The following is a 115,334-nucleotide window of genomic DNA, read 5'->3' as shown; positions in this document are numbered from 1 at the left end:
CCGAGCCCGGCTCGTTGAAGCCGATGTGGCCGGTACGGCCGATACCGAGGAGCTGCAGGTCCAGCCCGCCCAGTTCTTCTATCTGGTGCTCGTAGTTGAGGCAGAAGGCGGCTACCGCGTCCTGCTCAAGGGTACCATCGGGTATATGCACATTGGCACGGTCGATATCTACATGGTCGAAGAGGTTCTCGTTCATGAACGTAACATAGCTTTGCACCGCGTCGGGTTTCATGGGGTAGTACTCGTCCAGGTTAAAGGTGACAACGTTGGCGAAGGACAGGCCTTCCTCCCGGTGCTGGCGCACCAGCTCGGCGTAAACGCCTACCGGCGTTACACCGGTCGCCAGGCCCAGCACCGCTGGTTTGCCTGCTGCCTGCTTGCTGCGGATCAGGGCGGCTATCCGCCCGGCTACCGCCAGCGAGGCTGTCTTCTGATCAGGGTACACCGTTACCGGCAGCTTCTCATATCGCGTCTCTTCTAGTAAATTTAATCGTGCCATAAAATGCTTATATATTGAATGTGTGATACTTGGGAAAAGTGAGGATATAAAAAATCCCCACCGGGGTGAGGATTAACAACCAATTAACTATAAAATTTAAATTCCTCAACGAGAATAAAGAGAGGCTTTGCTTTAATGATCTAAATTCTATCATTTACGCAAACTTAGTTATCAGTTTTTACTTAATCAAGAAACTTATTAAAAAAATTTAAAAAGATTATTTTACATGCGTGACACCCGGCTTCTCTTTTTTTCGAACGCCCAAAAAGTAAATAGCTAGCCCTACCGCATAGGCTATAATACACCATAGTACCGCAAGGGGATCGCTCTTGAAGGTTATAAAAATATTTATGGTAACAAACCAATAGGAGAGTACAAACAGCAACGGTATAAGGGGGAAAAGCTTAATTGTATAGATATTGCTGGTATCCATTTGCCTAGTTTTTCTGCGCAGCACAAAAATAGCTGCTGCTGCGATAGACGTTCCTATCGTTTCAAAAAACATCACATAGTTAAGTACCTCACCAAATTTGGCTATAAAGAAAAGTATCAGCAGAATGGCAGCCACAAAAAAACTCATGCCGAATTCCTGCACCTGTGTTTTGGGGTTTACCTTCTTAAATATCGGCGGGAGCACACCATCTTCTGCCATAGCATAATAAGTACGCGGGTTAGACATTATATTCACGTTTACATATGCCACAACGGAAATAAACATCAGAATAGATGTTATTTTATAACCCATAGGTCCAAATATTACACCCGCCAGGTAGGCCGCCAGTGTGTGCGTTTGTTGCAGTCCGCCAATACCCAATACGGCATAATACACATAGTTAATTACCAGGTAAAGGGTAATTACAACCCCCCATGCCGATGAAGATCGCTTTTGGTATGTTGCGCTTAGGGTTTACAATATCGCCGCCAAAATTAATGGTTTGAGAATATCCGGTATAGGTAAAGAATACTGCTACAAGGCTCAATCCAAAAGCGGTGATCAAACTTCCGCTATGCGGCACAGCCGCAATGTTTACTGCAGTTTTTGTATCACTTTTAAACACAGCGGTACATAACACTACTATCATCCCAGCTTTAAAAATGGTAAGCAGGTTTTGCGCGCGCGCACTTTGCTTTATGCCCAGGAAATTAACAACATACAGTACCAGTACAGTAAGTATAGTAGTGAGCTTTGTGCCAAGGTCGTTTTGCAAACTGGCCGGAAGCACAATTGGGTTAATGTACTCGGCACCCAGCAGAGCAACTGCTGCTACCGATGCCGCATTGCTGATCACCAGCACCCAGTTGATCATGAAAGCAGATGCAGGATGATAGCAATAGGAGAAAACTTTGTAAAAACCTCCCGTTGTAGGGTACCGTGCGCCAATCTCTGCAAAAGTAAGCGCACCGCACAGGCTTACTATCCCGCCAAATATCCAGGCACCAAAAAATATCCAGGCGCTGCCAGCAGTCGTGGCCACATTGCTTGGCGTACCAAATATACCCATGCCTATTACCAGGCTAATCACGATCATGGTTAGGTCGAATCGGTTGAGCCTCGGCTGTACACCCATTGCTTTATTATTTATGTTTATAATTTATATTATAATTGTATTGAATTAGTGCCTTATCTAAATTAAATTCGTTTGACTAATTTTGACCACCTGCTTATCTAAACTGTGTTGAAGCAAATTAAACAATTATTACTTACGGGATTGTTGTTGTTTTGTATTGCGCCTGCAATTGCACAGGGTAAAAAGCATCATTATAGCAAAAAACAAGTCCCTGCTACTAATGTACAGCCTGTTTATGTCAGTCCTCGTCTTAAAGAATTTCAGGATATTATATCCAGGGCTAATGTAGTATTCTCTTTCCCAAAAGGTTTTAAGGAGATTGAAGCGCCTGATGATGAAGATAATTCTTTTGATTACGCTTTAGAATTGCCCGGTAAGGAATTTCAGATTTGGTTCCAGGTAAAGTCGCAGAAACAAAACTATACTGCTTATCAAAGGGTAAAAGGAAATACCGAAACCAGCCTAGCTAACCCCGATTCGTTGTACCTGGGCATGGGTTCCGCGCAGGCGCTTGCCCTAGGTGGTACAAAAGGCAGCTATTTTGTGCGCACCATACCACCACGTTACCTCGCAAAGTACAACGCCGATGCCGGTAAATCGTACCTTATCAATCTATTATATTCGCCGGCAACCAACTATTACAAATACGCGCTACTGGTAACCCTGCAAAAGGACCATATAGGTACCATTATGGCAGTTTGCTTTTCTAATGAAAAAGGCCCGGAGTTTTTCAAGAACATCGACCGCGCTAGTACATGTATTAAGTTTAAGGGCGATTGACTTTAATGTTGATAAGTTAGGACATTTAAGTACGGATTTGAATGTCTGAACCGTATTTTTGCATTTTGGGTAGTTTACGCCCGTTCCTCATTGATAACTTATGGCAGAGAATATAAATTATAACGACGATAGTATCCGTTCGCTCGACTGGAAAGAGCACATTCGCCTGCGCCCCGGCATGTACATTGGTAAACTGGGCGACGGCTCAGCTTATGACGACGGCGTATATGTGTTGCTGAAGGAGATTGTTGACAATTCCATAGACGAGTTTGTGATGGGATCCGGTAAGACTATTGAGGTGAACATGAGCGACCACAAAGTTGCAGTGCGCGATTACGGCCGTGGCATACCATTGGGAAAGGTGATAGATTGCGTATCTAAAATAAACACCGGCGGTAAGTATGACAGCAAGGCCTTCCAAAAGTCTGTTGGTTTGAATGGTGTGGGTACCAAAGCAGTTAATGCGCTTTCTTCAACTTTTACAGTACAGTCTTACCGAGACGGCCGTACTAAAATTGCCGAATTTGAAAAAGGTGAGCTAGTGCGCGACGAGGCCGAAAAGGAAACCTCTCAACGCAATGGCACTGCGATCAACTTTATTCCTGATGATTCTATTTTCCGTAACTACCGGTTCATACCAGAGTTTGTAGAGAATATGATCTGGAACTACGTGTTCCTGAATTCCGGCCTTACCATCAATTTCAATGGTAAAAAGTACCTGTCAGAACGTGGCCTGTACGACCTCCTTTCCCGCAATGCGGATGCGGAGAACTTACGGTACCCTATCATCCACCTGAAAGGTGAAGATATAGAAATAGCGATGACGCATGGTCAGTCGTACGGCGAAGAGTATTACTCATTTGTAAACGGTCAGCATACTACCCAGGGCGGTACCCACCAGGCCGCGTTCCGGGAAGCGGTAGTTAAAACCATTCGTGAGTTCTACAAAAAAGAGTTTGATGCATCAGATATCCGCGCTTCAATAGTTGCAGCCATAGCAATTAAGGTTCAGGAGCCTGTTTTTGAATCGCAAACAAAAACCAAGCTGGGTTCACAAAACGTAGGACCCGAAGGGCCCTCGGTACGTGGTTTTATTAACGACTTCTTGAAAAAAGAGCTTGATAACTACTTGCACAAAAACCCGGCAACAGCAGATGCCCTGCTGAAAAGGATATTACAATCTGAACGTGAACGTAAGGACATTGCCGGCATTAAAAAACTTGCAAACGATCGTGCTAAAAAGGCGTCGCTACACAACCGTAAGCTACGCGATTGCAAGCTGCACTTTGACGACAATCACGAACGCAAACAGGATACCACGCTGTTCATCACAGAAGGTGACTCGGCCAGCGGATCGATCACTAAGTCACGTGATGTGATGACACAAGCCGTATTTAGTTTAAAAGGAAAGCCGCTAAATTGCTTTGGGCTAACCAAAAAGGTGGTTTACGAGAACGAAGAATTTAATCTGCTGCAGCATGCGCTGAACATTGAGGATGGTATAGACGGGCTTAGGTACAACAATATTGTAATAGCTACAGATGCCGATGTGGATGGTATGCACATCAGGCTGTTGCTTATGACTTTTTTCCTGCAGTTTTTCCCCGACCTGGTGAAAGCAGGCCATGTTTCTATCCTGCAAACGCCTTTGTTTAGGGTGCGGAATAAGAAAGAAACAATTTACTGCTACAGCGACGAAGAACGCCGTAATGCCATTGCGAAACTGGGCAACAAGCCGGAGATAACGCGCTTTAAAGGTTTGGGCGAGATATCTCCCGAGGAGTTCGGATTGTTTATTGGTAAGGACATGCGCCTTGACCCGGTTTTCCTGAAGGATGCTAACATCAAGAACCTGCTGGAATACTTTATGGGCAAAAATACGCCTACCCGACAGCAGCATATCGTAAACAACCTGAGGGTAGAAAAGGACGACGAGACAGTAAATCCGGTGCTGGCAGAGAAGAATGAAGAAGTGGCACTGGCAGTAGCGGTGTGATATGTTAGTAAAGCGAACCACTATTTTGTTGGCGATTGCGGCTATTGCAAGCTGCAAGGATGCATCAAAAAAGGTGCTTAGTGCTGATACAATAAGGGTCGTTAGGTCCGTGGCACCGCATCCTGTCAAGGTAAAGAAGCGACCATCACTTCAAGCCCGGATACAGGGTGCATGGACTGATGGTAGTAAAGATGGGCCTGTAATTGAAATAAGACCAGATTCCATTTACTACTTCAGGCATGGTCAAGCTTATAAATATACTCTGAGCGGTGATCAGATCAACATCTTTTATGCGGATTTTTCCTACTCGGGTAAGATCTCGTTCGCCAACGATACACTGGTGATGGATTCGCCTGAATATGATATCTCAAAATTTTGGAAAAGTAAGGATTGATAGCAGGGCTCCAGTTGTGCCGCTATTGCTTTGTAAGTATATTAACACTATATTGTAACCCCTCCTTTCTCAGAAGAGGGTTACCAATGAAAAAACACGAAATAAAAATAGCCTTCAAAGAATACGATTCACTCGAAGAATTAAGTGCAACTGACCTAAACCTGTGTAACGAAGCGGTAAAAGCTTTGGCTACATCTCATTCTCCTTATTCGAAATTTAAGGTTGGAGTAGCGCTGCTGCTAAAAAGCGGAAAAATTCTATACGCCAGCAATCAGGAAAACGTGGCTTATCCGTCGGGGCTTTGTGCTGAACGGGTGGCATTGTTTAACTGGGGAGCCAACCACGCTAATGACCCGGTGGTGAGCATGGCTGTTACTGCCCACACAGATGAGTTTGAACTATTAAAGCCCGTAACCTCATGCGGCGCATGCCTGCAGGTAATGGCGGAAGTAGAAAAAAAGCAGAACAGCGCTTTAAAAGTATTGTTGTATTGTATAGATGGCCCGGTATGGGTGATAGACGGCGTACAAAGTATGATGCCGTTTATGTTTTTTGAAGAACGCCTAACACAAACTGTATGAAACTCCGCCTGCTGATTTTTTTTGTTTTAACCGCAACAGCGCTTACAAGCCGTGCTCAACAAGGCTTTCCGTTTGATAATGAGATAAGGGAATTTAAACACCAGGATAGCTTAAAGTTTCCGCCTAAGAACGGCATCCTTTTCATAGGAAGTTCGTCTATTCGCAAATGGACAGATCTGGAGCAGCGCTTTAGTAACAAACCTATTATACGCCGTGGCGTTGGGGGCTGTACCCTGGAACAACTGGTAGACTATTATACACCTTATATCCTGTTTCCTTATCATCCTAAAAAGGTATTTATCTACGCCGGAGAGAATGACATTGCAGCGGGTAAATCGGGTGCGTTTGTAGCTGCACAATTTGAAAAATTGTGGACTATGCTGGCAAGTAAGTTGCCCAAAACGGATGTATACTTTATGGCAGTAAAGCCAAGCCCAAGTCGCGCTAAATATTTTGATGAAGTGAAAACGGCTAATACCCGCATTAAAGCCTTTTTAAACGGCAAGGCAAACGGGCATTATATTGATGTAGCTACGGTGATATTGAATCCTGCTACTATGCAGCCGGATTCCTCACTGTTTGAGAGTGACTTGCTGCACCTGAATAAAACCGGGTATGACAAATGGCAGGCAGTGCTGCAGCCGTATGTGAAATAATAAAGCCCCCCGTAACCCGGGAGGCCTCACACTTAAACACTAAACTAAACTGCTAAACTTATTTATTAAAAACGCTGTGAACGTTGGTGATCTTCCAGCCTGATGGAGTGTTGGCAATAGTTACATAGTTGCTGCGGGTGAAGTTCTCAAACTTCATATCTACTTTTACCACAGCTACGTCGGCGTTGCGTTCAACAACTTCGGTGTTGGTGGTGCAGGCTAATTCTACATTCCTGCCTTGTTTCAGGAAGTCAATCATCTGTTTCTTATCAAAACTAAGCATGGTCTTGCCACGCAGCATACTGAACTTTACCGATTGATCGAGCACATCGTTAAGGCCTTGTACTTTGCCGCGGGTAATTGCATCAACATAAGTATTGATGGCGTGTATGGCGGTTAAATTTTCGTTTGTCGAAACCGGTTTTGCATTTACTAAGGTGGTAGTTAACAGTAAAGCTAAGCCTAAAAAGATGGTGGTTAATTTTTTCATGATATTAGAAGTTTATGGTTATTAATTGTTTTTGTATAGCTATAAGATGTATGCCCAAGGCAAAGTGTTACACCCTGAAATGTTAAAAAGCCGCATTTAACAAACATTTAACATTTGGGTGCTAAAACCTATATTTGGCTATGGTCGAGTTTGATACTATCATATACCAGTTTGGCGAATTTGGCGACAAAACCGGCTGGACCTATATCGAAATAGCTGCAGACCTGGCCGAACAGATAAAGCCGGGTACCCGCCGGGCTTTCCGGGTGAAAGGTTTACTGGATAATTTTGAGATAGCGGGTAAATCGCTGCTGCCTTTTGGTGAGGGTAGTTTTATACTGCCATTTAACCAGGAGATGCGCAAAGGTACCCGCAAAAAGTGTGGCGCCATGCTACATGTTAAACTGGAGGAGGATAAAGACTTTAAGGTGGAAACACCGCCTGAGCTGGAGGAGTGCTTTGATTTCGAGCCCGATGCGGCTGAATACTTTTATAGCTTAACCAAATCTCATCAGGGCTATTTTATAAAATGGATAAATGATGCTAAAACACCCGAGACCAGGGTCAAACGTATCGAGCATACTGTAAAAGCTACCCTGCGTAAAATGGATTATGGCATGATGCTGAGGGAAATGAAGAAGGAACGGCAAGGTTAACATGTTCATAAAATCTGCACATCTCTACGGTCCCATATTTACGCTTTATCTTATCTTTACCCATCCAAATTTTTTGCCGACGAATGAGTGACGATTTGCACACTGAGCATACACCCGATAGTAACGAAGACAATACCCTTCACAACATTACCACCCTCGACGGGCTTTACGAAAACTGGTTTCTTGATTACGCATCTTATGTGATCCTGGACCGTGCTGTACCGCACATTAATGATGGTCTTAAGCCTGTACAGCGCCGTATACTGCACTCTCTTAAAGAGATGGACGATGGGCGCTTTAATAAAGCCGCCAACGTTATTGGTAATACCATGAAGTACCACCCGCATGGTGACGCATCTATAGGTGATGCCATGGTGCAAATAGGCCAAAAGAACTTACTAATAGATTGCCAGGGTAACTGGGGCGACCCGGTAACAGGCGACTCTGCCGCTGCACCACGTTACATAGAGGCTCGCCTGTCAAAATTCGCACTGGATGTTGTTTTCAATCCGGATACTACTGACTGGCAGGCAAGTTACGACGGGCGTAACCGCGAGCCGATAACCCTTCCTGTTAAGTTCCCCCTGTTGTTAGCGCAGGGTGCTGAGGGTATTGCTGTTGGTTTGGCTACCAAGATATTGCCGCACAACTTTATAGAGTTACTGGATGCTTCTATAGCGTGGCTGCAGGGTGTTCGGCCCAACCTGGTACCTGACTTCCCAACCGGGGGTATGGCAGATACATCTGCCTATAACGAAGGCCAGCGCGGCGGAAGGGTACGCGTACGCGCCAAAATACTGGAGCGCGACAAGAAGACGTTGGTTATAACCGAAATACCTTTTACTACCACAACGGGTAGCCTGATAGATAGCGTAATCAGCGCAAATGATAAGGGAAAGATCAAGATCAAGAAGATTGAAGATAATACCGCCAGGGATGTAGAAGTGGTTATCCATCTTGCGCCCGGTATATCTCCTGACGTTACTATCGACGCGTTGTACGCCTTTACCGATTGCGAGGTATCTATATCGCCAAATACCTGCGTGATACAGGACGACAAGCCGCGCTTTATGAGCGTGAACGACATGCTTGCCGAAAGCACCAACAAAACACGCGACCTGCTAAAACAGGAACTGGACATCAGGCTAAAGGAGTTAATGGAGAAGATATTCTTCAGCTCCCTGCTTAAAATATTCATTCAGGAGGGCATGTACAAGCACCCGGACTATGAAGGTTCCTCTACTTTTGAGCTCGTAGTAGAAGTGCTTAACCGTTTGTTCGAGCCCTTCTTTCCGTTGTTTTACCGCGAGATACTCCCTGAAGATTACAAGAGGCTTATTGATAAACCGATGAGCAGCATTACCCGTTTCGACTTTAAGAAAACGGATGAGCAGATCAAGAACCTGGAGGCAGAAATAAAACAGGTTAAGCATCACCTAAAATATCTTACCGAATATACCATTGCCTGGTTTGAAAAGCTCAAGGAAAAGTATGGTAAAGATCGAGGCCGTAAAACTGAGTTGCGCACCTTTGATAAGGTAGAAGCTACCCAGGTAGCATTGGCCAACATCAAACTATACATGAACCGTGAGGATGGTTTTATCGGCAGCGGACTTAAAAAGGATGAGTTTGTTTGTGACTGTTCTGACATCGACGAGATCATCGTGTTCCGTGCCGACGGCAAGTTCATGGTGACCAAGGTGCAGGATAAGGTGTTTGTAGGTAAAGAAATACTACATGCCGCCGTATTCAAAAAGAACGACGAACGCACCGTATATAATATGATTTATAAGGACGGGCAAAGCGGCGTAAGCTATATTAAGCGTTTCTCCGTCACGGGCATCACACGCGACAAGGAATATGACCTTACCAAGGGTACGAAAGGGTCAAAAGTGCTTTACTTTACTGCTAACCCTAACGGCGAGGCAGAAATAGTGAACGTACAGCTCAAGCCACACGCCAAACTTAAAAAGCTGCAGTTTGATGAGGATTTTGCTACCATAGCCATTAAAGGCCGTGGATCTATGGGTAATATGGTAACTAAGTACCCGGTTAAAAAGATATTGTTAAAAAGCAAAGGTGTATCTACCCTTGCAGGTCGTAAGATATGGTATGATGAGATACTTAAACGCCTTAACGCAGACGGTAGGGGTAAATACCTGGGTGAATTTGACGGCGACGACCGCATCCTTACCTTATTGAGCAACGGCTTATACGAACTTACCAACTTCGATCTTAATAATCACTTTGATGATAAGATGATACTGATAGAAAAGTATGATCCTGCAAAGGTTTACGCAGTGGTGCATTACGAAGGCAAGGGTAAGAACTATATGGTAAAACGCTTCGTATTTGAAAATACGGTAGTAGGAAAGCAAACCAGCATTATAAGTGATGAAGCCGGCTCTAAACTTATCCTGCTGTCGGGTGCAGCACAGCCGGTAGTAAAGGTGGAGCAACTAAAAGGTAAAGCACTTACACCTGAAACAGTTGAGCTGAACCTGACCGACCTTATAGATGTGAAGGGCATGAAAGCCATGGGCAACCGTTTATCTGTTCACCCGGTAAAAAGTGTTGAACTAATAGCAGAGCATGACGACGAGGATGATGTACCAGACCCGGCTCCTGACTCTGTTGAAGATACCGAAATAGTAATTACACCGGAGGAAAAGCAGGTAGCAGACCCGGAGCCGCCCGCACAACAAACACCGGCAGCTTCCGTTAAATCAAACGAACTGGAAGAAACTGCTGCAAATCCAACGGAGCAAACAAAACCTGTTCAGCCCAAGAAGATTGATTTTGAGATAACCAACCCTGACGATCTGGACATTGATGACAAAGGCCAGTTAGGTTTGTTTTAATTGTGAGAGTGATATGCTGAAGAAATTACTACTGTTTTGCGCGGCGTTGTTTAGTATTGAAATTGCCTTCGGTCAAAATGTTAACCACACGTTTGCACTTGGCGACAGTACCTTTTTGTTAGACGGTAAGCCGCTGCAGATGATATCCGGCGAAATGCATTACACCCGCATTCCGCGTGAGTACTGGCGCGAACGTATGAAGATGGCAAAAGCAATGGGCCTGAATACCATTGGCACTTACGTTTTCTGGAACGCGCATGAAAATACGCAGGGTAAATACGACTTTACAGGCAACAACGATGTTGCCGAGTTTGTGCGGATAGCTAAAGAAGAAGGCCTTTGGGTAGTGATGCGGCCCAGCCCTTATGTATGTGCCGAGTGGGAGTTTGGGGGTTACCCGTGGTGGTTGCTAAAGGATAAAACCTTAAAGGTGCGCAGCAAAGATCCCCGGTTTATAACAGCATATAGCAATTACATGATGGAGGTGGGTAAACAACTTGCTCCATTGCAAGTAAACCATGGCGGCAACATCCTGATGGTGCAGATAGAGAACGAATACGGCTCTTACAGTAACGATAAAGAATACCTGGCACAGAACGAAAAGATTTTTCGTGATGCAGGCTTTGATGGATTGCTGTTCACTTGCGATGGAGCATCGCAGATGCCTGCGGGTTACCTGCCCGGTTTTTTACCAGCCGTAAATGGCGAGGATGATCCCAAAAAGGTGAAAGAACTCATTAACAAGTACCATAATGGCAAAGGTCCGTACTACATTGCAGAATGGTACCCGGGCTGGTTTGACAGTTGGGGAAAGCCACACAGCGGCAGCAATGCGGAGAAGGATGCAAAGAAACTGGACGAGGTACTATCCGCCGGCATATCTATCAATATGTATATGTTTCATGGTGGTACCACGCGCGATTTCATGAACGGCGCTAATATGAACAGCCGTGAGCCTTACTACCCGCAAACATCAAGTTACGACTATGATGCACCGCTGGACGAAGCGGGTAATCCAACAGATAAGTTCATGAAGTTTAGGCAGGTTATTGCCAAACATTTGCCGCCGGGAGAAACACTGCCGGAAATTCCAGAGAAGAAGAAGCGCACGTTCGCGCTGGAAGTAATAAAGTTTACGGGCAAGGCAAACCTGTTTAGCAACCTGCCAAAACCTATAGAGGCCGAGCACCCAATGAGCTTTGAGGATATTGATCAGGGTTACGGCTTTGTACTGTACCGCACTACTCTGGCGAATGCCGTAAGCGGCCTGCTCAAAATAAAAGAGATGCGTGATTACGCCACCGTCTACCTTAACGGTAAACGCATTAGCGTGCTGGACAGGCGCCTCAAACAAGATTCACTGCAACTGAATAGCCCCACGGCCAATAGCGTGCTGGACATTCTGGTAGAGAACAACGGGCGCATTAACTACGGCCCTTTCCTGATAGACAACCGCCAAGGCATTACGGATAAGGTTACACTCAATGGGCAGGAACTGCTCGGCTGGAAAATGTACCAGTTCCCTTTTACCACCTTGGCAGGGACGCGCTATTTACCCCTACAGGCGGCTGACGCCACAGAAATGCCTGCATTGTACCGCGGTACGTTTTCATTAAGAGGTATTGGCGACACCTATTTGGATATGCACGGTTTTGGCAAAGGCTTTGTATTTGTCAATGGGCACAATTTGGGTAAGTATTGGGAAATAGGCCCGCAGCAAACCTTGTATGTGCCGGCAGTATGGCTCAAAAAGGGCATTAACGAAGTGGTGGTGTTTGACGAACTGAAAAGCGGCCACACCGAACTTTCCACCTTTGACCATCCGGTATTAGATGAAATGATCAAGCAATAAAATGCTGCTATTTGCCGTATTTTTTTATTTTTGAGTAATTATCACATCGCAATGTTTCCCGGGCACGATTATCTTTACTATATACCTATAGGCTTGCAGGCTTTTTGCGTTTTCCATTCACTAAAGAATGGTACGCAGCAGAAGTGGATATGGATCATCGTTTTTCTCCCGGTAATTGGCAGCCTTGTTTATATTTACCAGGAGATACTTAATAACCGCCGTATCTCTGCGCCTAAAATAGATGTTGGAGCTGTACTTAATCCAGGCGGTAAATTAAAAAAGCTGGAAGACCAGGTCAGGTTTACAGATACCTTCGCCAATCGTATGCAGTTGGCAGATGCCTATCTAAATTCGGGCTTCACCGACAAAGCCATAGAAATTTACAAGACGAGTTTAACGGGCGCCTTTGCCGAAAATGAACATGCGTTAATGCAGCTTATGGTTGCTTATAGCAAGCAGGAAAGTTACGCAGAAGTGTTGCCTTTAGCTAAAAAGGTATATAAGTTACCACAGTTTATTCGCTCGCGTGCACACATCGCTTACGCCGAAGCTTTAGAGCATACCGGTAACATAACGCAGGCAGAAGAGGAATATAAAGCTATGAAAGGCAGGTATTCTTATTTTGAGCAGCGGTACCAATATGGTCTGTTCTTAGTACGGCAGGAACGGTACGAAGATGCCGAAAAAATTTTTGAGGCTATGCTTGAAGAACAACCGCATTTAAGCCAGATGGAGCGCAAGAGCAGCAGATTGTGGTTCGCGAAAGCTAAAGAGGAACTAAAACGGGTGCAATCCGCTACATGATCAAATAAAAAATGCCCCGCTTTTGGCGGGGCATTTTTTTTAAAGGTTAGCCTGTAATTACAAAATCAGGATCAATACCAAAATGATGATAATGATAGCGCCTACTGAGAGGTATACGCCACCGCCACCCATTGCCTGAGCTTCGTGTTTCAAGCTTTTCAGCTCAGCTTTCAATTCTTTTTTATCTTGTTTGGTCAAAGCAGATTTATCCATTGCCTTGATCTCGTTAACACGCATTTTAATTTCTTCTACACGTGCCTGACGTTGCTCAGTCGTCATTTTTGCAGCAGCTTCTTTAAATGCTTTTTTGTCGTCATTGAAAGTTGAAGCATTTACATTAAAAGATGCTACCATTAGCATCACAGTCATCGCGATTAGATAAATTTTCTTTTTCATAGTTTTAAATGTTGAGTGTTTAATCTGATAATCACAAAAACGGGCAGAATGTTTTAGTGGAATTAAATAAATGTAAACTCTAGATACTTATAAAGTACGAAGCTTCGAAAACATGCCCTACTGCAACTTTCTGAATAGCTTCTTTTTGGCTGATATCTTTCGCCTCGCCAACTGAGTCGGCACACCCCAGCCAAGGCTCAATACAAAGGAAATCTGCTCCGGGTTTTGCCCATAAACCCACATAATTAAAGTGAGGGAATTCTACTGAAAGGGTTCGGTCGTGTTTCTCGCTTTTTATGGTCAGCAGGCGCGATTGCATGTCTTTAAATACCAACGCATCTGCCTGGAACATATCACGTGTAAGCGGCAACTTTTTGTTGGTTATCTCTACAGGACGGGTCTCTCCATTGAACAAACCTTCGGCAGATAGCAGGTGCGTGCTAAGTGTCTCCTGCGTTTCAAACTCTACATAGTAGTCCTCATAGCTTTCACCCGGCCCAAACGGAACGTTAAACGCGGGGTGGCCGCCAACAGAAAAGTAAATTGTTTTTTTATCCCGATTGATCAGCTTGTAAGTTACCCTTAGTGAATTCTCGATCAGCGTATAAAGCACCTGGAAGTCAAACTTGTAGGGGTAAACCTGCAGCGTTTTCTCGCAATTGGGCAGTGAAAAGGCCGCTGAGACACCGTCGCTTTCCAATAATATAAAGTCCGACTGGCGTGCAAAGCCGTGGCGTTTCATGCTGTACTTTTCACCATCCACCAGCAACTCATCATTTATCAGTTGCCCTACAATCGGGAACAGGTTTGGCGCATGGTAGGCCCAAACATTTGCGTCTGCCTGCCACATGTGCTCTACACCTGTTTCCTTGTTTTTTAGCGAGCTTAGTTGCGCGCCTTTTGTGTCAATAGCTACTGATAAAAATTCATTTTCGATAACCGTCATGATCAGAGATGTTTAAGTGAAGGATAACAGCTTAGTCGTCGTCCTGTTTCTTTTTCTTCTCTAAAATAACAAAAGCACTGCGTTTTGGAGCAGGCATTACCGAATTCTCACCTTTAATCGATTTCCATACAACCTCGTTCAACTCCAGGTCTGGTGCTGCGTCTTCTTCTGCCAGGTTAAACGACTCTGATTTGCGGCTGCTTTCATTGTCCGCTACGTTGCGCTGATCGATATCTACCTGCGCGTCTTTAGCTTTGTATGGTGTAAGATCTGGTTTAGCGGTAAAGCACTCGTATAGCGGCATGGCGGCTGCATCATATTGGCTCATAGGTGGCAAGCCGAGTATCAGCTCAATTGTACGAAGCACACCGGATGTAGAATACATGTTATGGATAACAGCGTTGCGTTTTACATAAGGGCTCACCACAAATACAGGGGAGCGGTGCGCATCTATGTGGTCTGGTCCGTTTTGGGCATCATCCTCAAGCACAAAAACAACTGATTCTTTCCATATAGCGCTTTCAGACAAGTGCTCAATAAAACGACCTACAGCAAGGTCGTTGTCAGCAACTGCTGCAGTAGGCGAGTAAGCGCCTTTGCGCTGGCCGCTGGTGTGGTCGTTACCCAGGCGTACGGTATTGAAGCGCGGAACTGCGTTAGCACGTAGCAGCGAATCAAAATCATGCTCCCATATTTCTTCACGCTTGATATCTTTGATGGTAAGGTCAAAATCAGGCGATTGCAGGCAGAAATGCCCCTCCAGCGATTTAAGGTTTGCCTTTGGCTTTTCGCCACCTTCGGCAAATTCACCATAGGTGCGGTAGCTTACGCCGGCGCGTTTGCAGTAATCCCAAATAAAACCATCACGTGGATAAGCGGCTTTGCGGGTACCCTCAAAATCGTAAGTACCGCCGCGGCCGCCATAGCTGGTAGGCCAAGTTTTCTCTACAAAGTCAGTGGCGTAAGCTGCCATGCTCCAGTTGTGGCCATCGGCGCTCACTTCGGCATCTACATAAAAGTTATCCATTAGTGCAAACTGGCTGGCTATTGCATGCAGGTTTGGGGTAGTGCGTTTACCAAAAATGCAAAGGGAAGTATCGCCGTTACCTTCCGGCATGTCGCCAAGCACCTGGTCATACGTGCGGTTTTCTTTGATGATGTAGAAAACGTACTTAATAGGCGATTTGTCACCCACTTTACGCGGAATAGGGTTACCAGCTTCGCCTGGTGCAACGGCCGCCTTCTTATCTGTGAATGCAGCGTTGGCATAAACTTGCTTTGTATAAGCCTTTAACTTGATATCGTTAGGGGCATCTATAAACGATAAGGTGCCCTTAAACAGGCCGCCAATGTATTGCTCTCTGCTATTGATGGCACCCCGCTGATAACCGCTGTTATCTACCTTTAGCAATGGTTGCGGGCCTTTCGGGTTAGCCATTGAGGTGAAGCCTTTACCATTACTTACCAGTATTTTGCTGCCCAGCATCTTTACGTTGGTTGGGTACCAGCCCGTTGGAATAAAGCCACGACTTTGGCTGCTGCCGGGTTTAGATACATCAAATACGGCAAGGCAGTTGTTATCGGCATTGGCAATGTATAACATCTTTTCGTTTGCTGACAGTGCAAAGCCATTAGTGGTAGAGCCGGTGAGCTTTGTTGGATAAAGAGCCGTTGAAACCGTTTCCAGCACCTTTTGTGAAGCAGTGTTTACGATGCTTACCGAATTATCATTCGCGTTAGCAACAAAAAGTAACGTGCCTTTTTTGTTTAACAGCAACTCGTTGGGGTGGCTGCCCGTGCTAAGGGTAGTTAGCTTTTTTGTGGCAATGTTGTAAAATGCTATTTTATCACCGCCCCAAAGTGAAATATAGAGGGTCTTCTCATCCGGCGAAAGGATACAGCTGTAAGCCTCGGCTCCTATTTTTACTTTATCAACAATGCTTTTTGCAGCAGGGTCAATAACATATAAACAACTGTCTTCTTTTGTAACGGTGTATAATTGTGTATTTGCCTTGTTTACCGCAATACCTGTTGGGCATATTTTATTTTTGGGCCAGGCTGCGCCTAGTTTGATGGTATCCGGGGTGCCAAGCTTATTATCAGCCAGCCGAAATTTTAGGATAGTATTGTCGTTACCGCCAGAGGCGTAAAGGTTCTTTTCATCGCGGCTGAAGGCAATGCCATACCACGATTTACCCAGCACCTTGCTGTCGTATTCTTTTTGTCCTTTCGGATCTATCAGCTGCAGCGATTGCGTGCTTTGGCCATTGTTGGTAACTGCCAGGTATTTGCCGGATGATGACAGCTGCAGGTTAAGCGGCAGGTCGCCAAGTGGAAGGGATGTACCTGCCGGGCTCAGTTTCCAGCCGTTTGGCAGCAGCACCTGGCCGGTCTTTTCTATCTTTCCGGGAGTTTGGGCTGTGGCGTTTACAATGGCCAAAGCACCAAGGCAAATTAGTAAGGTTCTTTTCATCGGGAGCGTGTATATCTCCCAAAATTAAGTATAGAATTCAATAAAGAGCCCGGCTTAACAGAAACTTAATACAGGCTTATTGCTTGTCGACCTTCAGTTTACTTCTCATTACTGAATCTTTCTGAATACCGCTTGCGCCGTTCTTATTGTTAAACAGGGCGTTCTCCCAATCGCCATAGGCAGGGTTAGGTATAATAATATACCTGCTGCCAAACTCCTTCCTTAACCTGTTGGTTACATCCTGCCGGCTTTGTTCGGCGGGTTTGTTGTCATATAGCAAATCAAAATCGGGCAGGTTATCACCGCAAAGGAGAACGATATTGTAGGTGGACAGCACCGTTTGACGGCGGCTTTCTTTACTGGAGGAGTTTTGTCTCAACAGCAGGTGAGCATCGTCGGCGTTTGGAAAACCGTAAGCCTGCAGGTTCTTTAGTGTGGATGCACGTTCATTTTCGCTACGGTTGGTAATATAGAACACGGTAATACCTTTAGACGCCGCATACTTAAAGAAGGATGGCGCACCGGGTACTGTATCTGCAACGGCTTTGTCGGTCCATGCCTTCCAAGTATCCTGCGAGTACTCCTGGTTGTTAGCTGCACGCATAGCATCATAAGGGCTGTTATCCAGCACGGTTTCGTCTACGTCTGTAACAATCGCTAGTGGTTTAGCGCCATCGTTTCGCACCGCTTCATTTACGCGCTGGCGTGCTATGTTGTATGCCTGAAAGCAAAGCGCCCGGTACTCGGCCGAGCGCTGCTGCCATAAGGATGACCATACCTTACCGGCATTGGCCATAGAAATGTTCTCTGTCTTTTTTGGGGCAGAACAGGCGCTTATTAAAATAATGCCTGCTAATAGGGGAGCTGCTATTCTTCTCATATCTGCTTTTATAACGACAAATATGGAGATTTATAGCAGTTCAGGCTTTATTTTTTCTGTAAATTCTTTGGCAAACTTGGTAAGCTTCGGCTGGATAACAAAAGAGCAGTAAGGCTTCAACGGGTTGTCGTTATAATAATTCTGATGATAGTCTTCGGCTATATAGAACTCGCTGGCAGATGCTACCTCAGTTACGATAGGCTTGTCAAATACTTTCTCGTCGGTAAGCCTTTTTATCATAGCTTCTGCCTCGTTTTTCTGCTCGTTGTTGTAATAGAAAATAGCCGAACGGTATTGAGTGCCCACATCATTTCCCTGGCGGTTGAGCGTGGTTGGGTTATGTGTTTTAAAAAAAACCAGCAGCAATTCGTCAAAAGAGATAACGTCTGCATCATACTCCAGGTCTATTACTTCTGCATGGCCCGATTCGCCTGTGCAAACCTCCATGTAGGTTGGATTAGCGGTTTTACCACCCATATAGCCCGACGATACTTTTGTAACTCCTTTAAGAGATTGAAATATTGCCTCGGTGCACCAAAAGCACCCGTTCCCAAATGTGATTCTTTGAATGTTCATACTACAAGATAACGATTTTTGGTGGTATTTGGTTGTATGTACGTCGGTCCAGCTAGTATTATGTCACTGCGATTACCAAATACCTAACTTATACCCACCTGCTTAAAAACTGAGCAAAAGCATCTTTATATAAATCGCCAACGGTGATGTTGATTTTGCCGATATGCAGCGAATTTCGGGTTATTGAGTTGATTTTGTCTAACGAAACAATGTACGACCGGTGCACGCGCATAAAGCGCTTTGCGGGTAATTTTTCTTCAAGCGCCTTAAGGCTACTGAGCGTTAATATTGGCTTTTCGGTATTTTGCAGGTAAACCTTCACGTAATCTTTAAGGCTCTCGAGGTAAAGGATATCACTTAGGGCAATACGCACCAATTGGTACTCTACCTTGATGAACAGGTAATCGTCCTCAACCTGTTCTGTTACCGGTGCCAATGCCGCAACCGTCTCTATCGCTGATGGTGTTACAGGAGTGCTTTCATTAGCTTTTTGCAGCAGTTCGGCATACCCGAGCGCCTTGTTTGCCGCATGCAGGAACTCTTCATAATTAAATGGCTTTAGCAGGTAGTCCAACGCGTCAACCCGGTAACCTTCCAGTGCGAACTGGTTATAAGCGGTAGTGAAGATGATGCGGGGTTTATTAGGCCCCCTACTGTCCAGCACACGGGCGAGCTCGATGCCGTTAAGATTGGGCATTTGTATGTCCAGGAATATAAGGTCCACTTTGTGCTGCTGTAATGCGCCCAAAGCCTCTATGGCGCTACCGTAGCGCCCCAGCAGGTTAAGAAACGGTGTTTGTTCTATAAAGGCGCAAACCAGCCCCAGGGCAAGTGGCTCATCGTCAACAGCTATGCAGTTTAGTGTCATGCCAGCAAAAGGGTTAAGGTTACGGTGTAAGTATTGGCGTCTTTATCTTCATTCACGTCCAGCGTGTATTTGCCTGGATATAAAAGCTCCAGTCGCCTGATGGTATTGTTCAACCCAATTCCCTTGTTCTCTTCCAGATCGGCGCCGCGTTTTTTAAAGATACTGTTTTTAACAACTAAAATTACCTGACTGGCTTCTTGTGAGATGTGTACAGTTATTGTACTCGGCAAGGTGTCGCTTACGCCATGCTTAAAGGCGTTCTCTACAAATGGAAGGAACAGCATTGGCGCTATAGGTTGCTCGCTTACCTGTACCGGGGCTTGATAATTTACTGTCACTTTATCAGTAAGGCGTAGCTGCATAAGACTGATGTAGTCCTTTACAAAAGCCACCTCCTGACTCAGCAGGGCGGTACTATTCTGTGTATCGTAAAGCACGTAGCGCATCATACGCGATAGCTGGTGTATGGCAGTTCGTGAAGTTTCCACGTTCACCAGGGTAAGCGCATAAATGTTATTGAGCGTATTGAAGAAGAAGTGCGGATTTATCTGCGCTTTAAGAAACGACAGCTCCGAGCTAATCTTTTCCGCCTCCATCTCTTTCTGCCGCTCGTCGTTCTTTTTCCAGTCTTGGGTGGTACGCACACTGGTGCTGATGCCCAGTACAAGTGAGGTAAGCGTAATGGTAAATGTATCAAAGTAGCCTCTTCCTCCACCACGCCCGCCCCTCGGCGGCCCGTTCCTGTGGAACGCCTCTTCTAAAAGGTGTCTGATCTGCAATGCCCTGTCTAAAAATCCTGCCAGGAAAACAACAGCTACAATAATGGCAATGATGAGTAAAAAGTAAATACCGGTGCGTTTTTTCAGCAAGAACTGTGGTACCAGCACATGGGCGTTAATGTAGTATGCGGTTATCAGCAGTAAAAACACAAAGATCTGCTTTATCCAGAACTGATAGGGCACAGAGATGTCTCTAAGGAAAGGTTGATAAAACAGCAAAATGTTACCCAGTACTACCCAGATGAGTATTTGGATGAACACATTTATAACATTGCGTTTGGAGCGTTGAAGCATTTGATATTAATTATCTTCTGAATTTACAATTATACTTACGATAGTGGTATACACTCGTTAAAAATCTGCGGATTACGGGTTATTACCGACAGAGAGACCATCCTGGCCGACGAACAGGTAATTGCCCGGCATGTTGTTCCAAACACCTTTTCACCGACTAAAAACGCCTGCCTGTCTGCATGCATTACCTGCCTGTCTATTCTGTTTTTTTATCATGTTTGCATAGGGTTGTTTTGCACATCATTCAAATAGATATGAAGCTTACACAACTACTTTTTATAGCCGCCATGCTCACCACATTAAGCACTTTCGCCCAAACCGGGCGGGATGTTAGAGGTGTAGTAAAAGACTCTACCGGCGTTACCTTGCCGGGCACCACTGTTAAAATAATCACCGCGACAGATAGCAGCGCCACCATTACCGATGTAAACGGCGCTTTCGTTTTCCATAGCGTAATGGCCAATCAGTTCAGCATGGTATTTCAATCAGTAGGTTACCAGGGATTGAAGCGCCGTTACGTACTGGATAACGCTAAAACACCGTTCACACTTCCGGCAGTAATCCTGAAGTCGGATGTGCGAATGCTGAATACCGTTACCATCACGGACGTTAACCCGGTAAAATTAAAGGAAGATACCGTAGAGTTTAACGCAGCAGCATACCCGGTACGTGCCGGTGCGCCGGTTGAGGATGTAATTAAAAAGTTGCCAGGCATGGATGTAGATAAAGATGGCAACGTTACCGCGCAAGGTAAAACTGTAAGCAAAGTACGCGTGAATGGTAAAGACTTTTTTGGGGGTGATGTGAAAACTGCTACACAAAACCTACCGGCAGACGCGGTGCAGAACATACAGGTAATTGATGATTACGGCGATCAGGCCAATATCACCGGTGTGAAAACCGGGGAGCCCGAAAAAGTGCTGAACATTACCATTAAGGCGAGCCGCAATCATGGCTATTTTGGCCAGGCTACCGTGGGTGATGGCCGCGACATGATCCCGGGCATCCCGAATAGTAAAGAGGGGAACCGCTATGTAGCATCCGGCAATGTATTCAGCTTTAGCGATGATCGCCAACTGGCGGCGTTAGCTAATTTTAACAACACCAATACTAATCTGTTCAGTTTTGGCGGTGGTGGCGGCCCTGGCGGAGGTGGTCAGCGCGGTGGTGGTGGCCCTCCGGGTGGTGCCGGTAACAACAGTACCGGTATTACCACAACACGCAGTGCGGGGTTCAACTACCGCGATTCGTGGGGTAAAAAGATTACCGCTTATGGCAGCTACAGCTTCGCCGATAATACAGTGAATACCACCAGTACTACCATACAGCAGAACATCTCACTAAACAACCCTACAACCAGTAACCAGAACAGCGTGCAGCAGACCGAAAATCTGAACCATCGCTTTAACTTTAACATAGAATGGAAGCCGGACACCATCAACTACATTAAATTTACGCCGTCGGTATCTTATGCTGGCATCACCACTAACCAAACCGCGTCGAACACGCTGTTTAATGCTTCACAAAGCATATCCGGGTACGACTTTACCACATACCTGCATTCTACCTCGCCTAACTACGGCGGCAACCTGCTTTACAACCACAGGTTTGCTAAAAAGGGCCGCAACTTTAGTGTGAACATCGGTGCCGGGTCTTACCATATCGACCAGTTTCAAAATCCCGTTTACAGTAACGTAACAGGTGCCGTTAACGCGCCGCTTTACCAGTTCATTAATACTGCCAGCCGTACAGATAGTGTGGGTGCAAACTTCTCTTACCTCGAGCCAATCGCTAAAAAATCTTATATCGAACTTACATATGGCTATAAACATCAGTACACTACAGCAGATAAGAATACAGATACGTTAAACACCAGCGGCGATCGCGACAATTACGCCTTGCTTACCAACAGTTACAATTATACATTCACAACTAATCGTATCGGCCTAAACTATCGTTTTATCGATAAGAAGTACAATTATACTTTGGGCGTAGTGGCACAGCCAACGGTTCTGGAAGGCATGTCGGCCAATGCGGGCGCTAATCGTATCACCTCGTTTAACTTTGCGCCAAATGCGCGGTTTATTTACAACTTCAGCAGGAACAAATCCATAAGCCTTAACTATACCGGCACCAGCCAGCAGCCAACTTATACCCAGCTACAGCCGGTGATAGATTTCTCCAGCGCGTCGTACCCGGTACAAGGCAATCCTGATCTTAAGCCCGAGTTCAACAACGTGTTATCACTCCGCTATAATAATTTTGATTTCCAGAGCGGTAACGTCTTCTTCAGCAACCTGTCGTTTACGCAAAGTAACGACAGGATTGTGGCCACTACCATCACCTATCCGCGGGTTTATGCGCCTGACAGTAAGCTAGCCGGTACAATATTGACAACCTACCAAAATGCAGACAGCTATTATGCTGCCAACGGCTTTTATGTGTTTGCCAAACCATGGGAGAAACGCAAGTACACGTTGTTCTTCATAGGCAATGCCAGTTACGCCAATAACGTATCATACATAGGCAGTGTGGACGAGAACTCTTACGCGCTTACTACCGAAAAGAACCTGGCAAAAAACCTGGTATTGTCACAAGGTACAAGGTTCAGGGTGAGCATTACTGATGTGATAGATGCAGAAGCCGGTGCTACTTATGCAATTAACCGTACAAACAACTCGGTGTCGCAAGCCAATATCAATAATAAATTCAGCAGCCTTAATTTACAGCTAACCGGCAAGAACTATTTCTTTAAGGACTGGACATTTAGCTATGATTTTAGCAAGCAACTTTACTATGGCTACACCGGCGCAACCAATCCCAACATTTTAAATACCTATGTAGAGCGCAGATTTTTAAAGGGAAATGTTGGTACGCTTAGGTTTGCGGTGAACGATGTATTTAACGAGAACACCGGTTATACCACTACATCAAGCGGGAGTTACATTACGCAAACCAATTCCAATAAGCTTGGCCGCTATTTTATGCTGACGTTTACCTTGCGGCTGCAGAAGTTTGCAGGTTCGAGGCCTTCAGGTCCGGGTGGCATGGGTGGTCCGGGCCCTGGCGGTCCCGGCCCCGGCGGCCCTCCGCCAGGCGGTATGTAGTGCTTTACTTTGCAAGATTTATCTTGGTTATATATTTGATTTGGGCACCGGCAACGGTGCCTTTTTTTAATTTAAGATTGTAGTAATTAATATTCTTATTAGCTATATTTGATTACCACACAAACCTTTACAATCATGAAAACAGCGGTGTCCCTCGCACGCATCCTTTTAGGCCTAACCTTTTTGGTTTTTGGCCTCGATTACTTTTTTCATTTTCTGCACCTTATAGTAACCTTCCCCGGGCTGGAAAGGAGGGCAGATAATTACCTTGCAGCCCTTAACAGAGCCGAATACTTTTTTCCGTGCCTGAAAATTATTGAGATACTTTGCGGGTTGGGCCTGTTAATAAACCGGTATACGGCAATTTTTTTGATTATGCTGTTCCCCATCACATTTAATATATTTCTTTTTGATGCTTTTCTTGGTCCGCAGCTGCTGTTGATGGGAGCGGTGCTCATCCTGCTTAATATATTTTTAATGCTGGCCTATCGCAGAAATTACCGCGGCTTATTTGCTTTTAAACCAGCGCTGTAATTGTATATTTGACAGGTAAACCTGTTTGTAATGAAATCTTTCTTAACTACCCGCATAGCAGGGGTGCTAACCCTTGCGCTAAGTTTGATAATGGTACAGTCATTCGCACAATCTGCAAGAACCATTGCTGATTTTGATAAAGGCTGGAAATTCCATTTAGGAGATGTAAAAAATGCCGATAAAGCATCAGCAAACGATAAAAACTGGCGCAACCTTAGCCTGCCGCACGACTGGAGCATTGAAGGCACGTTTAGTAAAGATAACCCCGCCAGCCCCGAGGGCGGCGCGCTGCCTGGCGGTATAGGCTGGTACCGCAAAACGTTTACAGTGCCACTTTCCTCGCAAAGTAAAAAAGTTTATATAGACTTTGATGGTGTTTACCACCATAGCGATGTATGGATAAACGGCCACCATCTTGGCTTTCGGCCAAACGGTTATATCTCTTTCAGGTATGATCTTACGCCTTACCTTAACTTTGGTGGGGTGAATGTAGTGGCTGTGAAGGTGGATAACTCGCAGCAGCCTAACTCGCGCTGGTACTCTGGCAGCGGCATTTACCGCAACGTTTGGCTGGTAACTACCAGCGCCTCTGCGGCAATTGACCACTGGGGAACCTACATGACCACGCCCGAAGTAACCGATGCGGCTGCCTCGGTAAAAATAGCTGTATCTGTAAAACACAACCTTGCAAAGTTTAAACCCTACACGGTAAGCACTAGTATTTATGATGCTGCTAATAAGCTGGTCTCTTCTGGCGGCACAGTGCCATCCAACAAACAAATTATCGACTCGGTAACTACATTTAATTCTACGCTCACGGTTAAAAACCCGCACTTGTGGTCAGTAACATCGCCATATCTGTATAAGGTAGTAAATAGAGTATGGATTAACAACGTGGTAGTTGACGAGTATACCCAAAAACTTGGTATCCGTTACTTTAATTTTGATGCAGATAAAGGCTTTTCGTTAAATGGCAAGCCAATGAAGATACTGGGCGTGTGCGATCACCATGATCTTGGTTCGCTGGGTTCTGCTATTAACACCCGTGCGCTGGAACGCCAGTTAGAGATACTAAAAGGGATGGGTGTTAACGGTATCCGCACATCGCACAATCCGCCTGCACCCGAACTGCTGGACCTTTGCGACCGCATGGGCTTTATTGTGATGGATGAAGCGTTTGATATGTGGAAAGCTAAAAAAAGCAAATACGACTATCACCTGTATTGGGACGAATGGCACAAACGCGACCTGGAAGACCAGGTAAAGCGGGACCGTAATCACCCTTCGGTTTTTATTTGGAGCATTGGTAACGAAATTGTGGAGCAGTACAGCAAAACAGATACTGCCGGCCGTACCATAACGCGCGAACTGGCGGGTATTGTGCGCAGCCTGGATACCACCCGGCCCATCACCACCGCGAATAACGACCCAACTACAACCAACCAACTGATATCATCGGGTGCGCTTGACCTTATTGGTTACAATTACCATAACCAGGATTACGCTGGTTTCCATGAACGCTTTCCGGGTAAAAAATTCATTGCGACGGAAACCACGTCGGCACTGGAAACCCGCGGATACTACGATATGCCGTCGGACAGTGTACGCCGCTGGCCGATAGCCTGGGATAAGCCATTTACCACGGGTAATCCTGATAACACCGTTTCTGCTTATGACAACGTATCAGCGCCATGGGGATCTACTCACGAGGAAACCTGGAAGGTGATGAAGAAATACCCTATGCTATCGGGCATGTTCATCTGGACCGGTTTTGATTACCTGGGCGAACCGACGCCTTACAGCTGGCCATCGCGCAGTTCTTATTTTGGGGTAATAGACCTTGCGGGCTTCCCTAAAGACGTTTACTACCTATATAAAAGCGAGTGGACTGACAAGCCTGTACTGCACATCTTCCCGCACTGGAACTGGACACAGGGCAAAACGGTAGACGTATGGGCTTATTACAATAATGCCGATGAAGTGGAATTATACCTCAACGGAAAATCAATAGGGGTAAAGAAGAAGACCGGTGATGACCTGCATGTAATGTGGCGCCTGAAGTTTGAGCCTGGTACGCTAAAAGCCATATCGCGCAGGAACGGGAAGGTGGTACTTACTAAGGAGATACATACTGCAGGTGCGCCTGCTAAAATAGAACTGACAGCCGACCGCAAGGCTATAAAAGCTGATGGAAGGGACCTGTCATTTGTTACCGTGCGTATCCTGGATAAAGCAGGTAACCTGGTACCTAATGCGGACAATCTGGTTAAGTTTAAAATAGCTGGACCGGGCTCAATGGCATCTGTAGATAACGGCGACCCGGTAAGCCACGACCCGTTTAAAGCAGACTGGCGCAAGGCATTTCATGGGCTGGCACTTGCCATTATACAAGGTAAAGAAACTGCCGGAACAATTACCCTAACTGCAACCGCGGATGGCTTAGCGCCAGCGACTGTAGTAATAAAGAGCAAATAGTACTCTGTCAGTCTGAGCTTGTCGAAGACCTGTACGCTTTGCTGATGTTTTAACAGGCTCACCATGCCAAGTTTACCAGAGTAGTGAAATTTCTGTGCCCGCAGGGTCGTCCGAGAGATCCTGCGGCGACATAAAGAGGCTGATATAAGGCGTAATCCACCACGTCATTGCGAGGTACGAAGCAATCTCCAAACTTCTAATGACTTGCTTCTATGTACTTAGTTGTGTATCATGAGATTGCTTCGTACCTCGCAATGACGGTTTAAGAGGCATTATAACCCCGCTATTCCAAACTTCGCTGCTAATTCATTAAGATCCTTTACAACGGCATCAACCAGCGGTATACCATTAATCCTGCGGTCAGCTTCTGCTTCCAGTTCCGGCTCACCCGGAATGATCACTTTTTGTGATTCGTCAATTGTGCTTGCACATTTAAACCGTTCTATCCAGGTATCCATATCCTTTTTGAACCCTTCTACCGGACGAAAGCCATCTACCCTCATAGCGCCCAGAAAGTGGCCGATACCCTGGCCAGGCGGATTAACGGGCGGCTCAAGGAAAGCTACGAATGGTGGCACCCACGGCCCAAACCCAGCGCCAGAAAGTACACCGGACAATATATCAACGGTTGCGCTTAGGCCAAAGCCTTTGTGGCTGCCATGCTCGCGGTCGCTGCCAAGGGGGAGGAGCGAGCCACCTGATTTAAGTGCATGCGGATCAGTTGTGTATTTGCCGTCAGCATCCTGTACCCAACCTTCGGGAACAGGCTTGCCGCTGCGCTGAGCAATTTCCAGTTTGCCGTTAGCGGCTGCAGAGGTTGCCATATCAACAATTACCGGCGGGTATTTGCCGGCAGGGAAGGCGTAACACATAGGGTTGGTGCCTAGCAAACGTTCGTTAGAGAAGGTTGGCGCTACCAGTGGGCTGGCGTTGGTCATGGCAAAGCCGATCATGTCCTGTTCAACGGCCATCATGGCATGGTAACCAGCTATGCCGAAATGATTTGAGTTACGTACCGACACCCACCCTGATCCATATTGAGCGGCCTTGTCTATCGCCACCTGCATGGCAAACGGCGCCACCACGAGGCCCAGACCTGCATCGCCGTCTATTGTTGCGGTGGTAGCAGTCTCATGAACGATCTTTATATCAGGCGAAGCATTGATGCGTTTCTTTTCCCAAAGTCTAACGTAGCCGCTAAGCCGGGCAACGCCATGAGAGTCTATCCCTCGCAGGTCCGATTTCAGGAGAACATCAGCCGCAAGAGTAGCATGTTCATGACTGCAGCCCATGGCCAAGAAAATATTTTGAGTGAAGTCGCGCAGCTGAGATTCGTTAACCGTCATGCCCGCAAATATAGCAGTTAACAGTGGATGGTGTTAAAATTGCCGATTGCAAGCTTATCTTACCGTATGAATGCAAATCAATTACCAATCATTTAAAAAAATGTGGTTTTTGAAGGTTTTGGAATATGATTCTAAACGCGAGGTAGCTCGTTAAGTGGCACTATTCGGTAAGCACAGTAAACTTAAAATCGAGCGGCTCAAAGTTGCGGATGAGTTCTTCGATGAACAGGTGACCCCATTTTACAAAGCTTAAACCAAAGTTTTCGGTACGTTCCTGCAGGCTGTTTTTAGGGAAAAGATCTTCCTTAATATGCTCAATTTGTTCTAAACGAGTGTGATAATTGCGTTTTTCTGCCTTGATAAGCTTTTTCTGAAAGTTGTCCATAGCATGCTTTAAGCGGGCCTGAACAGCTGCGGCAGAGGGCGGCAGGGTAGGGTCTACCTTGTGTGCATGCAGCTTAATCTTCTCAAACACACGCTCCAGTTCACGCATTTCTTCACTTAAGGACAGGTCGTGGCTGCTATGCTTTTTAACCCAATTGTTTTTTATCTCGTCGGTACTTTTGAACAGGTCCGCCGGTGAAAGTTCCATGCTTTTTATCTTAGCAGCGGCTTCTTTTGGTATTACCAATCCGGAGTTGCGTAGGATAAGTATCGGGAAATCAACGTTGTAGAAGTCGAAATTACCCTTTAACTCCAGCCAGTAAACCACTTCTGCACCACCGCCTATGTAAGCAATATTAGGCAAGATGCACTCCTGGTACAAGGGGCGCATAACTACATTAGGGCTAAAACGCTCCGGCGATGTGGCAATTTCCTGTTTAAGTTCCGCCTCACTAAAGCTAATCTCGGTGTTCATTACTTTGTAGAGGCCGTCTTCGAAGACAATACGTTCGCGAAGTTGATCACCAAGGTAAAAGAAGTTGATCTCGCGAGGGTTAACCTGTATATGCACGCCCAGATCAAGCAGCTTTTCGTTTGCAGCACTGATGTGTTTAAAGCTGTTTTGTTCAATTATATCGCGCTCTATGATAGGGGAAAAGGACGCTTTTAACCGGTGATCGTCTGCATCAATTATCACCAGGCCGTACCTGCCAAATATGGCATTTACCAGGTAGCGGGTAGCGTCAGCGAGTTTATCAAACTGCGTATAAGCCGTTTCTACTATCTCACCCAGCTCAGTAGAGTGTCCATCTATACCTAGTACACCCTTGTACTGGTTTATAGCCTGGCGCATTGTGTCGGGGTTTATACGGCCGGTAGCACCTGACGCCTCGTACCACCAATGTACTTTTTTCCCGCCGATGTTTGTATAGTTGATCTCTGCGAAATCGTGATCTTCTGATGCCATCCAGTAAACCGGAACAAAGTCCTTATCGGGGAAAGCTTCCTTTAATTCACGGCAAAGTTTAATAGCTGTAACTATCTTGTATATGAAATAGAGCGGCCCGGTAAATATATTTAGCTGGTGGCCTGTAGTAATGGTAAAAGCGTCCGGGGATCTTAAGCGTGCTATTTGCGTGCCTACCAGTTCGCTGCTATCCAAAGCTGGAAGACCGCTTTTTGCTGATCTGAAATACTGTTCCGAAAGCACATCTGCAAGCAGGTTCCTGTCTGCGATTACTTTCTTATTCTCCAACAGTTCTGCAAAACCTTTTAGAGTGGGGCGGTAACTATAAAACGGCCGTAGCTCCGGTACATCGTTAAGATAATCGATTACGGTCTGGGAAAAGAACCCGGTTTCTTTATAGTCGATACAGGCAGCATCCATTTGATTTCAGATTGAAGATGTACGATTAGATTTGATTAGCAAATACTTAATCATACTTCTGGGTGTCGAAATTAAATTTTAAAAATCTAATTCAAACACCTTGACCTTAAAACAGGCTTATTTTACAATTTGTCCATAAAGGTCGAAGTCTTCAGCAGAGTCGACATTTACGTTTACAAAACTGCCTACGGCAGCGTAATTCATGCTGGCATCTATCAGTACTTCATTATCAACTTCAGGTGAATCATACTCGGTACGGCCTACAAAGAAGTCGCCATCTTTCTTATCAACAAGAACTTTATAAGTATTGCCTATCTTCTCCTGGTTCTTATCAAATGAAATACCTTGTTGTATCTCCATTATTGCATCGGCACGTTCCTGCTTTACTTCTTCTGGAACATCGTCAATCAAAGAATGGGCGTGTGTTTTTTCCTCATGCGAGTAAGTAAAACAACCTAAACGGTCAAACTTAGTGTCCTCTACCCATTGCGCCATTTCTTCAAAGTCCTGCTGGGTTTCGCCGGGATAGCCGGTGATAAGTGTTGTACGCATAGCGATGCCGGGCACCTTATCGCGTATCTGGTTCACCACGTCAATTGTTTTTTGCTTAGTGATACCACGGCGCATCGACTTCAGCATGTTATCGGTAATGTGCTGGAGCGGCATGTCGAGGTACTTGCAAATATTGCTGCGCTCGTTCATTGCATCCAGGATCTCCATAGGGAAACCTGACGGATAGGCATATTGAAGACGGATCCACTCTACGCCATTAACGTCACTCAAGCGGCGCAGAAGCTCATCAAGATTACGTTTGCCGTACAGGTCAAGGCCGTAGTAAGTAAGGTCCTGTGCAATAAGGATCAGTTCTTTAGTGCCGTTCTTTACAAGGGTCTCTGCATTCTTAACCAGTTGCTCCATCGGCGTACTTACGTGTTTGCCTCGCATCAATGGTATAGCACAAAATGAGCACGGGCGATTACAGCCCTCGGCTATTTTAAAGTATGCAAAATGAGAGGGAGTAGTAAGTAAGCGTTCGCCTATTAGTTCGTGGCGGTAATCAGCACCTATGCTCTGTAATACACCCTGTAGATCGTTGGTGCCAAAGTAGGCGTCTACGTTGGTTATCTCGGCTTCCAGTTCAGGTTTGTACCGTTCTGAAAGGCAGCCGGTAACTATAACTTTACCAACCTTACCCTGTTCTTTAAGTTCGCTGTATTGCAGGATAGTGTCTATAGATTCCTGTTTGGCGTTATCAATAAAGCCACAGGTATTTATAACTACAATATCGTTCTTGCCAACCTTATCAGCTTCATGCACTACATCGTAAGCATTGCCTTTGAGCTGCCCCATCAGCACTTCGCTGTCGTAAATATTTTTTGAACAGCCAAGGGTAACTACGTTTACACGCGGTTTTAACAATTTCTTTGGCTGATAAATTTCTTTAGTCTTCATTCTTTATGAAATAGCAAGTACGGCTATCAACCTTTAAACAAGGTATCTACAAAGGCTTGCCTGTCAAACAGTTGCAGGTGATTCATGCCTTCGCCAACGCCGATGTACTTTACCGGAATTTTAAACTGATCTGATATGCCTATTACAACGCCACCTTTGGCAGTGCCGTCCAGTTTGGTAAGTGCCAGTGCATTAACATTGGTAGCTTCTGTAAACTGCTTACACTGTTCTATAGCATTTTGACCTGTTGAGGCATCCAGCACCAGCAATATCTCATGTGGTGCGCCCGGAACTACCTTCTGCATTACATTTTTTATTTTAGTAAGCTCATTCATGAGCCCTACTTTATTATGTAAACGGCCTGCAGTGTCAATAATTGCCACATCGTCGCCATTGGCTACTGCAGAACGAAGGGTGTCATATGCAACAGACGCAGGGTCGCTGCCCATGGCTTGTGCCACTACCTTAACCCCTACACGATCACCCCAAAGTTTTATCTGGTCTACTGCAGCAGCACGGAAAGTATCTGCCGCGCCAAGTACAACCTGGTTTCCTGCTTGTTTAAGTTTATGGGCAAGTTTACCTATAGTTGTTGTTTTGCCTACGCCATTAACGCCAACAACCATTATTACGTATGGCTTGTGGTCGCCGTACTCAAACGTGCGAAAATCGTTGCTATTATTCTCTGCAAGAAGTTTTTGGATCTCATCTTTTAGCAGGCTGTTCAGTTCTGAAGTGCCAAGATATTTATCGCGGGCAACACGTGCTTGTATGCGCTCGATAATTTTCAGCGTAGTGCTAACACCCACGTCTGACGTAACTAGTACTTCTTCCAGGTCGTCAAGTACATCATCATCAACTGTAGAGCGACCGGCAACTACCTTGGTCAGCTTGGAAAAAAAGTTATCCTTTGTTTTTTCCAACCCGGTATCAAGTGCCTGCTGTTCTTGCTGGCTGCTTTCCTTTTTCTTAAAAAAATCAAATAGTCCCATAGGTGATCAGAATTTAACAACCTCCAGAGTTGATTGGGTGAAAGCCTGAATTAGGATTACTCCTGCAGATGAGAAAACCTTCAAATTCAAACTGTGCCTGTAACAAAAAAAGCCCTCTCGTGTGATACAAGACGGCTTTGATACTTTATAAGCGTATTACCAGATATTATTTACCGGCAATTGCATCCTTAACGTTATCGTTAGGAACGATTTGCTCTTTGAATGAATAAGCACCTGTAACCGGTGACTTAACCATTGTAATAACTTTTGAATATTCTTTGCCTTTACCTGCTACTTTCAGTGTTGCAACTACTTTCTTTGCCATGTCTCTTTAATTATTGATTTAGCGAATTAGTGATTTAGTAGATGGCAAAAGAGCCACCCGTAAACCGAAGAATTACTTAATTTCTTTGTGAACAGTTACTTTACGTAATACCGGGTTAAACTTTTTAAGTTCAAGCCTTTCGGTTGTGTTCTTTTTGTTTTTGGTAGTAATATAGCGAGACATGCCAGGCATACCGCTGGTTTTGTGCTCGGTGCATTCTAATATTACCTGTACCCTGTTACCTTTCTTAGCCATCGTATTTTATTTTATTGGTTGTTTAGCTTACGGCGAGAGTTTAAACCATCACCTCGTGCCAAAAGCAACTATTAAATGGAACCTTTTTTTACAAATTTATTGATGCAGGCAGTAATGCCGTTTTTGCTGATAGTTTTTATTGCAGAAGTAGATACTTTTAAAGTAATCCATTTGTCTTCTTCAGGGATATAAAACTTTTTCAGCTTCAGGTTAGGATAAAACTTGCGTTTGGTTTTAACGTTTGAATTAGAAACGTTGTGACCGTTCATGTAGCCTTTTCCTGTTAGATCGCAAATTCTTGACATGACAAATATTTTTTAATTCTCTTTCCTCTTCCAAAAAGAGTTTGCAAATATCAGGTTTTTAAAAGACATAAGCAACAGTGTTTTAAGAAATTTTTACGATTTTTTTGTTGAACGCAGGAGCTAACTATAAAATACCAATTCAGTAGTAAAATTTGATATGAAAGTAGATCATGATCATACAAATAAACTTTTTAAAATAATTTAAGAAGCAAGTTGATATTATTACATCCTTAACATAGAAATTGCTAATTTACGCCACCATTATACCAGTTATGCAAGTAAAAACCTTTGAAGAATACCAACAGGCATATACCAAAAGTGTAGAACAGCCGGAGCAGTTTTGGGAAGAGATTGCCAACCACTTTCAATGGAAAAAGAAGTGGGATAAAGTTTTAGAATGGAACTTTAAAGAACCCAACGTTAAATGGTTCCAGGGTGCTACGCTTAATATCACCGAGAATTGTCTTGACCGCCATTTGGAGAAAAACGGTGACACGCCTGCCATAATATGGGAGCCTAACGATCCTACTGAAGATCACCGCGTACTTACCTATAAACAACTGCACGATAAAGTTTGCCAGTTTGCAAATGTTCTGAAGAACAACGGAGCCAAAAAGGGTGACCGTATTTGCATCTATATGCCAATGGTGCCCGAACTGGCTATTGCTGTACTGGCCTGCGCCAGGATAGGCGCTGTTCATTCCGTAGTTTTTGGTGGTTTCTCGGCACAAAGCATTGCGGACAGGATAAAGGATGCCGAATGCAACATTGTAATTACGGCCGATGGCAGTTATCGGGGGACTAAAGAAGTTCCGCTGAAATCCGTTATTGATGATGCGCTGGTGCAATGCCCAAGTATTAAACGCGTAATTGTACTTACCCGCAGCCGTACACCTGTATCCATGATTAAAGGCCGCGATGTATGGTGGGAAGACGAGATCAAAAAGGTGGAAACACAGGGCAATGTAGAGTGCCCTGCCGAAGAAATGGATGCAGAGGATATGTTATTCATCCTTTATACATCTGGCTCAACGGGTAAGCCCAAGGGTGTTGTGCACACCTGCGGCGGCTATATGGTTTATACCGGTTATACGTTTAGCAATGCATTTCAATATCAACCGGGTGAGATCTACTTCTGTACGGCAGATATTGGCTGGATTACAGGTCATTCGTACATTGCCTACGGTCCGCTTAGCCAGGGTGCAACAGTTGTAATGTTCGAAGGTATACCTACCTGGCCTAATGCAGGTCGTTTTTGGGATATTGTAGAGAAATTTAAGGTAAACATATTATACACCGCGCCAACCGCTATTCGCTCGCTTATGAGTTTTGGTGACGATGTACTGAAAGGGAAAGACCTGAGTTCGCTAACAAAGCTTGGTTCGGTAGGGGAGCCTATCAACGAGGAAGCATGGCACTGGTTTGATGAGAAGATTGGCCATGGTAACTGCCCTATTGTAGACACCTGGTGGCAAACGGAGACTGGTGGTTTTATGATATCGCCCATAGCTGGTGTTACTAAAACTAAACCGGGTTATGCATCGCTGCCGTTACCGGGTGTTCAGCCAATATTGGTAGACGAAAATGGCAAGGAAATAGAAGGTAACGGCGTAAACGGCAACCTTTGCATCAAGTTCCCATGGCCGGGTATGCTGCGCACTACCTATGGTGATCATGAACGCTGCCGGACTACTTATTTTACAGCTTACGAAAATTTGTATTTTACAGGTGACGGTTGCCTTCGCGACGAAGATGGCTATTACCGCATCACCGGCCGTGTAGACGATGTACTGAACGTATCAGGTCACCGCATTGGTACCGCTGAGGTAGAAAATGCTATTAATATGCACAGCAGTGTTGTAGAGAGTGCCGTGGTTGGCTACCCGCATGATATTAAAGGCCAAGGGGTATACGCCTTTGTGGTTAGCCCCGGAAAGCACGGAAACGAAGAGCTTACCCGTAAGGATATCATCATGACGGTATCGCGCATCATAGGCCCTATAGCAAAGCCCGACAAGATTCAATTTGTAACCGGCTTGCCAAAAACACGCTCCGGAAAGATCATGCGCCGCATACTGCGTAAGATTGCCGAAGGTGATACCGGCAATTTAGGTGATACATCTACATTGCTTGATCCAGCGGTTGTGGAGGAGATAAAGAACGGAGCATTATAAGCAGAAAATAGCACTAGGTTATTTAATGAGCATAACCAATTCTGAAAACTAAAGTTATGTACAACTGTTCTCTTATTACAACAAAACAAGGAGACAAACATCATGGATAAGTTAGAATTAAAAGGCGGCTGGAACGAGCTAAAGGGCAAAATAAAACAAGCTTACGGCGATTTAACTGACGACGATTTGGCACACGAAGAAGGTAAGGACGATGAGACTCTTGGCCGTATTCAGCAAAAGACCGGTAAAACCCGCGAAGAACTGGTAAACTGGATTAATAGCTTGTAAACTGAGCTACTTAACAAAAGGGAGCGCTGCATTAACAGCGCTCCCTTTTTTATTTATATGTAACGGCAAAGCTTTTTTGTAGTCATATATCAATAACCTGCTACTTTTGATATTATGTCCGTAACCGAACCCGCAATTGTACCCGAGCATTCAACAGGAAAAATAGTTTACATCGACCATCTAAAAGTAGTACTTGCTGCTTTGGTAATTTTGCATCATACATTCATTACGTATGGTGCGCCGGGAGGCTGGTACTTTACTGAAAAAACAACCCTCGCAGGTGCGCTAATTCCCATGACGCTGTTTGTAGCAGTCAATCAGGCATTTTTCATGGGCTTTTTCTTTTTTCTTTCCGCGTTGTTTGTGCCCTCATCTTACGATAAAAAGGGACCGGCTAAGTTTATTATTGACCGCTTCGTCAGACTCGGGATACCGCTAGCCTTCTATTCTTTTGTACTCTCACCTTTCCTTAGCTTTATGCCGTATAACTATGCTGGTGCACACCCAAGAATAACATACCTGCAGTACCTCGGCGGTTTTGATGGTTGGATAAATTTTGGCGTAATGTGGTTTGTAGCAGCGTTGCTTATATTTACAATAACATATTGGCTGTACCGGCTTATCAGTAAAGGCTATCGTAATACTTACCCGTTTCCTTACGCAGGCAAAATACTGTTGACAGCTGTTGGGGTAGGTGTTGTAAGTTATTTCGTCCGCACGGTGTATCCTGTAGGGCGTACGCTTGAACCCCTGGGTTTTCAGTTGGGGCATTTTGCACAATACATAGCTATGTTTTGTATTGGTTTGGTTGCATCTCGCAGTAGATGGATTAATAATGCCGATTATCGTACGGGCAAGATGATGGCCATTATAGCAGCTTGCCTGGTGTTTATTGGCTTTCCGTTATTCTTTATAGGGGTGAAGGTGCTCAACTTTCCTGTGGAGTATTTTAACGTGGGCGGTCACTGGCAATCGCTATGGTATGCTGTATGGGAACAATTAACAGGTTTTACCATAGTAACTGCGCTGCTGTGCATAGGCAAACAACTTTGGAACAGGCCTTCAAAAGTATTAAACACCTTATCACGCAGTACATTCGCCGTTTATATATTCCACCCATTAATACTAATTGCGTTATCCGTTTTCCTGCACGGCTGGCACCTGGAGCCTGCTTTAAAGTTGCTGATAGTTGCTCCGCTAGCAGTAATAGGCAGCTTTGCTCTTGGTTTATTGTTGGTGAGGGTGCCTGGAGTAAACAAAATTATTTAGTTCAGCGGGGTAAATTAATATTAATTTTGCCTCATGACAAAGCTATTCCACCCCACCATATTAGTTGTAAATGACGATGGCATTACTGCGCCTGGTATTAAAGCGATGATGCACGTAATGAAGGAAATTGGCAGGGTGGTTGTAGTAGCGCCTGATAGCCCGCAATCAGGAATGGGGCATGCAATAACTATTGGTAAGCCATTGCGGCTGGATGAGGTTGATCTTTATGAAGGTATAGAAATGTACCGCTGTAGCGGTACCCCTGTAGACTGTGTGAAACTGGCTGTCACTAAAATATTTAAAGGCAAAAAGCCCGATCTATGTGTGTCTGGTATTAACCACGGGCTCAATAATTCAATCAACGTACTGTATTCGGGAACTATGTCGGCGGCAGTTGAAGGCGCTATCGAAAGCATTCCATCTATTGGCTACTCGCTTGATGACTATAATATGGATGCAAATTTTCAGCATTGCCTTAAATACGTTAAAGAAATAGCACTGCAGGTTTTGCAAAATGGCATGCCTACAGGTACATTATTGAACGTTAATTTCCCAAATACTGCAAATATCAAGGGCATTAAAATCTGTCGCCAGGCAAATGCCAAATGGGCGGAAGAGTTTGATCAGCGGGTAGACCCATACAAACGCCCTTATTATTGGCTTACAGGCGTTTTTCAGAATAATGATAATGGTGAAGATACTGATGTGTGGGCCTTAGATCATCACTACGCGTCTGTTGTACCGGTGCAGTTTGATATGACGGCGCACCACGCCATTCCTGTTCTTCATAGCTGGAAGTTTAATGTTTAATGTTAACAGTATACCAGCAGGTTTGTTGCTCGGCTGTCTATTGCCGGGTATTACCTGGGGAGTGTTTGGTTTTATTTTGCACAATGAAGCAATTATCCTAAATAAACCGGGTGTGCCTTATCTGGTGGCTATAGCTCTTAACCTGGTTGTATTGAGGTGCTTTTTTAAGAAGGAACAGGAAAAGACAGCCGGAGGTATTATGATGGCTACTTTTGCGTTCATGCTGGTAGTGTTTGTTTTCATAATACGCATAGGCTGATGAAGTACTATCTGGTAGCGGGCGAGGCATCAGGCGACCTGCATGGTGCCAACTTGATGAAAGCTTTAAAGGGGAAAGATCCAAACGCCGGGTTCCGGTACTTTGGCGGCGATCTGATGCAAGCTGAAGGCGGTACCCTAGTTAAGCATTATGAAGACATGGCTTTCATGGGCTTTGCTGAAGTAGTGATGAATCTGCGCACGATCTTAAAAAATCTGAAGCTTTGTAAGACTGATCTCATCAGCTATAAGCCCAATGTATTGATATTAATAGACTTTCCGGGGTTTAACCTTAAAATAGCTGAGTTTGCTAAAGCAAGAGGATTGTTAGTTTGCTATTACATTTCACCAAAGGTTTGGGCATGGAATCAAAAAAGGGTACTTAAGATCAAGAAAGTAGTCGATCACTTGTTTTGCATACTTCCATTCGAGGTTGATTTCTATAAGAAGTGGGGGATGGACATAGATTATGTTGGAAATCCTTTGCTGGATGCTGTTGATGCTTTTACACCCGACCCAGATTTTCTCGGGCACAATAAACTTATTACAGATAAAAAAATTGTAGCACTGTTACCCGGCAGCCGTAAACAGGAAATAAGCCGACTGTTACCAGAGATGGTTAAAGTTGCTGCAGCGTTTAGTGATTATCAATTTGTAATAGCTGGGGCGCCAACATTCACTAACGATTATTATCAGCAATATGCTAACAGCGCCAATATTCCTGTTGTTTTTAACAGCACCTACAACTTACTAAATAATGCTGCGGCTGCTATAGTAGCTTCAGGTACGGCTACCCTGGAAACTGCGTTGTTTAATGTACCCCAAGTGGTGGTATACAAAGGAAATGTACTCACCATTGGCATTGCCCGTATGTTAATCAAGATCAGGTTTATTTCACTTGTAAATCTAATTATGGATGAACAAGTTGTTAAAGAACTAATACAGGAGGGTTGTAACGCCGTTACGATAGGTGCTGAGTTAGAAAAGCTCTTAGAGGATAATAACTATCGTAGCAAAATGCTTTCGAATTATGATAAACTTGATAGCAGAATGGGGGAACCCGGAGCTTCCCGGCATACTTCTGAACTTATTGTTCAATACGCATTAAAACAGTAAGGCCCGGCATAATATGCAGGGCCTTACTTGTCTCAAAGGGATGTTTAGTAGATGTGATATATGTTGATCAGGCAGCCGACAACTGTTGTTGTATGGCCTCCTGTTTGTTGCTTGAAGTGAATTGGTTGCGTTCCCTGAAAGCTTTTAAATCTTCCATTAACAGGTTCTTTAATTCGTTATCGTAACGGGCAACTAATTTGCTGGTGGCTGGTTTGTTATAGCGTTTCATAGGTAAATAGTTAGTGTTGTGAGCTTTACAGTGATGTTTTTTACTATGCAGCGTTTAAATGCTGACCATTGATATTTAGCATTTTTTGCTTTATCGCTTTAACAGCTTTCAGATCGCTCATTAACAGGGTCATTAATTCTTTGTCGAAACGATTTACCAATTTGGTTGCTGGAGTTTGTTTAGTAGTTTTCATGATCAATATTTTAAATGTTTAGTTTTTAGTGTCTTCGTTATTGTTTGTTTCTTCCTGATTTTCTTCCAGGTTGTCATGCCTGCGTTTTGCCTCTTTAAATTGCCTTTCCAGTTGTTCCTGGTCCCGGCTGTCAGAGGTCTTTTCAGGAGCCGTTGGGTTGTCCCATTGTTTCTCTTCTCCCGCTGTTTCAGTTGTCTCGTCGATAACCATATTAGTGCGTTTGATAAGTACCTTTCCAATTGCATGCCAAAAATTTACAAATGATGTGGAAATCCACTATAATAGTCATCTATCATCAAGAAATTAACTTTTAAATATCTGAAATTTAGACAGTTATTATTTTATAAATTTTTCAAAATAATTGGCGAGCTACGCAGAAAGGCTTATCAAAAGGCTAATATAAGCCTACGTGTTTGATAATGGTGTACGGTGTTCGTTTTCAAACAGTGCGTTGCATGGTTTTGCGCGTCATCAAATGAATAATTGTAGCAAATGAGGATAACACAATTCCTATGGTGCAAATGCCTGCCCAATGATACGAGCCCCACACACGTGTAGCCAGAAATGTTCCCAGAGCGCCGCCCACAAAATAAGACACCATGTAAACCGTATTGATGCGATTACGGGCAGAAGGGTTTAAAGAGAAGATTATAGCTTGGTTGGATATGTGCGTGGCTTGTACTCCTGCGTCCATAATTATAACACCTATTATTAAGCCAATCATGTTGTAAGCTGAAAGCCAAAAGATCACAAATGAGATGATCACCAACAATAATGTCGCAGTAGATATCTTATAAGGGTCTACCTTGTCGCTAAGCCTTCCCATGGCACCTGCTGCTATAGCACCTGCTGCACCTGCAAGACCAAAGGCACCAGCTACATCACTACCCTGGTTAAAGTTTTCTTTAAGCATGAAAACAAGAGTAGTCCAGAATGCACTAAAACAGGCGAAGCACAGAGCGCCACGCAAAGATGCCAGCCGGAGTTTGGGTTCGTTCCTTATTAAATCGGCAAGTGAGCGCATCAACGTGCCGTAGTTTCCTTTATAATCAGGTTCTACCTCTGGTAGCAAAAAATAGATCAGCACCCACATTAATAACATTATACCGGCAGCAATATAAAACATGGCCCGCCAGCCCAAATGTGCACCTACGAAACCGCTTACTGTTCGGGATAGAAGTATGCCAATCAATAGGCCACTCATTATGAAACCAATTTTCTTACCTCGTTCTTCGGGTTTGGCAAGGTGCGCTGCCATTGGTACCAATAGTTGAGGGATTATAGAGGTACACCCAATAAGAAAGGCGGAGCCAATTAATACATGTATGCTGCTGGCCGTAGCTGTAAGCAGCAACGCAGCTACAACAAAAGCAAAATCTATTATCATTAAACGCTTGCGCTTTACCATATCTGCAAGGGGGACTACAAAGAACATCCCAAGCGCATAACCAACCTGCGTAAGCATTGATACTTGTCCTACTTCTCCGCTACTTACCTTAAAGGTTCGTGCCATATCATCAAGTAGTGGCTGATTGTAATAGAGATTGGCAACAACAAAGCCGGTTGTTAGCGTCATTATCCATAAAGTAGTGGCTGTTAACTCTGGTTTGTGTGTTGCAACGTTCATTGGAGATGTTTATTCACAAAAGTGGATAAGATTTTTTTGGTAAAAGTAACTGTCACGTCAACAAATATTAAAATATTGGTAAGCTTTTTGCGTTATCGTTATTATTAAAGTAATGCTGAAAGTTTATTTATATCAAGCTGACAAAAAAATTACAAAAAAGTTCTTGCACGTTTAAAAACTTAGTGTTACTTTTACACCATTGATTGCAAGGAGCAATTGATACATAAAAAAGTCTTCTCATAATTTAGGTTTATAATTGGTTAGTAAAGGCCCCCTGCCCATCAGGGGGCTTTACTGTTTCTATACCTTTTGTGTGCATCAATCTAAACAAGTCTCTTCAGTATCGCTCCATTAAGTGTACTTAATGTGAATGGGCCATTGATTCTCTGATCTGTCAACAGGTCTAAATACTGGCCATCTGGTAAGTTGAAAGTGTACTCATGATCTTCGGTATTGAGATAAACCAATATCTCATCTTGATTGTCATATCTACGGTATATAAGTATGCCGCCTGCTGTAGTCAAGAACTCTATAGCACCATTATTAAGTACCGGATTGTTCTTGCGAATAGCAATTAGTTTTTTATACCATTCAAAGTGTTCGGCATTAAAGCCCACATCGTCATACAGTTTGTCGCCGGGTTGTATATTCGTGCGGGTTTCCGGCTCAAACTGATGATCTGGCCACCACAACGGTTTGCGTTCATCAGGGTCATCAGCCCCCCACATACCTATTTCTTCGCCATTCCATATATGTGGCGCTCCAATGGTTGTAAACAGGTGTACCAGGTATAATCTTAATCGTTTATACGTTTCTTCATCCGGCCTGCCGGTGCGATAGTTAGGTTCTTCTCGGGGGTTTGCATGAAACTTGTATTTATTAGTATTATAAAAGTCGGTTAGCAACCTGGGTGTGTCATGGGTAGACGAAACGTTCATCATCGCATATCGCTTATCTTCGGGTACCCTATTCCACTCATACTCCAAAGAATCTTTAAATTGCTGTGCATCCAACGGATAATCGGTATGCGCGAAAAAATACCTTGCCGGCCTGTATGCCTGATAAAACATTACCGCATCAAAAACATCACCCTGGGTATACGGTGTAGGATCCATCAGCTTATCGGGCCACTCGTCCCACCAAACTTCCCCCACCAGGTAAGCATCTATTTTTATGCTTCTAACTTCCCGACGGAAATCGCGCCAAAACCCCAATCCAATCTGATCTGCCACATCCAAACGAAATCCATCTATTCCCTCGTCAGTGTTTCCGTTAGGCGCCAACCAGCGCCGGGTTACCGCGAAGATGTGCTGTTTTGCGCCTTCATTAATATTTCCTTCGTAAGGCTGGCCATTAATGCGGTGGGTTGTTACGTCCACCTTCCTTATTTCGGGGAGGCTGGGTACGCCCACCCAACCCGTGTAAGCAAATTCATTGTGAGGTGTATTCGGGTCATCAAATGATCTTATCTCATACCAATCTTTATAGCGCGATTGTGATTGGTTCTTCAATACATCCTGCCATGCCCAAAACATAACTCCTGTATGATTCCAGCTGTAATCCATTATAATGCGCATGTTGCGCGCATGTACTTCTTTAATTAGTTCAAGAAAAAGCCTGTCTGCCGCGGTCCACTGCCAGGTAGCCGGATCAGCCGGATCTTCTGATGCTATAATACCCAAATCACCTTCGGGATCAGGCCCAAAATTAACATCAATGTGGTGATAATTACGTGCATCATATTTGTGTGACGATGGCGCATCGTTCAATGGGTTTATATACAACGCTGTAACGCCCAGATCTTGCAAATAATCTAACTTATCGAGTATGCCCTGCAGGTCTCCGCCATATCTTCTATAGTAGGTATTGTCGATAAACTCACGACCTTCTTCCCATGCGTCCTGGCTGTACCAGTCTCTTCCCCATGAGCTCACCTGCCATCCTTCAGGAGCAATTTGTCCTACAGGTGGTATATTGATGTTCTCTGGCTTCGGGTTGTTGCTTTCCATGCCCTTACGAAAGCGTTCGGGAAAAATTTGGTACCAAATCGCGCTTTTACTCCACTCCGGAGCCTTGTCAAAGGGCGTTTCCTCCTGCTGTGGTGATGTAAAGTCGGCAGATAAAGAAGTGAACATAGCAGTAGAGGGTTATTATGGGAAGCCAGTTAATAATTGACGTGTGCTAATATAACTACTTAACGGGTGTACCGCCATCAGCCCGCAATTACTTTAACTGACAACAACCTTTCTGTTACTTTGGTTTAAGTTTTAAGCACCTGTAACGCTCATTGTCTTAAAAGCTTTTATTTTTTATCTTCGTTCGCCCTCTGTTAACTATTGCGCGGCTATGCTATTCAACTCCTTACACTTTGTTGTATTTTTTCTTGTTGTTACCCCGCTCTACTATATACTGCCGCATAAGTTCAGATGGTTGCTACTGCTGGTAGCAAGCTGCTACTTCTATATGGTATTTATACCTGTGTACATCCTTATACTTCTGTTCACCATTATTGTAGATTATTTTGCAGGAATACTGATAGAACAATCCAGTGGTAAGCAACGGAGGCTGTACCTGGTCATGTCGTTAGTGGCTAATATTGGCGTACTGGCTTTTTTTAAGTACTACAACTTTATTAATGACAATATATCTCTGTTGTTAAACCAAGTAGGTGTTAACAACCATATACCTTACCTTAGTATACTATTGCCTGTTGGCTTATCTTTTCACACCTTCCAGGCCATGAGCTACACTATTGAGGTGTATCGCGGGAACCAGGCTGCCGAACGGCGCTTTGGTATTTATGCCCTGTATGTTATGTTTTATCCTCAACTGGTGGCGGGCCCTATAGAAAGGCCTCAAAATTTACTGCACCAGTTTTACGAAAAGCATCCTATTACTTACGAGAATATATCGATCGGCTTACGGCTTATGCTGCTTGGCTTTTTTAAAAAGCTTGTTGTAGCAGACAGGTTATCCATTTTTGTATCGGCAGTGTACCAAAGTCCGGGTTCTTACAGTACATCCATGCTCATTACGGTGGTAGTGTTTTTCGCGTTTCAGATCTACGCGGATTTCTCAGGGTATTCAGATATTGCCCTGGGTACTGCCCGTATAATGGGTTTCAAACTCATGACCAACTTTAACACGCCGTTCTTCGCCACCAGTGTAACCGAGTACTGGCGCAGGTGGCATATATCTCTTAATACCTGGTTTAACGATTACTTATTTACTCCAATTATAGTTGCTAAACGAGACTGGGGCAAGTTTGCTGTAGTGTTTGGTATAATGGTTACTTTTAGCATTAGCGGCCTTTGGCATGGGGCAGGATGGACCTATATAATATGGGGCGTACTCCATGGACTGGCTATGAGCTATGAGTTTCTGACAAAGAAATTTAGAAAGAAGATGTCAAAAAAGGCTCCCTCTCTGCTGTACAATGGTGTGAGTATGTTGCTGATGTTTATTTTTCTATGCTTTACCTGGATATTTTTCCGCGCAAACAATGTACAAGATGCTTTTACCGTAATTAGCCACATCGCCCACCCAACTGGTAAGTTCTTTTTATTTGATAATAACTTAAATGTTATCGTGTACTCCCTCATCGCTATAATCATACTACTTGTGCACGATGCTGCAACTTACTTGAACCATGGCAAGAGCTATTTTCTATATCATACATCGCCAATAGTACGCATGGCTTCTTATTGTTTCTTGTTGCTCAGTATATTGCTAATTGGTGTATTTGATGGCGGGCAGTTTATCTACTTCAAGTTTTAACTATGGCTGATAAGAAACTTATAGCTAAGAAACTTATAATACTGTTGATACTGATGTTTGTACTTGACAGGGGTATAGGTGCGCTGCTGGAGCATTTTTATTTCACTCAAAAAAGCGGATTTGACGCAAGGGCAAACTACATTATAAATAAAACCAATGCTGATGTCCTTGTGTTCGGATCATCAAAAGCTGCAGAACATTACGACCCCAGCATACTTAGTGACAGCCTTAAAATGTCTGTTTACAACTGCGGGCGAGATCTTAGTTACATATATTACCATTACGGGTTATTGCAGGCGGTACTTAAGCGGTACACACCTAAACTGATTATTTTAGATACGCGCCCGAACGAATTCCAGATATTCAAGTACCGCGAAAACCTTGACAGGCTCAATGTGTTGCTGCCGTATTATGATTCGCATCCGGAATTAAGGGAAGTTTGTTTGCTAAGGGATAAGTTTGAACGTTATAAAATGTTATCTAAGATTTATCCCTATAATTCGCTTATCCTGTACGAAATGGTACAGTTTTTACCCAAGTACCAAAAGGATAACAGCGAGAATGGATTTATTGGTAAAACCGGAGAATGGCACGGAAACAAACCCGCTTATAACGTAAACGATGAGGTGGACACTACAGCCGCTTTGTACTACAAAAAATTCATTGAAAGTTGTAGAGCCAAAGGCATAAAAGTGGTAATTACCATGTCGCCTATTTACCAAACGATAGATGTGAAAGCCAACAGGAATATTGCTTTGATTTACCAGATTGCCAGGAAAAACAATGTTCCTGTATTTAATTATCTCACAAGCTTTACCAACCCTAAGTATTTTTACGATGACCTGCACCTGAACCGTAGCGGCGCCGAACTTCTAAGCTCAAAAATTGCTCAGGATGTAAAAAGCGTGTATCGTTTAAAATAGCTATACACTACCTTTTATCATAATTCAATCCAAATACCTAAAGCACTCAGCTAAACAGATTTCTGAAAATAATTTTCTATTTCTAGCAAATTAAATGTTAATTAGACAATTATTGTAAACCAATTATGAATAACGATCAATTTGTGATCGGGGTTGACTACGGGACGGACTCTGTCCGCTCGGTGATAGTTGATGCCGCGAATGGCCGTGAAATAGCGTCATCAGTGTTCTATTATCCCCGCTGGCGCGAAGGCTTGTACTGCAAACCTTCCGAAAATCAGTTTAGGCAGCATCCGCTGGATTATATAGAGGGGCTGGAAGCCACTATAAAGGATTGTATAAAGAAGGCTGGCGGGCAACAGGCTGCAAGTGCTGTTAAAGGCATCTCAGTTGATACCACCGGGTCTACCCCTATAGCAATAGACGCAACTGGAACTCCACTTGCGTTGCTACCCGATTTCGAAACAAATCCTAACGCGATGTTTGTGCTTTGGAAAGATCATACGGGTATAAAGGAAGCCGAACAGATAAATGATCACGCTTTAAAATTTGACACAAATTATCTTCAGTATGTTGGGGGCATTTATTCTTCGGAATGGTTTTGGGCAAAGCTGCTGCATGTGTTAAGGGTAGATGCTGACGTCCGTCAGGCAATGCAATCCTGGGTGGAGCACTGCGACTGGATACCGTTTTTACTTACTGGCGGGAGTAATGCTGCTCAGATTAAACGCGGACGCTGTTCTGCAGGCCACAAGGCGCTTTGGGCTGAAGAATTTGGCGGCCTGCCCCCAGATGATTTTTTTACCTCGTTAGACCCGTTACTAACTGGCATTAAGGATAAATTGTTTACCGAAACCTACACTGCCGACCAGCCCGCAGGTACACTCAGCAGAGAGTGGGCTGCAAGGCTGGGTTTATCTACTGATGTAGTGGTGGGCACCGGCGCATTTGACGCCCACATGGGCGCAGTAGGCGGACAAATAGAGCCGTACTACTTAAGTAAGGTAATGGGCACGTCTACCTGTGACATATTGGTAGCACCCATGAACGACATGAATGGAAAACTGGTAAACGGCATCTGTGGGCAGGTAAATGGTTCTGTGATCCCCGGAATGGCAGGGTTAGAGGCAGGGCAGTCTGCCTTCGGCGACACGTATGCATGGTTTAAAAATCTCCTGTCATGGCCTATAAACAACCTGCTTTCGGGATCGAAAGTAATCGACGCTGTAACTGCTGAAGCCCTGAAAGAAGAGCTTGCAGAACAACTTATACCTGAGCTGAGCCGGCAGGCTGCATTATTGCCAGTTGACCAAGAAAGCGAGCTGGCGATAGACTGGTTTAACGGTCGCCGCACACCTGATGCCAACCAGGCCCTAAAGGGAGCCATTGGCGGTCTGAATTTAGGAAGCGATGCTCCGCGGGTATTTCGTGCATTGGCAGAAGCAACATGTTTTGGCGCTAAAAGCATCGTGGAACGATTTGTAAGTGAAGGTATACCGGTTAAAGGAATCATCGGAATCGGCGGAGTTGCAAAAAAATCTCCATTTATTATGCAAATGATGGCTGATGTGTTGGGCATGCCTATCCGCATCCATCAGTTTACGCATACCTGCGCTTTAGGTGCGGCAATGTTCGCAGCGGTAGTAGCTGGCATATATCCCAATGTTGAGGCTGCCATGCAGGCGATGGGCGGTGGTTTTGATGTAAGCTATGAGCCAGACGAACAAATGAGCGTTGTTTACCAAATGCGTTACAGGATGTACCAATCACTCGGCGGGTACATAGACAGGCAAACAGCATCCGCCACTAAAACTAAACTGCAAAGTGTGTAATATGGATCAGTATCAACATATTAAACAAAAATCTTACGACGCTAATATGCAGCTGCCTAAACTGGGCCTTGTGCTGTTTACCTTCGGTAACGTAAGTGCTGCGGACAGAGAATTAGGCGTGTTCGCAATTAAGCCGAGCGGCGTACCTTATGATGAGCTATCGCCTGACAAAATGGTAATTGTTGACTTCGACGGAAAAACTGTAAGCGGCGATCACCGCCCGTCATCAGATACTCAAACGCATGCAGTGCTCTATAAAAACTGGGTAAACATTGGCGGCATCGTGCATACCCATTCCACCTTTGCTACTGCGTGGGCGCAATCTCAGCGGTGCATACCCATTTTTGGAACCACACATGCAGACCATCTTACTGTAGATATTCCCTGTGCTCCGCCAATGCATGATGATATGGTGAGGGGAGATTACGAATATCAAACAGGTTTCCAGATCATAGACCATTTTGCCGAATTGGGGTTAAGTTACGAAGAAGTGGAAATGGTGTTGGTAGGAAACCATGCGCCTTTTACCTGGGGCAAAACGGCCGAAAAGGCGGTATACAACAGCGCAGTTTTGGAAAGTGTTGCTCATATGGCGTATTTAACCGAACAGATAAACAACAACGCTCCACGCCTAAAAGACTCTCTAATTAAAAAACACTACGAACGTAAACATGGTCCTGATTCTTATTACGGTCAGGCCTGAACAAATCATAAAAATTCCATCAACATCATGATCGATCTAAAAACCTTTGAAGTTTGGTTTATCACCGGCAGCCAAAATTTATACGGCGAAGAAACACTTAAGAAAGTTGCCGAACACGCTCAGCACATTGCAGAAGGATTAAACAGCTCGGGGACAATACCTGTCCGGGTGATCTATAAGCCGGTGGTAAAATCTACTGAAGAAATATTTACTACAATACAAGAGGCAAATGCCGCACCGGATTGCATCGGCATTATTACCTGGATGCATACGTTTTCACCCGCCAAAATGTGGATCCGAGGTTTGAATATCCTTCAGAAGCCAATGCTTCACCTGCATACTCAGTTTAACCGGGATATACCCTGGAGCTCTATCGACATGGATTTCATGAACCTTAATCAGAGCGCTCATGGCGACCGTGAGTTTGGCTTTATGGTTTCGCGTTTGCGTAAGAGCCGTAAAGTTGTTGTAGGCCATTGGCAGGATACCGGGGTATTAAGCCAGATTGATACCTGGGCGCGTGCTGCCGCTGCATGGCAGGATTGGCAAGGCGCCAAGTTTGTACGTTTTGGCGATAACATGCGTTTTGTAGCGGTTACCGACGGTGACAAGGTAGAAGCAGAGACCAAATTCGGGTTTGCTGTAAATAGCTACGGCATTGGTGACCTGGTTGCTGTTATTAACAGCATAACCGAGGATGAGGTTACCGCCTTGGCAAGTCACTACGAAAATATTTACACGATGGATGCATCGTTGAAAAAAGGTGCCGACCGCTACCATTCGGTTTATGAAGCGGCAAAAATAGAACTTGGCTTGCGCAAGTTTTTAGAATCAGGTGGATATAAAGGTTTCACAGATACCTTTGAGGACTTACATGGAATGGTGCAGTTGCCGGGTATTGCTGCCCAGCGCCTGATGGCGGATGGATACGGCTTTGCTGGTGAGGGTGACTGGAAAACTACCGCCTTAGTACGTGCTTTTAAAGTTATGGGCAGCGGACTGCCGGGTGGTAACGCTTTCATGGAAGACTACACCTATCACTTCGATCCTCAAAACGAATTGGTACTTGGCGCGCATATGTTAGAGATAGATGCTTCCTTAGCAGCGGGTAAGCCGTCGCTGGAGGTGCATCCGCTGGGTATTGGCGGTAAAGCTGATCCGGCCCGGTTGGTATTTAACGTGGCAGGCGGAGATGCCCTTAATGCGTCGTTAATCGACATGGGAAACCGTTTCCGTTTGCTCATAAACGAAGTGGTAGCAGTAGAGCCGGAACACGAGCTTCCAAATTTGCCGGTTGCACGTGTGCTGTGGAAGCCATTGCCTGATATGAAAACAGGTTGCGCTGCCTGGATATACGGCGGAGGTGCTCATCATACAGCTTACAGCCAGAATCTTACCGCAGAACATTTACAGGATTTTGCTGATATGGCAGGAATCGAATTTTTGCGTATAGGTAAAAATACTACCATAGAGCAGTTCAGGAATGAATTGCGCTGGAATGAAATAGCTTACAAATAATCCTTTATCACATGTGCCATAGATGGGTTATGGTACATGCTTAACTATTGATACTTAACCAACCAATTATGAACAAATTTACTCAGATAGATTACATTATATTCGTTATCTATTTTATTGTGGTATCTGGTTATGGATACTGGGTTTACAGCCGCAAGAAGGTACAAGGCGTGTCCGATAGTAAGGATTTCTTCCTGGCTGAAGGCTCGTTAACCTGGTGGGCAATTGGCGCCTCACTTATAGCCTCAAACATCTCTGCCGAGCAGTTTATCGGTACCAGCGGGCAGGGGTTTGCGGTTGGCTTGGCAGTAGCTGCGTACGAGTGGGTGGCAGCTATAGCGTTAATTATAGTGGCAGTGTGGTTTGTGCCTGTGTATCTTAAAAATAAGATTTTCACAATGCCGCAGTTCCTCCACACGCGGTATAATGAGACAGTGAGTTTTGTTATGGCCATCTTTTGGCTATTCCTGTATGTATTTGTAAATCTCACATCGATATTATACCTGGGTGCATTGGCGATAAATAGTCTTGCAGGCGGTGGGTATTTACACGAGATAATTATCGCTTTGGCAATTTTCGCGCTGATTATCACCTTGGGTGGCATGAAAGTGATAGGCTTTACCGACGTAATACAAGTATTGGTATTGGTGGTAGGAGGATTGGCCACAACCTACATAGCGTTAACGCTTGTGAGTGAGAAATTTGGATTGGGTAAAGATGCTGTAGCAGGTTTAAAAGCTATGTTAAGCGATGCTCCTGACCATTTCAAAATGATATTGCCTAAACCTAAGCCGGGCGCTTCTCAGGCTGAAATAAATAAATACCTGGCTTTGCCGGGCATAGCCATGTATTTTGCCGGGCAATGGATAGTGAACCTTAACTACTGGGGCTGTAACCAGTACATCACTCAACGAGCACTCGGCGCAGATCTTAAAACTGCTCGTACAGGTATACTTTTTGCCGGCCTAATGAAGCTGGCTATGCCTATAATTGTAGTATTGCCAGGTATAGCGGCCTACGTGTTATACAAGAATGGTGGCTTACAGCACGAGATGGCATCGGGCGGTAAATTCAATTCTGATAATGCTTATTCCGCTGTGCTGGGTTTCTTGCCTACTGGTTTAAAAGGGCTTTCAGTTGCGGCGCTAACAGCTGCAATTGTAGCATCTCTTGCGGGTAAAGCCAATAGTATCTCAACTATTTTTACGCTCGATATCTACAAAAAACACATCAAAAAAGATGCAAGCGAAAAGAAGATGGTTAATGTGGGACGGCTCACCATTTTGGCCGCCATGGTGTTCTCCATTATTCTTACCTGGAAAGATATTCTTGGCATTGGTGGCGAGGGTGGGTTCACTTTCATCCAAAAATATACTGGATTTATTAGCCCGGGTATATTCGCAATTTTTATACTGGGGTTTTTCTGGAAACGAACTACCGGACAGGCGGCTATAGCAGGTATCCTGACCGGCTTTGGAATGTCGGTATTGTTCAACAATTACGCACCAAAGATTTTTGGTAACGAGACCCTGTTGTACACCGCATTCCCAAATGGCAAAGGCGGGTACGAAATACCGTTTCTTATCTGTATGGGCCTGTCTTTTATGTTCACCATTATTGTTATGGTAGCGGTAAGCTTAGCGGGACCAAAAATAAACCCTAAAGCTATTAAAATAGATGCAGGGATGTTTAAAGTTGACCGTTCTACACTGGCGCTAATCATTATAACACTCCTGCTGCTAACAGCATTGTATGTTAGATTTTGGTAAGAATATAAAGCAGCGGGAACAAAGGTGTTTAGAAGAATAAAAGGGGTGGCACGTTGTCAAAATAATTACCAATTCAGTATAATGTTATTGGAAGATATGATATATTTGCCACCCGAACGGGGGATTAGCTCAGCTGGCTAGAGCGCTTGCATGGCATGCAAGAGGTCATCGGTTCGACTCCGATATTCTCCACCTGACTTAAGGCCTTGCGTTTCGTAAGGCCTTTTTTATTATCTGATTTATATACCTGACAAGCGAACTTAGTAAGAAACCATTAGCGGCATTTTACTGTTCTAAGGGTATGATTTTTAACAAATCAACAGATATTCCCGGCAGGCATCCACCAGATGATAACTTTAAGCAAGGCTATATCGCTCCCGATGTGCTTTTGAAGTGTGGTAATTTCCGCAGTGCGTTTCTCATGTTCAGCCTTATATTTTGGTGTTTTACATTGATTATCCTTTGCCAGATGGCGTCTCACAGCGTTAATCCGCATTTGGCTGAAAAAGCGCGGAGCATTAATGATTTCTTCGGGAATACTAAGGCATTTATGATAGGACCTATCACCCTTGGTGCGGCAATTATGTACTTTGCTTATGGCCGAAAGACCCTGATGTGGCACAATGGTGTTATAATTGACAATAAGCCGGTCAACATTGTACGCTATCAGATCAAGAGAATCAGTAACCGGGTAAACATCATCTACCTTCAGTCAACAAGGCGGCTTTGGATCATATATCCGGTAACTTCTCAGGATAACAGGAAGTTTGCAGATCCCAATATTCTTAATAGGGAGTTGGCGGTAAATGAAACACAATTAAAGTTACTGGAAGATAAACTGGCAAACTCCGCTGCTATCGAAAAGCGATTTTGGTTCTTTACAAAAGGTGTAGTGGCTTCTTTCCTGATTTTTGTGACGATAGTCATAATTGCATTTTCAGATATCTGAGTTTTGGGTCGGGTTATCAAACTGGCTTAATAATCGTTCAAGTGTTTCGGTTGAAAGCGAAACACCCGCAACAGTGTTTTTTGGTAAAATGTTAATGATCAACTAACTAGTAGCAGAAGCCGAAACAACCCGAAACAGTACAAACACTTTAGATGAAACAGACCAAATCTCTTAAGAATAATCAATTAAGCCAAAACTGACAAAATCTTGTCACTGCCTCAAAACGCCTGCTGTGACCACCAGGGTGAAACACTATTTAGTTTACTATTAACTTACGGATGTCAGGTATATAAAATACCCATATCTGTTAAAATGTTTGGTGCTGCAAAACCTGCTACAATACCACCAACAACGCAAAATACAGATAAGGTAAACAAAGGGATAGCAGCAATAATGTAATAAACAGGCCGGCTTTCTCTTACCTGGATTGAGTATTTGCTATAATCAACAGGTGTATCAGGGAATAAACGGGAAAATAGCTGTTCAAAAAAAGAAGTGCCGTTTCGCTTTTCCAACGTTAGCCTATAATCGCCTGGTTCTGCATAAAAACGAAGGGTTTCCAGGCGTGCCGTATCCAGGCCGTTAACATGAGGGCTAAAAAACGAGTTGGTCAAGCTAACGCTTTCTCCGCCAGCTTCTTTAGTTACCCTTATGTTGAACTTGTCTATAGGTGTACGACTGAATAACTTCCCCTTCTGCCAAACCGCACATACCGACGGTTTGGTTGCGGTAAATACAAAAGTCTTTTGGGTGAACGGGAATTCAGCAAGCACCTCGCCGCTAAAAAGGCCTTTTAACATGCCTATAGTTTTAATAAGGATGAACAGACCTATAGGAACTAAGCAAAAAAACGCTATCCTAAAAATGGTTAAACTCATGTAATCTTGTAGAGCATTTTATTAAATCCCGGCTATAGCAAATAGCTATCATCAATAACAATTAAAAACGGTTTTGTTACCTTTAACGGCCCCTCTAAATTTCTTTTGTTAAATGAAGATACTACTTGTTGAAGACGAGCCCGGATTGGTGTCCGTAATTGTTCGCGGGTTAACCGATGCGGGAATGGAGGTTAGTGTAGCCGCGGATGGTGCTACAGGGCTGGAAATGGCGGTGGGCCACCAGTTTGACCTCTTGATTCTGGATGTAATGTTGCCTGGAATGAACGGTATACAACTTTGTAAAGAGATCCGTAAACAGGATGATAACATAGCTATACTGATGCTGACGGCTCTATCAAGTACAGAGAACGTGGTAACCGGGCTTAACGCCGGCGCCGACGACTACCTTGCCAAACCTTTTAAATTTGCAGAACTGGAGGCACGTATACGTACCCTCGTACGCCGCAGCAAAAAAGGCGACTCGCCCAAAACCGTTCTCTCTTTAGCCGGATTGGAGGTTGATACAACATCAAAAACAGCAAAACGAGATGGCAAAGCCATTAGCCTCACCGCTACGGAGTACCGTTTACTGGAGTACTTTATGCGGCATCAAAACATGGTACTTTCCAGGATACAGATACTGGAAAATGTGTGGGATATTGATTTTAATATGGGTACCAACGTGGTGGACGTATACGTGAACTATCTCCGCAAAAAAGTTGATAGTGCCCATCAGGTAAAACTGCTGCATACCGTGTTTGGCATGGGCTACATAATGAAAGAAGACGGCAATGAAGCTTCAAACTAAAATAACGTTGCTTTTTTTTGGTATTTCTACCATAGGCCTATTGCTGCTTAATGCCTCTATATTCTACTTTGTATCAAAATTTAACTTCGAAGACTTTTTTAAACGACTGGAGGCGAGAGTAAACCTCACTGCCGAGATCAGCATTGATCCTGACAAGTCATCATTGGCTTACCAGCAAGTTAGGCAACGCTACCTCGAGAAACTCTTTAACGAGAAGGAGTACGTTGTACGGCTGGATACATCTACGGCAGATAACCATATCCCCGCATTAAAGCTTCCCAAAACCTTTTACAGGGAGATAATTGCCGGTAAGGGGAAAAAGATAAGGTATACGCAAAAGAACCGCTTTTACGCCGGTGGTTACTTCAACAGCAAGGGACGGGATTATATAGTAGTGGTGACCGCAACAGATCCTTATGGCTTTAAAGAGCTGGAAGAGTTAAAACGGGTGCTAATTGCCATGTTCTTTGTGGCCATTGTGCTGGCTTACGTTGCAGGTAAGGTATTTTCATACTTTACGGTGCAGCCTTTAAGGGGTATGATAAAACGGGTTAAAAGCATTAGTGCCAATAACCTGCACATGCGGCTTGACGAGATAAAAAGCAAGGACGAGATAGCCGAACTGGTACTTACCTTTAATAACATGCTTACGCGGCTGGAAACAGCTTTTGAAACGCAGAATAATTTTGTAAGCAACGCCTCACATGAATTACGTACACCTTTAACTATCATTACCAGCGAAACCGAACTGCTGCTGACTAATACCCGGCTGGATAATGAACTTAAGCCTGCCGTAAAAGCCATTTTGCTGGAAGCGGAGAAACTTGGGCATATACTGGCTAGTTTATTAGGATTGGCACAAACGGGTTTTGACGGTAAAAAGCAAGACTGGCAAAAAATACGGATTGATGAATTGATAATTACCGTAGCAGATGCTGCAAAAAAAGTAATTGCAGAAAGTATTATAGACCTGGATTTTTCGTCGCTACCCGAGGACGAACTTTCGCTGCAAACAGAAGGGAACGTAAACCTGCTGCAACTTGCGCTAAGCAATATTGTGCTAAACGCCTGCAAATATTCCAATAACCGGCCGGTACAAATACAAGTTACATCTACAGGCGGGCGCATTATTGTAAAGGTAATAGACAGGGGTATTGGTATTCCGCAAGAAGAGCAGCAACATATTTTCGAGCCGTTCTTCAGGGCGTCAAACACGGGCAATTTTCAAGGACATGGGATAGGGTTGCCTCTAACGTTAAACATCATCAGGTTACATAAAGGATCCATAGGTATACGATCCGAAGAAGACAAGGGAACGGAGATACAAATTTTGCTTCCGGTTGTAAAATAAGCGCCCTGCTCCTTATCACTTTCTAATAACTCGAGTCAATCTCTTAATACTTCTTAAACCGGATGGTTTTACTTGTTGTAAATTAAGAACTTAGTTATTAGAGCGTTTTCTTAATTCTAATAAGACTTTAATAAGTGTCTTATAACTTCTTAATGGGTGCGGGGTAAAATTGTGATGTAAAACAATTTAATCTGTTATCTATGAAAACCATATTAATTCCAACAGACTACCAGCCCGATGCCCTTAAGTGCATCCAGGGCATTACCAACCAGGTGCGGGGAGAGGGTATCAACCTTGTGTTTGTCCACATGTTTAAATTATCTGATTCTGAAAACGACCTGCTGATGCTGAGCCGCCGCAGCCGCGAATATGAAAGAGTAAGCGACGAATTCTATAAGCAATTAAGAGACATACGAGCGCAAAATCCCCAGATATACAACGTAAAGCTCGAGTTTTTGTACGGCAGCACGTTAGGCATGTTCAGGAACTTTTTGGACGCTAACGAGGTAGACATGATACTGGAAAGCGAAAGCTGTTCTTTTGGTGCTATCCACAAAAGCAGCATTAACCCTGATGTACTTGTTCAAAAGAGCGGATTGCCTGTGCTTAAACTCAATAAAAAGCAGGCGCATGTTCAAGAGCAGCCAGCTGGCGAACATGTTTACGAAACAGAGGAAATTTTAACAGAAGCATAAACCTTAAACACCATCTGCCATGTTATTAAAAGAAAACATCCCTGTCAGCTACATGCTGGGCAAGGTAAAAAAGGAAGTGCTGCTGGTAACCGTTTACTCGGTGTTAATAGCGGTTATGTACAACAACTTCCATGTTACCCGTATATCAATACCTATTGCGGTGCCTACCATATTGGGTACCATTATATCGCTGTTGCTCGCCTTTAAATCTAATCAGGCTTACGACCGCTGGTGGGAAGCCCGTACACTATGGGGAGCGATTGTGAATGATTCCCGCTCGTTCACCCGCCAGTTACTCACCTTTGTTGACACGCCTTATGCCGAAGACGAGCAACGCCGGTTTGTAGAAAAGCTGAGCAAAAGGCAAATTGCCTGGTGCCACAGCCTCAGCTGCCACCTGCGTAAGCAAGATCCGCGCGCCGGATTAGAAAAGTACTTAAGCGAGGAAGATATGAAGCACATCAGCCGCTATGGTAATGTCCCCGTAGCCTTATTGGAGCTGCATGGTGCAGACATTCGCAGTGCCTATAAGCTGGGCTGGATAAATGAATTCCAACAGATTGAGCTGGATAAAACGTTAACACGTTTCTCTAACCATATGGGAGGATGCGAGCGTATTAAGAACACGGTGTTCCCGGCAACTTACAGCACGTACATCCACTTTTCGGTTTTGCTGTTCATCCTGCTATTGCCGTTTGGCTTAATAGAATTCTTTGGTGTGGTAGAAGTACCATTGGTAATTGCAATTGCAACATCCTTTTTCCTGATAGAAAGTATGGCCATACACCTGCAGGATCCGTTTGAGAACAAACCTACCGATACGCCTACCACTACCATTTCCCGCACGATAGAGCGAGACGTTATGCAGATGCTTAAAGAAAACTATAAAGCAGATAGCAAGCCCGCAGTAAGTGCCAGCGAACAGTCGAAGGTATTTTACATATTGTAAGCTCGTACTTCTTTATAGCAAAAGGGGCTCAACTTTATGGTTGGGCCCCTTTTTTATTTCAGATCGCAGCTGTGTTAGAGTTTATCAAGTTTAAAGTAGCCTAAATGAATCACATCTTCCGACAAGCCTTCGGCGGGAGTAATCTGAATGTGGTATTTGGCTTTTTGCTGTTCGCTTAAGATGTCTTCAATGCGGTAAATGTCATCTACGTCTATACCATATTTTTCGTCGATGTGGGAGTTTGCTCCTTTCACTGCAGCTATAGATTGTTTTTTGAAGAACGCAGTCTTTTTAGCATCCTGTACCGCACGGGCACGATCGTCCTGTACGCTTAAAACGGTATAGTGCTGTTCTTCTAACTTCCCGGCTGTATATCCACCCAGGTTGATGAAGAATAGCCGTTTTGCGGTAACTGGTAAGGCTTGCTCTTTAGGTACAACCTTTATAGCGTAACCATCTACGGTATTTACCTCGCGCCAGCCATCTATATGTAAACTGTTGCCGGCTTCGGGCCAAAAGGTCTTCATCTCCGGTATAAGTTCTTTAAGGTTGGATGCTATAGCAAAGAAATAATCGTGCTGTTCTACATTGCGCCGTGGCGCTTTCGATCCCAGCAAAATCATAAATAACTTTAAATTGTCACTTGAACTTTCCATAACTAGGCGTGCAATATAGCTTTTGCGATGCGTTCAGATGCTGCTTCAGAAAAATCTAATCCGGAATAATCAGGATTAAAACCTCCAATATAAGGCACGGCCATAATGTAAATACGGTCGTTTAACGCGCCGTAAGCGTCCACCGCCTGGAAGGCATCGTTTATGGCTACTCCGGGTACTGTTAAAACGTAATCCCCGTTTCTGTCTTTCTCTACTTTTTTGTTGTGCTCCATTTCAGCAGCGCCTAGTTGTGCATCCCGAAATAGTAGTTTTGCAGGAGTAACAGTGAGGTTTTCTCTTAGGCCTGGGTAAGGCAGATCATTGTAAGACAAGTGTGGCTGCCCAATACTGTCAACAAACAACGGATAAGATTCAGCAACCTTCTTGCCATCCTCATCGGTATAGTGATAAACGATGCCACCGGTATCAACAGGCTCTACTTCGCTGTCATCGCCAACGCTTACCAGCGTAAGCACACCCGCTTTCCAAAGCGCCAGTAACTCCTCAACAGAACTTTGCGGCACAAATGCTATTACAATAGAGATGAGCGGCATAAGGGTCTTCTGCACCCGCAGCATATCCTCTGCAGAAAAATATTTAGCCGGATAATTCATGGCGAAGCTTAGCACCGCCAGCATTTCTTTCCAGTATACAGACTCTTCCGCTTCTATGGACTTTTCAGCTTCTTTGTATTCAGCTTGTAACAACTCAAAAGGATCGGCCTGCTCGCGCATGGCCATCATAAAGTTTACGAACTCTTCCATCTGCACATCCTTAATGCGCTTGTAAAAGGCAGGGCGTTTAGCCTTAAAGCTTTCTTTAAAGTTGCGGTCAAATACCAGGTCGAGTGGGAGGAACCCCTCGTTTTTTTCGCGTGCTTCAGCAATTTCCTCGTTGCTCAGCACGGTGTCTTTGCCCAGGTGCGAATCTTCTAAATGAAAGCGTACCGCAGGCAGCATGCCATTACGCGAATGCAGCACCAGCCGGAAACCTTTGCTGGCTTCATCTACTTTATAAGTTAAAACGCCCTCTGTATCTTTCTGGTAGCTACCGTTGTGCCTGCTCAGCGTACGTATGGCATCAATAGCGGTAAGCGACGCCCCCCTGACAGCAACGGGAGTATTTACCTTAAAACCTAGCTTTGATGGAGGATAGGGAGAGTCGAAGTAGCCTGGAATCTTACCCTCATGTACTTTGGGCCACCGGTGACCTGTGCAAAGCACAATATGATCGAACTCATAATTATCACCTGCTTCGGTTATTACCAAGGTAGTCTCCTGTTTTGGCTGGTCAATAATGTCAACAACCGTGGTGTTATAATTAACCTGTACAGCTATACCTTTCTCTTTGGCTGCCGCCAGTACCAATTTAAATTGCGCAGCAAGGTATTGACCGAACAATAAACGGGGCAGCACCTTGTACTCGTTAAAGTGGTCCCGGCGTATGTTAAACTTGTTTAGCGTGTCTTCCGGAACAGTTTTAATCCACTCAGAAATTGTAGTGACAAGCTCCGGTATCTCATTGTCCGACACGTTGGTTACGTGCTCATCGTTTGCGCCAAGGTGGCTGTAAGGCATCCCTGCACCCAGTTGATTTTTCTTTTCAAAAATGGTTATCTGCAGATCGGTATTGCCCGCATCTACCAGCCGTTTAACCATAAATAAGGCACTTGGGCCGCCGCCAATTATGCCAATGTGTTTAGTACTATTCAAAATGTAGTTGGATTAGCAATTAATGATAAGTGAATGCTAAAACCAGGTAGTTTGTTTGCTGTATAGCTATACTTTTAGGAATAAGAGTTGAAAACAAAAAAGCCCCGGATATCCGGGGCTTTTAAATAGGTAGATGATGTTTAATAGTAGAAAACGTTTTTCTGGATTTTGGCTGTTAGCTTTTTAGCGTCTGTAGCGCCGTTCACGCCCTGCAACCAAACCGTGTAAATAGAGCCATTATTCAATGGTACGTTAGTTAAGGAAGCTAATACAGTTGTAGTACCTGTTTGACGAACCTCGATAGTGTAATTAGCTTTTTGATCAACCGGAACAAATGGCGATACGCCTTTGTAGCCTTTGTTGGTAACTAAAGTGGCACCGTCTTTTATAACCAGGTCTGCTGCCGGTGCATTCTGGCTCAGGTTAACAAAGCGTATAGCGGCTTTACCATCTGCCGGCCTGCTGATGCTATCATTAACTAAAATGGTTTCCTGGTGGCCTGCTTCGTTAGCCAAAAACAAGGAATAATATTTATCCTGTTGTAGTTTAATGGTATCTGCCAGGTACAGGGTTTGTGTACCTGCGGTGTAGAATGATGCTTTTCTGTTGCCTGAATAAGCTTGCAGGTAATCTAATCCGCTACCATAAATGATAGGGTAAACGCTAGCGCGGTTCTGATCAAGGTAGAAGTCGACATTAGGCGAACCTGGTGACGCGTTGATTACTGATAGTAAAGCAAACGGTGGCTGCACCGTGTTGTCGTTGTTTTTTAAACATGAGCTGAGTGATACGGCCAGCAAACAGATCATCCCGAATATGCCCGCCCGCCTAACTAGTTTTTGCTGAATTTGTGTCATTGTTAACATTGGTTTTAGTAAAGTGTAATAACAGCATTACGCTGCCAATCTTTAAAACGCTACGAGAGCTGGCTTTTTTTTAATGAGGACACAAATTCAAAAAACAGGAACTATCTATTCAGCTAGATTTTAAGGGCGTTACGGATGTGATGTAAATGCTCTACCGTGAGTGGTTTAACAATGAAATCGCTTACCGCAGATATCTTGCGTGCCCGGGCGTAATCCTCCTCATCAATAGACGAACTTACTATATAAACAGTTATTTTCTTACCGAACTTTGGTATAAGCTTAACAAACCCGTCCAAGAATTGCCAGCCATCAAGTACGGGCATGTTTATATCAAGCAAAATAACATCAGGGAGTTCTTCTACCCGGCTGGCGTTGTCAGTAAAAAAATCAAGGGCTGCTTTGCCGTTGTGAAAAAAGATGGTCTTGTTTGCAATTTCTGCCCGGTTTATAATCCGTTTAACGGTGAAAGTATAAATCTCATCATCATCAATTACACACGCTATATCAATCTTATTATCCATTAAAAAGTTATTTTAAATACCGACCCATTACCCGGGGAACTTGTAACATCAATTTGCCCGCCCTGTGATTCTACCTGTGTTTTTACCAGGAACAATCCTACACCATGCGCATCCTTACGCTCGTGGAATGTTTTATATAAACCAAATATTTTACTTCCGTGCAGTTCAAGGTCTATACCTATTCCGTTGTCGCTGCATTCCAGCACAGTACGGAAATCCTCGTTAACATACGATCTTAGTACTATAGTTGGATTACGTTCCTCACTTCTGTATTTAATAGAATTCGATATCAGATTTAAGATGATGCTCTCCAGGTAAATGCGCGGGAAGTACACCTCTGCAACTTGGAAATCTGTCGTCACGATACCATGGTTCAGCTCAAGATCCGACCGGAAAACTTCCAGTACTTTATTCGTTACCGCTTTAAGGTCAACCTGCTCCGAAGCTATTACACTCTCCTTAATTCTTATTGCCTGGGAGAGATCGTCAAGCGTAGCGTTAAGCGAACGAGAAACACTGGTGATTTTACTGAAAAGTTCGGCGTTGTCACTATCGAGGGTTGCGGGGTCAACCAGCGAGGTAATCAGCGTCATGTTGCTGGCGTGATTGCGTATGTTGTGCGACAGGATGTGTGTAAAGGTTTTTAATTGCTTGTTATTTTGGGTAGTAAGTTCCAGCGCGCGGTTTAGCGCTATTTCATTCTGAAGCAGCTTTTCTTCTACAATACGGCGTTTTTCTATCTCTGCTTCAAGTTCTGCAACGGTGCGCAGGCTCAAGATCACCGGCAATACTCTATACAGCGCATAAACGGTGGTGATAGATACCACTGCTGTGATAAACCTTAGCAAAGCGCTGAGCCGGTATGCGGGCCACCAAAATATAAATGCGTCAATAAGATGTGTTAGGCCGCAAAGAAGTATAAAAGCGATAAACAGGAAAAAAATGCGGTGAAAGGGGATGTCCTTCTTTTTTCGGATCATCATCATCAACAGCACCGGGATGGCAAAGTAAGCGGCCCAAATGCCTATGTCTGACAAAATATATAACCAGCCATGAAAATCTGACCAGGTGCCGCAATGCCATCTCGGTGGCCAGTCGGCGGTATTAAAAAGCTTTACAAAAAATTCCGAAACCTGACCCCAAAGGGATAAAGAAGCGGTTTTTTTTGCTGGGCTACAGGCAACTCCGCAGAGCCGTGTGGAGCGTAATAGGGTGTCGGCCGGGTTCAATTAAAGCTTGTATTTGCAGGTAAATATAAAATATATACTGCACAGGCAATTAACTTTCGAATTAATTTAATTGTACCATTGTGTCATTTAATTTTTACGGTTAGGAAGGTCGTTCAGTAGTTAACTAGTAATTAAAAAGCTACTGTTAATCAGTATAGTACAGCATTCCTCAAAACAGAACCGCCTTCTGCATGTAAACACAGAAGGCGGCCTCAAAATTGCAACAGTGGAGTTATACTCCTTCGCTGTAGTTGGCTTTCTCTTTAACGGTTTGCGATGCCTGGTCAACAGCATTCTCCGCATATTTCTTAGCCTTGTCAAACCATTCCGGAGCGTCTTCTGTAATATCGTCCAGTATTGAGCGGCCATTAGGGCCTTTTTTGGTAATGTAGTTTATTCCGTAACCGATGGCCGCGCCAACTGCTATAAATCTTAATAAGCCCATGATATTGTTAATTTAAGTAAATGTTATTAAACTGATATTTACAACTTTGATGCCAAGAACTCAGGATTGTTACATCTGCAGGGTTTTGAATTGAAATGGGTTTTGCACGTGGGCAAATACCTTTAAAAATTACACATTTATTATGTGCTTGTAAGCCGTGATGATTATCGTATGCGATTAACTCAGGATTACATACATTGTAACAGCTGAAAATTCATATTTTAGGAGCACGGTCTGTATCTCACCAGCCTATCTTCCAAATGAAAAAAGTACTGCTGCTTGCCTGCATCCTTTTAATTATATCTGCCGGCTGCAAAGCACAAATAAAATCGCCCAGGTTCCGGGTACTTGCTCTTTATGAGAATGGCGGCCATCATGTGGCATTTACTAACGCAGCACGGCCCTGGCTAAATAAGCTGGCTGCCAAAAAAGGCTTTCAGATTGATTATATACAGAACACCGACACCATTGACAGTGCCTTACTATCCAAATACAACCTTTTTATTCAATTAGATTATCCGCCTTACGGCTGGAAAGAAAAAGCTGCATCAGCTTTTGAACGGTATATTACTCAGGGTAGGGGTGGATGGATAGGTTTTCATCACGCTACCCTGCTGGGCGAGTTTGATGGCTTTCCAATGTGGCAATGGTTTTCTGGTTTTATGGGTGGTATCCGGTACAAAAATTACATTCCTGATTTTGCTTCGGCAACTGTAAATATAGAGGACCGCCAACACCCAGTAATGAAGGGGGTGCCTAAATCATTCGTGGTGAAAAAAGAAGAGTGGTATAGTTATGATAAAAGTCCGCGCGCCAATGTACATGTGTTGGCCAGTGTGGATGAGAAAACCTATTCACCTAATTCTGACGTAAAGATGGGCGACCATCCGGTGGTGTGGACCAATCCTAATGTAAAAGCGCGCAACGTGTACATATTTATGGGCCATTCGCCCATATTGTTTAATGATGCTGCATACCGCAACATGGTTACAAATGCTATACTCTGGGCTGCTAAAAAATAGCAATTCAGCATTGTTGTGCTGATAGATCTTAATATGAATAAACTCTACACTATAGTTCTTCTGTTGATTGCGGCGTATGTAAAGGCAGCTCCAGTCATCTACGTAAACCAGATAGGCTTCGATAGCAAAAGCCCCAAAATGGCCGTGGTGCAGTTTGACAGCAAACTTACCAAGCCATTTGCCTTTACCCTGGTTAATGTTGCTACCGGCAAGGTTGCCTTTACCGGTATGCTTAACGAACCGCAGACCATTACCGATTGGGCACCAGGTAAGCTGTTTATGCAGGCGGACTTCACACCCTTCAGCAGTGCCGGCAAATACAAGTTGCGCATTGTTTATGACAAGGTAACATACACCTCATATCCCTTTGTGATAGGCGAGAACGCTGTAACAAGGCAAACGCTGTCCTCTATAATTCATTACTATAATAAACAACGGGCTACCACACCCGGCGAACTGGCCGCCGACGCTAAAATGCAACTGTTTGGTAGTAACGAACGGGTAGATATGAGGGGCGGATGGTGCGATGCTTCAGGCGATGTAAGCAAGTATTTTTCTCACCTCGCCTACGCCAACTATTTTTCACCCCAGCAGATACCGCTGGTAACGTGGAGCATGGTAAGTGCATCAGAAGCTATTCCGCAATTACTTACTAAATGGAAACTTAAAGATTCGCTGGATAATGAAGCGCTGTATGGCGCCGACTACATGGTGCGTGCCCTCAGCAAGGATGGATACTTTTACATGATCGTGTTCAGCTACTTTAATAAGGACCCTAACGCCCGCAGAGTAGTAGGACTGCTGGCCAACAGCGTTACTACCAACCAGTACCAGTGTGCCTTTCGTGAGGGTGGTGGCATGGCTATAGCGGCGCTTGCCCGCATATCACAATGGAAAAAGAAGGGCGAGTTTACATCAGACCAATACCTTGATGCTGCAAAAAGAGGTTTTGCCCACCTGCTGCAAAATAATACTAAATACGATGATGATGGTAAGGAGAACATTATAGACGATTACTGCGCGCTGATGGCAGCTACCGAACTATGGATAGCCACTAACGAAGATCAGTACCGCGACGAAGCACGTAAGCGGGCAGCAAATTTAAGTAAACGTATGACGCCCGACGGCTATTTTCTCTCCAATGATAAAGGGCGGCCTTTCTTTCACGCATCAGATGCCGGGCTCCCGGTAGTTGCCCTTACGCGCTACCTGGCTAAAGAAAAGGATATAACTTACCGCGACCCGGCGCTGCGGACAATAAAACAGGCGCTTGATTATAACCTGGCAGTAACCGGCCGGGTAAGCAATCCCTTTGGTTACGCGCGGCAAAGCTTCCTGTTTAATGGAAAAGTAAAAGACGGCTTTTTTATCCCGCATGAAAATGAGACAGGATGGTGGTGGCAGGGCGAAAATGCAAGGCTTGGGTCATTGGCTGCAGCAGCAATTTTGGGCGGCAGGGTAGCTTATCCTTCGCCGGGCACCTGGGGAACTAAGGCAACACTCGCGGCGTACGCTTCACAGCAACTATCATGGATAATGGGCTGCAACCCTTACGATATGTGTTTCGTATACGGTTTTGGGAAAAATAATGTGCCGTATATGCAATCTAATTACGGGCATGGCAGCGAACGAGGAGGCATATCAAACGGTATTACCGGTAAAAACGGTAGTGCAGATGGCTCGGGTATAGATTTTAAGAAAGAAGCAGCTGGTGATGAATGGCGCTGGACCGAGCAATGGATACCACATGCGGCCTGGTTTTTGCAAGCAGTAGCCGTAATGGCACAGCCTGCAGATTTAAGTACAACTACCGGGAGTAACTAGGATAAAGTTTTTTATATTTGAGTAGGCACAGGTGTCGTTACTAATACAATCATAAAAGATAAATAAATTAATAAATATGATCACATCACTGGTGACCGGCGGAGCCGGCTTTATTGGCTCACACGTAGCTAAGCATTGTTTAAACTTAGGCCACAAAGTAATTGTGCTTGATGACCTTAGCGGCGGTTTTGAAGACCACGTGCCCGAAGGTGTAGAGTTTATTAAAGGGTCTATCAACGATTATGAACTGCTGCAGTCCTTGTTTGACAAGCACCAGTTTGACTACGTATATCACCTTGCGGCCTACGCAGCCGAAGGCCTGTCGCATTTTATCCGCCGGTTTAACTACAATAATAACCTGATAGGATCAGTGAATTTAATTAACCTGTCGGTTTTGCATAAAGTGAAATGCTTTGTGTTTACCTCATCTATCGCGGTTTACGGTGCAGGCCAGTTGCCAATGCTGGAGAGCATGGTGCCACAGCCTGAAGATCCGTACGGAGTAGCTAAATACGCCGTGGAAATGGACCTCAAAGCCGCTCATCACATGTTCGGTTTAAATTATGTTATCTTCCGTCCGCACAACGTGTATGGCGAGAACCAGAACATTGGCGACAAGTACCGTAACGTTATTGGTATTTTCATGAACCAGATTATGCAGGAAAAACCAATGACCATTTTTGGTGATGGCGAGCAAACACGCGCTTTCAGTTATATTGATGACGTTGCGCCGCATATTGCTAATTGCATAAACGTACCAGCCTCATACAACGAAGTATTTAACGTAGGTGCCGATAGACCTTATACTGTTAACGAGCTGGTACAGGTAGTTGCCGATGAACTTGGTGTTGAGCCAAAAGTTACTCACCTGGAAGCACGTAAAGAGGTAATGCACGCGCATAGCGACCACTCGAAAGCGGCAGGAGTTTTTGGCAAAAGCCAGAACGTAAGCCTTAAAGAGGGCATCAGTAAAATGGCTGCATGGGCCAAAGTGGTAGGTTCACGTGCCAGTGCCGAGTTCGAGAATATAGAGATTGAAGAAAACCTGCCGCAGGGCTGGACCAAAAAAGAGGTAAAAGCTTAAAAACTTGTCGCTTTTTTCGGTAAACATTTCTATTTTTGCCACAACAAAAAACAGCATACAATGGCATCATCAATAAAAGAAGCAAATTCAGAAAGCCACTACATATTCATCGTGTTAACCGTTGCTCTTGGGCTAGTCGGTTGTTTCTTAAGATTTGCAGAGTTCCCTCATGCAACGCTTATCTCTAACATCATTTTGTTAATAGCGTCGATACTTTGCCTGAGAGCTGTTTTCAGGATATTAGAATAAGGTAGTTTTTACCCGATAAATATTAAAAGCGCTTCCGTATTGAGGCGCTTTTTTGTTTTTGCAGTTGTAGCTATTCTTGCACGTTGTTTTTAGGCCGGTACTTGGCTTCGTTCAGTATCTTTTGGGCATCATTATCGGCCATTAGCTGCTGCAGGGTAACGTTCGGATGTTTGTCCATGTAGGTGCGTACAATTTGCCAGCCCGTCCAAATAGCCAGCTTTGGTGCCGACTCGTTGTTTTCGCCTATCCCCGGGGTGAAAGGAGCTTCGTTCAGGTACTTTTGTATACTTTGGTAATCGCTGTTATAAAGCAGGTTTTCCTCCAGAAAGAAGCTCCACATATCGCCCTTAAAGCTTTCGCACCACTTAAGCTGCTTGCCGGTATAACCAATTTTGGTAGAATCGGGTACATCAGGCATCACCTGGTCCATAAAGTACATGATCTTACCATTATAGATCATTTTGGCCAGTAGTGTTGTATTCTTGTCATCCTCCACAAACATATCTTCACGGGCTAAACCCTCAACCACGCGTGGGGTAATATTATCCGGTGTGAACCTGCGGCTTACATAATGCGGAAATGCCGTTACAAGCGCAGGGTAAAAACGCGAGTTAGCCCCCAGGAACAAATCCAGGCCTATACCAAAGTAACCTTCGCCAAGTGTAGTTTGCGCTTCGAAGCCGGAGAAATATGCGTACACTTTAGGCAGGTTCTTTTTAGGATAGTAATATTTTATGCGCCGGAAGGCATCGGTAAGTTCCGCTTCCTGCTTATCCAGGTTGGGGTAAACCGAGTCTACATCGTGCTTAAGGTCCATGTATGATCTATCGGCAAAGATGGCGTGCAGCTTAGTAAAGTAGGCCGTATCACGTGAGGTGCCTGCCCTTAGTACCCGTTCTATAAAGTCGGTGTAAAACACACCGTATTTCTTGTATAACTGGCCCGCCTGTTCATCCATAGGTTTAGTGCGCAGCGAATCAAAATCATGATCAAACCGTTCTATTTTTACGTCAACAGGTATGTTGCTAACGTCAATTTTTTTATGTTTGTTACAAGCGGAAAATATGAGTACGATAAAACTTAAATAAGCAAGTGTCGTTTTATTTAAAAGCAAGTTCATCCCCGAGGTTTTAGCAAAAATAATTTTTTATTTGCATTACCCCGCAAGCAATCTACCCTGTACATTATGAAGATAGCATTAGCGCAGCTTAACTACCATATAGGCAACTTTGAAGCCAATACTAAAAAGATAATAGACAGCATACACCAGGCTCGCGATAATGGTGCCGACTTAGTGGTGTTCTCCGAGCTTTGTGTATGCGGCTATCCCGCGCGGGACTTCCTGGAGTTTAATGAATTTATTGATTTATGTGAACAGGCTGCACAAACTATTGCGAAAGAATGCACCGGCATTGCCTGTATTATAGGAGTACCTACACCTAACAATAACCCCGAAGGAAAGGACCTCAATAATTCGGCGTACTTTATTGAGAATGGTAAGGTAACGGCGCAGGTAAACAAGGCGCTGCTCCCAAATTACGATGTTTTTGACGAGTATCGTTATTTTGAACCTTCAACTCAGTTTAAGTGTATTGATTTTAAAGGTAAGCTTATCGCACTCACCATTTGCGAAGACCTTTGGAACACTATAGAGAACCCGTTGTACGTAACCCGCCCAATGGATACTCTCATAAAGGAAAATCCGGACGTGATGATAAACATAGCGGCGTCTCCATTCGCCTATAATCACGACGAAGAACGTATTGCCATACTGAAGGATAACGCCAGCCGGTACAAGTTGCCGCTGTTTTACGTAAACCACGTTGGCGCGCAGACAGAACTAATCTTCGACGGCGGGTCGCTGGTGTTTGACAAGGATGGGAAAATGGTTGATGAAATGCCTTACTTTAAAGAGTCGCTTTGCTATTACACGCTTGACGATAGCGGTAACATCAGCTTCGAACATGAATCTACCATACGCGGTGAACGGCAAACCGATATTGAGCAGATACACCAGGGATTAATATTGGGTATACGCGATTATTTCTCAAAGTCCGGCTTTAAACAGGCGATATTGGGATTGTCTGGCGGTATAGACTCGGCTGTTGTATGTGCTCTTGCTGCCGAGGCACTAGGGCCAGAGAATGTGATGGCGGTGTTGCTACCCTCGCATTTCTCAAGCGACCACTCCATTAAGGATGCTGAAGACCTGGTGAAGAACCTTGGCTGCAAAAGCGAAACCATTATGATAGGCAATGTTACCGACAGTTTTGAAAAAGCGCTGGCGCAACAATTTAAGAACCTGCCGTTCAACATTGCGGAAGAAAATATACAGGCACGCAGCAGGGCCGTACTGCTGATGGCTATGTGCAATAAGTTTGGCTACATATTGCTGAATACATCTAACAAAAGCGAGGCTGCCGTAGGTTACGGAACGCTGTATGGCGATATGTGCGGCGGCATTTCTGTAATTGGCGATGTGTATAAAAGTCAAGTGTTTGAGCTTGCGCGGGAAATTAACCGCGACAGGGAGATCATACCGGAGAATACCATTGTTAAACCGCCATCTGCCGAGCTAAGACCTGGGCAGAAGGATACCGATTCGTTACCTGAATACGATACGCTGGACGCTATACTGGTGCAATACCTGGAGCACCGCAAGTCATCTGCAGGTATCATCAACCAGGGCTTTGATGAAGCGGTCGTGCGTAAAGTCATTCGCCTGGTGAACCTCGCAGAGCACAAGCGCTACCAAACACCGCCTATCCTGAGGGTGTCGCCAAAAGCATTTGGAATGGGCCGCAGGATGCCTATTGTAGGGAAGTACCTTACCTAGTAGTTACCTGTGTTGTTTAGAGTGATAATTAAATAAAAAAATATTTTTTCTATCATTAAACCTTCAGCTACATTGTTGTCTAAGACTTAAAATAAGAGGTGTGATCATGAGAAAATACATTCACTTAATGCTGGCAGTAGCCTTCGTATCGCTACTATCAGCATGCAGCAGCTATAATTACTATACCGCTGCAGCTAACAAAACCAATCTTACCCAATACCGTACCTTTGCCTGGGCTCCTTTACAAAAGAACCCAAACAAGCAATGGCGCCCGCTTGATGAGATTGGCAACGGCAAATTACAGCAGGCAACAAAAGAGGCGTTAACACAAAAAGGATTGTCGTACAATAACCAGTCGCCAGACCTGTTGGTGGCTTATGCAACGGTCACCGGCCGCGGCACTAAAACCGAGTTTTATTCACCTTACGCTTATGGCGGCTGGGGATATCCTTATGGTTTTGGATACGGTTTTTACCGCCCTTGGGCATATGGCTATGGCTTTGGTTACGGCCCTTACTACGGTCCAACCTTTGCGCAACGTGTGCATTACAAAGAGGGTACGGTTATTATCGACCTGATTGATCCTAAAACTAATACGGTTGTATGGAGAGGCTATGGTGTGGGCGAATTGCACAATCCAAAACAAACCATGAACGATTTGCCTAAGGTAGTTAACGGCATCATCAAACAGCTTGACCTGAATGCGCCGGCAAGAAAGTCGTAATTAATAAAATATAAATTGGAGAAAGGCCTTTTGCATTAAGCGCAAAGGGCCTTTTGTTTTTTGTTAAGGTGGTAAATACCGTAAATTAACCCAGCTGCCACCAACACAATCACCCAGGTATCAAGCGGTACCTGGCAGGCATCATCCGGACTGGTGCCGCAATCGCCATCGCCAGGATCAACAGGCTGTGCAAATGCTGCCAGCGAGAGGGCATTAGCAATAATAAAGGTTGTTATAAAGGCCAGGCCTTTTTTTAAGTTGTTACGCAAATCCATTTTCACTACTTCTAACTTCTCTATTTGCAATTATTGTTTTATAAACTTAAGCGTGGTAAGCACTTTATTGTTTGCATCCCTAAGTTCAATAAAGTAAACCCCTAATTTTAGTTGGCTTACGTCCTGTTTAACGGATTCAAACGCATTTAGTTGTGTAAACGAGCCTGAAATTTTTATCTCACTGTTGCTGTTGTATATCCTGAAACTCACCTTGCCCGTATAGCTTTTATCACTCAGGATAGAAAAACCTGTTACAACCGGGTTCGGGTAAAGCTTAAATCCGTTTTTAACATCTACAGGCCCAACAGCGCTGCTTAAGTTAATCATTACTTTGTTTGAGTATGATTTATTTCCAAAAACATCCGTTTGCACAAGCCTGTAATAATTATTGCCCTGCTGTATGGTGGAGTCCACAAGCTGATAACTGCCCTTGCCTGTAGTATCAACACCTACCTGGGCAAGGCCTATATCGGTAAAGTTTGTTGTATCCGGCGCGCGTTGTACCTGGTAAGTTGTGCCAAGGCGGTACCTGTTGGTTTGCCAGGTAAGCAAGCCTTTTTTATCACCATTTAACTTTCCTTTGAACTCAAAAAAGGTAACCGGTGCCGGCAGTTGTTCTATTATCAGTTTAAAACGTTTACCACCAAATGTTTCGGGTTTTGCCCGGTACACGTTAAATGAATAGTCTATATTGGTAATTTCTACCTTATTGTTAAGCAAGCTATCGTAAAGTGTGACCTTGTAATTGCTCATCACAGGGCTCAGATAGGTCTTTTTAAAAGTGTAAATACTATCGGCCGCTACATTAATAAATAAGGGAACAATTATTCTGGTGCCTTTAAAAGGCCTCTTGTCAATTGTTAGGTATTGATTGTCTGGCGTAATAGAGGTGAGGTTCAGGTAATCGCCATTTAAGTGAGCAGCATCGCCGGCATCTAACGAATCTTTTGCCACGCTGCTAAGCACTATCCCCAACTCATCTCTTACTGAGGCATTTTTGTAGAATTGAAGGCGTATAACGGGCGGCTCGGCAGCAACAGAAGGTGCGCCGGTGCTAAGCAGGCGTACGGCGCTGGCACTGTTTCCGGTGCTCTTCATGGCTTCTGTAATCTTCAGCGTTTTTGATGAGCCGCTGGTATTGCTGTTCTTTACAAAAAATCCCTGGCCTGGTACTATGTACCGTTTCGCGCCGTGGGTAGAAGCCGCGGGGGTAGAACTATCATAAACAGCGTAAGTACCAGACACCGGATCCCATGTCCATGTGAACAGCGATATGTTGGAGGCAGCTATTACAGCATTTGCATCGAGCGTTGCCGCATAGGGATTAGCTATAAAATAAAAATAATTGCTTCCGTTAGGCAGTGTTGCGGCGCTTACATCACCTTGATTAGGAACACCGGTGTATGTGTAGGTGACTGCCTCGGGTGTTGCATAAGTATTGCCGCCCGCACCCAGGGTACTGTTTGTTTTTGCCCCATATGGGTCATTTACAGTTGCATTTGGTTTAGCTATATTATTGCCCCTGTAGTACATATAAAAACCCTGGCCGGATGCTACCGTTGGCAAAGTATTTAAACTCGTTATAAAAGTATAATTATTTGTAGCCGGATTGTAGGTCCTGAGGGTGGCGCCGTTATTGGTTGATTTATCAAACCCGTTTGCAGATCCGTTAAGCCCTGTAATGATAAAAGTATTTTTTAGCGATGCAAGAGAGTAGCTGCCGTTTGAAGCACTGTAACTGCCGCTGTAAACGGGTGCGGCCATAGCCCGGTAATTGCGATAGAAAAGTGACCCTCCCTGGAAATACACCTGATAATCTATATTGCCCTGTATGCTACTGCCTGTAGGTATGGTGGCTATTTGGGCGTATGTTAAAAAGGGTGTTGTGGTACCTGTTAGCAACTGCAGGTGTGTTGTTGATGATGGAATAGAAACTATTGTGGAGCCGGACAGGGTTACTGTACTGTAAGGCGACACACTGTAATACCCACCCGCTGCAAACGTTTTTGTTCCCCCGCCTGAGAAGGTAAGGTTGCCCAACACAACACTCGGCGTTGTGCTGGTATTGGAGTTGGTAATGGTTTGTGCAGAAGAGCTGGTAAAACTGATTGTATTTTGTGACGAGGCGCTGGTTCTGTTGGTTGTAAAGGTGGCGCTGCTGCTATTTGTGAAGTTACCGCCAATTGCCAGCGTGCCTGATCCTGCAAGCGCGGCTGCTGTATTGCCATTACTAACATCTCCGTTAACGGTTACTGTTATGCCGCTGTTAAGCGTAAATGTCGGGCTGGTACTTAACGATCCGTATTCGAGCCCTGCAATGGTTGTGCTGGCATCTACAAGCGGCTGTCTGCTGCTGTTGACATAATTTATGCTTGCAATACGTACTTTATCGTACTGGGTTGGTGCCGCGCCAGGGATAGACCCTGTATTGCCGTTAAGCACCCAGTTCTTGTTAGATGACCAACGGAGATCTGGCGAGCCGCTTATTAAATCGGCATTGCCGTACCAGTCAAATAACTTACCGAAGCTATACGTGTTTCCTGTACAACTATAGGCAGCCATATTGATTGAGTTGTTTGCTGAAAAAACCAGAGATGAATTTGCCGAGCTCATGGAGAACGTGGACGTCATACTGGTGTTAACAAAAGTGCTGCTTAAGTTTAAAACCAGGAAGAAGTAAACTGTGGTTGCTGATGAGGTGCCCGAAAGCAGATACCCGTTTGTGTTGTTGTTATCAAAACGAAAATTACTGCCATTGTTATTACCGGTAAAATCAGTAGCTGTAAGTGTTACATCATCGCCATCGCCGTAAGTGGTATTTGTTGATTTTACGAGGCTGAAACTGGATATCTGCCCGTTGTTTAACGCTCCTGAGCTGTAAATGGTTAACTGCTTTATAGGCAGGTCTTCGATGTAAGTAAGCTGAAAGCTGTGCACTGCTTTATTTACATCGCCTGAAAATAAATAGCTGCTGCTTGCCAGCCCTGCTGTGGTACACCCCAACGTTGCCGAAGCTTGAGAAATGCTGTAATTGTCAAAAAGAAAAGTATTTGGCTCGTTCTTGTCGTTACTAAGCAGTATAGTATACAAAGTACCGGTTGTAGCAACCTCCTGGTTGTTTGTAGAACCTCTGCTGGTTGTAGCTTCTCCGGTGCCTGCATCTACATATAACACCCATAAACCGTCAGATCCTCTCCTGGTAACCTTTATACTATACGTTGTATTGTTGGTAAGGGTAAAACTTGCAAGATTGGTGGTGCCGCCATTGTACCTTCTTAAATATAACACTCCCTGCCGTTCTGTAAGATAATAGCCGTAACACGTTGTAGGGTTGCTGCCATTGGCAGCCAGCCAAAAATTCCATGACCGTTTACCATTGTTCGGATCAGCTGAGTCTGTAGTCGAGCCTGTATTTTTATAAAGCAGCCGCCATACCATATTAACGTTAGAGGTGCCGGCATTGTAAGTGGTGTATATATTATCCTCAGAGTTATGCGTATAAGAAGCCAGGGAGGAGGAGCCTGCAAGGGGTGATATTGTAGGGCTGGAGCTTATTGCAAATTCGGTTAGGGAGCCAGACCAAACAGGGTTGGTTGTAGATGCCGGCGTGTTGGTAAGCGATGTTTCGAAGTCATCACTTAGCAGCACCTGCGCATGCACGCCGGTGGCTACTAAAAGCACGCTTACAGCAGCCATTAAGGAGCGTAACAACAATTGTTTCAATAGCTTAGGGTATTTTCGTTATTACTGCGAAAATAGCTAAAATATTGACAATAAATTTCCAATATGCCATATTATAGCATACTTAAATATTAAATTTTATATGGTTTCTTTACGTTTATCTTATTTTTCCTTACTTGTAAAATGAATTATATTATAGTAAATACTTTTTTGATTATTAATTATTAATAAATGCCCGGTAGTATCTTACAACCGCCAGGTTTGATTTTTTTGTTATTGTTTTATGAACTTAAGCGTTGTAAGTACTTTGTTACTGGCATCTTTTAGCTCAACAACGTAAACGCCGTAACGTAATCCGCTCACATTTTGCTGAATGGCCTCCTGTGAATTCAACTGGTTGAAGGAGTTTTCCATCTTAACCTCACTGCTTGTATTGTAAATGCGCATAGTTATTTTGCCATTGTACGTTTTATCGCTAATAACTGAAAAGTTGCTACCTACCACCGGATTAGGGAAAAGCCTAAAGCCACTTTTTACAGTAACAGGCTCCACGCTGTTGCTCAGTTTTATTGTTACGTAATTAGAATAACTTTTGTTACCGAAAATATCTGTTTGCACCAGCCGGTAGTAATTTACTCCTTGTTGTATGGTAGAGTCCGTCATTATATACGCGCTTACGCCGCTGGTATCCACGCCATATTGTGCAAGGCCAACATCGGCAAAGCTGGTAGTGTCCGGTGCACGCTGCACCTGGTAGGTAGTGCCTATGCGATATCTGTTCGTTTTCCAGGTTAGCAGTCCGGTTTTATCGGTATTTAGTTTGCCTTTGAACTCAAAGAAAGTGACAGGCGCAGGTGCCTGCTCTATAATTAACTTAAAGCGTTTACCGCCCCATGTTTCTGGCTTGGCACGGTAAACGTTAAAGGAGTAATCTATATTGGTTATCTCTACCTTGTTGTTAAGCAGGCTGTCATAAAGCGTAACTTTATAATTGCTCATAACATTGCTTAGGTACGTTTTCTTAAACGTGTATATACTGTCAACCGCTACATTGATATAAAGGGGTATAACAGTTTTGGTGCCGTTGAACGGGCGCTTGTCTATTGAAAGGTATTTATTGTCGGCTGTAATAGTAGTGAGATTCATATAGTCGCCGTTCATATGCACAGCATCACCCATGTCTAATGAGTCTTTCGCAGTGTTCCACAGTACAACAGCTATTTCATCATTAATAAAAGCGTTTTTAGCTAGCTGCAAACGTATAATCGGAGGATCGGCTGCAACTACCGGCGTACCTGTGCTTAAGAGCCGTACCGCGCTGCTATTGTTGCCGGTGCTCTTCATGCTCTCGGTAATCGTAAGCACATTAGGGGAAGCAACCACCCCTGTACTGGCGACATTTGTGTTTGCTTTTACAAAAAAGCCTTGTCCGGGCACAATGTAACGCTTTGCACCATTGGTAGATGCAGCTGGGGTAGTTTGGTCGTAAATGGCGAAGGCCCCTGCAGAAGGATTCCAGGTCCAAAGAGAGGTGCCAATGTAATGCGAAGTATACGAGGTAGAACTGGTAGTAGCAGTAAATGTGGTTGATGCAATTACAGCGTCGCCGTCCAGCGTGGCTGCATAGGGGTTTGCCACAAAGTAAAACAGGTTGTCTTTTGTGCCGAAGGTTGTGGAAATGTTACCCTGGTTAGGTATACCGGTATAAGTGTAAGTGACGTTTTCGGGTACGGCATACGCACCGGAGGCGGGCTTATTTGTTTTGGAGCCAAAAGGGTCAGCGTTAGTTACGGTGCCTGTCGGTGTTCGATCACCGCGGAAATACATATAAAAACCCTTGCCTGTAGCGACGGTAGGGGCGGTACTCAAGCTGCTAACAGGTGAAAAGTTATCGGTACTGGAATTATATAATTTTAAGGTGTTGCCGTTATTGGTTGATTTATCAAAACCGTTTGCAGAGCCTGACGGGCCGGTGATGATAAAACTGTTTTTAAGATCGGCAAGTTTATAGGTGCCGTTTGTAGTGCTGTAAGTGGTAGTGTTGTTGTAAACAGGTGCAGCCATTGAACGGTAGTTGCGATAGGTTGAGCCGCCGGTAAAATAAACCTGATAATCAATATTCCCCTGGATAGATCCGGAAACCTGATCTATTTGCGCATAAGCGGTACCACTGTTAGCGAGAAACTTCAGGTGGGTTGTTGTGCTCGGAATAGATACAACTGTGGCGTTGCTTATCTTAAGAACTCCTGTTGGTGAAACGCTGTAGTATCCACCGCTTCCAAAGGTTTTGGTACCTCCGCCTGAAAAGTTAACATTTTTAAAGGTGACAGATGGGGTTGTGGATGTATTTGAATTTGTAATAGCCTGCGCCGAGCTGCTGGTAAAGTTCACAGTGCTTGAAATAGCTGCAAAAGTTGCACCTGTACCATTACTAAAATCGCCGCCTATATTGAGTGTGCCCCCTGTTAACGAAGCGGCTGTATTTGCATTTATAGTAAGGTCATCACTTAACGTTATGCTGCCGCCGATTGAAAGCGTTGGCGCGCTATTAGCAGAACCAAAAGTAAGGCTGCCAATAGAATAGCTGGAAGTAGCCGATGGTTGGGTAGTGCCGCCACTGTAAGCCACCACACCTATGCGCACAATATCAGTAGAAACCTGCGGGTAAAGTGTACTGGCTGAAAGATTTTTGGTCCACGCGCCGCTGGTTGTCCAGATAGCGCTGGTTTTGCCGGTCCAGTCCCATACATCGCCAGCAACTGTAGACGTGGCAGAACTTACGTTAGACCATTGGTACGGGTAATATCCTACGCTGTAGAATTGTTCGTACGTGTCTGAATTGGTATTGCTGATAGAGTAAGACAATGATGTTGAATAACCATTGTAGAAAGGGTTACGCCCTTGTGCAAGTAAAAAGTAGTTTACAACATTCGTTCGGGATCCATCCGTGTTAGGCGCGCCGTAGTAATATTCGTTACTGTTACCCATGCTCACCTGGCTGGTGTTTGCAGAGTTGATGGATACGTCGGCTATTTTGGTACCTGTGGTTTTGGAAAATACGCTGCTGCTTGTTTTGTAAAGGGAACCGCTGGTAAACAGGGCCTGCCCTCCGTTGGTGCCATTGCCGCTGAAGTTTATAACAAATACACCCACAAAAATATCGCCCCTTACATTTACGTTTACGCCATAGGGTATCGCATCTACAATGCCCGGGTAAATAGATGTGGTTATTCCGTTAGCGCTGCTCGTAACAGGTACATAATCTACCTGTTGTTTATAAAAGTTAAAGTTATCCCATTGGAAATGGTCGGCGGTAGAAGTGGTGGACTCCAGGTAGCTAAAGTTATAGGTGACCATATCTGCGTTGCCGTTGCTGGTACCTACATTAATGTAGTTTTGGCCAGTGGTCATGTTTGTGCCGGTAGTTACACCTGTAGTACGGTCGAGCACAAAAACATGGTAGTAGCCATTCAGCGCCGCACGTGCAATCCTAATCTGGTAAGTGTCTGTATTTGCAGGTATGGTTAAGCCGGTATTAAAAGTAGCGTATTGGTTGCTTGCGCTACCGTATTTAACACGAAGTACAAGGCTGGTTCCGCTAACCGTTACATACATGCCGTAGGTAGTTTGCCCGTTATAAGCATTGGCGAAAAGCCAGTACCGCCATGAGTCCTGGCCTGCAACCATACCGGTGCCATTATCATTAGGCGCTACACCGGTAGTGTTTTTGTAATCGAACTCCCACTCCCAGGCTGCTGTACCAAGGCTTACGTTTGCCGCAGTACCGGCAGAACCAAAAAAGTTCCACTTAAGGTAACCGATATTTGCAGCAGATGCCGATGTTGAAAAGCTTTGTGACCCATTTAGCGAGGAGTTTGTCTTGAGATAAATGGTAGCCGGAGAAGAGGAAGTTGATCCGGCCGCAGTCATAAAGGTGGTAGGGGAGCCTACAGTAGCTGCCTCTAAATTATTATAATAGTATTGTCTTGGCGTATTGGTTCCGTCATAATATTCCTGCGCCTGGGTTTTTAAACTTAAAGCCAGTAATACTATTAGTAAAAAAAAAGTGAGTTTAGATAAATTTCTTTTCAAAGCTTTTCAAATAGTTTACACAGCGTGGCAAAAACGGTGCTAAACGAACGTCATTTACTTTAATTTTAATTTGTACGATATTTCCAAGTTCAGGGTTTGGTTATTTAATTTTTTTGTAAAAAAAGATCTAGCTCAGGAGAATGATACCTGATTATTCGAATGGGAAAATCTTCTACAGTTCGCGATAACTTTGAGGAAGAGCAAGTATCGAAAGTGGTTGTAACCGGCTGAGTAGATCCGGCAATTATTGATAAGTTTCTCTGCGCTATAATTTATATATTAGAGCCTTACATTTATAACTTCAACTTATCGCACGTAGTGTCAGATAAGGGTTAATCAATACTATGGGGAAACTTTACACCGCCTGTTTATCTGCCTTTTTAATTTTATGCTGTGTTGCCCCTGCAATAGCGCAAAAACAAACGGTCGATGCTGCCGGAAAGCAGGAACTCGACCGTATAGCCATCCAGGCAAACCAGGCTTACACCACGGGCAGGCAAAAGGCTTTGTCACTTGCGGCAAGCAAAGGCTGGCCGCTTATTGCCTACACTAAGGGTGGCAACGTTAAGGTGCTGCAGGGTGTAAATAAACTTGGCTTTCCGGTTTACCTGGTAACACACAATAACACCATAGCTGCGGCAACCACAGGCACCAATTTGGTGCAGCCGGGCGGTGCTCTCGGCCTCAATCTTTCCGGATCAAGCGCGGCTGTGAATAATAAGCTCGCAATATGGGATGGCGGATCTGTGTATACCGCTCACCAGGAATTTGCCGGCAAAACCATCACTATAAAAGACGGCGCTGCTGTGCTGGACCACTCCACACACGTGGCCGGCACCATGATAGCCAAAGGCGTATATGGGCCGGCAAAGGGAATGGCCTTTAACACGCCTGTACTTAACTCCTGGGATTTTAACAACGATGTGTCTGAAATGGGTACCGCCGCAAAGGACTTGCTCTTATCTAACCACTCTTATGGTGATGTAGCCGGCTGGGATTACAACTCCGGGCAAAACCGGTGGGAATGGTATGGCTTACCCGGCGATACTGTAGATTACAACTTTGGGTTTTATGATGCCCGTGTACAATCGTTCGACCAGGTAGCTTATAATGCACCTTACTACCTTATAGTAGAATCGGCCGGGAACAGCCGTGGCAGTACAGGCCCTGCTGTTGGCGATACTTATTATGGTTTTGCTACCCGCACCAACCCTGCATTAATAAACAAAGGGCCCAGGCCGGCAGGCATCAGCAATAACGATGGGTTTGATGCCATAAGCACCACCGGCAACGCCAAGAATATACTAACAGTAGGTTCAATAGCACCGCTTCCAAATGGACCGGTCAACCGTACGGACCTCGTCACCTCTTATTTCAGCAGCTGGGGACCAACAGATGATGGCCGTATAAAACCCGACCTGGTAGGAGACGGGGAGAACGTAGTTTCCACAGGTGTTACATCGCCAACAACTTATCTTACGCTTTCAGGCACATCCATGTCTGCGCCAAACGTAACCGGGTCTTTGTACTTGCTTCAGGAGTATTACGCGCAAAAGAACAGCAATTCATTTATGCGGGCAGCCACCTTAAAAGGGTTGGCCTGCCATACTGCTTTTGACGGTGGCAACATTGGCCCCGATTACAAATACGGATGGGGACTGCTTAATATGCGGGCTGCTGCCCAGGCCATTACTGATAACGGAACTAAAAGCCTGATCAGCGAGCGCACCCTCACACAAGGGCAAACGCAAACTTTGTCGGTAACGGCTTCTGGTATCGGCCCGCTGGCAGTAACAATATCCTGGACTGATCCGGCAGGCACACCAACAGCCGATGGTATTATAAACAGCCGCACACCAAAGCTGGTAAATGACCTCGACATCCGCATTAGCGATGGTAATACAACGTATAACGCCTGGGTACTCAATCCGAATAATCCCGGCGCTGCTGCTACTACCGGCGACAACATCAGAGACAATGTAGAACAGGTATATATTGCCAACGCTACACCGGGCAAAACGTACACTGTTACTGTTAGCCATAAAGGAACGTTGTTATCAGGCAGTCAGGCATATTCATTAATTGCAACAGGCATTGGTGGCGCGGCGTACTGCGCATCTGCGCCATCGTCTAATGCAGATTCGCGCATTAATAACTTTACACTTTCCAATGTAAATAACACACCTGCGCCTGGCTGCACCAGCTATTCGCTGCTAACAACACCACCTATGCTGCTGGAGCAGGGGAAAACCTATCCATTCAGCATTACGTTAGGTACCTGCGGTAACAACTTTGCCAAGGCTGCAAAAATATTTGCAGACTGGAACGGTAACGGCACCTTTGATGCGGACGAACTGATAGCCACAACGCCGGTAATTACAGCAACAGGCGAGTATACAGGTACTATCACCGTGCCATTATCAGTAATACCAGGCAATTCGGGCTTGTTGCGTGTAGTGCTTACCGAAACATCTGACCCAACCGCCATTACAGCGTGTGGCAGTTACGCTAAAGGCGAAACGCAGGACTATCTTGTACAGTTTGTAAAACCAACTACCGATGCGGGAGTAACCGTAATTGTTAATGCTGCCGACGGCAGTTCCTGTGCCGGCTCAACCTCGCCTGTAATCAGGCTCAAGAACTATGGCAGCGCCAATATCAGTAATATACCGGTTACGGTGACGGTTACATCGCCTAATAACACCACTGTAGTTTTTAATGAGGTGTACACCGGTACTATTACCCCGCTTGATGAAGTTGAGTTTGTGCTGGCTGGTAAGTTTAACACTTTGGCAGGTGCAAATTATAATATCGCCGCCGAAACCCATCTTAACGGCGACCCGATAACAGGTAACGATAAAGCAACCGGAACCATAGCCATCAGCCTTCCGCCGGCACTGGGTGCACTTAGTGCATATCTTTGTTCTAACACCGGCAACTATTTGCTAAACGGAACAGGTGACGGGCAAATATTATGGTATAAATCTCCTGCAGATGCGCTACCGGTAGCGTTTGGGCCTATTGCTACTGTTCCAGGCACAGCTGGTAACGGTACTTTTTATGCCGGATTAAATGATTTTAGCGGAACAGTTGGGCCAGCTACAAAAAATGTATTTAGCGCAGGCGGATACAATCAGTTCAGCCCAAGTGTATCGGTTTATACCAACGTACCTGTGGTGCTGCAAACAGCACGCATGTATTTTGGCAACTCCGGCAAGCTTACCATTACGGCAACCAATAGCAGCGGACAAGCTGTTTCCACAGTTGTGGTGAATGCTGCCGCAACGCGTGGCACGCCCGGGCCTGGTGCACAAACCAACGACCCGGCAGACCAGGGTATTGTGGTGCCACTTAATTTAACATTGCCAACTGCAGGTACCTACACTATATCGCTGGCTTATGATGCTAACGTAACCGTTTATCGCAACAACGGTGGCGTTACAGGTTACCCGTTTAAAATAGGAGGCATTTTTAGTATTTTGGGTAACGATGCGTTATCGCCTACAAATACTAATGACAGCACCTATTACAAGGGCTTCTATTACTACTTTTACGATCTTAAAGTAAAAAGTCTCGGCTGCCCATCTGCTGCGCGGTTACCAACGGTTGTAAATAAACCGGTGATCACACAAAACGGCTTCGACCTGGTATCCAACTTTACTGATGGTAATCAATGGTTTTTAGATGGTAAGGCAATAGAAGGAGCTACCGGCAAAACGTTCACCCCGGTGCAAAGCGGCAGCTATTACGTAGAGGTTGCTTTTAATGGTGGATGTACCAGCCGGTCTGACGAGTACCGCTACGCGCTTGTGGCTAAAAACCCCGACACAAGTACTGATATTGGCCTAACGTTATTTCCGGTACCTGCCATAAACAACCTCAATGTTGTTTTTGTAGCAAAGGAGGCAGGAACTGCTAAGGTTGAGATCATCACTACTTCGGGACAACCCGTTTACACACAATCGCAAAGTATATCTGCAGGCAACTTTAGTACATCAATAAACACCAGCCGACAACTACCCGGTACTTACGTACTTAAGGTAACGCTAGGCAACAAGGTGTATTCCAAAAAAGTGATCATCGTTAAGTAACAGCCATCTGTGCCTGCTATATAGAATAGCAAATGCAGGTACTTAATTAATATAAAACAAAAAAGGCGGCAGGTACATCCTGCCGCCTTTTTATTAATCAATTAGCTTATTAAAACGTGTACTTTAAGCCTAAGCCCGGTGCCAGGTCAAAGAAAGGCCCGGTTGCCAGTTCAACCCGCGGGTTAAGGTCCAGGCTTACTGCAATAGGTGCTTCAGGTATTTTATACTCAAGGCCCAGCACGCCATCCGCACCTAAAAGTATGTGATGGTCGGTGTACACCTGGTCGTTTCCAAATGTTTTATAAGTGCCTTTTCCTATCGAGCCAACGTGCGCGCCAAACCCATAATAAAACTTCAGCATGGCAACGTTAAACGCCGGCTGATGCAACTCGTACAAACCGGTAACAACCACACCATGGTTACGGATACCTATAATCCCTTCAAGGGCGGTGCTTTGGTCCAGGAAATATTTTATTGACGGGCCGCTCTCATATCCACCAAATTTAAGGCCGACGGCAGTCTTGTAATCCTGCGCATCTACACGGCTGGAAATGAACATTAACGAGGCAAGTAAAAATGTAAGTAGGGTGAGTTTTTTCATAGTATCAGTTTGCTATACAACGGCATAATTAACAATTTATGCTTGTTTGGCCTGCTCAAATGTTACAATTAAGCTGCATTGTGCTGGTTTTCAGCGGTAAAAAACCGTTTTTAATACGTGCTGTTTTAAGTGTAAATAACCTAAATTGGGTCGTTTATAATAGTCCCCCGTAAATGTTGAACAAACCTGTTGTTTATAAAAAGTTATTAGGTACGGCAATTTTAGCAGCCGTTTTTACCAGTTGCGTTACCGGCCAACTTGGGCAAAATGTAAGCGGGCAATACCGCCAGGGCATGGTGGTTTGCGCCTATCCTGATGCGGCCCAAGCCGGGTTGGATGCATTGAAAAAAGGTGGTAACGCGGTAGATGCAGCAGTAGCTGTACATTTTGCGCTGGCAGTTACCCACCCGCAGGCTGGTAATATTGGCGGCGGCGGGTTTATGGTATACCGTTCTGCATCAGGAGAAACAAACACGCTTGATTTCAGGGAAAAAGCACCGGCAAGTGCCCGGGTTGACATGTATTTGGATAGCTCCGGAAACATAAAGCCCGACATGAGCCTTTATACCCATTACGCCTCCGGTGTGCCCGGCTCGGTAGACGGCATGTACACTGCCCATAAAAAATATGGCAAGTTAAAGTGGGCAGACCTGGTACAGCCGGCGGTTACACTGGCCGAGAACGGTTTTAAAATGACTAAAAGGCTGGCAAACGATATCAATCGTAACCGGCAGGAGTTTATAAAGCTGAACCCCGGCAAAGGTTATTTAGTTAACGCACAGGATTGGAAAGAAGGCGACGTACTGGTACAGGCTGACCTTGGCAAAACGCTGGAACTTATAAGAGATAAGGGACGGGATGGCTTTTACACCGGGCAAACCGCCGATCTTATAACTGCCGAGGTTAGTGATGGTAAACCAATAATGACCAGGGAAGACCTCCGAAATTATCATTCGGTTTGGCGCAAGGCACTGGTTGGCAATTACAAGAGCTATAAGGTAATTACCATGCCGCCGCCAAGCAGCGGCGGCGTTGCCCTTTTACAGCTATTGAAATCGGTAGAGAAGTATCCTTTACATAGCTGGGGTTTTAATAAAGACTCTACCGTACAGGTAATGGTAGAAGCAGAGCGAAGGGTATATGCCGACCGGTCTAAATATCTGGGCGATCCGGACTTTTTTAAAGTGCCGGTAGACAGCCTGCTGAACGCTGCCTATATCACAAAGCGCATGGCAAACTTTAGCTGGGCTGCCGCTACACCGAGTACCAGCATACAACCAGGTACTTTTGTTGGTTACGAGAGCGACCAAACTACGCATTACTCTATTGTTGATCGCGAAGGTAATGCTGTATCCATCACCACTACGCTGAATGATACATTTGGCTCCCACATCTTTGTGAAAGGCGCGGGTTTCTTGCTGAATAACGAAATGGACGATTTTAGCTCGAAGCCCGGCGTGCCCAACATGTACGGCCTGGTAGGCGGTAAGGCCAACAGCATACAGCCGGGCAAACGCATGCTATCGTCAATGACGCCGACTATCTTAGAAAAAGACGGTAAGTTGTTTATGGTAGTGGGCACACCCGGAGGTGCTACAATAATAACCTCGGTGTTCCAGACCATTCTTAACGTTGTAGAATTTGACAAGAGCATGCAGGGCGCGGTATCCGCAAAGCGTTTTCATCATCAATGGCTGCCAGACCAGGTAGACCTGGAGCCGGAAGCACTTGACAGCACAGTGGTAGAAAAATTATCGCGTAAAGGATATAAATTCAGTAAACGGGGCGCTATCGGGCGGGTAGATGGAATCCTTAAAACCCAATGGGGCTATTACGAAGGCGGAGCGGACCCCAGGGGAGATGATACAAAACTGGGGTTTTGAGGTGTATCACGAGCTAAAAATTGTCCAAAAAGCTGTAACATGGTTTCAAAAACTGTAAATGGATTTTATTTAAATAACTGTTATTCAAATATTTAACTTTTTTTTGGCTCAAAAAAGTGTAACAGGTGTAACACGTATTCATGATACAGTTGCTACAACTGCAATGGTGTGTCATAGTTTCCGCAATTACGCCATCATCAACTAAAAACGCTATGTTTGCTACATATGCGCAACAACGTAAAACATCAGGAAACCATTGATTACTTCCTGAAGATAGTTTGGCAAACCATGGCCAACCGTTACAACCAAATTGTTACCGAGTTTGGCATTACGCAGTCTATCGGTTACCTGCTTATTAATATAGATGATGTTGAAGGTACAACGGTGTCGCACGCCGCAGCGTTACTGGGCTTGAAATCGACCAGTTTGTCGCGCATGCTCAACCAGCTGGAGCAAACCGGCCTTATCTATCGTAAATCGAACGACGGTGACAAACGATCCGTAAAGATTTTCCTGACCGACCTTGGTAAAGAAAAGCGGAATATGGCCAAGGATGTTGTGCGGCAGTTTAACGGCTACCTTAATGCCCACATCAGCGAAGCAGATAAACAGTACCTTACCGAAATGCTGAAGAAAATAAATCAGCTTACACTCAACTATAAACCATAATAACAAGCCTGTTTGCTGCTCCTCAATTGTTAAAAAGTGTTAAGCTGCTGTTTTTGAATTATAAAACAATAAATTTGCCGTTATTAAAGGGATGAAGAGGGCACTGCTTTTTATAATTGTAGCTATTACTGCTTTATTTTCATGCAGCAAAGGTTATGATGCAATTGCAGAAGCGAGAGCACAGGCCGAGGTTGATGATAAAATTGTGCAGGACTATATAACCGATAACGGGCTCACCGCAAGTGCTAAAAGGATAGATACAACAGGAGTTTATTATATAGTAGTTGCCCCAGGCAGTGGTAATGACTTGTTTACAAACTCCACAAGGGTTACCGTAGCTTATACCGGCAGGGTACTTACAACAGGGCAGGAGTTCACCAAAAGCAACAACTTTCCGCCTTCATTTGCCCTTGGTGAGGTAATAAGGGGATGGCAGCTGGGCATCCCTCAAATTAAAAAAGGCGGCACCGTACGATTGCTGATACCCTCGCGTTATGCTTACGGCCCTTACGACCAGCCTGAAATTTGCCTGAAGAAAAACTCCATTTTGGATTTTGACATACGACTTTTAGATGTAACGAATTGATTTAGATGAAACAAAAGATCTTTACTATTTTATTGATAGCCGCAGCGGGCTTAAGCGCATGCAAAAAGGATACTGTTGACCAGAATATAAAAGAATACGACGAAACCCAAATTCAGAATTATATTGCAGCCAATAGCTTAACCGGCTTTAACCGGGATACCGTAGGTGGCGATACCACCGGCATGTACTATAAGATTATTAATGGCGGCACTGGTGCACCACTGGAGTATTCTGACAAGATATCTTTTGTTTATACCCTCAAAAGCTTTGACGGGAAGTACACATCTTCTGATACTATCCTTAATCACTTTAACGAGTATGTAGGCCATATTGAACAGGCTAACCTGCCGAAGGGCTTGCAAATAGCTATTCATAATTTGCTGAAATACCGTGATGGTAGTATGCGTTTGCTGATTCCTTCCCGCCTTGCTTATGGGCAACGGGGCTTTGGTACGGGTAGTATTAGCAATGCTAACAGCCGTATTGCCGGAAATCAAAGTTTAGATTACTACATACATGTAATAAATGACCAGCAAGTGTATGATGATCTGGTGATACGTAACTACATGACGGCTAACAACCTTACCGGGTACACCAAAACAGCTTCTGGACTGTATTATAAAGTAATAACACCAGGTACCGGTAATGTAGGTGAAATCGGCCCGTTATCTACCGTTACAACTACTTACACCGGTGCGTTGTTAAACGGAACTTTTTTTGATAAAAGCGCAGAAACAACGGCGGCGACATTTTCGCCAGGTTCATTAAACGGAATAGAAGGCCTGGTGCCCGGTGTACGTGAAGGCCTTAAAGGTCATGCCGCTAAAGGTACTTCTATTTCATTGATATTACCGTCCACTTTGGGATATGCAAGTAGTCCACCAACCGGTATCCCTGTTTTTGCCCCAACAAGGTTTGAATTTCAGATTACTGACGTGACGAATTAATGCCTATTTGCTCAGCGCCACCTTAAAAGCTTTTAAGCATCGGTCGCGTGCAAATGCATGATCTACAATGGGTGCCGGGTACTTGCTGAAATCAGCATATTCCGGCACCCATTTCTTTACGTACTCAAGTTTTGGGTCGAACTTTTTTAATTGGCTTTCCGGATTAAATATTCTGAAGTAAGGTGCAGCATCGGTACCACTGCCAGCAGCCCATTGCCAGCCACCAACATTACTAGCCATTTCGTAGTCCAACAATTTCCGGGCAAAGTAACGCTCTCCCCACCGCCAGTCTATCAACAGGTCCTTACTTAAAAAGCTAGCTACTACCATCCGTACCCGGTTATGCATGTATCCGGTGGCATTCATTTCGCGCATGCCCGCATCTACCAGCGGAAAACCGGTTTTGCCATCGCACCAGGCTTTAAACTGTTCTTCGTTATTAATCCATGCTATATTATCGTACTCGGGCCGGAAAGCATGATCCATCGTTTGAGGAAAATGGTATAGCACCATCATATAAAACTCCCTCCAGATCAGCTCGCTTAACCAGGTCTTTTCACGTGCATTGTGAGCATCAGCAGCGCATTGTCTTATGCTGATGGTTCCAAAGCGCAGGTGCAGGCCAATATGCGTGGTGCCTTTTATAGCTGGGAAATCTCGTGTTTTAGCATACTCGGCAATGTGCTTTTCGTAACTCTGGTCCGGGAAGCTGGCGCTGCTTTCCACAAAGCCCATGTCCTTAAGTGAGGGAAGCGTTGGAGCCTTAAACTGATGTAGGTTTTTTAGATACTTTTTTACGGGGTAGGGCTTCAGGTAAAATGGCGTCAGTTTTTGCAGCCATTTGTTTTTGTAAGGAGTAAATACTGTATACGGCTTGCCATCATCCTTAAGTACCTCGTTACGGTCAAATATTACCTGGTCTTTGAAGGTTTTAAGCTCTGCTTTGTATTCCGCTAACAGATCAGATATAGCTTTATCGCGGTGTGCGGCATAAGGCTCATAATCTTGATTGGTGTAAACGGCGCCTATGGTATATTCCTTTATCAATTGCCTAAAAATATTCAACGGAGTGCCGTAAGCTACATAAAGGTCACTTTTACTTTGATTAAGCTTTTCTTTCAGGCTTTCTATAGCCTTGTAAATAAACGTAACCCGCGCATCATCCTTGTCTTCAAGGTCGTCCAAAATTTCTTTATCAAAAATAAAAAGCGGTAGTACAGGATTGCCACTTTTAAGTGCACGGTATAATCCGGCGTTGTCTTCTAACCGCAAGTCTCGCCTAAACCAAAAAATGGTAAGCGGGGTACTTTTATCCATAAATTTCTTTCAATGCCGACTGAACGTCGGGATATTTAAATTGATAACCAGCTTGTATTATCTTCTGCGCCGAAACTTTTGTACTGCCCAATACCAGCGTAGCCAGTTCGCCAAAAAGTAACTTGATAACACCCGCCGGTACTTTCGGTGCCCACAATGGGCGGTGCAGCTGTTTAGCAACAGCTTTGGTCAGCTCTTCGTTGGTAACAGGCTGGGGTGCGGCCATGTTATAAGCTCCTGTAAGTTCCTCGTTCTCTATAGCCATCATGTACATGCCAACCACATCGCCAGGGTGTATCCATGGCACCCACTGTTTACCATTGCCCAGGGGCGAACCAATGCCAAGTTTAACCGGCAAGGCTAATTGTGGCAATGCGCCGCCTTTTTTATCCAATACAACGCCGGTGCGAAATTTAACAGTTCGTAAACCCAGCTCCAGCCCGCGGTCTACAGCATCTTCCCATTCTATGCAGCAAGCACCCATAAAGTCATGCGCAGCCGGGCTTTCCTCAGTAAGCAATTCATCACCACGATCACTATAATAGCCAATTCCCGAGGCAGAAATAACAGAGTGTACTCTGTGAGCCTTTTTACGTAGCAACTCGTAAATCATGCTGATCGACCTTGTGCGGCTTTGTATTATTTCGCGCTTACGTTCATCTGTCCAGCGTTTATCCGCTATGCCGGTTCCCGCCAGGTGAATGATGGTGTCAATACCGTCTATGCAGTGCTCATCAATTTGGTTGGTTGCAACATCCCATAAAAAGGTCTTTACTTTCGGGTTTTTCCCGCGGCTACGGCTAAGGTGGCTAATATAGTAGCCCTTACTTAGAAGTTCCGCGGTAAGCTGTTTGCCTAAAAGACCGGATCCGCCGGTTATAAGTATGTTTTTATTCATAAATGAGTTGCAGGCTGACCAACGATAAAAGGACTATAAAGCAACAGCCAACTGCAATATTAAACAAAGCTTTGCCGCTTTTGTGTACTTTGTTCCCACGTTGAAATGGCGAAAAGGGGAATTTTTCCCACTATTGTTAAAACCCCAGTGTTTATTAGAGCCTGGTAATAAACCAGCAGGCTATAAATACCGTAATTTTTAGTGTTGGTAGAGTTTTTGTTTTACAGCTAATATTAGTTGTATCCAAATTTATAATCCTGCGTATAAATCAATTTTACGTTTTTATGTTGTCTCACGATTTTCAGAACCTGCTTTTATCTGCGTTTTTAATCCTAATAATTTGCATTGGAGCTTTCGGCGTGTATTGTTATCGCAGGTCTAAATCTTATGTAGGTACCGGTAGGGTTTCTGATATAGAACGCTGGGCCGGAAGCGCTACCCTTAGCTGGATTATAAGTTTTTGCCTGTCCTTATTTGCGCTTGTAAGTTTTATTTAAGCGGTGGCTACCACGTGCGGCTTATAGGTATCTGTTTTTACCCTCGCCTTTAACTCATGCAGGATATTGTACAGCCCAAAGTTGGTACGGTTCACATAGATAAAGTGCTTAACGCCGCGCGCCTGTTTAAACTCGGGCATACGCGATATTTTTTCGCCAAAACCAAATAGTTCATCAAAGAAGCTTTTATCGCTAAAGTCGAAGCTGTCCGTTATATAAGGTTTGGCAAAAAGGCTGATCATCTGGCGGAACATTCCGTAATAAAACTCGACCTGCGCCGGAGTATCATTAGGTAAGATCATTTCCAATTTGCGGAATGCGGCAATTGTATCTTCTTTATTGTCGAACAGATTTGTTGATGTAAGCGAAAAGAAGGGATAGTAGAAATCATCAGGCATTACCTTAATACAGCCAAAGTCAATCACACCCAGTTTGCCATCAGGAGTTATCATAAAATTGCCCGGGTGAGGGTCGGCGTGTACGGCGCGAAGTTCGTGCTGCTGAAAGTTATAGAAATCCCATAACGCCTGGCCAATAGTGTCCCGCAATTCCTGCGACGGATTAGTGGCCAGAAACTCTCTCAGGTGCTTACCTTCCAGCCAATCCATGGTAATAATACGCTTACTGGATAGCTCCGGATAATACTTGGGGAACACAACGTTATCAAGTACGCTGCACGCTTCGCTAAACTGTATGGAACGTCGTACCTCCAGTTCGTAATCGGTTTCTTCAAGCAGGCGTTCTTCTACCTCACGCATGTAAATGTCAAGCTCCTTTTCGCTCATGCCCAGCATACGGAAAGCGAAGGGTTTGATAAGCTTCAGGTCAGATGAGATAGAGTCGCCAACACCAGGGTACTGGATCTTAACAGCGAGTTTTTTACCATTTAGTTCTGCCTCATGCACCTGTCCGATTGATGCAGCATTGGTAGAACGGATATTGAATTTATCATATATCTGATCAGGTGTTTTGCCAAAGTATTTTTTAAATGTCTGTACAATCAGCGGGCCTGATAACGGAGGGGCATTATATTGCGATTGAGTGAACTTATCTACATACGCCTGCGGCAGCAGGTTTTTGTCCATGCTTAGCATCTGGGCAACTTTAAGCGCACTGCCTTTCAGCTCACTTAATGATTGATAGATATCAGTAGCGTTGTCTTCGTTCAGTTCGCTACGATCAAGGTCTGGGTTAAAAAGCTTTTTCGAATAATGCTTTATATAGTTACTACCAATTTTAAAACCGGTCTTAACAAACTTCGCGCTTCTTTCAACCTTGGTGGTTGGAATGCTGTTCTGTTCTTTTGATGTGTTATCGCTCATTATTTATCGTCAAATAATACCGCCAGCTCTTGCAGCTTAAGGCCGGCATAGTCATTTATAACCAGGTTTGCCACCTGTTTTATCTTTTCTGCAGCATGCGCGGTAGTAATACCAACCACTTTCATACCTGCATCATGGCCAGCTTTAAGGCCCGCGGTAGAATCTTCAAACACCAGGCACTTTTCCGGGAGCGCATGCAGCTGTTCGGCAGCTTTTAAAAATATCTGCGGGTTTGGTTTCGGTTTGCTCACCATATTGCCGGTTACAATCACATCAAAGTATTGCCTGATGGATATACCGTTAAATATAAAATCCACGTCGGCCATACTGGAAGAAGTAGCCAGGGCTATTTTCATGCCTGAGTCCTTTAGTTCTGCCAAAAAGTTTTCCAATCCGTTTATAGGTTGTAAATAGGGCTTAAATGCTACCTGGTAAAGGTGTTGCTTTTCTTCTGCTATCAGGTCGGGGGCGGCACCTTGTACCTGGGCAAAAAACTTTTCTACCGTATTAGGTATTGGTACCCCGCTTATCTCACCCTGATATGTTTCCTTGGTAAGTGCCGGTAAACCATACTTCTCAAACACCTGCTGCCAGGCTTTAAAGTGAAAAGGCGTATTATCTATAAGGGTGCCATCCATATCAAAAATGGCGGCTACTCCTTTCAGGTTTTCTTCGGTTGAAGGTGTGTTGTAATGCAGGGCTTGATTTTCGCTCAAGTGTATCTAATTAGTTGATAAATGCGGGGTTTATTACAGCCCCATCTTTTCTTTAAACCCGCCGTTTTTGGCCAGGAACTTACCGTATTCAAAAAGGTTGTCTATCGGCGAGCGCTGGAACAAATCAAATGTTACATTCACGCCTTTCTCAATTGCCTCATCTGTTTTCTCGAAACCGGCAGAATCATCATTTACCCAGAAATTCAGCACGAAGCCAAATTGAACCCAAAGCCCGTCTTTATATCTCTTGCTGAAGAATTTACGGTCGCTAAGCTCTTTGGTCTCCAGTCCTTCGTTCAGTATCCCGCCTGCAAATTCCTCAAAGGCATCTTTTGCTTGCGCCAATACCTTTGGTGTGCCCATTCCACGGTTCTTTTTAAGGCTGTAAACTGCAAAGCTTCTGCTGCTCTTTAACAGTTCGAAAAAACTATAAAAGAACGATAAAGCCCTTTCGCGTGCCGAATATTGCGGCCATATCTCCTGGGACTGAATTTCGGTGATTGTTTTCTTTACCAAATCGGCCCAGATGCTTTGTTCCACCGCATCAAACGAGCCGAAGTAGCGATAGAATTCCTCTTCTGGCATTTCGTTTTTCTTTGCAAATGTGTAGACAGACTTAGGTTGCTCTCCTTCGGTGAGCACAAAGTCGATGTAAGCGTTCTGGATGCTTTCTGTTGTAGCCATAATAAATTAATTACTCTAAATATACGGTGTTATTACTACAGCAATTATCATGCTTATGTTAAAATAGGGAGTAAGCCATTATTTGGAACTGTTTATATTCAATCTAAGGTATCTGGCGGAACGTTCAAAATCAGCATAATGCAACACTTTGTGTAGTGCCAAAATGTTAGCACCTTGTCATATCTAATTAGGCTTATTTTTTACTCATAAATATTTCGCATTTTTGTAATCAATCTAAATAGGTTTAGATTATTGTTCATATGAGTGAAAAAACAATATTGGTTTGGTTTAGAAACGACTTGCGCATTCATGATAATGAAATATTATCTGAGGCGGTGCGCAAAGCGGATAACATCCTGCCGGTATATGTTTTTGATCCCTATTATTTTAGAACGGCCGACTCAGGCAGTTTAAAGACTGGAAGCTTTCGCGCTCGCTTTCTCGTGGAGTCCGTTGCGGACTTGCGCAGCAATCTTGTAAAACTTGGCGGCGATCTCATTATCCGTACCGGGGACCCGGCGGAGATCATCCCGCAGCTTGCCGAAGAATATCACGTTAGCGAAGTATATCATCATCGTGAGGTAGCGCCTGAGGAAACCGAAGTATCTGAAAGGGTGGAGGCGGCTTTGTGGAAAATGAAGCTTAACCTTAAACACTTTATCGGGCATACCATGTACCATAAAGAGGACCTGCCATTTCCAATTAAAGACATTCCCGATAGCTTTGTCACTTTTAAGAAAAAGGTGGAACGTGATAGTAATGTGCGGCAGGTTACCGCCTCTCCTGAAATCGTTTCTACTCCATTGATTGCCGATTCTGGTGAGCTGCCTACACTTGCAGGCCTTGGGGTGCCGGAGCCTGTTGATGATGCACGAGCCACGCAAAAATACACCGGGGGCGAAACAGTAGCGTTGGAACAACTGCAGCAGTATTTTGGTTGTAAGCAAAGCGGCAAAGTGGTTGGATATGCTGCATCGCGCTTGTCACCATGGCTTGCAGTAGGATGCCTGTCTCCTCGGGAGGTTTATTGGGAAGTTGTAAGGCAGCAACGCGAGAACCATTTCCAAAACGGCGACCAGTTGATGCTTGATTTGCTTTGGCGGGATTACTTCAGGTTTATGTTTAAAAAACATGGTCAGAAGTTTTTCCGTGCAGAAGGTTTTAACAGTGGCGCACCCGAAGCCGCAAGCAACCAAGATGAGCTTTTTGAACAATGGAAAAACGGTGAAACCGGTGTGGCAACTATTGACGCCGCCATGCATGAGCTTAACGCTACAGGTTACATCAGCAATTACAACAGGCAGGCACTAGCCGCATACCTTACCAACGAACTTAAGGTAGACTGGACAAAAGGTGCACTCTATTTCGAAGAAAAACTTATCGACTACTCGCCAGCCAGCAACTGGGGTAACTGGGCATTTATAGCCGGCGTAGGCAGCGATAGTAAAAGTACGCGCTACTTTAACGCAACTAAACCTTTAGCGCAGCAGGATTCCGTTAATTATTGGCTCCCGGTTACTCCAAGCAAAGTATCTGCTTAAACAAATAATAAAACCCTCTCACAAGCGTATATATTTGTATATGAACTCTTTTGAACAATATACAATTATTATCGGCTTGCTTGCCGTGCTGTTCGAAGGTGTTTCCCGCGCCCGTGCATACCTGCACAAAGTTCTGCATTAAACCATTCAGGTTGATACCGCTGTTAATCCAAAATTTTTAAAGTTGTTGTGAAACAGACAGAGTTGTTTGCGCTTTGATAGATTTGCTAGATGAACAAAAGATGTGGCTGGCTGCTGTTGCTGGTATTTTTAAGCTTAAAAAGTATTGCTCAGCAGCAGGACTGTAAATTTATGGTGGTGGGTTACACCCGTAATAACATCAATTTACTTGAGCAGGTAAAACACATCAAGTTGAAGAACATCACGCATCTAAATATAGCCTTTGTAAATCCGGACAGCGCAGGAAACTTTATTGCGCCGATAGACTTGCATAAGGTAGTAAAGCTCGCGCACCGCAAGCATGTACTTGTTCTGCTATCCTTCGGAGGTGGGTCTCCGCCGAAATATTTACCAGCATTGCTTGCAGCCGACCGGCAGACAAAGCTTATTGATGCATTGGTTAAGCTGGCTGTAGACAACAATGCAGACGGCATAGATGTAGATCTTGAAGGGCATATGATAAACCAGGATTATGAAAGCTTTGTAAGCGGGCTATCGGCCTCTCTAAAAGCGCATGGCAAACTCATGACCGCAGCTATAGCCGGCTACTATGCCGAGCGATATACCAATAAAGCACTCGCACGGTTTGATTTTGTAAACATTATGAGCTATGATAAAACCGGGCCTTGGAACCAGGCCAAGCCGGGGCAGCATGCGCCGTATGACATGGCCGTTCAGGATATTGCCTACTGGACAGGCCGGGGTATACCAAAAGAAAAGCTGAATCTTGGTGTTCCATTTTACGCTTATGGATTTGGGCAGGGTGCACCTGCCGATATGACGTATAAAGATGTTGTAGATCAGTTTCCCGGAGCTGAGGATAAGGACGAAGTAGTGTTACCTGCGGGCGGTACAATGTATTACAACGGCATACCTACCATCAAGGCAAAAACCAAACTTGCACTGGATAAAGCCGCCGGAGTAATGATATGGCAGCTTATGCAGGATGCAAATGGCAAGAAATCGTTACTACGTGCTATTAACAAAGGAATAAAAAATTATAAAAATGCTGTGGGTAAGAAGCTTGATTGAATTTTCATAATCGAAGAAGATGCGCAACACCCTTACGTCATTTTCTTAAAAATAACTTTAAACCTAAACGGCAGGAGAAAGTTATAACATATAATGTTCGGCATATTGTACTATTATGTTTAATTTTGTGCCGTTTTACAAGATTGGTTTCTCATGGATCGCCTCAATTATATAGATAGCGGAAACGCATCCTACATCGACTCTTTATACGAAGCTTACAAACAAGACCCTGAATCCGTAGATTACGGCTGGCAGAAATTTTTTGAAGGCTTTGATTTTGGTAAGGCATCGCAGCCTGCGGGCACTGCTAAAACAGCCGCCGTAACACCCGAAAACTTGCTGAAGGAGATAAACGTGATGAACATGATAAATGGTTACCGTACCCGCGGTCACCTGTTCACCAAAACAAACCCTGTACGCGAGCGCCGCAAGTATTTTCCTGGAAAAGAACTGGAAACATTTGGGTTGAGCGATGCAGACCTGGATACCGTTTTCAATGCCGGCCATGAGGTTGGTATGGGTCCGGCTAAACTGCGCGACATCCGCCAGATGCTGGAAGATACCTATTGCCAAACCATTGGTGCCGAATACCGGTACCTGCGCAATCCAATAAAACTAAAGTGGTTTGAGGACCGCATGGAAAGCCGCCGCAATACGCCAAAGTTCTCGGTTGAAGAGAAAAAGGCAATGCTGGCCAAGCTAAATGAGGCCGTTACGTTCGAAAACTTCCTGGGTACAAAATTCCTGGGCCAGAAACGTTTCTCACTTGAAGGTGCTGAGGCGTTGATCCCTGCATTAGATTCTGTAATTCATCAGGGCGCTGAACTGGGTATAGAGGAGTTCATTATTGGTATGGCGCACCGTGGCCGTTTGAACGTGTTAACCAATATTATGGAGAAAACCTACAAAGAGGTATTCTCTGAATTTGAAGGCAAGAACTACGATTCTGAATCGGCCTTTGGTGGCGACGTTAAATATCACTTGGGTTACTCTACTGACATAGAGACTAAGAATGGTAAAAAAGTTCACCTGAGCCTTTGCCCTAACCCTTCGCACCTGGAAGCAGTAGATCCTGTTGTAGAAGGCATTACTCGGGCAAAAATTGATTTTAAATACAATGGCGACAATAAAAAAATTGCGCCAATATTAATACATGGCGATGCATCCGTTGCAGGCCAGGGCATTGTTTACGAAGTACTGCAGATGGAGAAGCTGGACGGTTATCAAACCGGCGGCACTATACATCTCGTTATTAATAACCAAATTGGTTTCACAACCAATTATAAAGACGCACGTTCGAGCACTTACTGTACCGACGTTGCTAAAACCGTACTTTCGCCGGTGTTCCACGTAAATGGTGACGACGTAGAAGCGCTTGCATACGTGGTAAACCTTGCAATGGAATACCGTCAGGTGTTTAATGAGGATGTTTTTATTGATATTCTTTGTTATCGCCGTTATGGCCACAACGAGTCGGATGAACCAAAATTCACTCAACCGGTGTTATATAAAGCCATAGAGGCGCACCCTAACCCATTGTTGATCTACAACAAAAAGCTGATTGAAGAAGGCAGCATAGATGCCAATTACGCAAAAGAACTGGAGAAAACCTTCCGCGCCGAATTGCAACAGATGCTGGATGAATCTAAGGCTGAAGACAGGTTTACAGATACCATCCCGATGTTTGAAGGCGCATGGACAGGCCTGCACCTGGCCAATCATAAAGAACTGATAAGCTCTATTGATACCTCTGTCACTGAACAGGACATTACAGAAATAGGAAACAAATTAACCACCCTGCCGGAGGGAAAAGAATTTTTCAAGAAAATAGAAAAGCTATTTGAAGACCGCAGAGCTATGGTAAACACTACCAAAGTGTTTGACTGGGCTATGGGCGAATTACTTGCTTACGGTACCTTATTAAAAGAAGGCTTCCCGGTAAGGCTAAGCGGTGAGGACGTTAAACGCGGTACCTTCTCGCACCGCCACGCGGTGCTTACCCTTGCCGATTCTGAGAACGAATATACGCCTCTTGCAACTATCGAGACTGAGGCTAAGCTGAGCATTTACAATTCCCTGCTGTCAGAATACGGTGTACTTGGCTTTGAATATGGTTATGCTTTGGCCAATCCTAACGCGCTTACTATTTGGGAAGCACAGTTTGGTGACTTTTTTAACGGTGCACAGATTATAGTAGACCAGTACATCGCCAGCGCCGAAACTAAATGGCAGCGTGGTAATGGATTAGTAATGCTGCTGCCACACGGTTATGAAGGCCAGGGACCGGAGCACTCATCGGCACGTGTAGAGCGCTTTTTAGAGCTTTGCGCAGATGACAACATACAGGTTGCCAATTGCAGCACACCGGCTAACTTTTTTCATATATTAAGAAGGCAGATGCACCGCGATTTCCGCAAGCCGCTTATTATTTTTACACCAAAAAGCTTGTTGCGTAGTCCTAAATGCGTATCACCAATAAGCGATTTTACCAGCGGTAAGTTTTACGAACTGATAGATGACAGCTACGTTGATGCTAAGAAGGTTAAACGTGTGCTGCTTTGCACTGGTAAAATATACTATGACTTGCTTGAGAAACAGCAGGTTGACAAACGTAAGGATGTTGCTATAGTTCGTGTTGAACAATTGTATCCAACGCCTATACAGCAGATACTAAAAATGAAAGCCCGCTATGAAAAAGCAACCGAATTTATTTGGGTGCAGGAAGAGCCGGAAAATATGGGTGCATGGCCATACATTTGCCGTAAGTTCCATAACGATACACACCTTAATCTGCAGGTAATATCCCGCCTGGAAGGTGCAAGTACAGCTACCGGCTTTGCCAAGCAGCACGCAGCACAGCAAACGCATATTGTAGCTAAAGCTTTTGAAGCACCTGCCGGAAAAGCGGTAAAAGAAACGATAAAGAAGACTACTGAAAAGATGGCAAACGCAGGAGCGGATTGATTAATAGATGGTGATTGGCGAATAGTAAATTAGTTGCTAATTGCCAATCACCAGGCTTTACTACTCACCTGTTACCATTTACTACTCACTAATAAACCTACAACTACTACAAAATGAGTTTAGAAATAAAAGTTCCGCCGGTAGGCGAATCCATAACCGAAGTAACACTGGCATCCTGGAAGAAAAAGGATGGCGACCATGTGGAAATGGACGAAGTGATAGCTGAGCTGGAATCAGATAAGGCTACTTTCGAGCTTACTGCCGAAAAGGCGGGTACTTTAAGCACTAAAGCTGCCGAAGGCGATGTATTACCTATCGGCGCTGTGGTTGCAACTATAGAAGAAGGTGGTGCAGCTGCCGCCCCTGCACCTGTTGCAGAAAAAACGACTGCTTCTCCTGCGGAAGCTGTTGCACCTGCAACAGCGGTTAGCCCGGAGGTGCCTGCAAATGGTTACGCTCCTGCGCCTGATCAAAGCGGTACGCCTGCTTCAGGTTCATCAACTTTAGAGATAAAAGTACCGACTGTTGGCGAATCTATCACTGAGGTTACTTTATCCCGCTGGATAAAGAAAGATGGTGACACTGTGGAGATGGACGAAGCCATTGCTGAACTGGAGTCTGACAAGGCAACCTTTGAGCTTACTGCCGAGAAAGCAGGTACGTTAAAAACTATAGCCAACGAAGGTGACACCCTGCCAATTGGCGCGGTTGTTTGTACCATTGAAGATGGAGGTGTCTCAGGCGGTAAAGTTGCTACACAGGTAACGCCTGATGTTGCAGCTGCTATCAGCGAGTCGCCACAGGGTGCAGCTGCTGCAAAACAAACTACATATGCATCCGGCACACCGTCGCCTGCTGCTGCAAAAATATTGGCCGAAAAGGGTGTAGAATCATCATCTGTAAACGGTACAGGTGTTGATGGCCGCATAACCAAAGGCGATGCTCTTAGCGCGCAAAAACCTGCTGCCGCGCCGGCTGCTAAGCCTGCCGCGGTGGCGCCTGCTTCGGCTCCCACTGCTGCACCTGGTAGCAGAACTGATAAGCGCGAAAAGATGTCGTCGTTGCGCAAAACAGTAGCAAAACGTCTTGTTGCTGTTAAGAACGAGACCGCCATGCTGACCACTTTTAACGAAGTGGATATGTCGCCAATAATGGAGGTGCGCAGCAAGTACAAAGATAAGTTTAAAGAAAAGCACGGTGTTGGCTTAGGCTTTATGTCGTTCTTCACCAAAGCAGTTACTGAAGCATTGAAAGAATGGCCTGCAGTAAACGCCCGTATAGAAGGCGAAGAAATTGTATACAGCAATTTTGCTGATATTTCTATCGCAGTATCTGCGCCTAAAGGGTTGGTAGTTCCGGTGATCCGCAATGCGGAGAGCATGAGCCTTGCTGAGATTGAGAAAGCCATTGTGGTACTTGCAGGAAAGGCTCGCGAAAGCAAGCTGACCATCGAAGAAATGAGCGGTGGTACCTTCACTATCACCAACGGTGGTGTATTCGGTTCCATGATGTCTACACCTATCATCAACTCGCCGCAGTCTGCTATATTAGGTATGCACAATATTATCGAGCGCCCTGTTGCGGTAAACGGACAAGTAGTTATCCGCCCGATGATGTACCTGGCATTATCTTATGATCACCGCATCATCGACGGCCGTGAGTCGGTTAGTTTCCTGGTAAGAGTTAAACAGTTACTGGAAGACCCTACACGGTTACTATTAGGTGTTTAAAGAACCCTATCAAAATAACGAAGCCCGGTTTATCCGGGCTTTTTTTATACTTTCAATTTTAGGGTTGTCAATGTTTCAGCGAAAGCTTTCCAATGCAATGGACACCTTAGCAAAATCAAGTTGAAATTGATACTTTATAAGACTTTGGAGGCGCTACACCAATTTCCTTATAGCCATGATATACCCAATGTGCAATCCTTCATGAAAGGGCAGGAAAGCCACAGCATCATCAATACTGGCTATTTCTACACCGTATCGGGTTATCCAGGCAGGGTAGTTGGTAAATATGCCATTCTTATAATCGCGCTCCAGTTGGTGCAGGCTGGTTAGCAGTAAACCTTTTATTTTCTCCAAATCTTCTTCTGCGTAAAAGCGCTCAGGTTTGCTTTCAGGTTTATATGTGTTGAAAAACGGCTCGTCTATCCATAATGGCAGGCCTGCGCGTTTGTAGCATACGCCCTGCTGGGCAGCAACCATGTGCCCAAGGTTCCAGATGATGTTGTTACTAAAGCCGGCAGGTATGGTATTCAGCTGCTCTATGGTGAAGGTGCTTAGCGTCTCAATTATCTTGAGGCGGGGCTGCCTCATAATATCAATCTGTTTTTCTATCATGCTCCAAATATTCAACTTTTCGACTGGATTTACGGGCGTAAGCTCTAAATTATTGTTGAGGTAAGAAACTCGTGTGCTTGTGCGTTTTATTTTACCTTTGCGGCAGAGCACAATAAATGACAAATACCATAATTGATAGTAACCGGTCCGACAAACCTGTATGGTATTTCATCCTGTGCTGGACGGCATTCAACCTACTGCAGGCCGGCACCATAGAGTTACACCCGGATGAAGCTTATTATTGGCTTTATGCGCAAAAGCTGGACTGGGGTTACTTCTATCACCCGCCCATGATGGCGCTCTTCATCAAAATAGGCGACACTTTTTTTCACAACGAATTTGGCACCCGGCTGATTGCCGTATTAACCAACGGACTTGCTATTTACCTGCTGTGGCTTATCGTAAAAAAGTATTCAGTAAGCGCAAAGTGGTTCATGTTGCTGGTATCGGGTATTTTGGTTATACACGTATACGCCTTTACTACAACGCCGGATAATCCGCTGTTCTTTTTCGCGGTGTTATTCTACTATGCTTATCAAAAGTATCTTGAGAAAGATAGCTGGCTGACAGCCCTTATTATTGGTGTTATTGCTGCATGCCTGCTTTACAGTAAGTATCACGGCGTATTGCTACTGGGGTTTACGGTTATTTCAAACCCCAGGTTATTTACCCGCCGTACGTTTTACCTGGCCATTGCAGTGGGCTTGCTTTGCTTTACACCGCATATATTATGGCAGGCTCACCGGGACTTTCCGGCAGTAAACTATCAATTATTTGAGCGTGCTACCGAAAAGCCCTATAAGCTTGAAGTCTCGTTGGTGTTTATAGCAGGCCAGCTTTTACTTGGCGGTATAATCAGCAGCTGGTACCTGTTCTACAAAAGCGCTTTTGCCCGCATTACTGATCAATTTACCCGCACTCTAAAGTTCAATTTAATAGGAGTTTTCGGCTTTTTTCTTTTAAATACCTTTTATGCCAACGTACAGCCGCATTATACCTTAATTGGTTTTATTCCGCTGCTGGTATTAGCACTTATTCACCTGCAAAGCACAAATGGCTTTCCGCGCTGGTTTGTGGTGCTTTCAATCATCAACATTATTCTTATCATCATCTTGCGTGTTTCTTTAATGCTGGGTCTCCCTTATCTTAAACAAATACAGGTACTGCAAACCTACTACGGCTTTAAAGACTGGGCCAAGGCAGTGCATAACAAAGCTGGCAACGCCTATATGATTATGGATGACGGTTTTCAAAATCCGTCTAAATACGATTTCTACAACCGGACATTCAAAGGTTTTGCCTACGACTCGCGTTACTACGGTCGCACAATGTTCGACATTTGGCCGATGGAAGACAGCCTGCAGCACCAGCGGGCTTACTTGCTGCTGAGCGATCCGCTGCCGGGCGTATCTACCGACACTATCAGGAGTGAGGGTGATGATTGGTATGGTGGTTGGGTGAATGATGTGCGTACCTACCAGAAAATAGCTATAGACCCGCACAGGAAAATGATTACCGCGCACCCGGGTCAGTATTTACAATTTGACCTTACGCTAACTAACCCATATCCTTTTGATGTAAGCTTTGCCGACAGCGGCTATACACATCCGGCTTTTCTGGAGGCCTGCTTTTTCAAAGGAAGGATGGACATTATTGACGTGCAGCAAGCGCCGCTAAGCTTCAAAAGCATCATTATAAAAAAAGGAGCAAGCGTAAACTATCTCATGACAGTGAAGGCGCCGAAGCAAAAAGGAAAGTACGCACTGTTCTTTTCTATACGGACTGAACCATTTAGAGGCGCGAAGAATAGTCCCCTATTAACTTTTATTGTAGAATGACGCACTTATTATGATTAAAAAGATATACTTATTACTGCTACTTACTGTTATAATTGGCCGCAGTGGTATAGCACAAACTTTGGACGTCCACTTTAATGGCTCGGTGTTTTTTGATAACCGCGAGTACAAGGAATTCCTGAAGCGCTCCCGTACCTATTCGGGCACCCGCCTCGCACTTGATGTTGGCTTAAATCTGGACAGCACGAACCGTTTTGTTGTGGGAGCTAACGGCCTGCACGAGTTTGGCGGTAAACCCTACTTTTTGCATGTGGACCCAGTAGCTTACTACGAGCACAACGGCAAGAACTGGTTCTTCAACGGTGGCGAGTTCCCGAGGGAAGGTTTGCTAACGGATTACCCAAGATCAATGCTGAATGATACGTTGCGTTATTTTCGCCCGAATATAGAAGGCTTGTACACCAGCTACCACACTGGTAACTTTCGCGAGAATCTCTGGATAGACTGGGTAAGCCGACAAACAGACACCGATAGGGAACAATTCCTCTTCGGCCTGTCGGGCAAGTACCAGCCTTTGGGCCCATTTTACATTGCACATTATCTATTTATACTGCATGATGCCGGGCCGGCGATTGATATTCCCAATGATCACATACGCGATAATGGTGCTTTGCAAATAAAGCTTGGGGCTGATTTGAGCCACAAAACCATGTTTGACTCTCTGACGGTAGAAGCAGGCGGTATGATGTCTTTCGAAAGAGAGCGTAATGTAAGCGGCTTTAAAAAGCCAAAAGGCTTTGTTGCTAATGTGTACCTAAGCTACAAGCGCTTTGCACTAAATGACGAGTTTTACAAAGGCCAAGGCCACAACATCACCTACGGCGACGCATACTATCAATTCAAAACCTACAACCGTATCGATCTTATTTATACGCCATTTCTTTACAAAGGATTAAAGGGTCAGTTTATAGCCAGTTTCCATCAAACACCGCAAAGCAGCGGCAGTAATCAGGAAGCGTTCAGGCTGTCTTATGATCTCGGTCGTAAGAAAATTGCGAAATTTAAAGACTGACCATTATAAATTGATAAATTTAACCGTTCTGCCGCTCTAACGTGTGCCCCCCACTCGTGTAGCAGTACATATTCTAACACATTTATCAATCATTTATGAACAAGAAGGTCATCAGGCTTTTGCTGCTTATTACTATTTTATCGCCTGTAAAGTTATTAGCGCAGGACAACCAATTCACCGGCTGGGGGGCCATATTCCACACCCAAAAGTTTTCAGACAAGTGGGGGATGTCGTTTGATGGACAGTTCCGCTCAGCAGATCAATACGATTACCTGCGAAACATACTGCTACGCCCTGCAGTTAATTATTATTTCAGCAGCAACAAGATAGGGGCGCTGGGTTACGCATACATAACCGCTAACGGCCGCAGCGGCAATGTCAAAACTTTCCGTCCTGAAAGCCGCATATTCGAACAGTTTATCATTAACCAAAAGCTGGGTAAAGGTGCCATGCTGCAGCACCGTTTCCGGTTAGAGCAACGCTTTTTAGGTAATACGTCGGTAAGTGGCGTAGACAGAAACGATAGCTTCTTCTCACAACGCCTGCGATACTTTGCTCGCGCAGTAGTACCTTTCAAAAGCACCCCCACCTTTACCGAGGGGCCGTTCTTTGCTTTGCAGAACGAGATATTCTTCAACGTGCAGAACAAGAACAAAGTGAATACCCATTTCTTTGACCAGAACCGTGCTTACGGTGCGTTTGGGTACCGCTTCAGCAAGAAGTTTGATACCGAAGTTGGTTACCTGAACCAATATACCAAGGCGGCTACAAGCTATACATTAAACCACGTGATACAGCTGGCATTTTACACAAGGTTTTAGTAGTTAAAATAACGTTGGCTTGGTAACGTTAGCATGATAACAAATTTGCTACCTTGGCATATGCCTCAGTTAAACACCAACCAGGAAATACGCCAGCTGGCTAACCTTGAGCTGCTTGCCAGGCAAGTTGTTGAGGGTTTTATCACCGGCCTGCACCAAAGCCCGTTCCATGGTTTTTCTGTTGAGTTTGCCGAGCACCGCTTATATAATAGCGGCGAATCTGTAAAAAATATTGACTGGAAACTGCTGGCCCGTACAGATAAGCTTTTCGTAAAGCAGTTTGAAGAAGAGACCAACCTGCGCTGCTACCTGCTGTTGGATACCTCATCATCCATGAACTACCCTGAAGAGGGTTTGAGCAAGCTGCAATTTTCGGTGTATGCCATTGCCTCGCTGATGTATTTGTTCAAAAAGCAGCGGGATGCGTTTGGTTTGTGTTTGTTCTCGGATCAGATGGATTGGATGAGCCCTGCGCGCTCTACATCGGCGCACCTGTTTTACCTATACGCGCAGCTGGAGCGTGCCTTTAACGAACCGAGAAAGAACACACAAACAGGCATAGCTAAAGTACTGCACCATCTTGCGGGAGAGATCCACCAGCGGTCTATGGTGATCTTGTTTAGCGATATGCTGGAGAACAGCCTAAACACGCAGAAAATGCAGGACCTGTTTGCCGCCATTCAGCATCTTAAATACAAAAAGCACGAAGTAGTTATTTTCAACGTAACCAGCCGAAAACGCGAAGTTGATTTTGAGTTTGACAATCGTCCGCATCACTTCGTGGACATAGAAACCGGCGAAGAAGTGCGGGTTCACCCTAACAAGATACGCGATAGCTACAAAGCGCAATTACAGGAATACCGACACGAGCTGCAGCTAAAATGTGCGCAATACCATATTGATATTGTAGATGCAGATATTGAAGATGATTACACGCACATCCTGAAAACCTACCTGATAAAACGTAACCGCATGTTGTAACACTGCGCCGCCAATAAACGTTTAAACACTTTTTATTTGCTATTTATACTTAAATGCTAAAATTTGCCTGATTATTGCACATTGCTTTGAGCTGTTGCAAGTATTGTAAATTGCTCAAATCAATTTAGAAGAGCAGGTGTTATCAAATAAACTTTTTTTGCCGAATGAGACTTTCCATTGAACGAAAACCAGTACGAGTAAATCCGGATCCGAAGCGAGTAATAGCAAGGTTCTTTTTTAACGGTAACGACCGGGCCAAAGAAGTTTTGCAAAGGGTAATGAGTATTACAGAAGAGGTTGCGTTTGGCATTGTATCGCCGTTGTTGCAGGAGTACTCCAAGCGCCATCGTAACATTACACGTGTTTTGAACAGGCATTGCAGCAAGCTAAAGCCGCTTTTTGAAGAGCTTGGTATCGATTTCGACGCTCTTTCTGTAAACCGTAAATTGCTCATCGGTTCCTACTTTACCCATGAGTACTCTATAGAATCTGCCGCATTCTTTAATCCGTCTATTATAGAAGACCCTGACCAAACCGAATTAGAAGACGGACAGCGACGTGTAATTATCAGCTTCAGGGCTGTAGGCGAGGGGCACATATCGTCCATTACCTTCCGCCGGGCGATGATTGATAAGTTTAATAACATTACGGTACAACCTGCCGGCAGCTATATAGACGAAGCCGAGATTGTGCGTAACGCGGTGTATAACAAAAAGTTGTTTTTTGATAAGGCAGCTATCACCCGTATCGACATAGATATAATAAAAGAGCTGGAAGGTAAGCTCGACCACCATTTCGAATATTCAAACCTTCGCCGTATCATTCTCGATTCGCAAAAGCTGCAGGAGAATGATATGAAAAGGCTGGAATATGACAAGGTGCTTTGGCTGGCAGATTCCTATTACGAGATCGTATTCTCTCTCGATACTGACATTTCTGACCGGGTTATCTTCCCAATATCTGAGTACGAGCGCAAGGGTATAGAAGATGCCCGATTTGTGCAGTTTGTGGATGACGACGGCGCTTCTGTTTACTATGCCACCTATACTGCTTACGACGGCGCACTGATAATGCCAAAGTTGTTACAGACAACCGATTTCTACAACTTTAAGATCATGCCGCTTTATGGCGCCGGCGCACAGAATAAGAACCTGGCGCTCTTCCCGCGTAAAGTAAATGGTAAGTACGTGATGATCTCGCGTATAGATGGTTGCAACAACTACATCATGTACTCCGATAAGATCAACATATGGGAGAAGCCGGTATTGCTGCAGCAGCCAAAGTTTACCTGGGAGTTCGTACAGATAGGCAACTGCGGTTCGCCTATTGAGACCAAAGACGGGTGGCTCGTAATTACCCATGGTGTGGGCCCTATGCGCCGCTATGTGCTGGGTGCCAGTTTGCTTAAACTGGATGATCCGGGTGTGGAGATAGGTCGTTTAAAAGAACCTTTATTGATCCCTAATAGCGATGAGCGCGAGGGGTACGTGCCTAACGTACTGTATTCTTGTGGCGCTATCATTCATAACGATAAACTGATTGTTCCTTATGGTGTGTCCGACTCTTCCACAGCGTTTGCAGAGGTTGACCTGGACGAATTGCTAAACAAGCTTAAAGCAGACGGCATAGACTAGCAGAGCGTCTGCTTTCTTAATATTTTCCTCAACCCTCTTTGCGCGCAGCGTAGAGAGGGTTGACAAGCGATAGCAATGTTGGGGTGAGTTAGTTTGGCCAAAGAAAGTCGCGAGAGTTTATAACAAACTCACCGTAGTAACCGTCTCCTTTAGCGGTATCACATACGCACCGCGTTCTGTAGCATTGTTTAACTTGTATCGCTTGCCTTTTGCATCCTGCTGTATGCGCAAGTAGGCTTTGGGTGTATAAGCATCAGCAGCGTTAAGCGTCAGCAAAACTTTGCCGGTTGCCGGGTTAAAGCTTACAGTTTTAAAGGTACCGGCATCCAGTGTGAGCCAAAGTTTTAGTGGTGCTATAAACACGCGCTGGGCCGAAGCAGTGGTAATTTCCGTAACGATCATGCCGCCCTCCCTCTTTAGGTTACCGCCAAAAGCCAGCCAACCCAGGTTTTTATCGTTAGCGATGTACGTTGCCGAGTTTACCGCGTAGCCAAAGAAGTTTGGTCCGTAATCTCCTGACAGGCCATCTATCTTTAATGTAGACGGATAGGAGTGAAATGCTGCCGGACCAAAACCATCTTGTGTAATGTTGGATACTGATCCCATTTGTCCGCCATAGCCAACACGCAACAGGTACAGATCATCCGGGTGTTTGCGATAGTCGCTTAATACTGGTATAGCGTTCAGACCCGAGCCGTAATGATGCAGTTGCCGCTCTATACGCGATAACTTGCCTCCATATAAAAAATCCCAGTAGCGGCGTGCCGAGCCGTTGTATCCCCAATGCGGCACCGTAGGCATGTACCCCAGTATGGCGTTAATGGTCACCTGCGCCTTATCGTCAAAACCGAAATATTGCGACCATAAGTAAACCTCTTCCTGTCCTGTAGAATCCCAGGGCATTTCGCTGCCGAAAGGGTATTTCAAAGTATGCCAGTGATCTGCGCGGGCGCGCATCTCTTTTTCCAGCAGCGCAGCTTTGTCATTCCAGTTTTCAGCTTTCAGGTCCATCAGCAATAAATAGAAAACCGTTCCCTCCATCTGGCCGAACTGAGCGTAATAGGGCGCTTGTTTTACCATGGACATCGCAGTTTCGTAAGAATTGTTTAAGTACCATTGCCAGTTCTGCTGCGTAACCAGGTTAGTGTGGTTTCGTGCCAGGCGGTACATAACCCAATGTGCCGCCGTAACATGCGGGTAATTGTACGACCGGCCTACATCATTAGCATCTTTATGGCTCCATGCTGCCCAGGTCTTCCAGTTCAGGCTGTCGCTGTAGGTGCCCTTTGGAAGGGAGTCCGGCTGATAGTAGAACACGCTTTTCTTAACCCCATATTTCTGCGGACCATTGGCATGCTGTATGTTGCCAAACAAGGTTTTATTTACAAATTCCTGTAGTTTGTCTATCTCGGTTTTGTCGGGCTGTACCAGTTGTTTCATCATTGCGCCCAGCCAGCTGCCGGCGCCGCCCTCGTCGCTAAGGCCGGCTATCCACACCCTGCTGTCCTGGGCTACCTGTTGCTTTTTATCATAGTCGTAAGTAATAGCCGACGGTGCCCGGCCAAAAGGATCGTCCTTTTTATCAAACCACTGTTTGGTTGTTAAAAAGTGTCCGTAATCTTTCACTAGTTCGGCTTCAGGCTTTATTACTTTGTAGTTGATGGTTTGGCTCAGGCCATCGGCATAGGTGACGGTAAGCCTTGCCCGTCCCCATTGCTTGCTACTAATTAAGTAGGCCTGGTACGCTGCATTTGCGGCCGTGGTAGGTGTGACTATTAATGCACCTGCAGGTTCTACCTGCATCGACTTTACTTTTTTAACGTAATTTAAAAACAGCTTTGCCTCCGTATTTTGCGGAAGCACGTACCCCGGTATACCTACAGCAACCGGCCGTTTGTTGGCAGCTAAAGTTTGTTCAATCGCCTTTATAGACGGCGACAGCGTGAACTGCACGCCATATTCGCGGCTTTGCCCTGGCTTTAATATCACCGAGGTCGGATTGTTCCATTGCTCGGCAGCTTTCCACTCGTTCTCAGCGTATGCTTTGCTGAACACCATCCACTCATGAAATCCTTCAAAATCTATTCCTTTTGGTGTTGGGTCATCAAGCAATGGGTTATACGCTTCAAATGGCGACTTACCCAAAGGGGTAACCAGCAACACCGGCCCGTTCCCGCTTAGTCGGGTAACCTGCAGGTAGCCGGCATCATTGCCAATGTATGGGTCGTAAAACACGTTTTTAGCATGTGCCTGTTCCAGTTCTTCGCCTTGTAGTATATTGTTAAATATCATTGGCATACCCAGCGCACCTATTTCCACATTGCGTTTAGCGGTATTCGTCAGCACAAATTTTAATGCGATGTTGCCGTTCTCGTTTTCCCAAAAGCGTTTTACGTTTAACGGGATGTTCTTGGGGAGGGTAGGTGAGAGGTCCGCCGCAGCAAAAATTTTTGGATCTTTGTTTTGAATTGAAAGCACATCCGCTCGGTTGGCAGCTGTTGAATACCTGGTCCAGACGGTTTCTCCTTCTGCTTTAAGGCGCAGATTAATATCACCCAGGTGGTACATGCCGTTGCTGCTGCGTTGCTTAAGCCGACCGGATGGGGTGTAGTCAAAATCCTTTTCACTAATGGGCTCCAGGGCTGCTACAGTCTGCGATGCTTTAGCCAGCTTTAAACGAAACTTAGGAGTGTTGAAAGTTAGCAGTCCTTTTTCCAGGTTTAGGGTAGATGGCCTTTTCTCCAGGTTCTTCCAAGGATCCTGCGCATGGCTTTGGTTGCTAAAGCTTAATAGCAGTGCAACGCTTAACAGAACGCATGCGCGTTTACAGATGAAAGAATGTTGGGATGTGAAGTTGTGCATCATACATTACTGGTTTGGTAACAGTAAATGTAAAGCATAAACCGGGCAAGCATTAATGTTTATTTGCCCGATTGTACCTAGATATTATCCAAGCAGAGCTAACATATCGATATCATTAGTTTCATTGCTGCTCGTAAAGTGTATGGTCTTCCGCGTTCTTCTACAGAAAATTACAATGGTGTCCAACTGGCAATCTCTACGTTGACGTTACTTACCGTAAGTTGTTTTTACACAATTTCTATTAATTTAGGAATATGTTTAATTGGTTCAAAAGCAATCCTGCGCCTGAGTTTGAGATTAAAGCAATTGGTACCTTTTACCAACAAAAGATATCAGGCTATTACAGCTGGGAAAAAGCCTATGACATATTTTCAATTGGGCAGGAGATGTTATTAACAATATACACTGGAAGTGACTCAATCCCAACGCCCGAGCAAGTTTCTGCCGTTCAGGTGTTAAGGCATCAATACAATCAACTAATTGAATCTATATTTTCCTACTTGATAGATGATGAGCGATCAAGCTTAACTGTAGAAAATTTCAAACAACTCTATGCCCTTATCGAGATAACTTTAAATGAAAATAGCCGAACGTGGACTTATACTTTTGAAAGCCCGCACGAGTCGCGATTTTTGCGAGTTATAATTGAAGGAGATGAGGTGATTGATTTTTATGAAGACTAACCCAATATTTGCTGATAAAGCTTAAAGTAATCTTCTGCCATTTTCTCTTTTGAGAATTTAGACTTTGCCCAGTCGGCACATTCCTGACGATTAATAGAGCCAAGCTGATCTATCACTTCTACTGCTTCATCTACATTATTCACCAAAAAACCGGTTTTTTCATGTTTGATCAATTCCGGCATGGATCCTTTGTTGAACGCTATTACAGGTGTGCCGCAAAGCATAGATTCGGCTACGCTCATGCCAAATGGTTCTGCAAAGTTTATAGGGTGCAGTAAAGCAAGGGCGTTTCCCAAAAGCTCGTTGCGCTTGTCAGGCCCTGCCGGGCCAATGTATTGTATCTGGTCGCTAAAGTGGGGTTCAACGCGCTCTTTGAAATAGTTCTCGTCTTGTATGATTCCCGCGATTATTAATTTCTTGTTTGCTTTTTTTGCTATTTCTATAGCTTCTACCGGCCCCTTATCATGATGCAGGCGACCGAAGTAAAGCAGGTAATCTTCTGATTTCGGGCTAAATTTGAAATCTGCGGTATCCAAACCGTTATAAACAGTTGCTATGTACTCCAGTTCGGGGCTGCGGTCGGCATCACTTATAGATACATAGTGCCCGCGCTTGTTGTACTTTTTGTAAACCGGTACAATGCGCGGTGAGGAAAAACCATGAATAGTGGTAATTACAGGCGTATCTATTAAGCCTGTATAGGTAAGCGGCAGGAAGTCAAAGTTGTTGTGGATAATATCAAATTCACTGGCCCTTTCCATCAGGTTGCTGATGTGCAGGCATTCCAGCACTTTCGCGTCCTGCGAGCGGTCTTCTTCGTAACCTTGCTCGCATATAGCTTCCAGCTTACCGGCAGTAATAGAATCACCGGTGGCAAAAAGCGTAACATCCACCCCAAGCTTAATTAAACCTTCGGCAATGTTTGATGCCACCTGTTCCCACGGCCCGTAATGCCTTGGCGGTGTGCGCCAGGCAACGGGTGCTAGTATTGCAGCCTTCATAAGGTTATTAGCCCTTTGTTTGCTGAGTCGGCCTTGTTGTACTCGTACTCCAATTCAAAAGCTTTGAGCACGGTAAGGTGCGATATTAAATAAGCCAATGTGCTTTCAGCGCCCTGGTTACGGTTTATACCGTCTGGCAGTAAGCCGTCGCAGCAGCCTTTTGTTTCATGGTCGTAAAGCGGCGCACGCAATGTGTTTTCGCCCAGGAACCATTTGTAGCTTAGGAACATTTTTTCGATATACTGTGGCTTACGGAAGATTCGGTACGCCTGGAAATGCATCAGCACCATGGCCATCGTTTCTATCGCCTGCTGGTCGAACGTCGGGAAAGTACCGCCGCGGTAGTACCAGCCGTCGTTACCAACCGGGCTAAGGTAGCCGTTAGACAGGGTAAGCTTATCAAGGAAAGCCATCGTGGTAAGCGCCACTTTACGTACATTTTCGTCACCCGTTATCTCGCAGGAGTGCAGCAATGCAAGCGGCAGTATAGCATTATCATAGGTCATGCTTTCTTCAAACCATTCCCAATCATCAGAGCGGGTATTGTTATAAGCATCGATCATTGGCTGGGTTAAACGTTTTAGTTCGAAGATCATACCTTCATCTGAAGGATATACCTGCAGGTAAAGCGCTATACCAATAATGGTGTTAGCCATGCCCCTTATATAACGCAGTGCTTTGAAGTGCGGGTAAGAACGGTGGAACAGCTCAAGCGCAAATTCTCGGTAAGAGTTGCTGGCCGGCGAACTGATCAAATGACCCAGCGCCCAAATGGTACGGCCGAAAGAGTCCTCGGTGCCAACTTCATCCAGGTAGCGCCTGTCAAAGCTCAGGAAGTTGCGGAAATTACCGTCTTCCGTTTGCATGTAATGTATATAGCTGAGGTAAATAGGCAACAGGCGGTACGCTTCCTGGCTGCCGTTACGCTGGTACGCCATCAATGCCATGATAAGCGCACGGGCGTTGTCGTCTACACAATAGCCCTCTTTAAGGTTGGGGATGCCATATTTAGCATGTTGTACTATACCCGTATCATCAGTAAGGCGCAGCACATGCGCCAGGTTAAACTTAGGCAGCACCTCAGGGTCAACAATACTGTTCTTTAATATCTTATCGCTAAAATCGTGGGTAGATGCAGCTTCTTCTGCTACTTTAATGTACTCAGACCCAATTACCGGGTAACGCAGGTGCAGGCCATAATTGTAAGCATTCTGCTTTAGTTCGGCCAATGCCTCGTCGTCATCAAGCAACTCATTTACAATTGAAGCCAGCGCTTCAGAGTTTTTAAAGTCGAATAAACGGCCGCGGTTTTCGTCAAGCAGCTCGGTAGCATGCCAGTATGGGGTAGAAACTACCGCAGCGCCTGCGCCAACGGCATAAGATAATGTTCCGCTGGTTATCTGCGCCTCGTTAAGGTAAGGAGTTACGTATACCTCGCATGCGGTAAGGTAATCCATCAGCTCATCTTCACTCACAAATTTGTTTATAAAACTAAGGTGCTGAGATACCTTTAACTGTGCAGCCAGGTTTTTAAGGTAGTCGCGGTATTCCTCGCCGGAGTTCTTGATAACGCCCGGGTGGGTGTTGCCCAATATCACGTACATCACATCCGGGTGCTTAGCTACTATCTGCGGAAGCGCTTTTACAACGGTCTCCAGCCCTTTATTGCGGCTTAACAAGCCGAAAGTAAGCAAAACACGGTGGTTTTTGAATGGTGTAAGGTTCTTAACCGGATTGTTCTCAGGTGCTTCTAAATTCGGAACGCCATGTTCTATGATCTGTATCTTCTCGGCAGGAATATCATAAATGGTTGTCAGGAACTCAACCGCCCGCTTGCTCATTACCACTATCTTAGAAGATTGCTCGGCTATCTCGCGTATGATAATGCGTTGCACATAGCTGGGATCCTTAAGAACAGTATGCAGGATAGAGATCAGGGGCTTTTCCAAACGGTTGATAAGCGGCAATACGTATATGCCGCTTTCGCCGCCATAAATACCAAACTCGTGCTCCATTATAACTGCATCAACTGTGCTGGTGTTAATGTAGTTTGCCGCGCGGATATAATCTTTTTGGTGGTTTTGGCGGATAACGTACTTCACGTCTTCAGGGTATTCGTAGGCCTGAACGTCTTCGGAATCGTTAAGGGCTACAACATAGCCGCCTTCCAGCAGCGATTTACGCTCGGGAAAGTTGGCGTTTATAGCACCCATTAAGTTCTGGTTAAATGTGGCAAGACCGCATTCGCGGGGAGGATAGGTTGAAATATAAGCAATTTTCATAGGTAGCTGTAGAAGCAATAAGTTTGTTTTTGTGATAAAGACAATAATGCTGACCGAAATAACATGCACTGGTGGCCTTTAAACAGGTATTTACAGGTCCAGGATGCATAGTTGCAGCATACATTACACCTAATGCACAAACTATACCAACTTAGCTTAATTAAGCCATAGCAACATTGATTTTACACAGCCATTATAGTTTATAATAACTTAGGTAAATTTCACTTCAGGACTAGGCTGGTATATTGCTTTGATAATCAATAGCCTCTAAGATAATGGTGCAGGCGTGGGTGATCTGCTCATGGGTGATTATCAGAGGCGGCGCTATGCGCATAGAATTGCTGCAATGCAGGAACCAGTCGGTTATTACACCATTTTCTATACAGCGGTCGATTATTTTTTTGTTCAGTTCAAAGCTTTCAAACTCGGCGGCCAGCATTAAGCCCTTGCCCCGAACGCCTTTTATAGCCGGATGCACCAGCAACTCGCGAAACAGCGCTTCTTTTGCGGGTACCTGTTCCATTAGCTGTTCGTTAAGTAATACTTCCAGAGCAGCCAAACCTGCTGCGCAGCATACCGGGTGCCCGCCAAAGGTGGTGATATGCCCAAGAATAGGGTTCTCCTTAAAAGCCGACATTACGTTGGTATTTGCCACAAAGGCGCCTACCGGCATGCCGCCGCCAAGTGCTTTTGCCAAAAGCAGGATGTCGGGTACTATACCAAAATGCTCAAAGGCAAACAACTTACCTGTACGGCCGAACGCAGCCTGTATCTCGTCCAGTATCAGCAGCGTGCCGGTTTCGGTACAGCGTTGGCGTAAGGCCTGCATATAAGCTTTATCAGGCACGCGGATACCTGCTTCGCCCTGTATAGTCTCCAGGATAACACAGGCGGTTTCGCTGGTAATCAAATGCAGGTCGACAGGTTCATTAAAGCGGATGAACGACACGCCCGGTAACAATGGCCTATAGGCTTGTTTAAACTCCTCATTACCCATTACGCTTAGCGCACCATGTGTGCTGCCGTGGTAAGAGTTATGGCAGGCTACAATTTGTTGCCGGCCGGTATACCGTTTGGCCAATTTTATCGCGCCTTCCACAGCTTCCGATCCGGAGTTGGTGAAGTAGACAGAATTCAGGCTCTCCGGCAGTATGGATACCAGTTTTTCTGCAAAGCGTACCTGCGGTGTTTGTACATATTCGCCGTACACCATCAGGTGCATGTATTTGTCTACCTGCTCTTTTATGGTGCCAACAACATGCGGGTTGCTGTGCCCCAGGTTGCTTACCCCGATACCAGAGATAAGATCAATGAAAGGCTTGCCTGCTGTATCATACATGTACACGCCCTCGGCACGTTCGAACTCCAATAGGAGTGGAAAGTGCGTTGTTTGCGCATTGTTATTGAGGAATAGCTGGCGAAGGGTAAGCATGGTGCAAAGGTAATAAAGTTTACTCACCCCCGGCCCCCTCTCTCCGCATGGCGGAAAGAGGGGGTGCTGTCAGGGATATAATTATTTTATAAAATTCTGCACCTCAACCCTCTTTGCGCGAAGCGGAGAGAGGGTCGACGAGCGATAGCGATGTCGGGGTGAGTCGGCGTGGGTTAGTAGTGCTCATGAGGAAAGGTGTTGCTTTATACACGCCAGTGGATGTTCATTTCTTTTGACACCAAAAGAAACGAACCAAA

At 44.7% G+C, this 115,334-nt stretch carries 95 protein-coding genes and 1 tRNA gene; 51 read left to right on the top strand and 45 right to left on the bottom strand.

What is annotated here, in order from left to right:
* From DYU05_RS10535 to DYU05_RS21425, 3 genes are all read right to left on the bottom strand, one after another.
* The coding region (locus DYU05_RS10535; RefSeq protein WP_205771829.1) for a 6-phosphogluconolactonase at positions 1-499 on the bottom strand (499 nt) is incomplete at its 3' end.
* A 217-nt stretch (positions 500-716) separates the two neighbouring features.
* Positions 717-1,328: an APC family permease gene (locus DYU05_RS21430; protein WP_262511255.1), complete on the bottom strand. Its 612-nt coding sequence runs from the start codon at positions 1,326-1,328 to the stop codon at positions 717-719.
* A 4-nt stretch (positions 1,329-1,332) separates the two neighbouring features.
* Complete coding sequence (locus DYU05_RS21425; protein ID WP_117382888.1) at positions 1,333-2,067, bottom strand: APC family permease; 735 nt, start codon at positions 2,065-2,067, stop codon at positions 1,333-1,335.
* A 108-nt stretch (positions 2,068-2,175) separates the two neighbouring features.
* Between DYU05_RS21425 and DYU05_RS10520 the strand changes: the two genes are divergently transcribed.
* From DYU05_RS10520 to DYU05_RS10500, 5 genes are all read left to right on the top strand, one after another.
* Complete coding sequence (locus tag DYU05_RS10520) at positions 2,176-2,847, top strand: hypothetical protein (RefSeq protein WP_117382887.1); 672 nt, start codon at positions 2,176-2,178, stop codon at positions 2,845-2,847.
* Positions 2,848-2,947: 100 nt separating this feature from the next.
* The gene (locus DYU05_RS10515) at positions 2,948-4,843 is read left to right on the top strand and encodes a DNA topoisomerase IV subunit B (RefSeq protein WP_117382886.1); all 1,896 of its coding nucleotides are present in this window, start codon (positions 2,948-2,950) and stop codon (positions 4,841-4,843) included.
* Position 4,844: 1 nt separating this feature from the next.
* On the top strand, positions 4,845-5,237 hold the full coding sequence (locus DYU05_RS10510) for a hypothetical protein (RefSeq protein WP_117382885.1): 393 nt from the start codon (positions 4,845-4,847) through the stop codon (positions 5,235-5,237).
* Between the two features lie 86 nt (positions 5,238-5,323).
* Complete coding sequence (locus tag DYU05_RS10505) at positions 5,324-5,818, top strand: cytidine deaminase (RefSeq protein WP_117382884.1); 495 nt, start codon at positions 5,324-5,326, stop codon at positions 5,816-5,818.
* Entirely contained in the window at positions 5,815-6,474 is a 660-nt protein-coding gene (locus DYU05_RS10500) for a GDSL-type esterase/lipase family protein (protein ID WP_117382883.1), read from the top strand. The genes DYU05_RS10505 and DYU05_RS10500 overlap by 4 nt, the downstream gene beginning before the upstream one ends.
* A gap of 58 nt (positions 6,475-6,532) precedes the next feature.
* Here DYU05_RS10500 and DYU05_RS10495 read toward each other — a convergent pair whose 3' ends face one another.
* Positions 6,533-6,964 (bottom strand): nuclear transport factor 2 family protein, encoded by a 432-nt coding sequence (locus DYU05_RS10495; protein WP_117382882.1) that lies wholly within the window; start codon positions 6,962-6,964, stop codon positions 6,533-6,535.
* 140 nt (positions 6,965-7,104) lie between these two features.
* Between DYU05_RS10495 and DYU05_RS10490 the strand changes: the two genes are divergently transcribed.
* From DYU05_RS10490 to DYU05_RS10475, 4 genes are all read left to right on the top strand, one after another.
* Entirely contained in the window at positions 7,105-7,620 is a 516-nt protein-coding gene (locus DYU05_RS10490; protein ID WP_117382881.1) for a YdeI/OmpD-associated family protein, read from the top strand.
* Between the two features lie 83 nt (positions 7,621-7,703).
* Positions 7,704-10,481: a DNA gyrase/topoisomerase IV subunit A gene (locus tag DYU05_RS10485; RefSeq protein WP_117382880.1), complete on the top strand. Its 2,778-nt coding sequence runs from the start codon at positions 7,704-7,706 to the stop codon at positions 10,479-10,481.
* 13 nt (positions 10,482-10,494) lie between these two features.
* Entirely contained in the window at positions 10,495-12,333 is a 1,839-nt protein-coding gene (locus DYU05_RS10480; protein ID WP_117382879.1) for a glycoside hydrolase family 35 protein, read from the top strand.
* Between the two features lie 51 nt (positions 12,334-12,384).
* Positions 12,385-13,137 (top strand): hypothetical protein, encoded by a 753-nt coding sequence (locus DYU05_RS10475; RefSeq protein ID WP_117382878.1) that lies wholly within the window; start codon positions 12,385-12,387, stop codon positions 13,135-13,137.
* A gap of 57 nt (positions 13,138-13,194) precedes the next feature.
* On the opposite strand, the gene DYU05_RS10470 is transcribed toward DYU05_RS10475, so the two are convergent.
* The 7 genes from DYU05_RS10470 to DYU05_RS10440 form a co-directional block, all read right to left on the bottom strand.
* Positions 13,195-13,533: a hypothetical protein gene (locus tag DYU05_RS10470; RefSeq protein ID WP_117382877.1), complete on the bottom strand. Its 339-nt coding sequence runs from the start codon at positions 13,531-13,533 to the stop codon at positions 13,195-13,197.
* A gap of 79 nt (positions 13,534-13,612) precedes the next feature.
* Complete coding sequence (locus DYU05_RS10465; RefSeq protein WP_117382876.1) at positions 13,613-14,479, bottom strand: aldose 1-epimerase family protein; 867 nt, start codon at positions 14,477-14,479, stop codon at positions 13,613-13,615.
* A 31-nt stretch (positions 14,480-14,510) separates the two neighbouring features.
* On the bottom strand, positions 14,511-16,952 hold the full coding sequence (locus DYU05_RS10460; RefSeq protein ID WP_117382875.1) for a bifunctional YncE family protein/alkaline phosphatase family protein: 2,442 nt from the start codon (positions 16,950-16,952) through the stop codon (positions 14,511-14,513).
* A gap of 76 nt (positions 16,953-17,028) precedes the next feature.
* A complete protein-coding gene (locus tag DYU05_RS10455; protein WP_117382874.1) occupies positions 17,029-17,832 on the bottom strand; it encodes a 5'-nucleotidase, lipoprotein e(P4) family in 804 nt (267 codons plus the stop codon).
* Positions 17,833-17,862: 30 nt separating this feature from the next.
* On the bottom strand, positions 17,863-18,408 hold the full coding sequence (gene msrA, locus DYU05_RS10450; protein WP_117382873.1) for a peptide-methionine (S)-S-oxide reductase MsrA: 546 nt from the start codon (positions 18,406-18,408) through the stop codon (positions 17,863-17,865).
* Between the two features lie 88 nt (positions 18,409-18,496).
* On the bottom strand, positions 18,497-19,276 hold the full coding sequence (locus DYU05_RS10445) for a LytR/AlgR family response regulator transcription factor (protein ID WP_117382872.1): 780 nt from the start codon (positions 19,274-19,276) through the stop codon (positions 18,497-18,499).
* Positions 19,273-20,349: a sensor histidine kinase gene (locus DYU05_RS10440; RefSeq protein WP_117382871.1), complete on the bottom strand. Its 1,077-nt coding sequence runs from the start codon at positions 20,347-20,349 to the stop codon at positions 19,273-19,275. The genes DYU05_RS10445 and DYU05_RS10440 overlap by 4 nt, the downstream gene beginning before the upstream one ends.
* A gap of 254 nt (positions 20,350-20,603) precedes the next feature.
* Between DYU05_RS10440 and DYU05_RS10435 the strand changes: the two genes are divergently transcribed.
* From DYU05_RS10435 to galB, 3 genes are all read left to right on the top strand, one after another.
* Entirely contained in the window at positions 20,604-23,456 is a 2,853-nt protein-coding gene (locus DYU05_RS10435; RefSeq protein WP_165852045.1) for an outer membrane beta-barrel protein, read from the top strand.
* A 135-nt stretch (positions 23,457-23,591) separates the two neighbouring features.
* Positions 23,592-23,990 carry a DoxX family membrane protein gene (locus DYU05_RS10430; protein ID WP_117382869.1) on the top strand — a complete coding sequence of 133 codons (399 nt, stop codon included), beginning with the start codon at positions 23,592-23,594 and terminating at the stop codon, positions 23,988-23,990.
* A gap of 30 nt (positions 23,991-24,020) precedes the next feature.
* Complete coding sequence (gene galB, locus DYU05_RS10425; RefSeq protein WP_117382868.1) at positions 24,021-26,465, top strand: beta-galactosidase GalB; 2,445 nt, start codon at positions 24,021-24,023, stop codon at positions 26,463-26,465.
* A gap of 272 nt (positions 26,466-26,737) precedes the next feature.
* On the opposite strand, the gene DYU05_RS10420 is transcribed toward galB, so the two are convergent.
* From DYU05_RS10420 to rpmB, 7 genes are all read right to left on the bottom strand, one after another.
* The gene (locus DYU05_RS10420) at positions 26,738-27,811 is read right to left on the bottom strand and encodes an Ldh family oxidoreductase (protein WP_117382867.1); all 1,074 of its coding nucleotides are present in this window, start codon (positions 27,809-27,811) and stop codon (positions 26,738-26,740) included.
* 160 nt (positions 27,812-27,971) lie between these two features.
* On the bottom strand, positions 27,972-29,582 hold the full coding sequence (gene bshC, locus DYU05_RS10415) for a bacillithiol biosynthesis cysteine-adding enzyme BshC (protein WP_117382866.1): 1,611 nt from the start codon (positions 29,580-29,582) through the stop codon (positions 27,972-27,974).
* Positions 29,583-29,699: 117 nt separating this feature from the next.
* Positions 29,700-31,034: a 30S ribosomal protein S12 methylthiotransferase RimO gene (gene rimO / locus DYU05_RS10410; protein ID WP_117382865.1), complete on the bottom strand. Its 1,335-nt coding sequence runs from the start codon at positions 31,032-31,034 to the stop codon at positions 29,700-29,702.
* Between the two features lie 26 nt (positions 31,035-31,060).
* Positions 31,061-32,026, bottom strand: a complete 966-nt coding sequence (ftsY, locus tag DYU05_RS10405) for a signal recognition particle-docking protein FtsY (RefSeq protein WP_117382864.1) — start codon at positions 32,024-32,026, stop codon at positions 31,061-31,063.
* 166 nt (positions 32,027-32,192) lie between these two features.
* Positions 32,193-32,351 carry a DUF4295 domain-containing protein gene (locus tag DYU05_RS10400; protein WP_117382863.1) on the bottom strand — a complete coding sequence of 53 codons (159 nt, stop codon included), beginning with the start codon at positions 32,349-32,351 and terminating at the stop codon, positions 32,193-32,195.
* Positions 32,352-32,423: 72 nt separating this feature from the next.
* Entirely contained in the window at positions 32,424-32,606 is a 183-nt protein-coding gene (gene rpmG, locus DYU05_RS10395; RefSeq protein WP_022830075.1) for a 50S ribosomal protein L33, read from the bottom strand.
* Positions 32,607-32,677: 71 nt separating this feature from the next.
* On the bottom strand, positions 32,678-32,911 hold the full coding sequence (gene rpmB / locus DYU05_RS10390) for a 50S ribosomal protein L28 (protein ID WP_095705630.1): 234 nt from the start codon (positions 32,909-32,911) through the stop codon (positions 32,678-32,680).
* Between the two features lie 272 nt (positions 32,912-33,183).
* Between rpmB and acs the strand changes: the two genes are divergently transcribed.
* The 6 genes from acs to lpxB all read left to right on the top strand — a co-directional run bounded on the left by acs (position 33,184) and on the right by lpxB (position 38,826).
* Positions 33,184-35,085, top strand: a complete 1,902-nt coding sequence (gene acs, locus DYU05_RS10385) for an acetate--CoA ligase (RefSeq protein WP_117382862.1) — start codon at positions 33,184-33,186, stop codon at positions 35,083-35,085.
* Positions 35,086-35,187: 102 nt separating this feature from the next.
* Positions 35,188-35,373, top strand: a complete 186-nt coding sequence (locus DYU05_RS10380) for a CsbD family protein (protein WP_117382861.1) — start codon at positions 35,188-35,190, stop codon at positions 35,371-35,373.
* Positions 35,374-35,487: 114 nt separating this feature from the next.
* Positions 35,488-36,642 (top strand): acyltransferase family protein, encoded by a 1,155-nt coding sequence (locus tag DYU05_RS10375; protein WP_117382860.1) that lies wholly within the window; start codon positions 35,488-35,490, stop codon positions 36,640-36,642.
* A 33-nt stretch (positions 36,643-36,675) separates the two neighbouring features.
* Positions 36,676-37,452: a 5'/3'-nucleotidase SurE gene (gene surE, locus DYU05_RS10370; RefSeq protein ID WP_117382859.1), complete on the top strand. Its 777-nt coding sequence runs from the start codon at positions 36,676-36,678 to the stop codon at positions 37,450-37,452.
* Positions 37,445-37,711: a hypothetical protein gene (locus tag DYU05_RS10365; protein WP_117382858.1), complete on the top strand. Its 267-nt coding sequence runs from the start codon at positions 37,445-37,447 to the stop codon at positions 37,709-37,711. The genes surE and DYU05_RS10365 overlap by 8 nt, the downstream gene beginning before the upstream one ends.
* Positions 37,711-38,826 (top strand): lipid-A-disaccharide synthase, encoded by a 1,116-nt coding sequence (lpxB, locus tag DYU05_RS10360; RefSeq protein WP_117382857.1) that lies wholly within the window; start codon positions 37,711-37,713, stop codon positions 38,824-38,826. The genes DYU05_RS10365 and lpxB overlap by 1 nt, the downstream gene beginning before the upstream one ends.
* 67 nt (positions 38,827-38,893) lie before the next feature.
* On the opposite strand, the gene DYU05_RS21125 is transcribed toward lpxB, so the two are convergent.
* The 5 genes from DYU05_RS21125 to DYU05_RS10345 form a co-directional block, all read right to left on the bottom strand.
* Positions 38,894-39,055: a hypothetical protein gene (locus DYU05_RS21125; protein WP_165852044.1), complete on the bottom strand. Its 162-nt coding sequence runs from the start codon at positions 39,053-39,055 to the stop codon at positions 38,894-38,896.
* 43 nt (positions 39,056-39,098) lie between these two features.
* Positions 39,099-39,248, bottom strand: a complete 150-nt coding sequence (locus tag DYU05_RS21120) for a hypothetical protein (protein ID WP_165852043.1) — start codon at positions 39,246-39,248, stop codon at positions 39,099-39,101.
* An 18-nt stretch (positions 39,249-39,266) separates the two neighbouring features.
* The gene (locus DYU05_RS10355) at positions 39,267-39,458 is read right to left on the bottom strand and encodes a hypothetical protein (RefSeq protein ID WP_117382856.1); all 192 of its coding nucleotides are present in this window, start codon (positions 39,456-39,458) and stop codon (positions 39,267-39,269) included.
* A 229-nt stretch (positions 39,459-39,687) separates the two neighbouring features.
* Positions 39,688-40,875 (bottom strand): MFS transporter, encoded by a 1,188-nt coding sequence (locus tag DYU05_RS10350; RefSeq protein ID WP_205771828.1) that lies wholly within the window; start codon positions 40,873-40,875, stop codon positions 39,688-39,690.
* Positions 40,876-41,198: 323 nt separating this feature from the next.
* Positions 41,199-43,010 carry a glycoside hydrolase family 13 protein gene (locus tag DYU05_RS10345; protein WP_117382855.1) on the bottom strand — a complete coding sequence of 604 codons (1,812 nt, stop codon included), beginning with the start codon at positions 43,008-43,010 and terminating at the stop codon, positions 41,199-41,201.
* A gap of 211 nt (positions 43,011-43,221) precedes the next feature.
* Between DYU05_RS10345 and DYU05_RS10340 the strand changes: the two genes are divergently transcribed.
* The 8 genes from DYU05_RS10340 (at position 43,222) to DYU05_RS10305 (ending at position 52,346) form a co-directional block, all read left to right on the top strand.
* Positions 43,222-44,652: an MBOAT family O-acyltransferase gene (locus DYU05_RS10340; protein ID WP_117382854.1), complete on the top strand. Its 1,431-nt coding sequence runs from the start codon at positions 43,222-43,224 to the stop codon at positions 44,650-44,652.
* 2 nt (positions 44,653-44,654) lie between these two features.
* Positions 44,655-45,575, top strand: a complete 921-nt coding sequence (locus tag DYU05_RS10335; protein ID WP_117382853.1) for an SGNH/GDSL hydrolase family protein — start codon at positions 44,655-44,657, stop codon at positions 45,573-45,575.
* A gap of 125 nt (positions 45,576-45,700) precedes the next feature.
* Complete coding sequence (locus DYU05_RS10330; RefSeq protein ID WP_117382852.1) at positions 45,701-47,407, top strand: ribulokinase; 1,707 nt, start codon at positions 45,701-45,703, stop codon at positions 47,405-47,407.
* A 1-nt stretch (position 47,408) separates the two neighbouring features.
* A complete protein-coding gene (locus DYU05_RS10325) occupies positions 47,409-48,110 on the top strand; it encodes an L-ribulose-5-phosphate 4-epimerase (protein ID WP_117382851.1) in 702 nt (233 codons plus the stop codon).
* Between the two features lie 27 nt (positions 48,111-48,137).
* Positions 48,138-49,628 (top strand): L-arabinose isomerase, encoded by a 1,491-nt coding sequence (araA, locus tag DYU05_RS10320; RefSeq protein WP_117382850.1) that lies wholly within the window; start codon positions 48,138-48,140, stop codon positions 49,626-49,628.
* A 68-nt stretch (positions 49,629-49,696) separates the two neighbouring features.
* The gene (locus DYU05_RS10315; protein WP_117382849.1) at positions 49,697-51,397 is read left to right on the top strand and encodes a sodium:solute symporter family transporter; all 1,701 of its coding nucleotides are present in this window, start codon (positions 49,697-49,699) and stop codon (positions 51,395-51,397) included.
* A 118-nt stretch (positions 51,398-51,515) separates the two neighbouring features.
* A tRNA-Ala gene (locus DYU05_RS10310) sits at positions 51,516-51,589 on the top strand.
* 109 nt (positions 51,590-51,698) lie between these two features.
* Positions 51,699-52,346 carry a hypothetical protein gene (locus DYU05_RS10305; RefSeq protein WP_117382848.1) on the top strand — a complete coding sequence of 216 codons (648 nt, stop codon included), beginning with the start codon at positions 51,699-51,701 and terminating at the stop codon, positions 52,344-52,346.
* A 281-nt stretch (positions 52,347-52,627) separates the two neighbouring features.
* Here the strand turns inward: DYU05_RS10305 and DYU05_RS10300 are convergent, their stop codons facing one another.
* Positions 52,628-53,146 carry a hypothetical protein gene (locus tag DYU05_RS10300; protein WP_133300214.1) on the bottom strand — a complete coding sequence of 173 codons (519 nt, stop codon included), beginning with the start codon at positions 53,144-53,146 and terminating at the stop codon, positions 52,628-52,630.
* A gap of 190 nt (positions 53,147-53,336) precedes the next feature.
* Here DYU05_RS10300 and DYU05_RS10295 point away from each other — a divergent pair, with 190 nt between their 5' ends.
* From DYU05_RS10295 to DYU05_RS10280, 4 genes are all read left to right on the top strand, one after another.
* A complete protein-coding gene (locus DYU05_RS10295; protein WP_117382846.1) occupies positions 53,337-54,032 on the top strand; it encodes a response regulator transcription factor in 696 nt (231 codons plus the stop codon).
* Positions 54,016-55,383, top strand: a complete 1,368-nt coding sequence (locus DYU05_RS10290; protein WP_117382845.1) for a HAMP domain-containing sensor histidine kinase — start codon at positions 54,016-54,018, stop codon at positions 55,381-55,383. The genes DYU05_RS10295 and DYU05_RS10290 overlap by 17 nt, the downstream gene beginning before the upstream one ends.
* 200 nt (positions 55,384-55,583) lie before the next feature.
* Positions 55,584-56,078 carry a hypothetical protein gene (locus DYU05_RS10285; RefSeq protein WP_117382844.1) on the top strand — a complete coding sequence of 165 codons (495 nt, stop codon included), beginning with the start codon at positions 55,584-55,586 and terminating at the stop codon, positions 56,076-56,078.
* A gap of 19 nt (positions 56,079-56,097) precedes the next feature.
* Positions 56,098-57,027, top strand: coding sequence for a bestrophin family protein (locus DYU05_RS10280; RefSeq protein WP_117382843.1), 930 nt, complete (start codon positions 56,098-56,100; stop codon positions 57,025-57,027).
* A gap of 74 nt (positions 57,028-57,101) precedes the next feature.
* Here DYU05_RS10280 and DYU05_RS10275 read toward each other — a convergent pair whose 3' ends face one another.
* The 6 genes from DYU05_RS10275 to DYU05_RS10250 all read right to left on the bottom strand — a co-directional run bounded on the left by DYU05_RS10275 (position 57,102) and on the right by DYU05_RS10250 (position 62,456).
* Positions 57,102-57,683 carry a DUF1543 domain-containing protein gene (locus DYU05_RS10275; protein WP_117382842.1) on the bottom strand — a complete coding sequence of 194 codons (582 nt, stop codon included), beginning with the start codon at positions 57,681-57,683 and terminating at the stop codon, positions 57,102-57,104.
* A 2-nt stretch (positions 57,684-57,685) separates the two neighbouring features.
* A complete protein-coding gene (locus tag DYU05_RS10270; RefSeq protein ID WP_205771827.1) occupies positions 57,686-59,395 on the bottom strand; it encodes an FAD/NAD(P)-binding protein in 1,710 nt (569 codons plus the stop codon).
* A 140-nt stretch (positions 59,396-59,535) separates the two neighbouring features.
* Positions 59,536-60,252 carry a DUF4397 domain-containing protein gene (locus tag DYU05_RS10265; RefSeq protein ID WP_165852042.1) on the bottom strand — a complete coding sequence of 239 codons (717 nt, stop codon included), beginning with the start codon at positions 60,250-60,252 and terminating at the stop codon, positions 59,536-59,538.
* Between the two features lie 122 nt (positions 60,253-60,374).
* Complete coding sequence (locus tag DYU05_RS10260) at positions 60,375-60,782, bottom strand: response regulator (protein WP_117382839.1); 408 nt, start codon at positions 60,780-60,782, stop codon at positions 60,375-60,377.
* Positions 60,782-62,011: a sensor histidine kinase gene (locus DYU05_RS10255; RefSeq protein ID WP_117382838.1), complete on the bottom strand. Its 1,230-nt coding sequence runs from the start codon at positions 62,009-62,011 to the stop codon at positions 60,782-60,784. The genes DYU05_RS10260 and DYU05_RS10255 overlap by 1 nt, the downstream gene beginning before the upstream one ends.
* Positions 62,012-62,243: 232 nt before the next feature.
* Positions 62,244-62,456: a YtxH domain-containing protein gene (locus tag DYU05_RS10250; protein WP_205771826.1), complete on the bottom strand. Its 213-nt coding sequence runs from the start codon at positions 62,454-62,456 to the stop codon at positions 62,244-62,246.
* A gap of 260 nt (positions 62,457-62,716) precedes the next feature.
* Here DYU05_RS10250 and DYU05_RS10245 point away from each other — a divergent pair, with 260 nt between their 5' ends.
* From DYU05_RS10245 to DYU05_RS20910, 4 genes are all read left to right on the top strand, one after another.
* Complete coding sequence (locus DYU05_RS10245; RefSeq protein ID WP_117382837.1) at positions 62,717-63,478, top strand: ThuA domain-containing protein; 762 nt, start codon at positions 62,717-62,719, stop codon at positions 63,476-63,478.
* Positions 63,479-63,511: 33 nt separating this feature from the next.
* On the top strand, positions 63,512-65,302 hold the full coding sequence (locus tag DYU05_RS10240; RefSeq protein ID WP_117382836.1) for a glycoside hydrolase family 9 protein: 1,791 nt from the start codon (positions 63,512-63,514) through the stop codon (positions 65,300-65,302).
* 76 nt (positions 65,303-65,378) lie between these two features.
* Positions 65,379-66,386: an NAD-dependent epimerase/dehydratase family protein gene (locus DYU05_RS10235; RefSeq protein WP_117382835.1), complete on the top strand. Its 1,008-nt coding sequence runs from the start codon at positions 65,379-65,381 to the stop codon at positions 66,384-66,386.
* Positions 66,387-66,446: 60 nt separating this feature from the next.
* Positions 66,447-66,635 (top strand): hypothetical protein, encoded by a 189-nt coding sequence (locus tag DYU05_RS20910; protein ID WP_133300213.1) that lies wholly within the window; start codon positions 66,447-66,449, stop codon positions 66,633-66,635.
* A 70-nt stretch (positions 66,636-66,705) separates the two neighbouring features.
* On the opposite strand, the gene gldB is transcribed toward DYU05_RS20910, so the two are convergent.
* Entirely contained in the window at positions 66,706-67,755 is a 1,050-nt protein-coding gene (gene gldB, locus DYU05_RS10230) for a gliding motility lipoprotein GldB (RefSeq protein WP_117382834.1), read from the bottom strand.
* A 66-nt stretch (positions 67,756-67,821) separates the two neighbouring features.
* On the opposite strand from gldB, the gene DYU05_RS10225 reads away from it, so the two are divergent.
* Positions 67,822-69,471, top strand: coding sequence for an NAD+ synthase (locus tag DYU05_RS10225; RefSeq protein WP_117382833.1), 1,650 nt, complete (start codon positions 67,822-67,824; stop codon positions 69,469-69,471).
* 106 nt (positions 69,472-69,577) lie between these two features.
* On the top strand, positions 69,578-70,195 hold the full coding sequence (locus DYU05_RS10220) for a DUF4136 domain-containing protein (RefSeq protein WP_117382832.1): 618 nt from the start codon (positions 69,578-69,580) through the stop codon (positions 70,193-70,195).
* Positions 70,196-70,230: 35 nt separating this feature from the next.
* On the opposite strand, the gene DYU05_RS10215 is transcribed toward DYU05_RS10220, so the two are convergent.
* The 3 genes from DYU05_RS10215 to DYU05_RS10205 form a co-directional block, all read right to left on the bottom strand.
* Positions 70,231-70,470: a PID-CTERM protein-sorting domain-containing protein gene (locus tag DYU05_RS10215; protein ID WP_133300212.1), complete on the bottom strand. Its 240-nt coding sequence runs from the start codon at positions 70,468-70,470 to the stop codon at positions 70,231-70,233.
* A 30-nt stretch (positions 70,471-70,500) separates the two neighbouring features.
* The gene (locus DYU05_RS10210; RefSeq protein WP_117382830.1) at positions 70,501-74,166 is read right to left on the bottom strand and encodes a T9SS type A sorting domain-containing protein; all 3,666 of its coding nucleotides are present in this window, start codon (positions 74,164-74,166) and stop codon (positions 70,501-70,503) included.
* A gap of 258 nt (positions 74,167-74,424) precedes the next feature.
* Positions 74,425-78,243: a T9SS type A sorting domain-containing protein gene (locus DYU05_RS10205; RefSeq protein WP_117382829.1), complete on the bottom strand. Its 3,819-nt coding sequence runs from the start codon at positions 78,241-78,243 to the stop codon at positions 74,425-74,427.
* Positions 78,244-78,587: 344 nt separating this feature from the next.
* Here DYU05_RS10205 and DYU05_RS10200 point away from each other — a divergent pair, with 344 nt between their 5' ends.
* Positions 78,588-82,334, top strand: coding sequence for a S8 family serine peptidase (locus DYU05_RS10200; RefSeq protein ID WP_117382828.1), 3,747 nt, complete (start codon positions 78,588-78,590; stop codon positions 82,332-82,334).
* Positions 82,335-82,443: 109 nt separating this feature from the next.
* Here DYU05_RS10200 and DYU05_RS10195 read toward each other — a convergent pair whose 3' ends face one another.
* Entirely contained in the window at positions 82,444-82,935 is a 492-nt protein-coding gene (locus DYU05_RS10195) for a hypothetical protein (RefSeq protein WP_117382827.1), read from the bottom strand.
* Between the two features lie 173 nt (positions 82,936-83,108).
* Here DYU05_RS10195 and ggt point away from each other — a divergent pair, with 173 nt between their 5' ends.
* The 4 genes from ggt to DYU05_RS10175 all read left to right on the top strand — a co-directional run bounded on the left by ggt (position 83,109) and on the right by DYU05_RS10175 (position 87,020).
* The gene (ggt, locus tag DYU05_RS10190; protein WP_117382826.1) at positions 83,109-84,818 is read left to right on the top strand and encodes a gamma-glutamyltransferase; all 1,710 of its coding nucleotides are present in this window, start codon (positions 83,109-83,111) and stop codon (positions 84,816-84,818) included.
* Between the two features lie 225 nt (positions 84,819-85,043).
* Entirely contained in the window at positions 85,044-85,487 is a 444-nt protein-coding gene (locus DYU05_RS10185; protein ID WP_117382825.1) for a MarR family winged helix-turn-helix transcriptional regulator, read from the top strand.
* A 91-nt stretch (positions 85,488-85,578) separates the two neighbouring features.
* On the top strand, positions 85,579-86,073 hold the full coding sequence (locus tag DYU05_RS10180) for an FKBP-type peptidyl-prolyl cis-trans isomerase (protein ID WP_117382824.1): 495 nt from the start codon (positions 85,579-85,581) through the stop codon (positions 86,071-86,073).
* A gap of 5 nt (positions 86,074-86,078) precedes the next feature.
* Entirely contained in the window at positions 86,079-87,020 is a 942-nt protein-coding gene (locus DYU05_RS10175) for an FKBP-type peptidyl-prolyl cis-trans isomerase (RefSeq protein ID WP_117382823.1), read from the top strand.
* Positions 87,021-87,023: 3 nt separating this feature from the next.
* Here DYU05_RS10175 and DYU05_RS10170 read toward each other — a convergent pair whose 3' ends face one another.
* The 5 genes from DYU05_RS10170 to DYU05_RS10145 all read right to left on the bottom strand — a co-directional run bounded on the left by DYU05_RS10170 (position 87,024) and on the right by DYU05_RS10145 (position 92,454).
* On the bottom strand, positions 87,024-88,337 hold the full coding sequence (locus DYU05_RS10170) for a cryptochrome/photolyase family protein (RefSeq protein WP_117382822.1): 1,314 nt from the start codon (positions 88,335-88,337) through the stop codon (positions 87,024-87,026).
* The gene (locus DYU05_RS10165) at positions 88,330-89,235 is read right to left on the bottom strand and encodes a TIGR01777 family oxidoreductase (RefSeq protein ID WP_117382821.1); all 906 of its coding nucleotides are present in this window, start codon (positions 89,233-89,235) and stop codon (positions 88,330-88,332) included. Before DYU05_RS10165 ends, DYU05_RS10170 begins: the two co-directional genes overlap by 8 nt.
* A 493-nt stretch (positions 89,236-89,728) precedes the next feature.
* Entirely contained in the window at positions 89,729-91,054 is a 1,326-nt protein-coding gene (locus tag DYU05_RS10155) for an ABC1 kinase family protein (RefSeq protein ID WP_117382819.1), read from the bottom strand.
* Positions 91,054-91,770, bottom strand: coding sequence for an HAD family hydrolase (locus tag DYU05_RS10150; RefSeq protein WP_117382818.1), 717 nt, complete (start codon positions 91,768-91,770; stop codon positions 91,054-91,056). Before DYU05_RS10150 ends, DYU05_RS10155 begins: the two co-directional genes overlap by 1 nt.
* A 33-nt stretch (positions 91,771-91,803) precedes the next feature.
* Positions 91,804-92,454: a TetR family transcriptional regulator C-terminal domain-containing protein gene (locus DYU05_RS10145; RefSeq protein ID WP_117382817.1), complete on the bottom strand. Its 651-nt coding sequence runs from the start codon at positions 92,452-92,454 to the stop codon at positions 91,804-91,806.
* Between the two features lie 260 nt (positions 92,455-92,714).
* Here DYU05_RS10145 and DYU05_RS10140 point away from each other — a divergent pair, with 260 nt between their 5' ends.
* The 4 genes from DYU05_RS10140 (at position 92,715) to odhB (ending at position 99,901) form a co-directional block, all read left to right on the top strand.
* Positions 92,715-93,995 carry a DASH family cryptochrome gene (locus tag DYU05_RS10140; RefSeq protein ID WP_117382816.1) on the top strand — a complete coding sequence of 427 codons (1,281 nt, stop codon included), beginning with the start codon at positions 92,715-92,717 and terminating at the stop codon, positions 93,993-93,995.
* A 231-nt stretch (positions 93,996-94,226) separates the two neighbouring features.
* Positions 94,227-95,207, top strand: coding sequence for a glycosyl hydrolase family 18 protein (locus tag DYU05_RS10135; RefSeq protein WP_117382815.1), 981 nt, complete (start codon positions 94,227-94,229; stop codon positions 95,205-95,207).
* 153 nt (positions 95,208-95,360) lie between these two features.
* On the top strand, positions 95,361-98,171 hold the full coding sequence (locus DYU05_RS10130) for a 2-oxoglutarate dehydrogenase E1 component (RefSeq protein WP_117382814.1): 2,811 nt from the start codon (positions 95,361-95,363) through the stop codon (positions 98,169-98,171).
* Positions 98,172-98,284: 113 nt separating this feature from the next.
* On the top strand, positions 98,285-99,901 hold the full coding sequence (odhB, locus tag DYU05_RS10125) for a 2-oxoglutarate dehydrogenase complex dihydrolipoyllysine-residue succinyltransferase (RefSeq protein WP_117382813.1): 1,617 nt from the start codon (positions 98,285-98,287) through the stop codon (positions 99,899-99,901).
* Positions 99,902-100,054: 153 nt separating this feature from the next.
* On the opposite strand, the gene DYU05_RS10120 is transcribed toward odhB, so the two are convergent.
* Positions 100,055-100,489 carry a DinB family protein gene (locus tag DYU05_RS10120; RefSeq protein WP_235853990.1) on the bottom strand — a complete coding sequence of 145 codons (435 nt, stop codon included), beginning with the start codon at positions 100,487-100,489 and terminating at the stop codon, positions 100,055-100,057.
* 140 nt (positions 100,490-100,629) lie between these two features.
* On the opposite strand from DYU05_RS10120, the gene DYU05_RS10115 reads away from it, so the two are divergent.
* The 5 genes from DYU05_RS10115 (at position 100,630) to DYU05_RS10095 (ending at position 106,817) form a co-directional block, all read left to right on the top strand.
* Positions 100,630-102,351 carry an ArnT family glycosyltransferase gene (locus tag DYU05_RS10115; RefSeq protein WP_117382812.1) on the top strand — a complete coding sequence of 574 codons (1,722 nt, stop codon included), beginning with the start codon at positions 100,630-100,632 and terminating at the stop codon, positions 102,349-102,351.
* Positions 102,352-102,361: 10 nt separating this feature from the next.
* Positions 102,362-103,381: a hypothetical protein gene (locus tag DYU05_RS10110; protein ID WP_117382811.1), complete on the top strand. Its 1,020-nt coding sequence runs from the start codon at positions 102,362-102,364 to the stop codon at positions 103,379-103,381.
* 95 nt (positions 103,382-103,476) lie between these two features.
* A complete protein-coding gene (locus tag DYU05_RS10105) occupies positions 103,477-104,202 on the top strand; it encodes a DUF2490 domain-containing protein (protein WP_117382810.1) in 726 nt (241 codons plus the stop codon).
* A 60-nt stretch (positions 104,203-104,262) separates the two neighbouring features.
* Positions 104,263-105,183 (top strand): DUF58 domain-containing protein, encoded by a 921-nt coding sequence (locus tag DYU05_RS10100; RefSeq protein WP_117382809.1) that lies wholly within the window; start codon positions 104,263-104,265, stop codon positions 105,181-105,183.
* A gap of 164 nt (positions 105,184-105,347) precedes the next feature.
* Positions 105,348-106,817, top strand: a complete 1,470-nt coding sequence (locus DYU05_RS10095) for a glycoside hydrolase family 130 protein (protein WP_117382808.1) — start codon at positions 105,348-105,350, stop codon at positions 106,815-106,817.
* Between the two features lie 117 nt (positions 106,818-106,934).
* Here DYU05_RS10095 and DYU05_RS10090 read toward each other — a convergent pair whose 3' ends face one another.
* Positions 106,935-109,682: a DUF5695 domain-containing protein gene (locus DYU05_RS10090; RefSeq protein WP_235853989.1), complete on the bottom strand. Its 2,748-nt coding sequence runs from the start codon at positions 109,680-109,682 to the stop codon at positions 106,935-106,937.
* A gap of 251 nt (positions 109,683-109,933) precedes the next feature.
* Here DYU05_RS10090 and DYU05_RS10085 point away from each other — a divergent pair, with 251 nt between their 5' ends.
* Positions 109,934-110,362, top strand: a complete 429-nt coding sequence (locus DYU05_RS10085) for a hypothetical protein (RefSeq protein ID WP_117382807.1) — start codon at positions 109,934-109,936, stop codon at positions 110,360-110,362.
* On the opposite strand, the gene DYU05_RS10080 is transcribed toward DYU05_RS10085, so the two are convergent.
* The 3 genes from DYU05_RS10080 to DYU05_RS10070 all read right to left on the bottom strand — a co-directional run bounded on the left by DYU05_RS10080 (position 110,359) and on the right by DYU05_RS10070 (position 115,077).
* Entirely contained in the window at positions 110,359-111,363 is a 1,005-nt protein-coding gene (locus DYU05_RS10080) for a glycosyltransferase family 4 protein (protein WP_117382806.1), read from the bottom strand. The genes DYU05_RS10085 and DYU05_RS10080 overlap by 4 nt on opposite strands.
* Positions 111,360-113,645, bottom strand: a complete 2,286-nt coding sequence (locus DYU05_RS10075) for a glycosyltransferase family 4 protein (RefSeq protein ID WP_117382805.1) — start codon at positions 113,643-113,645, stop codon at positions 111,360-111,362. Before DYU05_RS10075 ends, DYU05_RS10080 begins: the two co-directional genes overlap by 4 nt.
* A 232-nt stretch (positions 113,646-113,877) precedes the next feature.
* On the bottom strand, positions 113,878-115,077 hold the full coding sequence (locus DYU05_RS10070) for an aspartate aminotransferase family protein (RefSeq protein ID WP_117382804.1): 1,200 nt from the start codon (positions 115,075-115,077) through the stop codon (positions 113,878-113,880).
* Positions 115,078-115,334: the final 257 nt, after the last annotated feature.

The sequence above is a fragment of the Mucilaginibacter terrenus genome (assembly GCF_003432065.1).
Lineage (GTDB): Bacteria > Bacteroidota > Bacteroidia > Sphingobacteriales > Sphingobacteriaceae > Mucilaginibacter > Mucilaginibacter terrenus.
The sequence above is the reverse complement of the archived record's forward strand: the minus strand, read 5'-3'. Positions and strand labels throughout refer to the sequence as shown.

What these genes read in the sequence shown, in the direction of transcription:
- DYU05_RS21425 (WP_117382888.1), bottom strand. Translation starts at nt 2,067, where the DNA reads ATGGGTGTACAGCCGAGGCTCAACCGATTCGACCTAACCATGATCGTG.
- DYU05_RS10515 (WP_117382886.1), top strand. Translation starts at nt 2,948, where the DNA reads ATGGCAGAGAATATAAATTATAACGACGATAGTATCCGTTCGCTCGAC.
- DYU05_RS10510 (WP_117382885.1), top strand. Translation starts at nt 4,845, where the DNA reads ATGTTAGTAAAGCGAACCACTATTTTGTTGGCGATTGCGGCTATTGCA.
- DYU05_RS10505 (WP_117382884.1), top strand. Translation starts at nt 5,324, where the DNA reads ATGAAAAAACACGAAATAAAAATAGCCTTCAAAGAATACGATTCACTC.
- DYU05_RS10500 (WP_117382883.1), top strand. Translation starts at nt 5,815, where the DNA reads ATGAAACTCCGCCTGCTGATTTTTTTTGTTTTAACCGCAACAGCGCTT.
- DYU05_RS10495 (WP_117382882.1), bottom strand. Translation starts at nt 6,964, where the DNA reads ATGAAAAAATTAACCACCATCTTTTTAGGCTTAGCTTTACTGTTAACT.
- DYU05_RS10490 (WP_117382881.1), top strand. Translation starts at nt 7,105, where the DNA reads ATGGTCGAGTTTGATACTATCATATACCAGTTTGGCGAATTTGGCGAC.
- DYU05_RS10485 (WP_117382880.1), top strand. Translation starts at nt 7,704, where the DNA reads ATGAGTGACGATTTGCACACTGAGCATACACCCGATAGTAACGAAGAC.
- DYU05_RS10480 (WP_117382879.1), top strand. Translation starts at nt 10,495, where the DNA reads ATGCTGAAGAAATTACTACTGTTTTGCGCGGCGTTGTTTAGTATTGAA.
- DYU05_RS10475 (WP_117382878.1), top strand. Translation starts at nt 12,385, where the DNA reads ATGTTTCCCGGGCACGATTATCTTTACTATATACCTATAGGCTTGCAG.
- DYU05_RS10470 (WP_117382877.1), bottom strand. Translation starts at nt 13,533, where the DNA reads ATGAAAAAGAAAATTTATCTAATCGCGATGACTGTGATGCTAATGGTA.
- DYU05_RS10465 (WP_117382876.1), bottom strand. Translation starts at nt 14,479, where the DNA reads ATGACGGTTATCGAAAATGAATTTTTATCAGTAGCTATTGACACAAAA.
- DYU05_RS10460 (WP_117382875.1), bottom strand. Translation starts at nt 16,952, where the DNA reads ATGAAAAGAACCTTACTAATTTGCCTTGGTGCTTTGGCCATTGTAAAC.
- DYU05_RS10455 (WP_117382874.1), bottom strand. Translation starts at nt 17,832, where the DNA reads ATGAGAAGAATAGCAGCTCCCCTATTAGCAGGCATTATTTTAATAAGC.
- msrA (WP_117382873.1), bottom strand. Translation starts at nt 18,408, where the DNA reads ATGAACATTCAAAGAATCACATTTGGGAACGGGTGCTTTTGGTGCACC.
- DYU05_RS10445 (WP_117382872.1), bottom strand. Translation starts at nt 19,276, where the DNA reads ATGACACTAAACTGCATAGCTGTTGACGATGAGCCACTTGCCCTGGGG.
- DYU05_RS10440 (WP_117382871.1), bottom strand. Translation starts at nt 20,349, where the DNA reads ATGCTTCAACGCTCCAAACGCAATGTTATAAATGTGTTCATCCAAATA.
- DYU05_RS10435 (WP_165852045.1), top strand. Translation starts at nt 20,604, where the DNA reads ATGAAGCTTACACAACTACTTTTTATAGCCGCCATGCTCACCACATTA.
- DYU05_RS10430 (WP_117382869.1), top strand. Translation starts at nt 23,592, where the DNA reads ATGAAAACAGCGGTGTCCCTCGCACGCATCCTTTTAGGCCTAACCTTT.
- galB (WP_117382868.1), top strand. Translation starts at nt 24,021, where the DNA reads ATGAAATCTTTCTTAACTACCCGCATAGCAGGGGTGCTAACCCTTGCG.
- DYU05_RS10420 (WP_117382867.1), bottom strand. Translation starts at nt 27,811, where the DNA reads ATGACGGTTAACGAATCTCAGCTGCGCGACTTCACTCAAAATATTTTC.
- bshC (WP_117382866.1), bottom strand. Translation starts at nt 29,582, where the DNA reads ATGGATGCTGCCTGTATCGACTATAAAGAAACCGGGTTCTTTTCCCAG.
- rimO (WP_117382865.1), bottom strand. Translation starts at nt 31,034, where the DNA reads ATGAAGACTAAAGAAATTTATCAGCCAAAGAAATTGTTAAAACCGCGT.
- ftsY (WP_117382864.1), bottom strand. Translation starts at nt 32,026, where the DNA reads ATGGGACTATTTGATTTTTTTAAGAAAAAGGAAAGCAGCCAGCAAGAA.
- DYU05_RS10400 (WP_117382863.1), bottom strand. Translation starts at nt 32,351, where the DNA reads ATGGCAAAGAAAGTAGTTGCAACACTGAAAGTAGCAGGTAAAGGCAAA.
- rpmG (WP_022830075.1), bottom strand. Translation starts at nt 32,606, where the DNA reads ATGGCTAAGAAAGGTAACAGGGTACAGGTAATATTAGAATGCACCGAG.
- rpmB (WP_095705630.1), bottom strand. Translation starts at nt 32,911, where the DNA reads ATGTCAAGAATTTGCGATCTAACAGGAAAAGGCTACATGAACGGTCAC.
- acs (WP_117382862.1), top strand. Translation starts at nt 33,184, where the DNA reads ATGCAAGTAAAAACCTTTGAAGAATACCAACAGGCATATACCAAAAGT.
- DYU05_RS10380 (WP_117382861.1), top strand. Translation starts at nt 35,188, where the DNA reads ATGGATAAGTTAGAATTAAAAGGCGGCTGGAACGAGCTAAAGGGCAAA.
- DYU05_RS10375 (WP_117382860.1), top strand. Translation starts at nt 35,488, where the DNA reads ATGTCCGTAACCGAACCCGCAATTGTACCCGAGCATTCAACAGGAAAA.
- surE (WP_117382859.1), top strand. Translation starts at nt 36,676, where the DNA reads ATGACAAAGCTATTCCACCCCACCATATTAGTTGTAAATGACGATGGC.
- DYU05_RS10365 (WP_117382858.1), top strand. Translation starts at nt 37,445, where the DNA reads ATGTTTAATGTTAACAGTATACCAGCAGGTTTGTTGCTCGGCTGTCTA.
- lpxB (WP_117382857.1), top strand. Translation starts at nt 37,711, where the DNA reads ATGAAGTACTATCTGGTAGCGGGCGAGGCATCAGGCGACCTGCATGGT.
- DYU05_RS21125 (WP_165852044.1), bottom strand. Translation starts at nt 39,055, where the DNA reads ATGAAACGCTATAACAAACCAGCCACCAGCAAATTAGTTGCCCGTTAC.
- DYU05_RS21120 (WP_165852043.1), bottom strand. Translation starts at nt 39,248, where the DNA reads ATGAAAACTACTAAACAAACTCCAGCAACCAAATTGGTAAATCGTTTC.
- DYU05_RS10355 (WP_117382856.1), bottom strand. Translation starts at nt 39,458, where the DNA reads ATGGTTATCGACGAGACAACTGAAACAGCGGGAGAAGAGAAACAATGG.
- DYU05_RS10350 (WP_205771828.1), bottom strand. Translation starts at nt 40,875, where the DNA reads ATGAACGTTGCAACACACAAACCAGAGTTAACAGCCACTACTTTATGG.
- DYU05_RS10345 (WP_117382855.1), bottom strand. Translation starts at nt 43,010, where the DNA reads ATGTTCACTTCTTTATCTGCCGACTTTACATCACCACAGCAGGAGGAA.
- DYU05_RS10340 (WP_117382854.1), top strand. Translation starts at nt 43,222, where the DNA reads ATGCTATTCAACTCCTTACACTTTGTTGTATTTTTTCTTGTTGTTACC.
- DYU05_RS10335 (WP_117382853.1), top strand. Translation starts at nt 44,655, where the DNA reads ATGGCTGATAAGAAACTTATAGCTAAGAAACTTATAATACTGTTGATA.
- DYU05_RS10330 (WP_117382852.1), top strand. Translation starts at nt 45,701, where the DNA reads ATGAATAACGATCAATTTGTGATCGGGGTTGACTACGGGACGGACTCT.
- DYU05_RS10325 (WP_117382851.1), top strand. Translation starts at nt 47,409, where the DNA reads ATGGATCAGTATCAACATATTAAACAAAAATCTTACGACGCTAATATG.
- araA (WP_117382850.1), top strand. Translation starts at nt 48,138, where the DNA reads ATGATCGATCTAAAAACCTTTGAAGTTTGGTTTATCACCGGCAGCCAA.
- DYU05_RS10315 (WP_117382849.1), top strand. Translation starts at nt 49,697, where the DNA reads ATGAACAAATTTACTCAGATAGATTACATTATATTCGTTATCTATTTT.
- DYU05_RS10305 (WP_117382848.1), top strand. Translation starts at nt 51,699, where the DNA reads ATGATTTTTAACAAATCAACAGATATTCCCGGCAGGCATCCACCAGAT.
- DYU05_RS10300 (WP_133300214.1), bottom strand. Translation starts at nt 53,146, where the DNA reads ATGTTAAAAGGCCTTTTTAGCGGCGAGGTGCTTGCTGAATTCCCGTTC.
- DYU05_RS10295 (WP_117382846.1), top strand. Translation starts at nt 53,337, where the DNA reads ATGAAGATACTACTTGTTGAAGACGAGCCCGGATTGGTGTCCGTAATT.
- DYU05_RS10290 (WP_117382845.1), top strand. Translation starts at nt 54,016, where the DNA reads ATGAAGCTTCAAACTAAAATAACGTTGCTTTTTTTTGGTATTTCTACC.
- DYU05_RS10285 (WP_117382844.1), top strand. Translation starts at nt 55,584, where the DNA reads ATGAAAACCATATTAATTCCAACAGACTACCAGCCCGATGCCCTTAAG.
- DYU05_RS10280 (WP_117382843.1), top strand. Translation starts at nt 56,098, where the DNA reads ATGTTATTAAAAGAAAACATCCCTGTCAGCTACATGCTGGGCAAGGTA.
- DYU05_RS10275 (WP_117382842.1), bottom strand. Translation starts at nt 57,683, where the DNA reads ATGGAAAGTTCAAGTGACAATTTAAAGTTATTTATGATTTTGCTGGGA.
- DYU05_RS10265 (WP_165852042.1), bottom strand. Translation starts at nt 60,252, where the DNA reads ATGACACAAATTCAGCAAAAACTAGTTAGGCGGGCGGGCATATTCGGG.
- DYU05_RS10260 (WP_117382839.1), bottom strand. Translation starts at nt 60,782, where the DNA reads ATGGATAATAAGATTGATATAGCGTGTGTAATTGATGATGATGAGATT.
- DYU05_RS10250 (WP_205771826.1), bottom strand. Translation starts at nt 62,456, where the DNA reads ATGGGCTTATTAAGATTTATAGCAGTTGGCGCGGCCATCGGTTACGGA.
- DYU05_RS10245 (WP_117382837.1), top strand. Translation starts at nt 62,717, where the DNA reads ATGAAAAAAGTACTGCTGCTTGCCTGCATCCTTTTAATTATATCTGCC.
- DYU05_RS10240 (WP_117382836.1), top strand. Translation starts at nt 63,512, where the DNA reads ATGAATAAACTCTACACTATAGTTCTTCTGTTGATTGCGGCGTATGTA.
- DYU05_RS10235 (WP_117382835.1), top strand. Translation starts at nt 65,379, where the DNA reads ATGATCACATCACTGGTGACCGGCGGAGCCGGCTTTATTGGCTCACAC.
- DYU05_RS20910 (WP_133300213.1), top strand. Translation starts at nt 66,447, where the DNA reads ATGGCATCATCAATAAAAGAAGCAAATTCAGAAAGCCACTACATATTC.
- gldB (WP_117382834.1), bottom strand. Translation starts at nt 67,755, where the DNA reads ATGAACTTGCTTTTAAATAAAACGACACTTGCTTATTTAAGTTTTATC.
- DYU05_RS10225 (WP_117382833.1), top strand. Translation starts at nt 67,822, where the DNA reads ATGAAGATAGCATTAGCGCAGCTTAACTACCATATAGGCAACTTTGAA.
- DYU05_RS10220 (WP_117382832.1), top strand. Translation starts at nt 69,578, where the DNA reads ATGAGAAAATACATTCACTTAATGCTGGCAGTAGCCTTCGTATCGCTA.
- DYU05_RS10215 (WP_133300212.1), bottom strand. Translation starts at nt 70,470, where the DNA reads ATGGATTTGCGTAACAACTTAAAAAAAGGCCTGGCCTTTATAACAACC.
- DYU05_RS10210 (WP_117382830.1), bottom strand. Translation starts at nt 74,166, where the DNA reads ATGGCTGCTGTAAGCGTGCTTTTAGTAGCCACCGGCGTGCATGCGCAG.
- DYU05_RS10200 (WP_117382828.1), top strand. Translation starts at nt 78,588, where the DNA reads ATGGGGAAACTTTACACCGCCTGTTTATCTGCCTTTTTAATTTTATGC.
- DYU05_RS10195 (WP_117382827.1), bottom strand. Translation starts at nt 82,935, where the DNA reads ATGAAAAAACTCACCCTACTTACATTTTTACTTGCCTCGTTAATGTTC.
- ggt (WP_117382826.1), top strand. Translation starts at nt 83,109, where the DNA reads ATGTTGAACAAACCTGTTGTTTATAAAAAGTTATTAGGTACGGCAATT.
- DYU05_RS10185 (WP_117382825.1), top strand. Translation starts at nt 85,044, where the DNA reads ATGCGCAACAACGTAAAACATCAGGAAACCATTGATTACTTCCTGAAG.
- DYU05_RS10180 (WP_117382824.1), top strand. Translation starts at nt 85,579, where the DNA reads ATGAAGAGGGCACTGCTTTTTATAATTGTAGCTATTACTGCTTTATTT.
- DYU05_RS10175 (WP_117382823.1), top strand. Translation starts at nt 86,079, where the DNA reads ATGAAACAAAAGATCTTTACTATTTTATTGATAGCCGCAGCGGGCTTA.
- DYU05_RS10170 (WP_117382822.1), bottom strand. Translation starts at nt 88,337, where the DNA reads ATGGATAAAAGTACCCCGCTTACCATTTTTTGGTTTAGGCGAGACTTG.
- DYU05_RS10165 (WP_117382821.1), bottom strand. Translation starts at nt 89,235, where the DNA reads ATGAATAAAAACATACTTATAACCGGCGGATCCGGTCTTTTAGGCAAA.
- DYU05_RS10155 (WP_117382819.1), bottom strand. Translation starts at nt 91,054, where the DNA reads ATGAGCGATAACACATCAAAAGAACAGAACAGCATTCCAACCACCAAG.
- DYU05_RS10145 (WP_117382817.1), bottom strand. Translation starts at nt 92,454, where the DNA reads ATGGCTACAACAGAAAGCATCCAGAACGCTTACATCGACTTTGTGCTC.
- DYU05_RS10140 (WP_117382816.1), top strand. Translation starts at nt 92,715, where the DNA reads ATGAGTGAAAAAACAATATTGGTTTGGTTTAGAAACGACTTGCGCATT.
- DYU05_RS10135 (WP_117382815.1), top strand. Translation starts at nt 94,227, where the DNA reads ATGAACAAAAGATGTGGCTGGCTGCTGTTGCTGGTATTTTTAAGCTTA.
- DYU05_RS10130 (WP_117382814.1), top strand. Translation starts at nt 95,361, where the DNA reads ATGGATCGCCTCAATTATATAGATAGCGGAAACGCATCCTACATCGAC.
- odhB (WP_117382813.1), top strand. Translation starts at nt 98,285, where the DNA reads ATGAGTTTAGAAATAAAAGTTCCGCCGGTAGGCGAATCCATAACCGAA.
- DYU05_RS10120 (WP_235853990.1), bottom strand. Translation starts at nt 100,489, where the DNA reads ATGAGGCAGCCCCGCCTCAAGATAATTGAGACGCTAAGCACCTTCACC.
- DYU05_RS10115 (WP_117382812.1), top strand. Translation starts at nt 100,630, where the DNA reads ATGACAAATACCATAATTGATAGTAACCGGTCCGACAAACCTGTATGG.
- DYU05_RS10110 (WP_117382811.1), top strand. Translation starts at nt 102,362, where the DNA reads ATGATTAAAAAGATATACTTATTACTGCTACTTACTGTTATAATTGGC.
- DYU05_RS10105 (WP_117382810.1), top strand. Translation starts at nt 103,477, where the DNA reads ATGAACAAGAAGGTCATCAGGCTTTTGCTGCTTATTACTATTTTATCG.
- DYU05_RS10100 (WP_117382809.1), top strand. Translation starts at nt 104,263, where the DNA reads ATGCCTCAGTTAAACACCAACCAGGAAATACGCCAGCTGGCTAACCTT.
- DYU05_RS10095 (WP_117382808.1), top strand. Translation starts at nt 105,348, where the DNA reads ATGAGACTTTCCATTGAACGAAAACCAGTACGAGTAAATCCGGATCCG.
- DYU05_RS10090 (WP_235853989.1), bottom strand. Translation starts at nt 109,682, where the DNA reads ATGATGCACAACTTCACATCCCAACATTCTTTCATCTGTAAACGCGCA.
- DYU05_RS10085 (WP_117382807.1), top strand. Translation starts at nt 109,934, where the DNA reads ATGTTTAATTGGTTCAAAAGCAATCCTGCGCCTGAGTTTGAGATTAAA.
- DYU05_RS10080 (WP_117382806.1), bottom strand. Translation starts at nt 111,363, where the DNA reads ATGAAGGCTGCAATACTAGCACCCGTTGCCTGGCGCACACCGCCAAGG.
- DYU05_RS10075 (WP_117382805.1), bottom strand. Translation starts at nt 113,645, where the DNA reads ATGAAAATTGCTTATATTTCAACCTATCCTCCCCGCGAATGCGGTCTT.
- DYU05_RS10070 (WP_117382804.1), bottom strand. Translation starts at nt 115,077, where the DNA reads ATGCTTACCCTTCGCCAGCTATTCCTCAATAACAATGCGCAAACAACG.